Origin of the sequence: Streptomyces sp. NPDC006309 (assembly GCF_040613095.1) — a bacterium.
GTDB lineage: Bacteria > Actinomycetota > Actinomycetes > Streptomycetales > Streptomycetaceae > Streptomyces.
In genome coordinates, this window is record NZ_JBEXRO010000006.1 from 218,077 (window position 1) to 301,699 (window position 83,623).

79 protein-coding genes and 2 pseudogenes are annotated in these 83,623 nt (G+C 73.4%); 41 read left to right on the forward strand and 40 right to left on the reverse strand.

Annotated features, from left to right (window positions below; all coding sequences use genetic code 11):
• The first annotated feature begins 96 nt into the window (after positions 1-96).
• The 3 genes from ABZ117_RS11810 to ABZ117_RS11820 all read left to right on the forward strand — a co-directional run bounded on the left by ABZ117_RS11810 (position 97) and on the right by ABZ117_RS11820 (position 2,901).
• Positions 97-342 (forward strand): hypothetical protein, encoded by a 246-nt coding sequence (locus tag ABZ117_RS11810; protein WP_356819714.1) that lies wholly within the window; start codon positions 97-99, stop codon positions 340-342.
• A gap of 171 nt (positions 343-513) precedes the next feature.
• On the forward strand, positions 514-2,640 hold the full coding sequence (locus ABZ117_RS11815) for an MMPL family transporter (RefSeq protein ID WP_356819715.1): 2,127 nt from the start codon (positions 514-516) through the stop codon (positions 2,638-2,640).
• 84 nt (positions 2,641-2,724) lie between these two features.
• Positions 2,725-2,901, forward strand: coding sequence for a hypothetical protein (locus ABZ117_RS11820; protein ID WP_356819717.1), 177 nt, complete (start codon positions 2,725-2,727; stop codon positions 2,899-2,901).
• Between the two features lie 10 nt (positions 2,902-2,911).
• Here the strand turns inward: ABZ117_RS11820 and ABZ117_RS11825 are convergent, their stop codons facing one another.
• Positions 2,912-3,817 (reverse strand): LysR family transcriptional regulator, encoded by a 906-nt coding sequence (locus ABZ117_RS11825; protein WP_356819718.1) that lies wholly within the window; start codon positions 3,815-3,817, stop codon positions 2,912-2,914.
• A gap of 143 nt (positions 3,818-3,960) precedes the next feature.
• On the opposite strand from ABZ117_RS11825, the gene ABZ117_RS11830 reads away from it, so the two are divergent.
• The 6 genes from ABZ117_RS11830 to ABZ117_RS11855 all read left to right on the forward strand — a co-directional run bounded on the left by ABZ117_RS11830 (position 3,961) and on the right by ABZ117_RS11855 (position 9,518).
• Positions 3,961-4,038: a putative leader peptide gene (locus tag ABZ117_RS11830; RefSeq protein WP_353962852.1), complete on the forward strand. Its 78-nt coding sequence runs from the start codon at positions 3,961-3,963 to the stop codon at positions 4,036-4,038.
• Between the two features lie 121 nt (positions 4,039-4,159).
• A complete protein-coding gene (sfnG, locus tag ABZ117_RS11835; RefSeq protein WP_356819720.1) occupies positions 4,160-5,287 on the forward strand; it encodes a dimethylsulfone monooxygenase SfnG in 1,128 nt (375 codons plus the stop codon).
• A gap of 46 nt (positions 5,288-5,333) precedes the next feature.
• Entirely contained in the window at positions 5,334-6,551 is a 1,218-nt protein-coding gene (locus ABZ117_RS11840) for an acyl-CoA dehydrogenase family protein (RefSeq protein ID WP_356819722.1), read from the forward strand.
• A 65-nt stretch (positions 6,552-6,616) separates the two neighbouring features.
• Positions 6,617-7,171 carry an NADPH-dependent FMN reductase gene (gene ssuE / locus ABZ117_RS11845; protein ID WP_356819724.1) on the forward strand — a complete coding sequence of 185 codons (555 nt, stop codon included), beginning with the start codon at positions 6,617-6,619 and terminating at the stop codon, positions 7,169-7,171.
• A 5-nt stretch (positions 7,172-7,176) separates the two neighbouring features.
• Positions 7,177-8,361: an SfnB family sulfur acquisition oxidoreductase gene (locus ABZ117_RS11850; protein ID WP_356819725.1), complete on the forward strand. Its 1,185-nt coding sequence runs from the start codon at positions 7,177-7,179 to the stop codon at positions 8,359-8,361.
• Positions 8,362-8,375: 14 nt separating this feature from the next.
• Positions 8,376-9,518, forward strand: coding sequence for an LLM class flavin-dependent oxidoreductase (locus ABZ117_RS11855; protein WP_356819727.1), 1,143 nt, complete (start codon positions 8,376-8,378; stop codon positions 9,516-9,518).
• A gap of 781 nt (positions 9,519-10,299) precedes the next feature.
• On the opposite strand, the gene ABZ117_RS11860 is transcribed toward ABZ117_RS11855, so the two are convergent.
• On the reverse strand, positions 10,300-11,373 hold the full coding sequence (locus tag ABZ117_RS11860) for an acyl-CoA dehydrogenase family protein (protein ID WP_356819729.1): 1,074 nt from the start codon (positions 11,371-11,373) through the stop codon (positions 10,300-10,302).
• Positions 11,374-11,492: 119 nt separating this feature from the next.
• Between ABZ117_RS11860 and ABZ117_RS11865 the strand changes: the two genes are divergently transcribed.
• The 4 genes from ABZ117_RS11865 (at position 11,493) to ABZ117_RS11880 (ending at position 14,641) form a co-directional block, all read left to right on the forward strand.
• A complete protein-coding gene (locus ABZ117_RS11865) occupies positions 11,493-11,843 on the forward strand; it encodes a YciI family protein (RefSeq protein WP_356819730.1) in 351 nt (116 codons plus the stop codon).
• Between the two features lie 170 nt (positions 11,844-12,013).
• Positions 12,014-12,922 carry an aldo/keto reductase gene (locus ABZ117_RS11870; RefSeq protein WP_356819732.1) on the forward strand — a complete coding sequence of 303 codons (909 nt, stop codon included), beginning with the start codon at positions 12,014-12,016 and terminating at the stop codon, positions 12,920-12,922.
• 171 nt (positions 12,923-13,093) lie between these two features.
• Complete coding sequence (locus ABZ117_RS11875; protein ID WP_356819733.1) at positions 13,094-13,486, forward strand: VOC family protein; 393 nt, start codon at positions 13,094-13,096, stop codon at positions 13,484-13,486.
• An 84-nt stretch (positions 13,487-13,570) separates the two neighbouring features.
• A complete protein-coding gene (locus ABZ117_RS11880; protein ID WP_356819734.1) occupies positions 13,571-14,641 on the forward strand; it encodes an adenosine deaminase in 1,071 nt (356 codons plus the stop codon).
• Here ABZ117_RS11880 and ABZ117_RS11885 read toward each other — a convergent pair.
• Positions 14,623-15,138, reverse strand: a complete 516-nt coding sequence (locus ABZ117_RS11885; protein ID WP_356819735.1) for a DUF664 domain-containing protein — start codon at positions 15,136-15,138, stop codon at positions 14,623-14,625. The two genes, ABZ117_RS11880 and ABZ117_RS11885, sit on opposite strands and share 19 nt — an antisense overlap.
• Positions 15,139-15,229: 91 nt before the next feature.
• Positions 15,230-16,153: a LysR substrate-binding domain-containing protein gene (locus tag ABZ117_RS11890; protein ID WP_356819736.1), complete on the reverse strand. Its 924-nt coding sequence runs from the start codon at positions 16,151-16,153 to the stop codon at positions 15,230-15,232.
• 112 nt (positions 16,154-16,265) lie between these two features.
• Here ABZ117_RS11890 and mgrA point away from each other — a divergent pair, with 112 nt between their 5' ends.
• The gene (gene mgrA, locus ABZ117_RS11895; RefSeq protein WP_356819738.1) at positions 16,266-17,258 is read left to right on the forward strand and encodes an L-glyceraldehyde 3-phosphate reductase; all 993 of its coding nucleotides are present in this window, start codon (positions 16,266-16,268) and stop codon (positions 17,256-17,258) included.
• A 226-nt stretch (positions 17,259-17,484) separates the two neighbouring features.
• On the opposite strand, the gene ABZ117_RS11900 is transcribed toward mgrA, so the two are convergent.
• Positions 17,485-17,868 carry a nuclear transport factor 2 family protein gene (locus ABZ117_RS11900; RefSeq protein WP_356819740.1) on the reverse strand — a complete coding sequence of 128 codons (384 nt, stop codon included), beginning with the start codon at positions 17,866-17,868 and terminating at the stop codon, positions 17,485-17,487.
• Positions 17,869-18,185: 317 nt separating this feature from the next.
• Between ABZ117_RS11900 and ABZ117_RS11905 the strand changes: the two genes are divergently transcribed.
• From ABZ117_RS11905 to ABZ117_RS11920, 4 genes are all read left to right on the forward strand, one after another.
• Positions 18,186-18,596, forward strand: coding sequence for a hypothetical protein (locus ABZ117_RS11905; RefSeq protein WP_356819741.1), 411 nt, complete (start codon positions 18,186-18,188; stop codon positions 18,594-18,596).
• A gap of 72 nt (positions 18,597-18,668) precedes the next feature.
• Positions 18,669-21,008, forward strand: a complete 2,340-nt coding sequence (locus tag ABZ117_RS11910; protein ID WP_356819743.1) for an FHA domain-containing protein — start codon at positions 18,669-18,671, stop codon at positions 21,006-21,008.
• Between the two features lie 12 nt (positions 21,009-21,020).
• The gene (locus ABZ117_RS11915; RefSeq protein WP_356819745.1) at positions 21,021-21,569 is read left to right on the forward strand and encodes a hypothetical protein; all 549 of its coding nucleotides are present in this window, start codon (positions 21,021-21,023) and stop codon (positions 21,567-21,569) included.
• The gene (locus ABZ117_RS11920; RefSeq protein ID WP_356819747.1) at positions 21,569-22,663 is read left to right on the forward strand and encodes a serine/threonine-protein kinase; all 1,095 of its coding nucleotides are present in this window, start codon (positions 21,569-21,571) and stop codon (positions 22,661-22,663) included. Before ABZ117_RS11915 ends, ABZ117_RS11920 begins: the two co-directional genes overlap by 1 nt.
• Here ABZ117_RS11920 and ABZ117_RS11925 read toward each other — a convergent pair.
• On the reverse strand, positions 22,660-23,940 hold the full coding sequence (locus tag ABZ117_RS11925) for a streptophobe family protein (protein ID WP_356819749.1): 1,281 nt from the start codon (positions 23,938-23,940) through the stop codon (positions 22,660-22,662). The two genes, ABZ117_RS11920 and ABZ117_RS11925, sit on opposite strands and share 4 nt — an antisense overlap.
• A gap of 200 nt (positions 23,941-24,140) precedes the next feature.
• Here ABZ117_RS11925 and ABZ117_RS11930 point away from each other — a divergent pair.
• Positions 24,141-25,352, forward strand: a pseudogene (locus tag ABZ117_RS11930) (DUF6777 domain-containing protein); the annotation flags it as partial.
• A 477-nt stretch (positions 25,353-25,829) separates the two neighbouring features.
• A complete protein-coding gene (locus ABZ117_RS11935; protein ID WP_356819751.1) occupies positions 25,830-26,282 on the forward strand; it encodes an ATP-binding protein in 453 nt (150 codons plus the stop codon).
• 51 nt (positions 26,283-26,333) lie between these two features.
• Here ABZ117_RS11935 and ABZ117_RS11940 read toward each other — a convergent pair whose 3' ends face one another.
• Positions 26,334-27,224 carry an RNA polymerase sigma factor SigF gene (locus tag ABZ117_RS11940; protein ID WP_356819753.1) on the reverse strand — a complete coding sequence of 297 codons (891 nt, stop codon included), beginning with the start codon at positions 27,222-27,224 and terminating at the stop codon, positions 26,334-26,336.
• A 328-nt stretch (positions 27,225-27,552) separates the two neighbouring features.
• Between ABZ117_RS11940 and ABZ117_RS11945 the strand changes: the two genes are divergently transcribed.
• From ABZ117_RS11945 to ABZ117_RS11960, 4 genes are all read left to right on the forward strand, one after another.
• Entirely contained in the window at positions 27,553-27,945 is a 393-nt protein-coding gene (locus ABZ117_RS11945) for a helix-turn-helix transcriptional regulator (protein ID WP_356819866.1), read from the forward strand.
• A 75-nt stretch (positions 27,946-28,020) separates the two neighbouring features.
• A complete protein-coding gene (locus ABZ117_RS11950; RefSeq protein ID WP_356819755.1) occupies positions 28,021-28,503 on the forward strand; it encodes a VOC family protein in 483 nt (160 codons plus the stop codon).
• Between the two features lie 107 nt (positions 28,504-28,610).
• Positions 28,611-29,405 (forward strand): VOC family protein, encoded by a 795-nt coding sequence (locus ABZ117_RS11955; RefSeq protein ID WP_356819757.1) that lies wholly within the window; start codon positions 28,611-28,613, stop codon positions 29,403-29,405.
• A 34-nt stretch (positions 29,406-29,439) separates the two neighbouring features.
• A complete protein-coding gene (locus ABZ117_RS11960) occupies positions 29,440-30,138 on the forward strand; it encodes a ribonuclease H (protein ID WP_356819759.1) in 699 nt (232 codons plus the stop codon).
• Here ABZ117_RS11960 and ABZ117_RS11965 read toward each other — a convergent pair whose 3' ends face one another.
• Positions 30,139-30,960: a tyrosinase family protein gene (locus ABZ117_RS11965; RefSeq protein WP_356819761.1), complete on the reverse strand. Its 822-nt coding sequence runs from the start codon at positions 30,958-30,960 to the stop codon at positions 30,139-30,141. It lies immediately after the preceding gene.
• Between the two features lie 34 nt (positions 30,961-30,994).
• Positions 30,995-31,372, reverse strand: a complete 378-nt coding sequence (locus tag ABZ117_RS11970) for a tyrosinase cofactor (RefSeq protein WP_356819763.1) — start codon at positions 31,370-31,372, stop codon at positions 30,995-30,997.
• Positions 31,373-31,710: 338 nt separating this feature from the next.
• Between ABZ117_RS11970 and ABZ117_RS11975 the strand changes: the two genes are divergently transcribed.
• The 5 genes from ABZ117_RS11975 to ABZ117_RS11995 all read left to right on the forward strand — a co-directional run bounded on the left by ABZ117_RS11975 (position 31,711) and on the right by ABZ117_RS11995 (position 36,681).
• Positions 31,711-32,922: an FAD-dependent monooxygenase gene (locus ABZ117_RS11975; RefSeq protein ID WP_356819765.1), complete on the forward strand. Its 1,212-nt coding sequence runs from the start codon at positions 31,711-31,713 to the stop codon at positions 32,920-32,922.
• 67 nt (positions 32,923-32,989) lie between these two features.
• Positions 32,990-34,480 (forward strand): MFS transporter, encoded by a 1,491-nt coding sequence (locus ABZ117_RS11980; RefSeq protein ID WP_356819767.1) that lies wholly within the window; start codon positions 32,990-32,992, stop codon positions 34,478-34,480.
• Positions 34,477-35,070 carry a TetR family transcriptional regulator gene (locus ABZ117_RS11985; RefSeq protein WP_356819769.1) on the forward strand — a complete coding sequence of 198 codons (594 nt, stop codon included), beginning with the start codon at positions 34,477-34,479 and terminating at the stop codon, positions 35,068-35,070. Before ABZ117_RS11980 ends, ABZ117_RS11985 begins: the two co-directional genes overlap by 4 nt.
• Positions 35,071-35,150: 80 nt before the next feature.
• Entirely contained in the window at positions 35,151-36,134 is a 984-nt protein-coding gene (locus tag ABZ117_RS11990; RefSeq protein WP_356819770.1) for an aldo/keto reductase, read from the forward strand.
• Between the two features lie 52 nt (positions 36,135-36,186).
• Positions 36,187-36,681, forward strand: coding sequence for a DUF6328 family protein (locus ABZ117_RS11995; protein ID WP_356819772.1), 495 nt, complete (start codon positions 36,187-36,189; stop codon positions 36,679-36,681).
• Between the two features lie 34 nt (positions 36,682-36,715).
• On the opposite strand, the gene ABZ117_RS12000 is transcribed toward ABZ117_RS11995, so the two are convergent.
• The 10 genes from ABZ117_RS12000 to ABZ117_RS12045 form a co-directional block, all read right to left on the reverse strand.
• Positions 36,716-37,282: a DinB family protein gene (locus ABZ117_RS12000; RefSeq protein WP_356819774.1), complete on the reverse strand. Its 567-nt coding sequence runs from the start codon at positions 37,280-37,282 to the stop codon at positions 36,716-36,718.
• 36 nt (positions 37,283-37,318) lie between these two features.
• On the reverse strand, positions 37,319-37,915 hold the full coding sequence (locus ABZ117_RS12005; RefSeq protein WP_356819868.1) for a DUF2238 domain-containing protein: 597 nt from the start codon (positions 37,913-37,915) through the stop codon (positions 37,319-37,321).
• A 117-nt stretch (positions 37,916-38,032) separates the two neighbouring features.
• On the reverse strand, positions 38,033-38,461 hold the full coding sequence (locus tag ABZ117_RS12010; RefSeq protein WP_356819776.1) for an SsgA family sporulation/cell division regulator: 429 nt from the start codon (positions 38,459-38,461) through the stop codon (positions 38,033-38,035).
• A 126-nt stretch (positions 38,462-38,587) separates the two neighbouring features.
• Positions 38,588-39,559 carry an LLM class F420-dependent oxidoreductase gene (locus ABZ117_RS12015; protein ID WP_356819778.1) on the reverse strand — a complete coding sequence of 324 codons (972 nt, stop codon included), beginning with the start codon at positions 39,557-39,559 and terminating at the stop codon, positions 38,588-38,590.
• A 51-nt stretch (positions 39,560-39,610) separates the two neighbouring features.
• Positions 39,611-41,188 carry a serine/threonine-protein kinase gene (locus tag ABZ117_RS12020; RefSeq protein ID WP_356819780.1) on the reverse strand — a complete coding sequence of 526 codons (1,578 nt, stop codon included), beginning with the start codon at positions 41,186-41,188 and terminating at the stop codon, positions 39,611-39,613.
• Positions 41,189-41,347: 159 nt separating this feature from the next.
• Positions 41,348-42,307, reverse strand: a complete 960-nt coding sequence (locus ABZ117_RS12025) for a threonine/serine dehydratase (protein WP_356819781.1) — start codon at positions 42,305-42,307, stop codon at positions 41,348-41,350.
• 93 nt (positions 42,308-42,400) lie between these two features.
• On the reverse strand, positions 42,401-43,426 hold the full coding sequence (locus ABZ117_RS12030) for a polyprenyl synthetase family protein (RefSeq protein WP_356819782.1): 1,026 nt from the start codon (positions 43,424-43,426) through the stop codon (positions 42,401-42,403).
• On the reverse strand, positions 43,423-44,463 hold the full coding sequence (locus ABZ117_RS12035; RefSeq protein ID WP_356819784.1) for a tetratricopeptide repeat protein: 1,041 nt from the start codon (positions 44,461-44,463) through the stop codon (positions 43,423-43,425). Before ABZ117_RS12035 ends, ABZ117_RS12030 begins: the two co-directional genes overlap by 4 nt.
• A gap of 150 nt (positions 44,464-44,613) precedes the next feature.
• Positions 44,614-45,291, reverse strand: a complete 678-nt coding sequence (locus tag ABZ117_RS12040; RefSeq protein ID WP_356819786.1) for an AIM24 family protein — start codon at positions 45,289-45,291, stop codon at positions 44,614-44,616.
• A gap of 73 nt (positions 45,292-45,364) precedes the next feature.
• A complete protein-coding gene (locus ABZ117_RS12045; RefSeq protein WP_356819788.1) occupies positions 45,365-46,531 on the reverse strand; it encodes a serine hydrolase domain-containing protein in 1,167 nt (388 codons plus the stop codon).
• Between the two features lie 339 nt (positions 46,532-46,870).
• On the opposite strand from ABZ117_RS12045, the gene ABZ117_RS12050 reads away from it, so the two are divergent.
• Complete coding sequence (locus ABZ117_RS12050; protein WP_356819789.1) at positions 46,871-48,631, forward strand: M4 family metallopeptidase; 1,761 nt, start codon at positions 46,871-46,873, stop codon at positions 48,629-48,631.
• A gap of 425 nt (positions 48,632-49,056) precedes the next feature.
• Here the strand turns inward: ABZ117_RS12050 and ABZ117_RS12055 are convergent, their stop codons facing one another.
• The 5 genes from ABZ117_RS12055 to ABZ117_RS12075 all read right to left on the reverse strand — a co-directional run bounded on the left by ABZ117_RS12055 (position 49,057) and on the right by ABZ117_RS12075 (position 54,823).
• On the reverse strand, positions 49,057-50,613 hold the full coding sequence (locus tag ABZ117_RS12055; RefSeq protein ID WP_356819791.1) for a caspase family protein: 1,557 nt from the start codon (positions 50,611-50,613) through the stop codon (positions 49,057-49,059).
• Positions 50,606-50,986: a hypothetical protein gene (locus ABZ117_RS12060; RefSeq protein ID WP_356819793.1), complete on the reverse strand. Its 381-nt coding sequence runs from the start codon at positions 50,984-50,986 to the stop codon at positions 50,606-50,608. Before ABZ117_RS12060 ends, ABZ117_RS12055 begins: the two co-directional genes overlap by 8 nt.
• A 365-nt stretch (positions 50,987-51,351) precedes the next feature.
• Complete coding sequence (locus ABZ117_RS12065) at positions 51,352-51,702, reverse strand: UBP-type zinc finger domain-containing protein (RefSeq protein WP_356819795.1); 351 nt, start codon at positions 51,700-51,702, stop codon at positions 51,352-51,354.
• The gene (locus tag ABZ117_RS12070; protein ID WP_356819797.1) at positions 51,699-53,150 is read right to left on the reverse strand and encodes an ATP-binding protein; all 1,452 of its coding nucleotides are present in this window, start codon (positions 53,148-53,150) and stop codon (positions 51,699-51,701) included. The genes ABZ117_RS12065 and ABZ117_RS12070 overlap by 4 nt, the downstream gene beginning before the upstream one ends.
• The gene (locus ABZ117_RS12075; protein WP_356819799.1) at positions 53,147-54,823 is read right to left on the reverse strand and encodes an FAD-dependent oxidoreductase; all 1,677 of its coding nucleotides are present in this window, start codon (positions 54,821-54,823) and stop codon (positions 53,147-53,149) included. Before ABZ117_RS12075 ends, ABZ117_RS12070 begins: the two co-directional genes overlap by 4 nt.
• Positions 54,824-55,044: 221 nt before the next feature.
• Here ABZ117_RS12075 and ABZ117_RS12080 point away from each other — a divergent pair, with 221 nt between their 5' ends.
• On the forward strand, positions 55,045-55,911 hold the full coding sequence (locus ABZ117_RS12080) for a universal stress protein (RefSeq protein WP_356819801.1): 867 nt from the start codon (positions 55,045-55,047) through the stop codon (positions 55,909-55,911).
• Position 55,912: 1 nt separating this feature from the next.
• Here the strand turns inward: ABZ117_RS12080 and ABZ117_RS12085 are convergent, their stop codons facing one another.
• The 3 genes from ABZ117_RS12085 to ABZ117_RS12095 form a co-directional block, all read right to left on the reverse strand.
• Complete coding sequence (locus ABZ117_RS12085) at positions 55,913-57,148, reverse strand: DUF4032 domain-containing protein (protein ID WP_356819803.1); 1,236 nt, start codon at positions 57,146-57,148, stop codon at positions 55,913-55,915.
• A 10-nt stretch (positions 57,149-57,158) separates the two neighbouring features.
• Positions 57,159-57,926 carry an MBL fold metallo-hydrolase gene (locus ABZ117_RS12090; RefSeq protein ID WP_356819805.1) on the reverse strand — a complete coding sequence of 256 codons (768 nt, stop codon included), beginning with the start codon at positions 57,924-57,926 and terminating at the stop codon, positions 57,159-57,161.
• A 97-nt stretch (positions 57,927-58,023) separates the two neighbouring features.
• Positions 58,024-58,653 carry an alpha-ketoglutarate-dependent dioxygenase AlkB gene (locus tag ABZ117_RS12095; RefSeq protein ID WP_356819807.1) on the reverse strand — a complete coding sequence of 210 codons (630 nt, stop codon included), beginning with the start codon at positions 58,651-58,653 and terminating at the stop codon, positions 58,024-58,026.
• A 126-nt stretch (positions 58,654-58,779) separates the two neighbouring features.
• Between ABZ117_RS12095 and ABZ117_RS12100 the strand changes: the two genes are divergently transcribed.
• On the forward strand, positions 58,780-59,403 hold the full coding sequence (locus ABZ117_RS12100; RefSeq protein WP_356819809.1) for a helix-turn-helix domain-containing protein: 624 nt from the start codon (positions 58,780-58,782) through the stop codon (positions 59,401-59,403).
• A 49-nt stretch (positions 59,404-59,452) separates the two neighbouring features.
• Complete coding sequence (locus ABZ117_RS12105; RefSeq protein WP_356819810.1) at positions 59,453-61,126, forward strand: FAD-binding dehydrogenase; 1,674 nt, start codon at positions 59,453-59,455, stop codon at positions 61,124-61,126.
• Between the two features lie 3 nt (positions 61,127-61,129).
• Here ABZ117_RS12105 and ABZ117_RS12110 read toward each other — a convergent pair whose 3' ends face one another.
• Entirely contained in the window at positions 61,130-61,480 is a 351-nt protein-coding gene (locus tag ABZ117_RS12110) for a DUF488 family protein (RefSeq protein ID WP_356819811.1), read from the reverse strand.
• 258 nt (positions 61,481-61,738) lie between these two features.
• On the opposite strand from ABZ117_RS12110, the gene ABZ117_RS12115 reads away from it, so the two are divergent.
• The 3 genes and pseudogenes from ABZ117_RS12115 to ABZ117_RS12125 all read left to right on the forward strand — a co-directional run bounded on the left by ABZ117_RS12115 (position 61,739) and on the right by ABZ117_RS12125 (position 64,893).
• Positions 61,739-63,148, forward strand: coding sequence for a M1 family metallopeptidase (locus tag ABZ117_RS12115; RefSeq protein ID WP_356819812.1), 1,410 nt, complete (start codon positions 61,739-61,741; stop codon positions 63,146-63,148).
• Between the two features lie 558 nt (positions 63,149-63,706).
• A pseudogene (locus tag ABZ117_RS12120) lies at positions 63,707-64,361 on the forward strand (HAMP domain-containing sensor histidine kinase); the annotation flags it as partial.
• A gap of 82 nt (positions 64,362-64,443) precedes the next feature.
• Positions 64,444-64,893, forward strand: coding sequence for a DUF6098 family protein (locus ABZ117_RS12125; RefSeq protein ID WP_356819813.1), 450 nt, complete (start codon positions 64,444-64,446; stop codon positions 64,891-64,893).
• Positions 64,894-64,934: 41 nt separating this feature from the next.
• On the opposite strand, the gene ABZ117_RS12130 is transcribed toward ABZ117_RS12125, so the two are convergent.
• Both ABZ117_RS12130 and ABZ117_RS12135 read right to left on the reverse strand, forming a co-directional pair.
• Positions 64,935-65,186, reverse strand: coding sequence for a WhiB family transcriptional regulator (locus ABZ117_RS12130; RefSeq protein WP_356819815.1), 252 nt, complete (start codon positions 65,184-65,186; stop codon positions 64,935-64,937).
• 380 nt (positions 65,187-65,566) lie between these two features.
• Positions 65,567-66,454 carry a LysR family transcriptional regulator ArgP gene (locus tag ABZ117_RS12135; RefSeq protein WP_356819816.1) on the reverse strand — a complete coding sequence of 296 codons (888 nt, stop codon included), beginning with the start codon at positions 66,452-66,454 and terminating at the stop codon, positions 65,567-65,569.
• A 66-nt stretch (positions 66,455-66,520) separates the two neighbouring features.
• Here ABZ117_RS12135 and ABZ117_RS12140 point away from each other — a divergent pair, with 66 nt between their 5' ends.
• Together ABZ117_RS12140 and ABZ117_RS12145 are read left to right on the forward strand one after the other, a co-directional pair.
• Positions 66,521-67,135, forward strand: a complete 615-nt coding sequence (locus tag ABZ117_RS12140) for a LysE family transporter (RefSeq protein ID WP_356819818.1) — start codon at positions 66,521-66,523, stop codon at positions 67,133-67,135.
• 85 nt (positions 67,136-67,220) lie between these two features.
• Complete coding sequence (locus ABZ117_RS12145; RefSeq protein WP_356819820.1) at positions 67,221-68,519, forward strand: MFS transporter; 1,299 nt, start codon at positions 67,221-67,223, stop codon at positions 68,517-68,519.
• A gap of 7 nt (positions 68,520-68,526) precedes the next feature.
• Here the strand turns inward: ABZ117_RS12145 and ABZ117_RS12150 are convergent, their stop codons facing one another.
• On the reverse strand, positions 68,527-68,982 hold the full coding sequence (locus ABZ117_RS12150) for a cyclic nucleotide-binding domain-containing protein (RefSeq protein ID WP_356819822.1): 456 nt from the start codon (positions 68,980-68,982) through the stop codon (positions 68,527-68,529).
• Between the two features lie 291 nt (positions 68,983-69,273).
• Positions 69,274-69,498 carry a hypothetical protein gene (locus tag ABZ117_RS12155; RefSeq protein WP_356819824.1) on the reverse strand — a complete coding sequence of 75 codons (225 nt, stop codon included), beginning with the start codon at positions 69,496-69,498 and terminating at the stop codon, positions 69,274-69,276.
• A gap of 123 nt (positions 69,499-69,621) precedes the next feature.
• Between ABZ117_RS12155 and ABZ117_RS12160 the strand changes: the two genes are divergently transcribed.
• Positions 69,622-70,062: an ATP-binding protein gene (locus tag ABZ117_RS12160; protein WP_356819826.1), complete on the forward strand. Its 441-nt coding sequence runs from the start codon at positions 69,622-69,624 to the stop codon at positions 70,060-70,062.
• Positions 70,063-70,295: 233 nt separating this feature from the next.
• Positions 70,296-71,144 (forward strand): SigB/SigF/SigG family RNA polymerase sigma factor, encoded by an 849-nt coding sequence (locus ABZ117_RS12165; protein WP_356819828.1) that lies wholly within the window; start codon positions 70,296-70,298, stop codon positions 71,142-71,144.
• 4 nt (positions 71,145-71,148) lie between these two features.
• Here ABZ117_RS12165 and ABZ117_RS12170 read toward each other — a convergent pair whose 3' ends face one another.
• The 4 genes from ABZ117_RS12170 to ABZ117_RS12185 form a co-directional block, all read right to left on the reverse strand.
• Positions 71,149-73,371 carry an FUSC family protein gene (locus tag ABZ117_RS12170; RefSeq protein WP_356819830.1) on the reverse strand — a complete coding sequence of 741 codons (2,223 nt, stop codon included), beginning with the start codon at positions 73,369-73,371 and terminating at the stop codon, positions 71,149-71,151.
• A 317-nt stretch (positions 73,372-73,688) separates the two neighbouring features.
• A complete protein-coding gene (locus ABZ117_RS12175) occupies positions 73,689-75,065 on the reverse strand; it encodes an NAD(P)/FAD-dependent oxidoreductase (RefSeq protein ID WP_356819832.1) in 1,377 nt (458 codons plus the stop codon).
• 195 nt (positions 75,066-75,260) lie between these two features.
• Positions 75,261-75,695 (reverse strand): ATP-binding protein, encoded by a 435-nt coding sequence (locus ABZ117_RS12180; protein ID WP_356819834.1) that lies wholly within the window; start codon positions 75,693-75,695, stop codon positions 75,261-75,263.
• Positions 75,696-75,846: 151 nt separating this feature from the next.
• Entirely contained in the window at positions 75,847-77,745 is a 1,899-nt protein-coding gene (locus ABZ117_RS12185; RefSeq protein WP_356819835.1) for an AMP-dependent synthetase/ligase, read from the reverse strand.
• Positions 77,746-77,895: 150 nt separating this feature from the next.
• Here ABZ117_RS12185 and ABZ117_RS12190 point away from each other — a divergent pair, with 150 nt between their 5' ends.
• Positions 77,896-78,129 carry a DUF6480 family protein gene (locus ABZ117_RS12190; protein WP_356819837.1) on the forward strand — a complete coding sequence of 78 codons (234 nt, stop codon included), beginning with the start codon at positions 77,896-77,898 and terminating at the stop codon, positions 78,127-78,129.
• Between the two features lie 24 nt (positions 78,130-78,153).
• On the opposite strand, the gene ABZ117_RS12195 is transcribed toward ABZ117_RS12190, so the two are convergent.
• The 4 genes from ABZ117_RS12195 to ABZ117_RS12210 form a co-directional block, all read right to left on the reverse strand.
• Complete coding sequence (locus ABZ117_RS12195) at positions 78,154-79,242, reverse strand: glutamate--cysteine ligase (RefSeq protein WP_356819838.1); 1,089 nt, start codon at positions 79,240-79,242, stop codon at positions 78,154-78,156.
• Between the two features lie 95 nt (positions 79,243-79,337).
• Entirely contained in the window at positions 79,338-81,533 is a 2,196-nt protein-coding gene (gene glgB, locus ABZ117_RS12200; RefSeq protein WP_356819840.1) for a 1,4-alpha-glucan branching enzyme, read from the reverse strand.
• A gap of 3 nt (positions 81,534-81,536) precedes the next feature.
• On the reverse strand, positions 81,537-82,901 hold the full coding sequence (locus tag ABZ117_RS12205; protein ID WP_356819842.1) for a maltokinase: 1,365 nt from the start codon (positions 82,899-82,901) through the stop codon (positions 81,537-81,539).
• A 29-nt stretch (positions 82,902-82,930) separates the two neighbouring features.
• A partial coding sequence (locus tag ABZ117_RS12210; protein WP_356819844.1) for an alpha-glucosidase C-terminal domain-containing protein occupies positions 82,931-83,623 on the reverse strand: 693 nt, incomplete at its 5' end.

The window sequence follows — 83,623 nt, forward strand, 5'->3', positions numbered from 1 at the left end:
GTCGCCGTTTGTCCGGGTCGTGCTCGTGTGCGTCCGGTCGCGGCCTCGGGGGTCGCCGTCTGTCCGGGTCGTGCTCGCGTACGTCCGGTCGCGGCCTTGGCGGTCGCCGTCTGTCCGGGCCGGCCGGAACGCGTCCGCCGCGTTCGCCGGGCCCGGGACAGCGCCGGCCGGCGTGTGGTCCACCTGCACTACGCCGACGCCGCCCGCGCGGCCGCCCGCAGCCGCTTCCGGCCGCTCGCGGACGCGACGGAGGCGGCCCGGTCGTGCTTCGGCCCGGACGAGCGGTCCGCGGCGTTGCGTTTCCCGACCGCGCCCGACGAGGAACTCTCCCGCATACCCTGACCCCCCGGGACGGGCGGCATCCGCCGGTCCGCCGGGGGCGGTCCCGCATCCGTCGACTCCTCGGGACCGGAAGCAGCAGGTGTCCGCCGTGCGATCACGGCACCCCCATGACCCGATGACCGGGACAGCCGGTCAGCGGGATGTCCGCCTCCGTCCCGAGCCAGGAGAGAGATGGCCGCCCCTTCCCTCCGTACCGCCCGCCTGCTCCTCCCCTTCGCCCTCCTCGCCGCCTGGCTGGCCGTCGGCGGCTTCCTGGGGCCGTTCGCCGGGCGCCTCGGCGAGGTCTCCACCAACGACCAGGCCGCCTTCCTGCCGCGCAGCGCCGAGTCCACCCGGGTCCTCACCGAACAGCGGGCCTTCCGGCAGCGGGAGACGCTGCCCGTGATCGTCGTGTGGACCGCCGACGGGGGCGGCTCCGTACGCCGGCAGCAGGCCGCCGCCACCACCGCCCTCGCCTCGCTCACCCGGACGCCGGGCGTGGCCGGCCGGACCTCGCCGGCCCTGCCCGCCGAGGACGGCAGGGCACTGCAAGGGGTCGTTCCGCTGCGGCCGGACCTGGGGGGCCGGCTCCCGGCGGCGCTCGACCGGATCCGCGCCGCCGCGGACCGCGTGCCGGGCACGACCGCGCAACTGGCCGGACCCGCCGCGACCCAGGGGGATCTGGGCGACGCCTTCGCCGGCATCGACGGCCTGCTCCTCGGCGTCGCGCTCGCCGCGGTCCTGGTCATCCTGCTGCTCGTCTACCGCAGCGTGCTGCTGCCGTTCCTCGTCATCCTGAGCGCCGTCTTCGCCCTCGGGCTGGCCTGCGCGCTCGTCTACGCCCTGGCCGACCACGGGACGGTACGCGTCGACGGGCAGGTGCAGGGCATCCTGTCCATCCTGGTGATCGGCGCGGCCACCGACTACGCCCTGCTGTTCAGCGCCCGCTACCGCGAGGAACTCACCCGGCACGCCGACCGGTTCACGGCCGCCCGGGCGGCGCTGCGCCGGTCCTGGGGGCCCATCACCGCCAGCGCGGCCACCGTCGCCCTCGGCCTGCTCGCCCTCCTGCTCAGCGACCTGACCAACAACCGGTCGCTCGGACCGGTCGGCGCCCTCGGCATCGGCTGCGCCCTGCTCAGCAGCCTCACCTTCCTGCCGGCCGCGCTCGTCCTCCTGGGCCGCAGCGCCTACTGGCCCACCCGGCCCCGGGCCACCGACGGCACGGACAGTGCCCACGGACTGTGGCAGCGCGTCGCCGGTGTCGTCGACCGCTCACCGCGCACGGTGTGGGCGAGCTGCCTCGTCGCGCTGCTGGCCTGCGCCGCCTTCGCCCCCACGCTCGCCTCCAGGGGCGTCCCGCTGTCCGAGACCTTCGTCGACGACGCGCCGTCCGTCACCGCCCAGGACACCCTCGACCGGCACTTCCCCGGCGGCTCCGGCAATCCGGCCGTGGTCATCGCCGACGCGGCGCGGCTCCCACGGGTCCTCGCCGCCGCCCGGCACACCGAGGGCGTCGCCTCCGCCGCCGCTGTGAGCGCCTCCGGCCGGCCCGGCGCCGAGCCCCTGGTGGCCGGTGGCCGCGCCCGGGCCGACGTCACCCTCCGCTCGGCCGCGGACAGCGACGACGCCAGGGACACGATCGCCCGGCTGCGCAGCTCCGTGCGGGCCGTCCCGGGCGCCCATGCCGTGGTCGGCGGCTACACCGCGCAGCGGTACGACACCCTGCGCACCGCCGAACGCGACCGGACCCTGATCGTGCCCGTCGTCCTGGCCGTCATCCTCGTGATCCTGGCCGGGCTGCTGCGTTCCCTGCTCATGCCCGTGCTGCTCGTGGCCACGGTGGCGGTCAACTTCCTGGCCACCCTCGGGGTCTCCGCCCTGGTCTTCCGCCACGTGTTCGGCTTCAGCGGCACCGACCCCTCCGTGCCGCTGTACGGGTTCGTGTTCCTCGTGGCCCTCGGCGTCGACTACAACATCTTCCTGATGTCCCGGGTGCGCGAGGAGTCGCTGCGCCACGGGGTACGGCAGGGCGTCGCGCGGGGGCTGGTGTCGACGGGCGGGGTGATCACCGCGGCCGGCGTGGTGCTGGCGGCGACGTTCGCCGCCCTCGGTGTCATCCCGCTGGCCTTCCTCGCCCAGATCGCGTTCATCGTCGCCTTCGGCGTCCTGCTCGACACGCTGGTGGTGCGCTCCCTGCTGGTGCCCGCCCTGGTGCGGGACATCGGCCGCCTCGCCTGGTGGCCGGGCCGGCTGAGCCGGCGCCCCGACGTGCGGGAGGTGCCGCGGACGCCGCGGACGGCGGACGAAGTACGGTGACATGCCCGCGCTGATCCGGGGCAACAGAAGCGGTACAACATGTACATTCCGTTCGGGTCAGCGACGCAGGAGGTGGCCGCCGTGATGAGTGCCAAGGTGTTGGAGCGTTTCCCCGCAGGGTCTCCGCGGGGATCGTGGCCGGCAGAGGAATACGCGGCGGCCCGGCGTGCCGAGGGCGAACCCGCCACCGTGGTGATGGACCTGAAGTCGGACGCCTTCCTCGTCGTGCTCGACGGACAGGAGGACGAGGGCCGCGCCTGAGGCGCGGCCGTCACTCCCGGGCCAGCTCCCGCGCCCGCCGCACGAACGCGGTGTGCAGGTCCTGGGCGGCCTGCGGCACCGGCTCCGCGCGGCGGCGCTGGAGCACCAGCAGCACCCGCGTGGTCTCACCGGCGAGCGGCCGGTACGTGATCGTGCCGGACCGCTCCAACGGGTCCCCGGCCACACTGAAATCCGGCAGCACGGTCGCCCCCAGCCCCTCCGCGACCATCAGCTTGCCCATCTCCGCACCGTCGGTCGAGTACGAGAACACCGCGGTACGGCCCGCCAGCAGCCGGTGCACATAGCGGTGCATCACATACCCGGCCCGCATCGCGATCAGCGGGACACCGAGCAGGTCGTCGGCGCCGATCACCCGCAGCGCGGCCAGCGGGCTGTCCGGGCGCAGGCACACCACCGGCCGCCCGCTCAGCAGTTCGGTTCCCTCCATGTCCGCCGGGACGTCGTCGCCCTCCAGATGGTTGACGAGGCCGAGATCGAAGCCGCCCTCCGCCAGCCCGCGCTGGATGTCCGTCTGCTGGGCGCCCACCACCTCCACCTGGGTCACCGGGTGCGTGGCGCGGAACTCCCGCAGCACGGGGATCAGCAGCGGCACGGTCGCCGCGTTGACCGTGCCGACGCGCACCATACGGCTGATGCGGTGCTGTTCACCGGCCGCCGCCCGCAGCCGGTCCACCGCCTCCAGCACGCTCACGATGTGGGGCAGCAGTTCCCGGCCCGCCCCGCTCATCGTCGCGCCCGACCGCTTGCGCTCCAGCAGGTCGACACCGAGCTCCCGCTCCAGGTTCCGCACGGTCTCGCTCAACGCGGGCTGTGACAGGCGCAGTTCGTCGGCCGCCCGGCGCAGCGAGCCCAGCCGGGTCACGGCCGCTATGTATTCCAGCTGTTCCGTCCGCACCGCCGCAGAATGCGCGGCCGGCGGTGGCCGGTTCAAGGGTTTTCCTGTCACACCTTCGTTAAATTCAATGGTCCGCGATACGAGACCGGTCGGGTTTACCTTGACGGCCATATCCGGCTGCTGCCACGATCGACGGCATGACGATGCGACTGGACCTCACGCGGCGACGCCATGTCGACCTCGCGCGCGTCTCCAGCGCCTCCTGTTGCCCCGCGGCCTGATCCGCCGCGTTCCCCGCCCCACCGGACGTCTCCGGCACGCCTGATCTCCCGCGCCTTTCCGCGCCCGGAATTCCGCGTGCCCGAATGTCCTCGCGCGCATTTCCCGCAACAGGAGTTCCGCATGCCCGCAGCGCCCCTCAAATTCGCCTACTGGGTCCCCAATGTCAGCGGGGGACTCGTCACCAGCTCGATCGAACAGCGCACCGACTGGGGGTACGACTACAACCGCCGGCTCGCCGTGCTCGCCGAGAACAACGGATTCGAGTACGCGCTCAGCCAGGTCCGTTACATGGCCAGTTACGGCGCCGAGTACCAGCACGAGTCCACCAGTTTCAGCCTCGCCCTGCTGCTGGCCACCGAGCGGCTGAAAGTCATCGCCGCCGTCCACCCCGGCCTGTGGCACCCGGGGGTCCTCGCCAAACTCGGCGCCACCGCCGACCACCTGTCCCACGGCCGCTTCGCCGTCAACGTCGTCTCCGGCTGGTTCAAGGACGAGTTCACGGCGCTCGGCGAGCCCTGGCTGGAGCACGACGAACGCTACCGCCGCTCCGAGGAGTTCATCACCGCCCTGCGGCGGATCTGGACCGAGGACCACGCCGAGCTCGCCGGTGACTTCTACCGGCTGCGCGACTTCTCCCTCAAGCCCAAACCGCTCAACACCCCCGAGCGCCCGCACCCCGAGATCTTCCAGGGCGGCAACTCCACCGCCGCCCGGCGGATGGCCGGCCGCGTCTCCGACTGGTACTTCTCCAACGGCAAGGACTTCGACGGCGTCACCGAACAGCTCCGGGACGTCCGCGCGTCCGCCGCCGAAGCCGGGCGCCGGGCACCGAAGTTCGGCCTCAACGGCTTCCTCATCGCCCGCGACACCGAGGCCGAGGCCCGCGAGACCCTGCGGGAGATCGTCGCCGGGGCCGACACCGAGGCCGTCGAAGGCTTCGGCGCCGCCGTACGCCAGGCCGGGCGGTCCACGTCCGACGGCAAGGGCATGTGGCAGGACTCCACGTTCGAGGACCTGGTCCAGTACAACGACGGCTTCCGCACCGGGCTCATCGGCACACCGGAGCAGATCGCCGAACGCATCGTCGCCTACAAGAGGCTCGGCGTCGACCTCTTCCTCCTCGGCTTCCTGCACTACCACGAGGAGGTCGAGTACTTCGGCAGCCGCGTGCTGCCGCTCGTACGCGAACTCGAGGCCCGGCTGCCCGAGACGGCCGACGGGCCCGAGTCCGTGCCCGCGCACGCCTGACCGTCCCCCGCCTTCCGCACCGCACCGCGAAAGAGGTCACCGCGACATGAGCACCGTCCCGCACACCGACTGGACCGCCGGCCCCGCCCCGCGCACCGCCCAGGACTGGATCGCCCGCGCCACCGAGGTGGCCGCCGTCCTCGCCACCGACGCAGCCGCCCGCGACCGGGCCGGCGCCACCCCGTACGCCGAGATCCGGCTGCTGAAGGACTCCGGCCTCGTCACCCTCCTCGGCCCCGCCGAGCACGGCGGTGGCGGTCAGGACTGGCCGACCGCCTACCGGGTCGTCCGGGAGATCGCCAAGGCCGACGGGTCGATCGGCCAGCTCCTCGGCTACCACTACCTGTGGTTCTGGGCCGCCCGCCTGGTCGGCACCCGCGAACAGTGGGAGCACGTGGAGGCCGAGGCCTCCCGCAACCGCTGGTTCTTCGGCGGAGCCGTCAACCCGCGCGACAAGGACGTCACCGTCACCGAGGACGGTGACGACCTGGTCTTCACCGGACGCAAGTCCTTCTCCACCGGCAGCAAGGTCTCCGACGTGACCGTCCTGGAAGGCGTCCTGGACGGCACCGACCAGCACGTCTTCGCCATCGTGCCCTCCGGCAGCGAGGGACTCGCCTTCCACGACGACTGGGACAACATCGGCCAGCGGCTCACGGAGAGCGGCGGCGTCACCCTCGACGGCGTCCGCACCCCGTGGTCCTCGGCCGCCGGCTACGTGGACAAGCGGTTCCAGCCGCGCGTCTACAACACCCTCAACGTCCCCACCATCCAGCTGGTCTTCGTCAACTTCTACCTCGGCATTGCGGCCGGCGCGCTGGAGACGGCCGCCACCTACACCCGCACCAAGTCCAGGTCGTGGCTGCACGGCGGCCACGAGCGGGCGGTCGACGAACCGTACGTCATCGACACCTACGGCGACCTCACCGCCAAGCTCTGGGCGGCCGAGGCGTTCGCCGACACCGTCGCCGCCGAGGGCCAGACCCTGCACGACGACCCCGACGCGGTCACCGAGCGGACCCGCGGCGAGTTCGAGGTCCGGGTCGCCGCGGCCAAGGCCCGCGCCACGGACGTCGCCCTGGAGATCACCACCCGCATCTTCGAGGTCACCGGCGCCCGCTCCACCGCCACCACCGAGGGGCTCGACCGCTTCTGGCGCAACGTCCGCACCCACACCCTGCACGACCCGGTCGCCTACAAGCGCCGCGAGGTCGGCCGCTGGGTCCTCGAAGGCGAACTCTCCGAACCCACCTGGTACTCCTGACCGACCTGCCCTCCGGGCGCCCGCCCCCGCGCGGGCGCCCGGCGCACCCCAGAAACGAGGCACCCATGGCCACCGTCCTGTCCGTCTCCGGCAGCCCCTCCGCCTCCTCGCGCACCGGCCGCCTGCTGCGCCACCTGGACCAGCGGCTCATAGCCCAGGGCCACGAGGTGATCCCGCTCGACGTCCGCACCGTGCCGGCCGAGGCCCTGCTCGGCGCCGACTTCCGCCACCCCGCCATCGTGGAGGCCACCGAGCTGTTCGCCCGCGCAGACGGCGTCGTGGTCGGCACACCCGTCTACAAGGCGTCGTACTCCGGCGTCCTGAAGGCACTCCTGGACCTGCTCCCGCAGTACGCGCTCACCGGCAAGACCGTGCTGCCGCTCGCCACCGGCGGCTCCACCGCCCATGTCCTCGCCATCGACTACGCCCTGCGCCCGGTGCTGAACTCCATGGGCGCCGCGCACATCGTCCAGGGCTGGTTCACCCTCGACAAGGACATCACCGTACGGGAGGACGGCTCGGTGAGCGTCGCACCCGCCACCGAACAGGCCCTGGGGCAGGTGGTGGACCAGTTCGCCGCCGCGCTGGACCGCACCCCCGTCCTGGCGGCGGCGAGCTGACTCCCATGACCGCCCACGTCATCGCCGACGAGACGGAGGCGCTCACCGTCGCCGCGGCCCTGGCCGGCGAGTTCCGCGCCGGGGCCGCCGGACGGGACGCCGCACGCCGGCTCCCGCGCGCCGAACTGGACCGGCTCTCCGCGTCCGGACTGCTGGCCGTCACCGTGCCCGCCGAACACGGCGGCGCGGACGTCAGCGCCCAGGCCCTCGCGGAGATCTTCCGGCTGCTCGGCACCGCCGACGGCAGCCTCGCCCAGATCCCGCAGAGCCACTTCGTGTACGTCAACGTCATCCGCCGCCAGGGCACCGAGGAGCAGCGGAAGTTCTTCTTCGCGGAGGTCCTCGCCGGCCGCCGCCTCGGCAACGCCCAGTCCGAGGCCGGCACCCGGCACGTCCAGGACATCCGCACCCGCCTGGAGCCCCGGGCGGACGGGTCGTACGTCCTGCGGGGCGTCAAGCACTACAGCACCGGCGCCCTGTTCGCCGACTGGATCCCGGTGCTGGCCCGCGCCGAGGACGACAAGCTGTACGTCGCCTACGTCCCCCGGGACGCCCCCGGCCTCACCGTCGTCGACGACTGGGACGGCATGGGCCAGCGGACGACCGCCAGCGGCACCGTCCGCCTCGACGGCGTCCCCGTGCCCGCGGACCGCGTCCTGCCCCACCACCTCACCTTCGAGGGGCCCCAACTCCACGGCGCGGTGGCCCAGTTGCTGCACGCCGCCATCGACACCGGCATCGCGGGCGGAGCACTGGCCGAGGCGGCGGAGTTCGTCCGCACCACCAGCCGCCCCTGGTTCGAGAGCGGAGCCGGGACCGCCGCCGAGGACCCGCTGCTCGTGCAGCGCTTCGGTGAACTCGCCCTCGAGCTGCGGGCCGCCGAGGCGCTCCTGCACGAGGGCGCCCGCGCCGTCGACGCGGCCCGCGCCGGCCTCACCGACGACTCCGCGGCCGAGGCGTCCATCGCGGTCGCCGCCGCCAAGGTACGGGCCGCGCAGGCGGCCGTGGAGGTGGCGAGCGCCCTGTTCGAGGTGGCCGGCACCCGCGCGGCCCTCGACTCCCTCAACCTGCACCGCCACTGGCGGGACGCCCGCACCCACACGCTGCACGACCCCGTCCGCTGGAAGATCCAGCACATCGGCCGGTACGTGCTCAACGGAACCCGGCCGCCCCGGCACGGCCTGCTCTGATCGGAGACCCCCTCGTGTCCCTCACCTTCCACTGGTTCCTGCCCACCAACGGCGACAGCCGCCATGTCGTCGGCGGCGGTCACGGCACCCCGGCGACCGCCTCCGGCCGGGACCGGCCGCCCACGGTCGCCTACCTGAGCCAGATCGCCCGCGCCGCCGAGGACCTCGGCTTCGCCGGCGCGCTCACCCCGACCGGCGCCTGGTGCGAGGACGCGTGGCTGACCACCGCCATGGTCAGCCAGAACTCCGAACGGCTGAAGTTCCTGGTCGCCTTCCGGCCCGGCTCGGTCGCCCCGACCCTCGCCGCCCAGATGGCGTCCACCTTCCAGCGACTGAGCGGCGGCCGGCTGCTGCTGAACGTCGTCACCGGCGGCGAGAGCCACGAGCAGCGGGCCTACGGCGACTTCCTCGACAAGGACGCCCGTTACCGCCGAACCGGTGAGTTCCTGCACATCGTGCGGCAGCTGTGGGACGGCGGAAGCGTCGACCTCCACGGGGAGCACCTCCGGGTGGAGGGGGCGAAGCTCAGCCGGGTGCCCGACCCGGTGCCCGAGGTGTACTTCGGCGGTTCCTCGCCCGCCGCCGGCGAGGTCGCGGCCCGGTACGCCGACGTGTACCTCACCTGGGGCGAACCGCCGGCGCAGGTCGCCGAGAAGATCGCCTGGATACGGAAGCTGGCCGCGGAGCACGGCCGTACCCTCCGGTTCGGCATCCGGCTGCACGTCATCACCCGGGACACCGCGCGGCAGGCCTGGGCGGAGGCGGACCGGCTGCTCGACGGCTTCGACCCGGAGACCGTACGGGCCGTCCAGACGGGCCTCGCCCGCAGCGAGTCGGAGGGCCAGCAGCGGATGCTCGCCCTGCACGGCGGCAGCCGGGAGAGCTTGGAGATCCACCCCAACCTGTGGGCCGGCATCGGGCTGGTGCGCGGCGGGGCGGGCACGGCCCTGGTCGGCAGCCACGACGAGGTCGCCGAACGCGTCAAGGAGTACCACGCCCTCGGCATCGACGAGTTCGTCCTCTCCGGCTACCCGCACCTGGAGGAGGCGTACTGGTTCGGCGAGGGCGTACTGCCCCGGCTCGCCGCACAGGGCCTGTGGACGCACCCGGACGGCAGCCGGACCGTCACCACGGCACAGGTGCCCTTCGCAGGCTGACCCCCGGCCCCCTGCCCGAACGGCACGCCCAACACGACCACCGGGGCGTCACCGCCCACCCACCCCTGACCATCGCGGCACACCGTGGCGAGCCCTGTCGGCCCTCGGGGGGGATCGCGGTGAGCCTCCTCGCCGACCGGGGAACCCGCCGGCAGGCAGGCCCGCTGGAGGGCCCGCGCCTGTATCAGCCGGTGCCGCCGATGGGTGTGTCCGGCCGTCAGTCGGCCCCGCCGGAGGGTGTGCCGCCGGCCGACCCGGCCGGCCGGGCCCGCGCCGTGGTCAACCGGTCCCGGGGGACGACCGGGGCGTGCCCTGTCGGGCCTCCGGGGTGGATCGTGCTGAGCCTCCTCGCCGACCGGGGAACCCGCCGGCAGGCAGGCCCCGCTGGAGGGCCCGCGTCTCTGCCAGCCGGTCCCGCCGAGGGCCCGCGCCCGTATCAGCCGGTACCGCCGATGGGTGTGTCCGGCCGTCAGTCGGCACCGCCGGAGGTGGGGGTGCCGCCCGCCGGCCGACCGGCCGGAGGGCCCGCGCCGTGGTCAACCGGTCCCGGGGGACGACCGGGGCGTGCCCTGTCCGGCCTCCGGGGTGGGCCGTGGCCAGCCCACTCGGCCGCCGGGAATCTCCACCCGCCGACAGACCGCGCCGGGGGCCCACGCCCGTGTCAGCCGGTCCCGGCAGAGGCTCACCCCCGTCAGTCGGTCCCGGCAGAGGCTCACCCCCGTCAGCCGGTCCCGGCAGAGGCTCACCCCCGTCAGTCGGCCCCGGCGGCGGCTCATCCCCGTCAGTCGGCCCCGCCGGGGTCCCGTGCCGCCGTCACCCCGCCGGAGGCGGTCAGTGTCCGTAGGTGTGCCTCACGTGTCTCGGCTGTCTGGCCCTGTACCAGCAGGAACAGGCCCTCGCGGGCGAGGCGTTGGGCGCGGCTCGACAGGGCCATCGCGCGGCCGCCGCCGGCCACCACCGCCGCCGTCGTGGCGACGCGCAGCACGTCGTACGCCTCCGCGCGCACCGCCAGCCGTTCCCCGGTCCGCTCGTGCGGGAACGGATGGTCGGCCAGGTCGTAGGCCCGGCGGCGGACACCGGCGAGGCGGGCGCGCAGCGGGGCGGCGGTCTCCTCCGCCAGCAGCGACAGGGCTGCCTCCGCGACGCCGAGGACCGCCGGGCCGGTGTTCCGCGTCCTGGCCCGGTCCCCGGCCGCCCACGTCTCGTACGGCGTGCGCAGCACCACCGACTCCGCGGGCAGCCACAGGCCGTCCAGCTCCAGCGACACCGTGCGCGCGGCGGTGAGCGCGGCCAGCCGCATCGGCGCCGAGGCCCGCAGTCCCGGCTGCTCGCGTGCCTCGGCGAAGGCGAACAGCACCTCACCGGCGTCGGTCGCCCCGGCCAGCAGGAGCACGTCGTTCAGCCCCCACCCGGTGTACCAGGGCACGGTCCCGTCGAACCGCCAGCCGTCACCCCGGCGGCGGACCCGCACCGGGCACCGCCCGTGCGACCGCAGATGGGCGTAGGCCACCCCGGACAGCAGCTCCCCGCGGGACAGCGGGCCCAGCAGCCGCTCCCGCACCGGCAGGCCGCTCGCCGCCAGCATCTGCACCGGTGTGTGGTGCTGGGTCTGCACGAACCACGTCGAGCAGCACGCCCCGGCCAGGATCTCGGTGATCTGCCGCAGCACGGCCGGCGGGGCACCCCAGCCGCCGTGGTCCACCGGTGCGGCCACCCCGAGCAGTCCCGACCGCTTCACCGCCTCGACATGGCCGGGAGGCACCCCCTCCTGGTCGACGCGTTCGGCCTCGGGGAGGAGCAGCTCCGTGGCGAGCCGGCGGGCGCGGGCGACGAGCGGATGCGGGATGCGGGCCATGAGGGACATCCTTCCGGAGATTTTTGAGTGGCAGCGGCGCGCGGTGCCGGTCCGCGGCCCCGCCGTTCGTGTAGGGGTGACACAGAGCCCGTCACGGGCCCGACGCCTTGGAGGACGTGATGAAGCACTACCTGCTCAGCGTGGTCCAGCCGGCCGGCGGCACACCGCCCGGCCCGGAGGCCCTCACCGGGATCGTGCACAACGTCGAAGCCTTCAACGACGAACTGCGCGCGGCCGGTGCCTGGGTCTTCGCGGGCGGTCTGCACGGCCCGGAGACCGCGACCGTGCTGCGTCCCGAGAACGGCGACGTGCTCGTCACCGACGGCCCCTACGCCGAGGGCGGGGAGTACCTGGGCGGACTGTGCCTCATCAAGGCCGCCGACCTGGACGAGGCCCTGGAGTGGGGCCGCAAGGCCGCCCTGGCGACCACCCTGCCCATCGAGGTACGGGCCTTCGTGGACCAGCACTGACAGCGCGGAGCCGTACCGCCGCCCGGACCTCCGGCACCGGGCCCCCGCGCCGGGTACGGCGCGGGCACGGCCACGCACGCACCTGAGCGCCCGCGCGAGCCATCCTCCGGCCGCCCTCGGCACACGTGTGCCGAGGGCGGCCCTTGGCACACGTGTGCCAAACTCCGCCGATGATCACCGACTCGGCCACCGCAGACGCCTCCGGCACCTTCGTCCTCGGCGACCTGCCCGTCCACCGCATCGGCCTGGGCGCCATGCGGCTCACGGGCAGCGCCCCCTTCCACCTCGGCACCCCCAGCGACCGCGCGCGCTCGACAGCCGTACTGCGCAGGGCCGTCGAACTCGGCGTGAACCACATCGACACCGCCGCCTTCTACTTCTCCGCCCTGCGCTGCGCGAACGAGCTCATCAACACCGCCCTCGCCCCGTACGCCGACGGTCTGGTCATCGCCACCAAGGTGGGCCCCTACCGCGACCAGCGGGGCGCGTGGGGCGCCTCGGCCCGGCCCGACGAACTGCGCGGGCACGTCGAGGAGAACCTGCGCCAGCTCGGCCGCGACCACCTCGACCTCGTGTATTTCCGCCGCACGCGGCAGGACTCCATAGCCGAGCACTTCGGCGCCCTCGCCGAGCTGCGCGAGGCCGGCCTGATCCGCCACCTCGGCATCTCCGCCGTCGCACCCCGGCACCTGAGCGAGGCGCTGGAGATCGCGCCCGTGGCCGCCGTACAGAACCGGTACTGCGTCGACGCCCCCGGTCCGGAGGGCGACGCACTGCTGCGGCTGTGCGGTGAGCGGGGCATCGCCTTCGTCCCCTTCTACGCCGTCGCCGGCCAGGGCGGCGAGCGCGGTGCCGCCGAGGCCCGCCAGGACGAGGAGCTGCTCGCCGTGGCCCGGGCGCACGGAGCGAGCCCCGCCCAGGTCCGCATCGCCTGGACCCTGCACCAGGGCCCGCACGTCCTCGCCGTCCCCGGCACCGGCGATCCCGGCCACCTGGAGGAGAACGTCGCCGCGGGCGCCCTCCGGCTGACCGGCGAGGAGTTGTCCCGGCTCGACGCCCTGCGCGCGCCGGGCCGCTGACGGCCGGCGCCGGCACCGTACCGGCCACTCGGCGCGGCCCGCACGCGGCGGGTGCGGGCCCGCGCCGGCAGGCCGCCCCACGCCTGCCGTGACGCGCGTAGAACAGGGACTGGCGCCCCTCGCGTTTTACGTATAACCTCACCCGCTAACCACCCCCACCGGAAGGTCACGATGCGCCGCCTCGCCCTGGTCACCCTCGTCGTCGACGACTACGACGAGGCCGTCCGCTTCTACACCGAAGCCCTGGGCTTCCGTCTCGCCGAGGACGCCCCGCGCCCCGACGGCTCCCGCTGGGTCGTCGTGGAACCCGGCGGTGACGGCCCCGGCACCGGACTGCTCCTGGCCCGTGCCAAGGACGGCGAGCAGCGGGCCCGGGTCGGCGACCAGACCGGCGGACGCGTCGGTTTCTTCCTGCACACCGACGACTTCGCCCGCGACCACGCCCGGATGACCGCCGCCGGCGTGACCTTCCTGGAGGAGCCGCGCCACGAGCCGTACGGCACGGTCGCGGTCTTCCGCGACCTGTACGGCAACCGCTGGGACCTGCTCCAGCCCGCCGCCTGACCGTCCGGCACCCGCTGGTACCCGCTCCAGCCGCCGCCCGGCCGTCGCCCCCCTGTCGAACCACCTGCCGAGGAAAGCCCTGCCATGACCGCGTCCCCTGTCGACACCGAGACCCTCCGCCGGCTGCCCAAGGCCGTCCTGCACGACCACCTCGACGGCGGCCTGCGCCCCGCCACCGTCGTCGAACTCGCGGCGGCGGTCGGCCACACCCTGCCCACCACCGACCCCGACGAGCTGGCCGCCTGGTACTTCGACGCCGCCAACTCCGGCGACCTGGTCCGCTACATAGCCACCTTCGAGCACACCCTCGCCGTCATGCAGACCCGTGAGGGCCTGCTGCGCACCGCCGAGGAGTACGTCCTCGACCTGGCCGCCGACGGTGTCGTCTACGCCGAGGTGCGCTACGCGCCCGAGCTGAACGTCAACGGCGGCCTGACGCTGCCCGAGGTCGTGGAGACGGTGCAGGAGGGCCTGGCCGCCGGCATGGCCAAGGCCGCCGCGGCCGGCACGCCGGTCCGCGTCGGCACGCTCCTGTGCGGCATGCGGATGTTCGACCGGGTCGGTGAGGCCGCCGACCTGGCCGTCGCCTACCGCGACGCCGGTGTCGTCGGCTTCGACATCGCCGGCGCCGAGGACGGCTTCCCGCCCGCCGACCACCTCGCCGCCTTCGAGCACCTGCGCCGCGAGAGCGTGCCCTTCACCATCCACGCCGGCGAGGCGCACGGCCTGCCCAGCATCCACCAGGCCCTCCAGGTGTGCGGCGCCCAGCGCATCGGCCACGGTGTGCGCCTCACCGAGGACATCGTGGACGGCAAGCTCGGCCGCCTCGCCTCCTGGGTCCGCGACCGCCGGATCGCCCTGGAGATGTGCCCCACCTCCAACCTCCAGACCGGCTGCGCCACCTCGATCGCCGAGCACCCGATCACGGTCCTGAAGGACCTGGGCTTCCGGGTCACCCTGAACACCGACAACCGTCTGGTCTCGGGTACGACGATGACCCGCGAGATGGCCCTGCTGGTCGAGCAGGCGGGCTGGAGCGTCGAGGACCTGCGCACCGTCACGGTGAACGCCCTCAAGAGCGCGTTCATCCCCTACGACGAGCGCAAGGCCCTCATCGAGGACGTGGTCCTGCCGGGCTACGCCGCCGCGCTCTGAAGCAGCCCCCTGAGGTAGGCGGCCTGTCCGACGTGCTGGAGATCGTCGGACAGGACGCTCACCAGGCGGATCCCCAGCGTGACCGGGGGGTCCCACCGCTCGTCCACGACCCGCTCCAGGTCCTTGGCGGCCACCGAACGCAGAGCGTCGAGGGTCTGCCCGTGGACGGCGTCGTAGTAGCCGGTGAGCAGCCCGGCCGACTCCACCCGCACCTTCGCGACCTCGGCGGGGCTGTGCCCGTAGCCGGTGTCGTGCCGGGGCAGACCGAGGCCGAACCGCTTCTCCCAGTCCTGGGAGAGCCACACCTGGTCGAGGCCGAAGGCGTCGGCGACGTGGTCGTCCTGCACCCGGGTCAGGTGCCAGACGAGCCAGGCGATGGTGTTGGCGTCCGGGGCCGGCCGGTGGTGCAGCGCCTCCGGCCCGAGACCGTCGAGGACGGCGTGGACTTCTTCCTGGATGCGGCCGTAGCCGTCGATGAGGATGTCCTTGGCATGCATACCGTCCACCCTCGCAAACGACCGCCGTCCGCGCGTGCCGGTTCCCGCTTCCGCGGCCGCCCGGTCGGCCCGCTCAGGCCGGTCGGCCCGGTCAACCGCTCGGCCCGGCCGGGGCTTCCCCCGGCCCACCCGCCGGGTCGCCCGTCTCCAGGAGGGTGACCAGGGCGCGGGCGGCCGGACTGGTGGCTCCCTCGGGCGGCAGCAGCGCGACGGTCTCGTACCGCGTGTCGCCCACGCCCTTCAGCGGCAGCGCGGCGAGCGCCGGCCGCTTGTGCCGGAAGTGCCGGGGGACGACGGCGACCCCGAGGTTCTCGTCCACCAGGTCCAGCAGACTGTGCACGTCGTTGACCTCCAGCGCGACCGTGCGCCGGACCCCGGCCGTGGCGAACGCGGTGTCGGTGGTGCGGCGCGGCCCCCAGTCGGGGTGGAAGTCGACGAACACCTCCCCGGCGAGGTCGTCGGGGCCCAGCGGGGCTCCGGCCGAGGCGAGCCGGTGGCTGGGATGGCACAGCACGGTCATCGGCTCACTGGTCAGGGACACCGAACGCAGCTGGTCGGTGTCGGCCTGGGTGCGGTAGGCGAAGGCCAGGTCGAGCCGTCCGGCCGCGACCTCCTCGGCCAGCGCGCCCGAGCCGGCCTGCCGCAGCCGGATCTCCACGTCGGGGTGCCGGCCCCGGAAGGCGGCGAGCAGCCCGGCCACGTGCACGCCGGCGATGCACTGCTCGGTGCCGAGCGCCAGCGTGCCGCGCAGCACGCCCTGCACCGCCGCCACCGCCTCGTGCGCGGAGCGCACCTGCGCCAGGATCCGCTCGGCCTCCGCCAGCAGCGCGCGCCCGGCCTCCGTCAGGGTCACCCGGCGGGTGGTGCGTACGAACAGCGGCGCCCGCAGCTCCCGCTCCAGCGCCCTGATCGACGCCGACAGACCCGACTGGGACACCATCAGACGTTCGGCGGCACGGGTGAAGTGCTGGTCCTCGGCGACCGCGACGAAGTGCCGGAGATGGCGCAGTTCCATGATTGAGCAGCCTAACCGCTGGATCCCATCGGATTCTTCTGTTGGACCGCTGCCCGGGGCCCGGGGAAGAGTGGGAGGCGGTAGATCGTGTGCCAACCCCTCTGGAGTCGCGTTGTACACCGCACACCCCGACCGTTACGCCGACATGCCCTACCGGCGCACCGGACGCAGCGGCCTGAAGCTTCCCGCGCTGTCGCTCGGCCTGTGGCACAACTTCGGGCCCGACCGTCCCGTCGAGACCCAGCGCGCCATCCTGCGCCGCGCCTTCGACCTCGGCGTCACCCACTTCGACCTGGCCAACAACTACGGTCCGCCGCCCGGCGCCGCCGAGTCCGCGCTCGGCGAGGCCCTCAGGGCGGACTTCGCGCCGTACCGCGACGAGCTGGTGATCTCCACCAAGGCCGGCTATCTGATGTGGCCCGGCCCGTACGGCGAGTGGGGCTCGCGCAAGTACGTGCTGTCCTCGCTGGACCAGAGCCTGACCCGCCTGGGCCTGGACCACGTCGACATCTTCTACTCGCACCGCCCCGACCCGGACACTCCGCTGGAGGAGACGATGGGCGCTCTGCACACGGCGGTGCAGCAGGGCAAGGCGCTCTACGTCGGCATCTCCAACTACTCCGCCGAGCAGACCCGCGAGGCCGCCCGCATCCTGGCCGGTCTCGGCACCCCGCTCCTCATCCACCAGCCGCGCTACTCGATGCTCGACCGGCGCCCGGAGGACGAGGGCCTGCTCGACGCCCTGGACGAGATCCGGGCCGGCTCCATCGCGTACTCTCCGCTGGAGCAGGGCCTGCTCACCGGCCGCTACCTCGACGGCATCCCCGAGGACTCCCGGGCCGCGAGCGACAGCCCCTTCCTGAACTCCGAGGCGGTCACCGAGGACCTCGTCGCCCGGCTGCGCGCGCTGGACGCGATCGCCACCTCCCGCGGGCAGACCCTGGCCCAGCTGGCCCTGGCCTGGGTGCTGCGCGGCGGCCGGGTCACCTCCGCGCTGGTCGGCGCGAGCAGCCCGCGGCAGCTGGAGGACAGCGTGGGTGCCATCCGGAACCTGGACTTCGACGCGGAGGAACTGGCGCGGATCGACGCGATCGTCCGGCCGTAGCGCGGCCGTAGCGCGGCCCTGGCGAGGTTGTACCGCGGCCGCGGCGAGCCCGGGGGAGGGCCGCGGCGACGGCCGAACCGCTCGGGCGCAGGCGCCGCCGTTCACCTTCCCGGCGGCCCCGCCCGGCCCGCGGTCCGCCGTACGCGGCCCGCGCCCACCGCGTGCCGGCCCGCACGACGGCCCGCACCGGCCCCCCGGTGCGGGCCGTTTCCGTGCGCCGGTGCCGTCAGGCCGCCGCCGGCACCCGGTCCAGGAACCCCAGGACCTGCCGGATGCGGCCCTCGTCGTCCAGGGTGACCACGTCGAACCCGGCCACCGGCGCCGAGCCGTCGGCCTCGTTCACCAGCTCCCAGGCGAAGCGCGCGGTGTCGTGGTGGCCGTCGACCGGTCCGAGCGGGCGGAACACGTAGCCGGGGAACTGCGCGTGGGCCGCCGTGATCACGGCCGCGATCTGCTCGTGCCCGCGGACATCGGCGAGAGGGTCGGTGTAGGCGCCGTCCACGGCCCACGCGGCGGCGACGGCCTTCCCGACGGCCTCCGGCCCGGTGGCGTTCCAGGCCTCGAAGTAACGGGCGGCGGCGTTCTCGTGACGGTCGGTGTGCACGGCCATGGCGAAACTTCCTCCATCGGAGTCGTCTGTGCTGGTCAGGTCCCGGATGCGGGGTTCGCCGATCCGGTGTGACCACCATGCCGCGGATCCGGGGGAGGGGTCGATTACCTCCGGGGTCATCCCGCCGCCGCCGTACAGCCCGGTCAATACCGGCCAGAACGGGCGGTGAATATGCCAACAGACTGGCTGGAAAGCCATGGTGACAGTGTTTTGGGAGTGGCGATACTCGAAGGTCAGGGGGCACTTCACCGCACAGGGAGCCGCACGGGGAGCGAGAGGCCTGACCGGCAGTCAGCGAGGCGACCGGGGAGTGAGACGTGCACGACGAGTTCCTGTGCCATGTCACGGCGTACGGCGTCTGTGACGGGCGGCGCATCGGCGTACCGCTCGGCACCTATCGGGCGCCGACGCTCGCGTTGGCGCTGTGGTGGCTGCGGGACCGGGCGTCCTGGATCGCCGAGCGGCTCGACCCGGACCCGCAGGACCCCGCCTTCCCCGCGGGCGCGCTGGTGCCGGTCGCGGCCACGGTGGCCGACGTCCCGGCCCTGCTGCGGTCCTGGTGCGCCGACGACGCCCGGCAGGAGCGGGCCGCCGACGAACTGGCGGACGGCCGGCTGGTCCGGATCGCCGCGAGCGACGACACCACGGAGTACGAACTGCTCGCCGAATCCGTCGACGCCCTGCGGATGCAGCGCGCCGGCCCGGGACTCGTCCTGCCCGTCGCCTGACACGTGTCCGCGGCCCCCGGACCCACCGTGCCGGGGGGGCGCTCACGTGGGTGGATCGGTAGAATTCGGGTCATGGCGGAGCGGCCGGTCGGTCCGACGGCGCCCGACATCGTCCTGGAGACCGACACCGGCTCCACGGTGATGAGCCCGGGCCACGACTACCACGTCGGACGCGACCCGTTGAGCGACATCGTCCTCGACGATGCCCGGGTCTCATGGCACCACGCCGTCCTGCGGGCCGACGACGGCCACTGGACCCTCGCCGACGAGCACAGCACGAACGGCACCTACGCCGACGGCCACCGGGTCCAGGAGTGCGGGATCCGGCCCGGCGACGAGATCCGCTTCGGCAACCCCGCCGACGGCCCCCGGGTCCACCTGGTCCGCCCCCGAGAACCCGCCCCGGACCGCCCCTCGGCGGTGTCCCTGCCCGAGCTGACCGGCACCTTCCGCCGGCCCGCCGGCGTCCGCCCGCTGTCGGAGCGCACCATCCGCATCGGCCGGGCCCCCGACAACGACCAGGTCGTGCACGACCTGATCGTCTCCCGCCGGCACGCCGAACTGCGCGCCCTCGCGGACGGCACGTACGAGATCGCCGACCTCGGCAGCCACAACGGCACCTACCTCAACGGCCGGCGCGTCACCCGCGCCCCCGTCGTTGACGGCGACATCATCGGCATCGGCCACTCCGCGTTCTCCCTGGTCGGCGGCGAACTCCAGGAGTACGTGGACACCGGCGAGGTCTCCCTCGACGTGCAGGACCTCACCGTCACCGTCGACCGCGGCCGCAAGGTCCTGCTGGACAACGTGTCCTTCCCGGTGGGGGAGAAGTGCCTGCTCGCCGTCGTCGGACCGAGCGGGGCCGGCAAGTCCACGCTGCTGGGCGCCCTGACCGGGCAGCGCCCCGCGGACCGCGGCACCGTCCTGTACGACGGCCGCGACCTGTACCGCGACTACGCGGAACTGCGCCAGCGCATCGGCCTAGTCCCGCAGGACGACATCCTGCACCCCCAGCTCACCGTCCGCGCCGCCCTCGGTTACGCCGCCGAGCTGCGCTTCCCCGAGGACACCGCCCGGAGCGAGCGGCGCGCCCGGGTGGACGAGGTCATGCGGGAACTGGGCCTGGAGCAGCGCGCCGGCCAGCCCGTGCACAGCCTCTCGGGCGGGCAGCGCAAACGCGTCAGTGTGGCCCTGGAACTGCTCACCAAGCCGTCCCTGCTCTTCCTGGACGAGCCGACCTCGGGCCTGGACCCCGGCATGGACCGCTCGGTGATGCACATGCTGCGCGACCTCGCCGACGACGGCCGCACGGTCATCGTGGTCACCCACAGCGTCCTCAGCCTCGACGTCTGCGACCGGCTCCTCGTCCTCGCTCCCGGCGGCAGAGTGGCCTACTACGGGCCGCCCGGCGACACCCTCGCCTTCTTCGGCACCGACCAGTGGCCCGACGCCTTCGAGGCGTTCGACCGCGACGCCGACCGGGACTGGGCCAGGGAGTACCGCGAGTCGCCGCTCCACCGCCGATACGTCACCGAGGCCACCGCCCAGCCCCACCACCCCGGCCCGGCCCCCCTCACCCCGGCGCCGCCGCCCCGCCCGCGCAGCCGGAGCGCCCAGCTCGGCACCCTCGTCCGCCGGTACACGGCCGTCCTGAGCGCCGACCGCACCTTCCTGTTCGTCATGATCGCCCTGCCGTTCGTGATGGGCGCCATGGCCCGCGCCCTGAGCGAAGGCGCGCTCACCGGGAGGACCGCCACCAACGTGCTGCTCATCCTGTGCGTCGGCGCCGTGCTCACCGGCGCCGCCAACGCGGTGCGCGAACTGGTCAAGGAACGTGTCGTCTACCGGCGGGAACGCGCCGTCGGCCTGTCCGGATCCGCCTACCTGCTGTCCAAGGTGGTGGTGCTCGGCACGGTCACGGTCGCCCAGGCCGTCGTACTTACCCTGGTCGCCCTGCTCGGCATCGGCCTGGACCCTCCCGGCGGCACGGGTGTACTGCTGCCGCCCCTCGCCGAGATCACCCTCGCCGTCGCCCTGCTGGCGTTCACGGCCATGATGCTGGGTCTGGTCGTCTCCGCGCTGGTGCCCAAGGAGGAGGTGACCATGCCGCTGCTGGTGCTGCTCGCCATCGTCCAGGTCGTCTTCTGCGGTGCCCTCCTCCACCTGAACGGCACGCCAGGTCTCGGCCAGCTGTCCTGGCTCGTCCCCTCCCGCTGGGCGTTCGGCGCCATGGCCGGCACCCTCGGGCCGGCCCGGATCATGCCCGCCGTCCAGGCCGGCGACCCCCTGTTCCGGCACGCCCCGGGCAGCTGGCTGCTCGACCTGGGCATGCTCCTGGTGCTGTCCGCGCTCTGCGGGTTCGCGGTCGCCCGGCTGCTGCGCCGGCAGGAGCCGGCCGTGATGCGGAAGTAGGTGCACCCCCCGATGACCCCGCCCCCGCCCGGATTCCGGCCCACGCACGTCATCCCCCCACGCGGCCTGCCCGCCTGGGAGGCCCCGGACCCGGCCCGGCCCACCATGCCGCTGGACCCGCTGCTGCCGGTGCAGCTCGTGGAACGGCGCGGCGACTGGGGGTACATCCGCTGCGCCAACGGCTGGGGCGCCTGGGTCGACGGCCGCCGGCTGGTCGCCGTACCCGAGGACCCTCCCGCGGCCGGCGGCCCCGGCGGCACCGCCGATCCACGGCCCCTGCTGGCCCGCGCCGAACAGGCGCTGGGCGACTACCGGGCCGCCGTGGAGGCGCTGGCGGCGGGCGGTCTGGACGGCGAAGCCTTCGGTGACCGCACCGAGGGCCTGCGGATCGGGATCGTCGTCGACGGCGAGTCCATGTGGCTGTACGACCCGCAGGAGGGGCGGTGGGTGTACGGCGACGGACGGCTGCTGAACACCTACGCCACCGACCGGGCGGTGACCGGCGCGGACGACACCGGGCACGCGCCGACCCGGCTGGTCGCGCCCGAAGGTGAGCGCTGATGGCGAACCGGAGCAGCCTGTTCTCCGGCCGCCCCTCGGAACTGATCGGCCGCAGGGTGGCGGGCTACCTGATCGAGAGCGAGATCGGCCGCGGTGGCATGGCCGTCGTCTACCGCGCCCGCGACCTGCGCCTGGACCGCACGGTCGCCCTCAAGCTGCTCGCCCCGGAACTGGCCCGCAACGACACCTTCCGCAAGCGGTTCACCCACGAGTCCCAGGTGGCCGCCGCGATCGACCATCCGCACATCGTGCCGGTCTTCGAGGCGGGCGAGACCGACGGGGTGCTCTACATCGCCATGCGCTACGTCCCCGGCAGCGACCTGCGCCATCTCCTCGACGAGCGTGGACCGCTGTCCCTGCCGGACACCGTACGGATCACCGCCCAGGTCGCCTCCGCACTCGACGCCGCCCACGGGCACGGACTGGTCCACCGCGACGTGAAACCCGGCAACATCCTGGTCGCCCAGGGCACCGACAGCGACCACCCCGAGCACGTGTACCTCACCGACTTCGGGCTGACCAAGAAGTCCCTGTCCCTGACCGGCTTCACCAGTGTCGGCCAGTTCGTCGGCACCCTCGACTACGTCTCCCCCGAGCAGATCTCCGGGCGCCCGGTCGACGGCCGCTGCGACGTCTACGGCCTCGCCTGCGTCGTCTACGAGGTCCTCACCGGCCGCCCGCCGTTCCAGCGCGAGGACGACATGGCTCTGCTGTGGGCCCACCAGTACGACGAGCCGCCCCCACCGAGCGAGACCCGTCCCGGTACCGCCCCGGCCGTCGACCCCGTCTTCGCCAGAGCCCTGGCCAAGAGCCCGGACGCCCGCTACGAGACCTGCCGCGACTTCGTCGCAGCCCTGCGCACCGCCATGACCGCGGTGCCCGTGCCTCCCGGACCCGCGCCCCTCAGATCCGTCACCCCGGCTGCCACGGCTTCCGGACCCTCGGTCTCCGGGCCAGTGATCCCCGGACCCGCGCCCCGCGGGCCCGGAACCGCTGGGCCGGTGATCGGCCGCGGGGGCACCGAGCCCGGCCACGCGCCGCCCGCCGAGGTCCTGCGGCCCCCGCGCTGGGCCGCGCCGGTGTTCCGGGTCTAGCCGGACCGGGAGGGGCCTTCCACGCGGCCCCCGCGGTGGACCCGGCGGGCCGGCAGGCCGCCCAGGAAGCCGGCCAGGAGGCCCCACAGCGCGCCCAGGCCCACCGTCTGCCACAGCCGGGGCATGAGGAACAACTCTCCCGACAGGCCGCCGCCCAGGTCGCCGATGCCGAGGAGGGAGAGCCCGAAGTGCGCCGAGACACGGCACATCAGGCAGATCATCAGGACCGTCAGGGCCAGCGCGACGGCCAGGTGCACGGCGTGCTGCCAGAGCCGGACGCGGGCGGGCGAGCGCACGGCCATCCGGAAGGCCACGGCGAGCAGCAGGACGGCGACGGCGACCACCAGCCACCACATCCGGCCGTCGTAGTCGGTGAGCGAGCCCATGTTCAGCGTGGAGGTGTGCGGGGCGCGCAGGATCCGGTCCAGGACATGCGGCATCGGCAGACCGAACGGACCGTCCACGCGGCCGTCCCAGGTCGCGCCGAGCCCCACGGTCAGGCCCACCCAGGACACATTGGGCAGACCGAGCAGGATCAGCGCGAAGGTCGCGGGGGCGTGCCCGCGCGTGGCCGCCGCGACGAGTGCGGTGCCGAGCCCGAGGGCGACGCACGCGAGCAGCAGGACCACCATCGCGTGCGCCGCCGGACGCACCGACTCCTGGAAGCGCAGCAGCCGCCCCGGCAGCGGAGCCCCGCGTGCCACCAGCAGGGCCAGCAGCAGCACACCGGCCAGCCACAGCAGGCCGAACAGCACGGTCAGCGGAACGTCCGTGGTGAAGCCGGCCCTCGGTGCGGCGTCGAGCAGGCCGGACAGGTCACCGAGGGGGCCGCCGGCCGTGTCCACGGCGAAGGTCTGCCGGGCGGCGAAGGCCAGGCCGGTCAGCGCCGCCAGCCACAGCACCGCGATCCGGGCCGCCCAGCCCGCCAGCTCCCCGGCCGAGGCCACCGCCCGGTGCCTGAGGGGGCGCAGGAAACCGTCGCCGAGCACCAGGGCACCGGCGAGCGTCACCGACAGCGGCAGCACGGTGAGACCGGCCCGCGACTCGGCGAACACCCCGGCGTCGCCCGACACCTCCAAGCTGCCGCCGACCGCCGTGACCAGGGTCGCGGCCACCACCCGCGGGAACGCGCCGGCCGGCAGCCCCGAGGCACCGGCCGCCCACAGCCCCAGCGCCGCCACCAGGACCATGACCGCCAGCCCGGTCAGCACCGCCGCCACGGCCCGCGCCCAGCCGTGGCGGGCGGCGGGCCGGGCGAGGGCGGTCGGAGGGCTCACCCTTGCCACGCTAAGCAGTCGCCGTGCTCCCCGCCCCCCGGGTGGGCCGTCGGCGCCGGCTTGCGGGCCGTGCGGTACCGCAGCACACAATGGAACAAAGTGCACCCGAATGCACCACACCGGATCGTGGCGGATCCACCTCGGCAAAGCCGCGCGTGTGCGACGGGAAGAACGCGCGTGTGCGACGGGAAGAAGGCGTCGTGAGCGTCGAACCTCCGTCATCCGGCCGGCCCTCAGGACCCCCGTCCGGCCCCCTGTCGGGTTCCTCCCGGCCCCCCTCGGGACCGCCGCCCGCGCAGCCGCCGGCCGGTGGCTCGGGCGCCGGGGAGCCGCACAGGCCCTGGTGGAAGTCGGTGCCCCGGGTGGCAGCGCTCACCGCCGCCCTGGTGGCCGCAGTGGCGCTCGCCCTGGTCCTGACCCGTCCGGGCGGCGGCGGCTCCTCCGCCAAGGCCGGCAAGATCTTCCTCCAGTCCGCCGGCAGCGCGGGCGAGGATCCCTTCACCCGGTCGACCGCACAGGTGGTGGCCGCTCCGCCCGCACCGTCCGCCTCCACCGCGACCGCCGGGGTGGCCGACCAGGTCCGCGGCGTGCAGGGCGGGGTGGCAGGGCTGTACGGCGGCACCCGGCGGACGGCCAGCTGCGACGTGGAGAAGCAGATCCGGTACCTGGGGGCGGACGAGGGCAAGAACCGGGCGTTCGCCGCGACGGTCGGCGTCCGGCCCGCCGGCGTCCCCGCCTACCTGCGCTCGCTCACCCCGGTGGAGCTGCGCACGGACACCTGGGTGACCAACCACGGCTACCGCGACGGCGCCGCCACCAGCTACCAGTCCGTCCTCCAGGCCGGTACCGCCGTCCTGGTCGACGGGCACGGTGTGCCCCGGGTGCGCTGCGCCTGCGGCAACCCGCTGGCCTCCCCGGTCGTCCAGCGCAGCACCCCGGACGTGGTGGGGCACAGCTGGCCGGCGTACCGGCCCTCGAACGTCGTCGTGGTGACACCGGCGCCGGTGGTCGTCAAGACCTTCGTGATCTACGACCCGCACCACGACGAGTGGCTGCGCCGCCACCGCGGCGACACGCACGGCCGCCACGACCGGCACACCGCTCCGCCGGCACACCCGCACCCGTGGACCCGGTCGGCACCCTGCTCGATGACCCCCGGGACGACCGGCGAGCCGGGCTCCTCGTCGACGTCCTGCCCGTCGACCTCGGTCACGACCATCCCGCCGAGATCCACCTCGCCGTCGTCGTCCTCGTCGTCCTCGAAGCCGTCGTCGTCCCAGTCGTCCCACCCGTCGTCGTCCTCGAAGCCTCCGTCGTCCTCGTCGTCGAAGCCGGCCGAGTCTTCCAAGCCGTCGGAGTCCTCGAAGCCGTCGTCCAAGCCGCCGAAGTCATCGGAGCCCTCGAAGCCCTCGTCGTCGGAGTCCTCGAAGCCGTCGTCCTCCGAGCCGCCCTCGTCGGAGTTCCTGAAGCCGTCGTCCTCCGACTCCTCCGAGCGGCCGTCCACGTCCAAGTCGTCCTCGAAGCCGTCGTCGGAGAAGTCGTCGCCCTCCAAGGAGGCGCCGTCCGGCAAGTCGTCGGAGCCGTCACAGGGCTCCTCACCGGCGGAGAACTCCTCCGCCGCGCCCCCGTCCACGGCCGGCTCCGAGCCGGCGTCCCCCGAGAAGCCCGGGCAGTCGGACCAGAACCAGCAGAATCAACAGGACCAGAACCAGCAGACCCAGCAGAACGCTCCGCAGTCCTGAGCGGTCGCGGTTCTCCTCTTCCGGAGTACAGTCCCACCCCGGCCGCCGTGCGCGGTGGGGATACGCATACGGTGGACTGGCGGGCCGGGCTCGGGGTACGAGGACTGGTGCGACACCGGCCGTACCGGGCTTTCCGAGAGAGACAGCATGACCGAGCACCTGGGCGGGGCAGTGATACCGACTGGCTTCGACGTACCCGTGGAGCCGTTGCGGCGCGCGGCCCACTACACCGGCGAACCCGGATGCATCGCTGACGCACGCGCGTTCGCCGCCCGGTTCCTCCAGCAGCTGCGGACCGAATGGTGTGCCCCGGCCGACAGCCGTGCCGACGGTGAGCTGCTCCTGGTGGTGAGCGAGCTGGTGACCAACGCGGACCGGCACAGCAGCGGCCCCTACATCCTGGAGCTGGAGGGCACGAACAGCGCGGTCGCGGTGTCCGTGTACGACAGCAGCACCGCCCTGCCCCGCCGCTACCCCAGGGACCCGCAGCGTGTCGGACGGCACGGTCTGGAGATCGTGCACGCCCTGGCCTCGGAGGTCACCGTGGAGCGCGTACCGGTCGGCAAGCGCGTGCGCGCCCGTTTCGAACTCGTACGCTGACCTGGGCGGCGCCGTCCAAGTCGGGCGCCGCCGCTCCGGGGCAGGGGCAGGTCAGGCGCAGCCGAGTTCGCCGAGCATCCCCTGGCGCAGCCGGGCGATGATCCGCTTGATCAGCCGGGAGACGTGCATCTGGGAGCAGCCGAGCCGCTCGCCGATCTCCGCCTGGGTTGCCTCCTCGACGAACCGCATGTGAAGGATCTGCCGGTCGCGGTCGCTCAGCTCCGCCATCAGCGGGGCGAGCGCGTGGAAGTCCTCGACGAGCCGCAGCCCCTCCTCCTCCACGCCGAGGAAGTCGGCGAGCACGGCCTCGCCGCCCTCGGGGCCGTCGCCGGTGAGGGCGGCGTCGAGGGAGGCGGAGTTGTAGCCGTTGGAGGCGATCTGGGCCTCGACGACCTCGGCCGGGGAGATGTTCATCAGCGTGGCCAGTTCGGCGACCGTCGGGTCCCGGTCCAGCCGGCTGGACAGTTCCTCGCGGGCCTTGGCCAGCTCCACCCGCAGTTCCTGGAGCCGGCGGGGCACGTGGACCGCCCAGGTGGTGTCACGGAAGAACCGCTTGATCTCGCCCACGATGTACGGCAGGGCGAAGGAGGTGAACTCGACCTCGCGGGACAGCTCGAACCGGTCGATGGCCTTGATCAGGCCGATCATGCCGGTCTGGACGATGTCGTCCATGTCGTCGCCGCGGCCCCGGAACCGTCCGGCGGCGAACCGCACCAGCGACATGTTCATCTCGATGAGGGTGTTGCGCGCGTACTGGTGCTCGTGCGTGCCCTCCTCCAGCTCGGCGAGCCGGCGGAAGAACTGGCGGGACAGCGCCCGTGCGTCGCGCGGGGCGACGGACCCCGGGTCCGCGATCCCAGGCAGTGGTCCCTCGCCCGTCCTGTCCTGCTCGGCCCTCTCGGCGACCTCTGCCTGCGAACGGATCCCGGCGGCGGTCTTCATTGCCCTCTCCCACGAAAGTCAGGTGCGACGTCTGCCTTGGCGGCCTCTGTGTGCCCGAACTCCGTCCATGAGTGTGTGCCCGAGCGGATACCCGGTGTCCGGAGAGTCATGCGTGTCCGTGGGACGCTTCACCCGGCGGATACCCGCGGTGACCCGGTGCATGCACCCGTCCGGCCGTACTGGCGTGAAACAGCCGGTCCCTGCCGTGCCCGCACGGCATTTCCCCCAGGGCGGAACGCCGGGCCCTTGCCCGGGACCGTACCGCTCCTAGGCTGACGGGATGAGCAGCCAGGTGAGCGAAGAAGCCCGGGAGGCCGCCCGGCGGCCGATGCCCGCCCCGACGGATGTGCCGGAGTCCACGCCGCGGGAGCCGCTGTGGCGCGATCTGGTCGGCGCGGTGCTGCGCAGGGAGCGGCGGGCCCAGCGCCGCACGCTCAAAGAGGTGGCCGACGCGGCCCGGATCTCGCTGCCGTACCTCTCCGAGGTCGAGCGTGGCCGCAAGGAGGCCTCCTCCGAGATCCTCGCCGCCGCGGCCCACGCGCTCGGTCTGGGACTCGGTGACCTGCTGTCGCTGGTCCACGGCGAGCTGGTCCACGGCGCACCGATCCACGGCGCACCGGCCCACGCAGCGCCCGCCCGGCGTCCGGCCCCGCACCCACGGCCGGCCCTCGCACCGCACCGGACGCAGCTGTCGCACCGGGGCCTCTGCCTGGCGGCCTGACCGGACCGGCCGATGAGTTTCGCGGCGGGCGGCGGTCTGCACCGGTGACCGCGTTCCACGCCCCAGGAGGTACTCATGACCACGGACGGTTTCGTCACGTGTCTCTGGTTCGACGGCCAGGCGGAGGAGGCCGCGCACCACTACGTGTCCGTCTTCAAGGACTCCGGCGTCGGTCGCGTCGTGCGCCACACCGAGGCGGGGCCCGGCACGCCCGGGTCCGTGCTGACCGTGGAGTTCACGGCCAACGGCCAGAGGTTCCTCGCGCTCAACGGCGGCCCGCAGTTCCGGTTCACCGAGGCGGTCTCGTTCCAGATCCTCTGCTCCGACCAGCGGGAGATCGACCACTACTGGACGAAGCTCACCGAGAACGGCGGTGAGGCCGGCCCCTGCGGCTGGCTCAAGGACCGGTACGGCGTCTCCTGGCAGGTGGTCTACGCCCGGTTGCTCGACATGGTCGGTGACCCGGATCCGGAGAAGGCCGCGCGTGCCACCCGGGCCATGATGGCCATGGGCAAGCTGGACGCCGCCGCGCTGGAGAAGGCGTACGCGGGGGAGTGACGGGCTCCACCCGGGCCGGGCGGACCCGGCCCGGCTCGGCGCGCGGCCCGGGCCCCGTATGGCTAGCGTGAACAACCGGGACACACCACACCAGGAGGGTCGCGACCATGGCCGTGCAGCCCGAGGGAACGCCCTGTTGGGCCGATGCGATGTTCAGTGACATGGAGGGCGCCAAACGGTTCTACGCCGACGTGCTCGGCTGGACGTTCGGCGAGTCGGCGTCGGAGTACGGCAACTACACGCAGGCCTACGCGGACGGCAGGGCGGTGGCCGCCGTGGTCCCGCCGATGCCCGGCCAGGAGGGCCAGCCGCAGTGGTGCCTGTACCTCGCCTCGCCGGACGCCGCCGCCACCGCGGAGCGGATCCGGCACAACGGCGGCGAGGTCCTGATGGAACCGATGCAGGTCGGTGACCTCGGCACGATGTGCCTGGGCCGGGAGCCCAGCGGAGCCGTGTTCGGTGTGTGGCAGGCCGGCAGGCACGAGGGCTTCGAGGCGACGGCCACGCCGGGCGCCTACTGCTGGGCGGAGGTCTTCACCCGGGAACCCGAGCGGGCGGACGCCTTCCTGTCCGCCGTCTTCCCCTACCGGATGAAGGAGATCGAGGACGACGCGATCGATTTCCGGATGTTCGAGGTCGGTGAGGACACCGTCCTCGGCCGGATGCGGATGACCGACGACTTCCCGCCCGAGGTGCCTTCGTACATCAACGTCTACTTCACCGTGGACGACTGCGACGCGGCCGTCGCCCGGGCCACCGGGCTCGGCGCGGTCGTCCGCTTCGGCCCGATGAGCAGCCCCTTCGGCCGGTTCGCCGCGCTCAGCGATCCCCAGGGCGCCCACTTCTCGGTGATCGACGTCACGACCACCGAGGGCGCGATGCCGCAGATCAGGGACGTCTGAGCGGACCCCGTCCGGCCACCTGCGCGGCCATGGCATGATCGTGTGCATGCGTGAACGTGTGGTGGCCGCGTGCGACGGGGCTTCGAAGGGCAACCCCGGACCGGCCGGATGGGCGTGGGTGATCTCGGACGACGACGAGCGGACACCCGTCGGCTGGGCCGCGGGCCCGCTCGGCCGGGCCACCAACAACGTCGCCGAACTGACCGCGCTGGAGCGGCTGCTCTCGGCCGTCGACCCGGACGTGCCGCTGGAGATCCGCATGGACTCGCAGTACGCGATGAAGGCCGTCACCACCTGGCTGCCCGGCTGGAAGCGCAACGGCTGGAAGACCGCCGCCGGCAAGCCCGTCGCCAACCAGGACCTGGTCGTCCGCATCGACGAACTCCTCGGCGGCCGGTCCGTGGAGTTCCGCTACGTGCCCGCCCACCAGGCCGACGGCGACCCGCTGAACGACTTCGCCGACCGCGCGGCCAGCCAGGCGGCCGTCGTGCAGGAGCCCGCCGGCAGCGAGCTGGGTTCGCCGGAACCCCCGCCGTCGCCGGACACCCCGGTGGCGGCCGGGGCGCCGCGCCGGAAGACGCCCCGCCGCACGGGCGGCGCCGCCTCCGCGCGCACCATCAAGGCCAAGTTCCCCGGCCGCTGCCCGTGCGGCCGGTCCTATGCGGCCGGCGAGCAGATCGCCAAGAACGCGCAGGGCTGGGGCCACCCGGAGTGCCGTACCGCCGGGTCCTGATCAGGCGTCGAACGTGTAGAACGCGGTGTGGTCCAGCAGGTCCGCCGGGCGCACCGTGTTCCACGGCTTCATGGTCTCGTTCAGATCCACCACGTCCGGTGTGCCGCCCGTCGGCACGTAGCCGGTGCCCGGGTGGCGTCGCTGCCACTCCGCCCACAGCTTGTCGATGTAGGCGTGGTGCAGCCAGAACACCGGGTCGTTGGGGGAGACGCCGGTGCCCATCTGCCCGCCGACCCAGACGTGGACCCGGTTGTGCAGGTTGACCCCGCGCCAGCCCTCCAGGTGGTTGCGGAAGCCGTCCGAGGCGCTGTTGTAGGGCGCCATGTCGTACGTCGCCATGGACAGCACCGACTCGACCTCGGCGCGCGTCGGCAGCTCGCGCACGGCCGTGCCCAGCGAACGGCGCAGGAAGGTACGGCCGTCCACCCGCACGTCGACCGGCCAGTTCCCGGCGGACGCGGCGAACGGTCCGTCCATCACCCGGCCGTCGGTGCTGCGCCCGGTGCCGCCGAGGAAGTCGGGCGCCCACAGAGAGGCGCGCACCGTGCGGTCGGTGCTCCAGTCCCAGTACGGCAGGGCGACCGCGGGGTCCACGGCCTGGAGGGCCTGCTCGAAGTCGAGCAGGAATCTGCGGTGCCAGGGCAGGAAGGAGGGCGAGCGGTGGCCGGTCCGCTCGCCGGTGTCGGTGTCCGCCATGATGAACCCGTTGTGCGTGCGGACGAAGTCGTCGTAGCGTCCGGTGCGCTTGAGTTCGAGGACGGCGGCGACGAACCGCCGCTTCTCGTCGGCGGTCAGGGCGGCCTGGTTCTTGCGTACCGTCATGGTGCGGGGTGCTCCGGGTTCCTTGTGGGGGAGGTCAGTTGGCGGGCAGCGGCAGCAGCGCGGCGCCCTGGAGCTCGTCCGCCGCGGCCCGGGCGGCGGCGCGCGGGGTGGGCACCGGGGCGTAGTGGCTGACGACGCTGATCCAGCTGCCGTCGGCGTTGCGCATCACGTGCAGCTGCACGCCGTCGACGAACACCGCGTAGCCGCCGCCGTGTTCGTGGTGGTGTCCGCCGTCGCTCGACGGACGGCCCTGTATCCGGCGGCCCTTGTAGACCTCGTCGAAGGAGTCGGGTGCGGCCGGCTCGTGATGGCCGGCGGCGGACGCGGCGGGCGCGACGAGGGTGGCGGCCGTGGCCGTCGTGGCGACGGCTGCTGCCGCGGTGAGCGCACGGCGCCGGGTGATGCCGGGCATGCGGGTCCTCCTCAGGAGTGGTGGAGTGTGACGACGCATGCCTATCGGGCGTTACGGGAACAGAAGAAATCTCCCGGGACGGGTTGGCTGCGATCCGGACAATTAACCAAATGTCGTGCAGAGTTGAACCAAGATGATCTTGCTGTGACCCGGTGCCGATCCACTGCGGAACGGGGAATTCCTTGCCGGGGCGCCCGGCTTCCCGATGATCCTTTCCAGGGACCGCCCGTCCGAGTGGCGCGGCTCACCACGCCAGGCTGACGCGATCGAGCGGGTCGGCCGGGCTGCTACCGTCCGGTTCCGATCGACCACGTCCGGTGACAGTCAGGGGTGCGCGCGTGAAGGTCGTCTGTGTCGGAGGCGGGCCCGCGGGCCTGTACCTCGCCATCCTGCTCAAACGGCAGGACCCGTCCCACGACATCACCGTCCACGAACGCGACCCCGAGGGCTCCACGTACGGCTGGGGCGTGACGTACTGGGGCGGCCTCCTCGACAAGCTCCGGGCGCACGACCCCGAGTCGGCGCGGGCGGTCGAGGAGCACTCGGTCCGCTGGAACGAGGGTGTCGCCCACGTCCGGGACCTGGCGGCCCGCCACCACGGGGACGAGGGCTTCGGCATCGGCCGGCACCGCCTGCTCGACCTGCTCGCCGGCCGGGCCCGCGCCCTCGGCGTCCGCCTGGAATTCGAGAGCGCCATCGGCGAACCGCCCGCCGGAGCCGACCTCGTCGTCGCGGCCGACGGCGTGCACAGCGCCCTGCGCACCCGGCACGCCGGGCACTTCGGCACCCGGACCACCGCCGGCCGCAACCACTACATCTGGCTCGGCACCACCAAGGTCTTCGACGCCTTCACGTTCGCCTTCACCGAGACCGCCCACGGCTGGATCTGGGCCTACGGCTACGGCTACGGCGACGGCCACAGCACCTGCGTCGTCGAGTGCTCCCCGGAGACCTTCACCGGCCTCGGCCTGGACCGGGCGGACCGGGCCGAGGGCCTCGTGCTGCTGGAGAAGCTCTTCGCCGGCGTCCTCGACGGCCACCCCCTAGTCGCCCGCCCCGGCGCCGCCTGGCTGACCTTCCGCACCCTCACCAACCGCACCTGGCACCACGGCAACCTCGTCCTGCTCGGCGACGCCGCCCACACCACGCACTACTCCATCGGCGCCGGCACCACCCTCGCCCTGGAGGACGCCATGTGCCTGGCCGGCGCCCTGAAGGAGCACGCCGCCCTGCCCGACGCCCTCGCCGCCTACGAGCGCCGGCGCCGGGCCGAGCTGCTGTCCGTGCAGAGCGCGGCCCGCTACAGCGCCCAGTGGTACGAGAACCTGCCGCGCTACATCCACCTGCCCCCGCACCGCATGTTCGCCCTCCTCGGCCAGCGCCACTCGCCCCTGCTGCCGTACGTCCCCCCGCAGCTCTACTACGGCCTGGACCGGGCGGCCGGGCGGCTGGAGGCGCTCCGCAGGCTCAAGCGCTGGTTCGGCCCCCGCGCCGCCCGCGCCCTGCACGCCAGGTCCACGGCCCACGGGGACCGACCGAGACGTCGGTGAACAGCCATTCACCCGTTAAGGTGAATTCCTATTCACCTCGCCGTCCGTGCTGCCCGCAGGAGCCCCGATGGACCAGCCAGCCGCCATACCCCCGCCGCCCGGCACCGGCACGCCGCTCCGGCTGCGCGACCGGCTCACCATCCCGGTGCTCGCGTCGGGCGGCATCCTCATGGCGGTCATGCAGACCGTGGTCGTACCCCTCCTGCCGGACCTGCCCCGGCTCACCGGATCGTCACCGGCCGCCGTCTCCTGGATGGTCACCGCGACCCTGCTCGCCGGCGCCGTCCTCACGCCCGTGCTCGGCCGGGCCGGCGACATGTACGGCAAGCGCCGGGTGCTCACCGCCGCGCTCGCCCTGATGACCGTCGGCTCGGTCCTGTGCGCGCTGTCCTCGGACATCCGCGTGCTCATCGCCGCCCGCGCGCTCCAGGGCGCCGCCGCCTCCGTCGTCCCGCTGTCCATCAGCATCCTGCGCGACGAACTGCCGCCCGAACGCCGGGGATCGGCGGTGGCGCTGATGAGTTCCACCGTCGGCATCGGCGCCGCCCTCGGGCTGCCGCTCGCCGCGCTGGTCGTGCAGTACGCCGACTGGCACACCATGTTCTGGCTGACCAGCGCGCTCGGTGCGCTCGGCGTCACGGCGACCTGGTGGGCGGTCCGGGAGTCCCCGGTGCGCGAGCCCGGCCGCTTCGACGTCCTCGGCGCGCTGGGGCTCGCCGCCGGGCTGGTCTGCCTGCTGCTGGGCGTCTCCCAGGGCGGCACCTGGGGCTGGGGGAGCGAACGGGTCCTCGGGCTGTTCCTGGCCGCCGTCGCCGTCCTCGCGCTGTGGTGGTGGCAGCAGCTGCGCAGCGCACGGCCGCTGGTCGACCTGCGTCTGGTCACCCGGCCACGGGTGGGCCTGTCCCACGTGGCGGCCCTGCTGACCGGGTTCGCGTTCTACGCCAACTCGCTGGTCACCGCCCAGCTGGTGCAGGCACCCGAGGCCACCGGCTACGGCCTCGGCCTGTCCATCGTCGCCACCGGACTGTGCCTCCTGCCCGGCGGCGTCACCATGCTGCTGTTCTCGCCGCTGTCGGCCCGCATCTCGGCCACGCGCGGTCCCCGGATCACGCTCGCCCTGGGCGCCGCCGTCATCGCCTGCGGGTACGCGCTGCGCATCGCCGACAGCCGCGACCTGTGGATGATCATCCTGGGGGCCACCGTGGTCGCGACCGGCACCACACTCGCCTACTCGGCGCTGCCGACCCTGATCCTGCGCGCCGTCCCGGCCGCGCAGACCGCCTCCGCCAACGGCGTCAACGTCCTCATGCGCACCATCGGCCAGGCCGTCTCCAGCGCCGCCGTCGCCGCCGTCCTCGTCCACCACACCAGCCCCCTCGGCGGGACACCCGTCCCCACCCTGCACGGCTACCTGCTCGCCTTCGCGATGGCGGGCGCCGTCGCCCTCGCGGCCTGCGCGGCGGCCCTGACCATCCCGGGCGACGAGCCCGCCGACGACGGCCGGCGCGCCCGCGGGGCCACCCGGGGCGCGCGCGACGGGGCGATGGAGGGAGCATGAGAGGCATGACCACGCCGGCCGGCCGGCAGGCCGCCCCCGCACGCCGGGACGCCGAGGCCACCAGGGCCGCCATCCTGAAGGCGGCCCGCCACCTCCTGGCCCGGCACGCCCACGCCGACATCACCCTCAGGGCCGTCGCCGAACGGGCCGGTGTCAGCCCGCCCCTGATCCTGAAGTACTTCGGCAACAAGGACGCCCTCTTCGCCCGCGTGATGTCCTTCGACACCGACGCCGACGCCCTGCTGGACGCCCCGCTGCACGACCTGGGCCGGCACATGGTCCGGCACGTGCTGTCCAGCCAGCGCGACCGCGGCGCCGACCCGCTGCTGCGCATCGCCTTCGCCCCCCTGCACGGCGACCACGGCGACATCCTGCGCGCCAACTTCCGCGCCCAGGTGACCGAACGCCTCGCCGCCCGGCTCACCGGCCCCGACGCGGGCCTGCGCGCCGAACTCGCCGTCGCCGCGCTCGTCGGCCTCGGCGTGATGTACGGCATCGCCCGCGGTCCGCACCTGCGCGGGACCGCCGCCGACACCGTCGCCGACCGCTACGGGCCCGCCGTACAGGCCCAGCTGACGCCCGGCCGCTGAGCCGGCGCGGCCCGGCGCCCGGCGTTCCCGCCGGAGCGCCCCGTTCCGCGCGACGCCGTGCCGGATGACAGACTGGCGCCATGGACGAACGCGTGATTGGCAGGTCGGGTCAGTGGGCATCGGTGGTCGGACTCGGCACATGGCAGCTGGGCGCCGACTGGGGCGACGTGGACGACAAGGAGGCCCTCTCCGTCCTGGAGGCGGCGGCCGAGTCCGGGGTCACGTTCTTCGACACGGCCGACGTGTACGGCGACGGGCGCAGCGAGGAGACCATCGCCTCGTTCCTGCGCGGCCGCCCCGACCTGCACGTGCTGGTGGCCACCAAGATGGGCCGCCGGGTCGAGCAGATCCCCGGGAACTACGTCCTGGACAACTTCCGCGCCTGGAACGACCGCTCGCGCCGCAATCTGGGCGTCGACCGCATCGACCTGGTCCAGCTGCACTGCCCGCCCACCCCGGTCTACTCCTGCGACGCAGTCTTCGACGCCCTGGACACCCTGGTCGAGGAGGAGCGCGTCGCCGCGTACGGGGTGAGCGTGGAGACCTGCGCGGAGGCGCTCACCGCGATCGCCCGGCCCCACGTGGCGAGCGTGCAGATCATCCTCAACCCGTTCCGCATGAAGCCCCTGTACGAGGTGCTGCCCGCCGCCCGCGAGGCCGGCGTCGGCATCATCGCGCGCGTACCCCTCGCCTCCGGGCTGCTGTCCGGCAAGTACACGCGGGACACGGTGTTCGCGGCCAACGACCACCGCTCCTTCAACCGCCACGGCGAGGCCTTCGACCAGGGCGAGACCTTCTCCGGCGTCGACTACGCCACCGGAGTGGAGGCCGCAGCCGAGTTCGCCGCGCTGGCCCCCGAGGGGTACACCCCCGCCCAGCTGGCGCTGCGCTGGATCATCGAGCAGGACGGCGTGACCACGGTGATCCCGGGCGCGCGCAACCCGGGCCAGGCCCGCGCCAACGCCGCCGCGGCCAAGCTGCCGCCGCTGCCGGAGGAGACCTTCACCGCGATCCGGGAGCTGTACGAGCGCCGGATCAGCGACCAGGTCGAACACCGCTGGTAGACCCGGGTGCGCGGACCGTTTGAACGAACGGCCGTGCGGTTACACGCACCGCATGACGGAGGCAGGACGGCGTACAGGCCGCGACGAGACCGAGGAGGAGCGGGCGGACCGGAAGTGGGGTGAACTCATCCAGGAGGTCCGCGTCGCCCAGACGGGCGTGCAGATCCTGTTCGGGTTCCTGCTGACCGTCGTCTTCCAGCCGAAGTACGTGCGGCTCACCGACACCGATCAGGTCATCTACATCGTGACCGTCGTCCTCGGCGCCTGCGCGACCGGCGCCCTCATCGGACCGGTCTCCCTGCACCGCCTGGTCTCCGGCCGCCGGGTCAAGCCGCAGGCCGTGCGGCTCGCCTCCGGGCTGACCTTCGTCGGGCTGGTCCTGCTGCTCGCCACGATGACGTCGTCGCTGCTGCTGATCCTGCGGGTGGCCACGCACGACGGCTACGTGCCGTACCTGGTCTCGGGTGTCGTCGCCTGGTACCTCGTGTGCTGGTACGGCCTGCCCCTGTGGGCCCGCCGCAAGCACACGGACCGGTCGGACGGCTAGGACCCGCCCGGCCGACCGGGGACGGTCCGGCCGGTCACTGGCCCACCCGTCCGTCGACGCACTCGCGCAGCAGGTCGGCGTGGCCGCAGTGCCGGGCGTACTCCTCGATCCTGTGCACCTGGAGTTCCCGCACCGCGATCCGCTCCCTCCCCACCCGCTCCCCGAGATCCGGGTGCCCGGCCACTACGGCGTCGGTCGCGGCCTGCTCGCGTTCCAGATCGGCGTACGCGGCGTCGACCACGGCCTGTTCGGCGACCGCTGCGTCGAAGTCCGCGTCCCCGTCGCCGTACAGCTTCGGCAGCGGGTCCCCCTCGGTGATCCAGTTGCGCCAGTCGCGTTCCACCTCGGCGAGGTGCCGGATCAGGCCGAGCAGTGACATCGTGGACGGCGGGACCGAGCGCCCGGCCAGCTGCTCCGGGTCCAGGTCCTCGCACTTCATCCGCAGGGTGGTGCGGTAGTTCGCCAGGAAGTGCGCCAGCGTCGCCGGCTCGCCCTCCGGGCCGGCCCCGTTGTCGCGGGGGTCGTCGGCGGGGTCGGCCCACATGTCGGGGTAGACGGTGGCCCGGGTCCATCGTGCCGGTCGGTCGGTCATGCCCCGCATGATGGCCCGCGGCAGCCCCGGTGCGCCACCGGATTGTCATGAGAGCGCGCGCAGCTGACGGTCGTGGACCCGGCTGAGCAGCAGCACGGACAGCACGGCTCCGATCAGCGCGCAGCACATGTCCCACTGGGTGTCCCACACGTCGCCCTGGGTGGCGAGGAAGGCGTCCGCGCCGTGCCCGCCGATCTCCGCCGCCAGCCACTCCAGCAGTTCGAAACATGCGCTGAACGCCATGCAGGCGCACACGGTGAGCGGCGCCAGCCAGCGGCTGCCGCGCAACGGCGAGGTCCGGCTGAGCAGTTCTCGCACCAGCACGGCCGGGACGAAGCCCTGCATCAGGTGCCCGAAGCGGTCGTACGGGTTGCGGTCCAGGCCGAAGGTGTCGCGCACCCAGTCACCCGCCGGGACCTGCGCGTAGGTGTAGTGGCCGCCGACCGCGAGGACCAGCGCGTGCGCGGTCAGCAGCCCGCACAGCAGCCCTGTCAGTGAGAAGCGCCGCCACGCCAGCACCGCCAGGGGCAGCCCGGCGAGCACCCACACCGTCTCCAGTAGCCAGGTGGTGCGGTCACGCGCGCCCCACGCGGACGCGGCCAGGCCCGCCGCGGCCACGGCGGCGAAGAGGGCGGGCGGCACGCGGCGCGGCGCGCGGAACGGGAGGGGTGGCGCTGCGGTCACGGCGGGGCTCCTTGCCTGCGGGGCATCGGGGCAGCCCATCGTGGCGCCGGGCCGGGACCGCGGGCATGAGTACGGCTACTCAGCCGCGGAGAGGATCTCCTCCAGCAGCTCGTCCACCGCGACGCGTTCCCGCCCCGGCGGGACGACCCGGTAGGTCTCGCGCAGGAACGAGGCGATCGCGGGTGCCCAGGCGAACACGACCGCGTGGTGCCGTCCGCCGTCCGCCCGCGCGTCCCCGAGGAACTCCAGCCGCAGTTCGTGCCACAGGCCGGTGGCCTCCGGCCGCATCCGCACGTCGCCGACCCCGACCGGCCCGGCCAGGCCGTCGGAGAGCATCTGCCGGTCCAGCCGCCAGCAGGCCAGCACATGGCCGTCGTGCGCGAACGCGGCGGTCACGGCGAACGGGTCGCCGGCGTCGTAGCTGAGGTGGGCCAGCACCGGACACCGGCCGGTACCGTGCGCGAGGAGCTGCACCACCAGGGTCTTGTGCACGAACGAGTTCACGCGGGGGCCTCCGGGACGATCGGCGTAGAGCCCTCTAGTACCCCGGCAGCGCCCGAGATGCTCATCCGTGTGACCGATTCCGCTGGACCGTGCGGGACGCGGCCGGCCGGCGCGTCCCGGCGGACCTCAGGCGAAGGCCTCCCGCAGGGCCGGGAGCAGGGTCTTCGACGACCAGTCGATGAACTCCGGCTGGGAGTCGCCGCCGATCTGCACCAGGGCGATCTCCCCGAACCCGGCCTCCGCGTAGGGCCGTACGGCCTCCACGAACGCATCCGGGTCGTCGCCGCACGGGATGGAGGAGGCGACGTCGTCCTCGGTGACGAACTGGGTCGCGGCCTCGAAGGAGTCGGGGTGCGGCAGTTCGGCGTTCACCTTCCAGCCCAGGCCGAACCAGCGGAACTGGGAGTGGGCCCGCTTGATCGCCCTCTCCCGGTCGGTGTCGTAGCAGACGGGCAGCTGGCCGACCCGGGGCTTGCCGCTGCCGCCGTGCCGGTCGAAGGCCTCCAGCAGACCCGGCTTCGGCTCCGTCGCGATGACCAGGTCGGCGAGGTGCCCGGCGAGCTTGCACGACCGTTCACCGGAGACGGCGAGGCCGATCGGCGGCGCCTCGTCCGGCAGGTCCCACAGCCGGGCCGACTCCACGTCGTAGTGCTGCCCGTGATGCGTCACATGGCCGCCCTCGAACAGCGCGCGGATGATCTGCACGGCCTCCTCGAGCATCTCGTGGCGTACGTCCACCGGCGGCCAGCCGCCGCCCACGACGTGTTCGTTCAGGTTCTCGCCGGCGCCGAGACCGAGCCGGAACCTGCCCTCGGACAGCAGCTGCACGGTCGCCGCCTTCTGCGCCACGATCGCCGGGTGGTAGCGCAGGATGGGGCAGGTGACATAGGTCATCAGCGGGATCCGCGAGGTGGCCTGGGCGGCGGCGCCCAGCACACTCCACGCGTACGAGGCGTGTCCCTGCGAGCGCAGCCACGGGAAGTAGTGGTCCGAGGTCACCGAGAAGTCGAACCCGGCCTCCTCGGCCCGCACGAGGTGGTTCACCAGGTCCCGGGGGCCGGCCTGCTCCGTCATCATCGTGTATCCGATTTGCACCATGGGGAGCGAGTCCCCGGCTCGGCCGCCGGAAAACGGCCCACGGGCACCCGGTCAGTCCTCCGGCGCACGGAACGTCCCGAGGAACGTGCGCAGCGCCAGCCGGCCGGCCGCGTTCCCCCAGGCCCCGGCGGGAGTGGTGAAGCGCAGGGAGAAGCCCCGGGCCCCGCCCAGCAGGACGCCCCGCCCGAAGGTGTGCGTCCGCGAGTCCCCCGATCCCGTCAGCCACTCCAGGTCGGCGGCCCTGCGGCCCTGGTAGGTCGTGGCCCGGACGGCGCCGACGCGGTGGTAGCCGGGCAGCCTCGCCAGCCCGGGCTCGACGTCGTCCCGCCAGACCGCCACCGGGTCGGGGCCGACGCGCTCGCTGTAGGTGACGGCGAGGGCGGTCGGGTCGCCGCCGCGGCCGAAGGTGACCCGGTAGGCGAGGCCCGCCCCCCGGGAGGTGGCCAGCCGCCGCCAGCCGTCGGGCAGCGCCACCGAGAAGCCCTCGGGGGCGGTGTACCGGTGGTAGCCGGCCGGCAGGGCGGGGGAGGCCGACGGGGCCGGGGCGGGGGTGGCCGCGGGCGGGGTGGCGGATGGGGTGGCGCCGCCGGTGTGCCGGCCGGCCGGGGCGGTGGCCCGGCGTGGCGGTCCGGCGGTGTCCGTGCCGGGCAGCACGCCGGCCGCGGCCAGCACCGCGGCGGCGACGGCGGTCCCGGCGAGCGCGGCGGCGACGGCCGGGAGCCCTCGGCCGCGCCCGGGACCGGCGGCGACGGCGCCCCGGTACGCGCCGCGCACCCGGGGCACGGGCGCGGTCGGGTGGTCCGCGTCCGTGTCCTCGGTCAGTGCCCGGGTCAGGGCCTCGCGGACCACCGGCCGGGTCAGCCGCTCCCGCGGGTCCTTGCGCAGCAGCCCCTGCACGGCCCGGGTGAGCGGGCCGGCGCGCAGCGGGGTGCGCAGCGGCAGCCGGTCGACGGCCTTCAGCGTGGCGTCGGGCCGGCCGCGGTCCCGGAACGGCGGCCGGCCCTCGACCATCGTGTACAGCAGCGCTCCCAGCGCCCACAGGTCGGCGGCGGGGCCCAGACGTTCGTCGCGGGCCTGCTCCGGCGAGGCGTACGAGGGCGCCGTGAGCCGCGGCACCAGGGTGGCGCCGGCCAGGCCGAACCCGGTGACGACGACCGGTCCGTCGTCCCGCACGAAGACCTGGCCGGGACTCAGTTCCCCGTGGGTGATGCCCTCGTCGTGCGCCGCCCGCAGCACGTCGAGCAGCTCCAGGCCGGTGCGTGCGGCGCGCACCGGGTGGAAGGAGCCTTCCCGGGCGAGGAGTTCGCCGAGCGGTGTGCCGTCGATCCACTCGGTGACCGTCCACAGGGTGCCGGCCTCCACCACGGCGTCGACGACCGCGGCGACCTGACCCGGCAGGAGCAGCCGCATGGTCTCGGAGGTGCGGACGACCCGGGCCGTGACGCGGCGCGCGGTGTCCTCGGCGACGGGCTCCGGCAGGGCCGTCTGTGTCACCAGGCGGGGCTGCTCGGCCGCCGTGTCCTCGGCGTACCACCACAGGCGGTTCGTCTCCCGGGCGAAGACCTCCAGCAGCCGGTACCGCCCGGCGACCCACTCGTGTGCGCAGACGTGCGTCTCGACCATGGTCATCCCTCGCTGAAGCCCCTGCCGCGTCTTTCCCAGAGGTACGCGGGGCGCGCGGGGGTGCGTTCAGCGAATCCTCAATTCACGCCCCCCATCCGCCTTTCATTCATACGTTCGAAGGCCGGTGCGGTGCCGGATCCGCCGCCCCGCCGCACGGCAGCCGCCTCACAGCAGACCGAACCGCTCCGCCCAGCCGTGCAGTTCCCGGGGTGTCGTGTTGCCCCCGCAGACCACGAGCCCGATCCGGGCGCCGTCACCGGCCCGCGCCGCCACCTGCCGGGCCGCCGGCAGCAGACAGCCCGCGGCCGGCTCCGCCCACACCTTGGCGTGGTCGGCCAGGTCCAGACACCCCTGCACGGCGTCCCGGTCCGGGACCACCAGGACGTCCTCGACGAGCGCGGACACATGGTCGTACGTCAGCTGCGCCACCGAGGGCGCGCTCAGGGTCGTGACCAGGGAGGAGAGCGGCACCGGTACCGGACCGCCCGCCCTCAGCGCGCCGGACATCGCCTCCGCGCCCTCGGTCTCCACGCCCCACACGCGCACCCCCGGGCGCAGCGCGCGCAGGGCCGCCGCGACCCCGGCGATCAGACCACCGCCGCCGACGCTGACGACGACGTCCGTCAGCTCCCCGGCGTCCTCGGCCAGTTCCAGCCCCACGGTGCCCTGTCCGGCGATCACCACCGGGTCGTCGAACGGGTGGACCAGGGTGAGCCCCTCGTCCCGCAGCCGCGCCACCAGCTGGAAGGCGCTGTCCATGCCGTCGGTGAGCCGCACCGACGCCCCGGCTTCCTCGGCGAGCGCGAGGGAACGCGCGGGCGCGGTCCGCGGCATCACCACGGTCGCCTTCACGTCGAGGGCCGCCGCCATCACCGCGAGCGCGACACCGTGGTTGCCGCCGCTGACCGCGACGACGCCCGCCGCGCGCTCCGCCCCGCTCAGCGACAGCAGCTTCGCCGTGGCCCCGCGGGCCTTGAACGAGCCGGTCCGCTGGAGCAGTTCCAGCTTGGCGGTGACCGGGACGCCGAGCAGCGCGCCGAGGCCGGGACTCGGTACCGTCGGTGTCCTGACGACGTGTCCGGTGATCCGCTGTGCGGCGGCTTCGATGTCCGAGATGCCGATCACGGTGTTCCACCCTTCCGGCGCGGATCGGGAACCGCGCCGGAAGGGACCTTGACCCGCCGGGACGCCCCAGGTCAACGCCGTATCGGATGATGGTTACCGCGCGCGGTCCGCCAACAGGTCCAGCAGCCGCGCCAGTTCCCCGGCGGCCCCGCCGGCCAGGGGCGTGCGGGCGAGCAGCGCCCGCGCGGCGCCCGTGTGGGCGCGGGCCTCGGCCAGGGCCGCCGCCCGGCCGCCCGCCGCCTCGACCAGTGCGGCGGCCTCCCCGGCCCGGCCCGGCGAGTCCAGCAGTGCGGGCAGGTCCCGGGCCGCCGGGGAACCGAGCGCGGCCAGCACCGGATAGGTCTTCTTCCGCTCCCGCAGGTCGCCGCCGACCGGCTTGCCGGTGACGGCCGGATCGCCCCAGATGCCCAGCACGTCGTCGACCAGCTGGAAGGCGATCCCGAGGTGCCGCCCGACCCGGTCCAGGGCGCCGGCCGTGGCCCGGGGCGCCCCGGCGAGCGCGGCGCCCAGCGCGGCGGCACAGCCCAGCAGCGCGCCGGTCTTGCCCTCCGCCATCGCCCGGTACTCCGCCGCCGTCACCCGCTCAGGCCCGGTCCACGGCCGGGTGGCGAACAGCAGGTCGTCGGCCTGCCCGCGCACCAGATCGGCGAGGGCCGACGAGAGCAGCCGTACCGCGCCGGGGCCCTCGGGGGCCGCGGCGAGCACGTCCACCGCCAGCGCGAACAGGGCGTCCCCGGCCAGTACGGCCGGGCCCGTGCCGTAGGCCCGCCACACGGTGGGGCGGCCGCGCCGGACCGCGTCCCCGTCCATGATGTCGTCGTGCAGCAGCGAGAAGGCGTGCACCAGCTCCACCGCGACCGCCGCCGGCACCCCCGCCCGTCCGTCGGCGCCCGCGGCCTCGGCGCCCAGCACGGCCAGCGCCTGCCGTACGCCCTTGCCGCCCGGGGCGGCGGCGGGTGCCCCGCCGACCTCGCACCAGCCGAAGGTGTAGGCGGCCATCTCGGCCACCCACGGGTGCAGCCGCCCCACCGCGTCCTCGAGCGCGGGCCGTACCAGCTCCCGGCAGCGGGTCAGGGTGAGCAGGGCCGGGTCCTGCACCGGCGTGCCGAGCGCCGTCACCGGGCGGCCTCCGCGTCGAGGCCGAACTCCCGCTGGGCCCGGGCCACCATCTCCCGGGCGTGCCGCAGCCCGCTGCGCTCCAGCGTCCGGGCCAGGCCCGCGAGTTCGGCGGCCGTCTCGGCGCGGTCGCGGCCGAGACGGGCGAGGGACTTGGCCAGGCCGAGCCGGGACAGCGCCTCACCGCGCGGCTCGCTCATCGTGCGGAACTCCGCGAGCGCCAGCTCGTAGCGGTCCCGGGCCTCGGCGTGGCGCCCGGCGCGGTAGAGGACGTTGCCCTGCATCTTGTGGTTGTAGGCGAGCGCGCTGGACAGGTTCATCTCGCGGCAGCCGGCCTCCGCCTCGGCCAGCAGCTCCAGGGCCCGTTCGGTGGCGCCGTCGCGCACGGAGAGGACGTCCGCGAGTCCGCGCAGCGCCCAGGCGTACCCGCGCCGGTCGTCGGCCCGGCCGGCTATCCGTGCCGCCTCCTCGAACAGCGCGTAGGCGCGGTCGAAGTCGCCGGTGTTGCGGTGCATCTGGGCGATGCCCTCCAGCGCCCACACCGTGTGCCGGGCCTCGCCCCGCTTGCGTGCCTCGGCCAGCAGCTGTTCGTGCAGCCGGCCGACCGCCGCGTAGTCTCCCTGGATGCGCCCGGTCTCCGCGAGGCCGGCCAGCGAGTAGCCGCGGACGACGATGTCCCCGCCGCGCTCGCCGAGGTCGGCGGCGAGTTTCAGCAGCCGCCAGGCCAGCGGGAACGCCCCGCGCTGGCGTGCCAGAGTGCCGCCGCTCCACAGCGCCCAGGCCATCGCGGCGGTGTCGCCGGCCTCCCGGGCGGCGCGGTAACTCGCCTTCCAGGCCCGGTCGGCGTCCCGCACATGGCCGAGCCGCCGGTGCGCCTCGGCGACGGCGAGCCCGCAGCGCGCCGCCTCGCCGGGCAGTCCGGCGCGCTCGGCCTCGCGCAGCCGTTCGGTGCCCTCGGCCAGCACGTCGACCAGCGAGGAGTTCACGGACAGGGTGGTCAGGGCGCCCTGGTACTCCGGGGCGGAAGCCTTGCCGTACATGCGTACCCTTCTATGCACAGAGTGTATACACAGCGTGCATAGTGTCTCGGAAAAATACCCCGGCCCGAGGGCCGGGGCTCGGTCTGTCGCTGGTCAAGACGCCGGTACGGCAGCGGGGGTTGCCCGGCGGGGCGGATCGGTTGTGAAGGTTCAGTGCTGCTGCGGCTTCTGGGGCGTCAGCTCGCTCGGCCGCACCACCACATACCCCTCACCCTGGAGCATCAGCTGCACGGCCTCACCGGAACCGCCGCGCAGCATCGAGCCGAGGGACTGCGAGCGGTGCAGCGAGGTCTCCAGGTGCGCGGTCCAGCCCACCACCGCGTCCGTGTCGACGTACACCGGCGCCTGCGCGGTCACGGGTATCACCAGCGGGTTGCCGTCGCAGACCAGGCCGAGCCGGCCCTGTCCGCTGAACACGCTGTTGAACAGGCCGCCGCCGGCGATGCCCGACCCCTTCACCGTCTTGATCTCGTACGACAACGAGGCGTCGAAACACAGGACGTTGCGGCCGTTGACCGTGAACCGGTCGCCGGCCTCCACCTCGACGATGAAACAGTTCTGCGCCTCGTGCGCGAACCAGGCCTCGCCCTGTCCGCGCACCGCCATCAGGGGCAGTCCCTCACCCGTGACCGCGCGCTTGAGCATGCCGCCGACGCCCTGCCCCTTGCGCTCGAACTTCAGGTCGCCGCGGTAGGCGACCATCGCGCCCTGCCGGGCGTGCATCTCGCCGTTGACCGCGTATCTGAGGCACTTGGCGTTCTCGACGGACATCCCCGGCTCGACGGCCGGCTGCACCACGTTCTGACTGGAGAAAAGATCACCCTTCATGCGGGCATGGTGTCCCGGACGACAGCGTTCCGCCAAGATCACGGAACGTACCGGTTCGGCCACGGAAGGGCCGTCACCGCTCGGCCGTCCTCGCCTTGCCGCAGAACGCCGAGTCCAGGGCGCCCGCCAGGGTGTCGAGCACCTTCTCGTTGTTCGACGTGTTCGCCATCGCGGTGAGGCTGCGCCGGCCGTCCTTTGTGGTGAACGCGTAGGTGTAGTAGCCCTGCACGGCCCCCGTGTGCCCGTACACCGACACCCCGCAGGACAGGTCCCGCCGCCGCAGCCCGAGCCCGTACGCCGTCGTGCTGCTGACCCGGGTGAACCGCTCCATCTCGGCGAGCCGGGCGGCGGACATCAGCCGTCCGCCGAGCAGCGCGCCGTAGAACGTGTCGAGGTCCCGCGCGCTGGAGATGACCGCACCCGCGCTCTGCGCCCAGGACACGGTCTGGGCGGTCGCGTCGACGGGCGCGGCGCCCGCCGTGTCCGAGGTGAGGTAGCCACGGGCGTACCGCCCCGGGATCGCCGTCCGCGGATGGACGTAGAACGTGTCGGCCAGCCCCAGCGGCCCGATGACGCGGTTGCGGTACGCCGTGGCCACGGGCTGCCCCGTGAGCTTCTCGATGAGCAGGCCGGCGACCACGAAGTTGGTGTTGGAGTACGCGTAGGCGGCGCCCGGCGCGTTGGTGCGGGGCTTCCTCAGGGAGAGGGCGACCAGCTGGCGGTAGGTGAAGACCTTGTTCCGCACCGCCTCGAAGCCGGAGACGCTGTGGGCGAACATGTCGTTGGTGTAGTCGTACAGTCCGCTGCGGTGGCTGAGCACCTGACGGACCGTGATCCGGTCGTCGGGCAGCAGCTTCGGCAGGTACCGGTTGACCGGCGCGCCGAGCGAGAGCCGGTGCTCGTCGACGAGCTGGAGCAGGACGACGGCCGAGAACGTCTTGGTGATGCTGCCGACCCGGAACCGGTCCCGCGTGCTGATGGCCCGCCCGCTGCCCCGGTCGGCGACACCGCGCGTGACCCGGTACGTCCGCCCGTGGTCGTCGATCCGGGCCAGCGCGCCCGGCGCGCCCCGGTCCACCGCCGACCGCAGCACCGCGGCGAGTCCCGCCGTGTCCGGCGCCGGGAGCGCCGCTGCTGTCGGGGCGTCATGCTCCCCGGCCACGGCCCGCGCCGGGACCGCGAGGAGTGACAGCGCGACCGCCCCGAGGACCGCTCCCCGTCCCACCGCTGCTGAGACCATCCGGTACCCACTCCCATCGGTTCGGTTTCTGATGCGATATCGGTCACATTCCGCCCTGGGAACCTAGGGGATCGGGGCAACGTCTCCCCAGGCGACACACAGTTGGTGGTCCGGTGATCACTCCGTGGCGCCCGTTCGTAAAGGATTGCCATAGAAGTCCGCGAAATGGATCATTCCGGCTTTACGTGTACATGACTCATCCGACAGGGTTACCCCTCGGGGGCGTCAGACAAGCTCCTGTGGCGCACCGACTGCGCCATTTCTCAAGGCGGTCGGTGACCCCGGCCGCCTTCGAACGAAGGAACCCTGATCAGATTGCGTAGAGCGCACATACGCTCCATGGCGATCGCCGTCGCGGTGACGACGGCTGCCACGGGCCTGGCCGGCACGGCCTTCGCGGGTCCCTCCACGGGGGTGGAGCGGACCGCCGCCTCCGCCGCCTCGAACGCCACGCTGGTGGTGGAGGCGGCGCGCACCGCGGCCTTCACGCACGCCTCGGCGACCGGTGTCTCGAAGGGCGACGAACTGCACGCCCAGGACGTCATGATCGACCCGGAGGGTGCCCGGCACGTCCGCTTCGTCCGGACGCACGGCGACCTGCCGGTGCTCGGTGGCGACCTCATCGTCCACCTCGACCGGCGGCTCGGCTACACGGGTGTGACCCGCGCGGCCGACCACACCGTCGAGCCGGCCGCCAAGGCCCGCCTGACCCCGGCCCAGGCCGCCGCCAAGGCCGCCGAGGCCGCCAAGGGTGACGCGGGCGGCGCCCGGCTCGTGGTGGACGCCCGGGGCGGCGCCTCCGCGCTCGCCTACCAGGTCACCGTCACCACCGACGTCGACTCCCACACGGTCGTCGTGGACGCGGTCACCGGCAAGGTGCGCAGCAACACGCCCGTCCGGGACGAGTTCCTGTCGCCGAAGCTGGTCGACACCCTGCGCGAGCGCGGCGAGAGCGCCGACCCGGTGACCGGCAGCGGCTCCGCCTCCGGCGCGTCCGGCCTGCTAGGCTCGGGCGCCTCCGGCGTCACGCACTACCCGTCGGCCGCCAAGGGCACCGGCAAGACGCTCTTCGTCGGCACCGTCGGTCTCACCACCACGCAGACCTCGCGCGGCCACTTCCAGCTCAAGGACCCGAACCGGTACGGCACCGAGACCCGGGACGCCAAGGGCTCGGAGACGGAGAAGTTCAGCGCCGGCACGAAGTTCACCAACACGACCGACGTGTGGGGCAACGGCAAGACCACCAGCCGGGTCAGCGCCGCCGCCGACGCCCAGTACGGCATCACCAAGACGCTGGACTTCTACAAATCCGCGTTCGGGCGCAAGGGCATCGCCAACAACAGCAAGCCCGCCCAGGCGATGGTCCACTGGGGCAAGAAGGTCGGCAACGCCTTCTGGGACCCGGACTGCAACTGCATGCTGTACGGCGACGGCGACGGCGACATGTTCAAGAAGCCGCTCGTCGTCCTCGACGTCACCGGTCACGAGCTGACCCACGGCGTGGTGGAGGCGACCGCCAACCTCCAGCCGACCATCGTCGACCAGTACGGCAACCAGTACGGCGAGCCCGGCTCGCTGAACGAGTCGCTCGCGGACATCTTCGGCTCGAACGTCGAGTTCTACGCCAAGAACGCGAAGGACACGCCGGACTACCTCATCGGCGAGAAGATGGGCCTCGCCCAGAAGTTCCTGCGCCGCCTGGACCACCCCTCGCTCGACAAGCTCGAGGGCACCATCGACTACTGGAAGCCGGAGGTGTACGGCACCGAGGTGCACGCCGGTTCGGGTGTCTCCTCGCACGCCTACTACCTCCTCGCCGAGGGCAGCGGCAAGAAGACGATCGGCGGCGTCACCTACAACTCGCCGACGTACCACAACCTCACGGTCAAGGGGATCGGCCGCACCAAGGCGACCGCCATCTACTACCGTGCGCTCACCCGCTACATGGTCTCCGACACCGACTTCCACCAGGCGCGCCTCGCGACGCTGAAGGCGGCCAAGGACCTGTACGGCGCGAACAGCACCGAGTACAAGACGGTGGACAGGTCGTGGTCGGCGGTCAACGTCACCGCCGCCAACACGCCGGCCGCCCGCCACTGACGGACGGCAGCACACCCGGCAGTACCGGATGCCCCGCCCCGCGCGGGGCATCCGTGTGCCCGGCCTTGGGGACCACCGGTACAGCCGTTGACGCCAAGCACCTGATCTTCAGGTCCTCGTCATCGAGGAAGAAGAACCGCTCCAGCTCGGGCCTCGTCGGCTCCTCGGCGAACTTCCCGTACCCCTCGGCCTGCTCATCAGTCAAGAACTCCACCGGCATGCGCGGGCTGATTGCGAAGCGGCGCGGTGACCACAATCGCCTCGGCTTCGCCCTACGGCGTACGGCTGTCACCAGTACGAGGACCATGCGCAGGGCGGGGAGTTCCGGTCGTTCCTTCACGGGCGGGCGTGGACGGCGCATGCGGAGGGTCCGAAGGCGTTGTTCGACCACGCGGGGCACTGCGCCCGCCCGGCGTCCTCACGCGTCACCCCGTACCCCTCTCCTGTCCCTCTCCACGATCCGCGTGATCCGCCGTCAGCCCGGAGACGAACCATTCCGGATGGTTCCTCCGGAGGTCCGACAGAGCGGGCAGGGTGGCGGACAGCGTGTTCTGGAGCGGATACTGATTGCACTCCTCGATCTTCACTTCACGGCCGCCGAAGCCAACGGTCATCGTGAACACCTGATTCGCTCCCACCGCGTCCCCCGCACCCCAACTTTCCCAGGCGGAGGTGGTGGAGAGACGTGCTTGCTTCACGTGGGAGTACGGGATCATGAGGAGGATGACGTTGATGCGCATGATGATGCGTGTGTCGGTGAACGCGATCATGCCCGGCGTGCGGCCGTACCAGCCCACCTTGACGAAGCCGATGAGCTGTTCCCTCCCGTAGATCGCGCACTTGCTCTTGACTTTGTCGACCTCTCTGGCGGCTTTGCGTGTGTGGGCTCCGTCCTCCGCCACCAGCGGGATACCGGCGTCGGCCAGCAGCATGCGCAGGGCGTCGACGAAGGAAGCCGGCTCGCACCGGTGCTGCTCGATATGGGCGTCCACCTGGGCTTCGTCGTAGCCGTAGTGGTTCTTGCTGGACACCTTGCGGAAGTAGGGCGCTCTCGCTCTCGTCCGGCGACGGGGGTCGGCGACGAGGGCGATCACATCGAGCCGATGTGCGTCGACCTCTTCGATGTCGTATCCGGCGCCCTTGACCGGGGCGAAGTGAGGACGTCCCGACGGTGTCGTCGGCGACGCTGTGCGCAACGGCTCCGCCGACGTGTTCCCGGACCGCCGCGCCGCGCTGGTCCGGTCGGTGTTGCGTACGAAAGGGAAGTGGGCCGCGCTGTCGGTGGTCAACCGGTTGGGCGCGGGCAGGCCCGCGTGCCGCAGGCGCGCCGCGAGGTGCGAGTAGATCGTGTCGAGCGTGAGCCACGGCGACTCGCCGGGCAGCCCGGTCCGTACGAGTTCGAGAAGCTGGCCGGTGAACGAGGTGGGAACCGCGCTCTGCTCCGCGAGCGGCGGCACATGAGCCACCTCCAGGTCGGCGGCGGTGAGCGTGTACACACCTCTGGCCGCCACGGCATTGCTCACCGTGTCCGAGCCGAGGGCTTCGATGGCGCGCCCGGAATAACAGCAGTCGAGAATCACGATCTTGACGGCGGCAGGACTGCCGAGCAGTGCGCTCTTCACTCTGCTGTACTCGATGCCGGTCAGATCGGCGTCTTCGGGATCGGTGTCGTGGACGGTGAGGATCAGTTCGCCGGACGAGCTGATGTGGCCGTGGCCCACGTAGTACAGCAGCAGTGTCCCGGTCGTCCGCTCGGCGAGGCGGCGGATCCGGCGGATCGCCTCGACCGCGGTGGGCGGGTCGAGCACGGACGTGACCTGCGCGGACGGCCACCCGCCGAGCACGGGATCGGTCAGCATATGCTCCATGGCGCGCAGGCTGTTCGCGGCGGCGGGAACCTGGAGGATCTTGGGATGCCTGAAGGCGGAGGCCCCGAGCAGCAGGGCGTGGGACCTGTCGCGGTCCGTACGGTGTTCACTCACCGGCACCGCCACCATGGCGGATGCCGGTCTGACGCAGCAACTCCTCGATGAGGGGCGCTGCCTGCGTCGCCGCCTCGTCCGCCACGCTCAGCCGGTAGCTGAGCCCGTCCGGCAGCGTGATCGTGAACTCCACCGCCGGACGGCGGCTCTTGAGCCACGCGGTGAGCGACTGCGCCAGGGCGACAGCGCCGCCGCCCGATCCGACGGCGATGCTCACGACGTCCAGCACGCCCGTGGAAAGGTCCTCCGGTCCGGCGGGCCTGTACCTCGGATGCACCATGCCCGACAACTGACGTTCGGACCGCAGCCACCGGAACAGCGCCACGAGCTCCAGCACGCCCTTGTCGCCGACGGCACCGATCTTGACTTCCATCGAACCCCCCACTGCCGCATGCCCGTTTCACCGCAGGCCCCTTCCCGCCCTCCGCTTCCGCGCTCGACGGGATGCACGACAGTGTCCCAACAGGCGACCCGCGCGTCCCGGATTCGCGGAAGCCGGCATGACGTCTGTCATGCGGGGCTGGTATCCGTAGATACTGATTCGCCTGGCGAAGGCCCCTGGTCGACCAGGGCTTCAACGACACGACGCCGCCCTCGTAGCTCACCGCTCCGGACCAAGAGCAACTGTTTAGCGTCAGTGGCCGTACCGCTGGTCCCCAAGGCCGTTCCGGCCCCGCGCGGACGGCCCGGCGTCAGGACCCCGGGGAACACCCGGGCGGTGCACGGTGCGTCGGCGGCTCAGCGCAGGTTCCGCGCCCAGTCCGCCGGGACCCGGCCCGCCGGACCGGGCGCCGGCTGGTCTGCGGGGTGGCCGGCCGGGGGAGCGAGTTCGGGCCCGGAGGCGTACAGCTCCTCCGTGGCGAAGTTCCAGAACCAGGCCTCACCCGGCTCGAAGCTGCGGATCACCGGATGCCCCGTCTCGCGGTAGTGGGCGGTGGCGTGCCGGCCGGGGGAGTCGTCGCAGCAGCCGATGTGCCCGCACCGCGCACAGCGGCGCAGGTGGAACCACCAGCCGCCGGCCTCCTCGCACTCCACGCAGCCCGTGCCGCTCGGCGGCACCCGGGGGTCGATTCCTTCGGCGTCGCTCATTCCTGCTCCTCCTCGTGCGTGCCGGCGGTCAGGGGCAGCAGCACCTGGAAGCGGGTGTCCCCGGGCACCGACTCCACCCGCAGGGTGCCGTGGTGCTTGTCGACGACGATCCGCCACGAGATGTCCAGACCCAGCCCGGTGCCCTCGCCGACCGGCTTGGTGGTGAAGAACGGGTCGAAGATCCGGTCCCTGATCTCCGGCGGGACACCGGGCCCGGTGTCCCGGAACTCCACCAGCAGCCGCTCGTGGTCGAGCGCGGTCCGCACGGTCAGCGTGCCCTCCCCGCCGGCGCTCCGGACCGCCGAGACGGCGTTGTCGATCAGGTTCGTCCACACCTGGTTCAGCTCCGCCGGGTAGGCCGGCACCGGCGGGAGCGTACGGTCGTAGTCCTTGACGACCTCGATGCCCGGGCCGATCTTCCCGGACAGCATCAGCAGCGTGCTGTCGAGGAGTTCGTGGACGTCCACCTCGCGGTACGGCGCCCGGTCCAGCTGCGCGTACTGCTTGGCGGCGTCGACCAGGTGCGAGACACGGGTGGTCGAGTCCTCGATCTCGCTCATCAGCAGCTCGGTCTCGACGGTGTAGTTCAGCCATCCGACCGCGCCCGGCAGGACCTCCTCGCCGACGGCCGCCGCGACCTGCTCCAGCCAGTCGACGTCCAGTCCGGCCTGCACGAACGTCGGCGCCACCTGCCAGCCCTGCTCGAAGCCGTGGTCCGCGAGCCAGTCGGTGAGCTGCTCCTCCCGGTCGGACGCCTCCAGCGGGCCGAGCGCCGGCGCCTTCGCCACCCGTTCGGCGGTGCGCTCCTGGATCTCGATCAGGCGCGCCAGCACGTCACGGGAGAACGGACCCCCGGCGATCACACCGAGCTTGTGCCGCATCTTCGCGACCCGTTCCCGCAGGGCCGAGGTGGCCCGGACGGCCGCCGCGGCCGGATTGTTCAGCTCGTGCGTGAGCCCGGCAGACAACGAGCCGAGGGCGAGCAGCCGTTCCCGCTGCCCGATCATGGCCTGCGTGTTCTTCGAGCCGAAGAACAGCCCCTCCAGCAGATGCACGGCCATCGGGAACCACTCGCGCATCACCTCCGCGAAGAGGTCCGCCGGCAGCACGAAGAACCGGGTCGGCTCCGTCACCCGCATCGAGTTGTTGTAGACCTGCGGCACCCGCTCGCCGAGGTAGGCCTGCATCGCACCCGCGTACACCCCGGGCTGGGAGGTGCGGGTGACCTCCACGTCGTCGCCGCCCACCCGGCGGGAGAGCACGACCGTGCCCTGGACCATCACGAAGAAGCAGGTGGCGGGGTCGCCCTCGGTGTACACGGGGCCGGGCCGGAACAGCTCCACCCGCCCCGCGCCGCACAGCCGGCCCAGCTGCTCGGGGCTGAGCTTCTCGAAGAGGAACAGCGAGCCGATCTCCCCCGGGCTGCACGGCATGACCTGCCCGCTCATGACTGCTCCAGGTACCGGTGGACGAGCATCACGGCCATGGCTCCCTCTCCGACGGCGGACGCGACCCGCTTGGCGGACTCGGCGCGGGCGTCACCGGCGACGAACACGCCGGGAACGCTGGTCTCCAGGTGGTACGGCGGCCGGTCCAGCTCCCAGCCGGCCGGAGGGCGCCCGTCGGCGGTCAGGTCGGGGCCGGCCAGGATGAAGCCGCGTCCGTCGCGCAGCACCGCCTCGCCCAGCCAGTCGGTCAGCGGGGCGGCGCCGATGAACACGAACATCCACTGCGCGTCGACCTGTTCGGTCTCCCCGGTCACCGTGTGACGCAGCGTCAGCCGCTCCAGGCGGCCGGAGCCGTGCGCCTCGTCGACGACCGTGTGGCAGCGCACCGAGATGTTCGGGGCCTCGCCGATCTGCTGGATCAGGTAGTACGACATGGACGCCGACAGGTCCGCTCCGCGCACCAGCAGAGTCACCGACTTCGCGCCCCGGGACAGGTACATCGCCGCCTGGCCCGCCGAGTTGGCACCGCCCACGATGTACACGTCCTGGCCCTGGCAGGAGGCCGCCTCGGTCAGCGCCGAGCCGTAGAACACCCCGCAGCCGGTGAGGTCGGTGCAGCCCGCGGCGTCCAGCTGCCGGTACTGCACCCCGGTCGCCAGGATCACGCTGTGCGCGGCGATCGCCGAGCCGTCCGCGAACCGGACGACCCGCGCGGCACCGCAGGCCTCCAGCCCGGTCACCTCGCGCGCGGTCAGGATCTCGGCGCCGAACCTGGCCGCCTGCCGTCGCGCCCGGTCGGTGAGCTGGGCACCGGAGACGCCGTCGGGGAAGCCGAGGTAGTTCTCGATGCGCGAGCTCTGCCCGGCCTGCCCGCCGGTCGCCGACCGCTCCACCAGCACGGTCCGCAGGCCCTCGGACGCCCCGTACACGGCGGCGCCGAGCCCGGCCGGCCCGCCGCCGATCACGACGAGGTCGTAGAACTCGGCCGTCGGCGTCGTCGCCAGGCCCACCCGGGCCGCCAGCTCGGGTGCCTCCGGCTCGACCAGGGCGCTGCCGTCCGGTGTGATCACCAGCGGGAGCCGCTGCCCGTCCTGCCCGGCCGCCGCCAGCAGCCGCCGCCCCTCCGGTTCCTCCACCGAGTACCAGCGGTAGGGCACCTGGTTGCGGGCCAGGAACTCGCGCACCTCGGAGGACCGGGCCGACCAGCGGTGGCCCACGATCTTGGTGCTGGGCACCGGCCGGTAGGCGCGGGTGCGCCAGGCCTCCAGCAGGTCGTCCAGGACCGGGTAGAGCTTCTCCTCCGGCGGGTCCCACGGTTTGAGCAGGTAGTGGTCCAGGTCGACCACGTTGATCGCGTCGATCGCGGCGTCGGTGTCGGCGTACGCGGTCAGCAGCACGCGGCGCGCGCCCGGATACACGTCGAGCGCCTGCTCCAGGAACTCGATGCCGTTCATCTGCGGCATCCGGTAGTCGGCAAGGATCACGGCCACCAGGTCGCCGCGCAGCTTCAGTTCGCGCAGCGCCTCCAGCGCGGTCTCCCCGGACTCCGCGCGGACGATCCGGTACGACGCGCCGTAGCGCCGTCTGAGATCGCGGGCGACGGCGCGGGAGACCCCCGGGTCGTCGTCCACGGTCAGGATGACGGTCCGCGCTGTGTCGGCGGCCTGTGCCATGCGTCTCCCACCCCGGGTGCCGGTTCCCACGGGACGGTGTCGCGGGGACCACCGCACCGGTTCGGAACCATCGTATGTTCGGTCGCCTCGGTTCGCTCACGTGTACGGGGCGTCCCTGGTACGGGGCGGACGACCCGGCCACGGGATCGTCGTGCCCGTGCGCACCCGTGCCCGATAGTGGGCACCAGCACCACGAGGACCGGCGACGAGGAGGCCCAGGGATGACACGCCCGATCACGGCAGGGGTGGACGGTACGGAGGAGAGTCTGGCCGCGCTGGACTGGGCGGCCCGGGAGGCCGTCCGTCGGGGGCTGCCGCTGCGCGTCGTCCACGTGTGGCGTTACGCCGAGACCCTCGCCGCCGCCGACCGCGACACCCAGCACGGCTGGGTGTCCCGGGGCGTGTCCGAGGCCGTGCGCGCCGTCTCCGGGCGGTACCCGGAGCTGACGGTGGGCGTCGACGTGCTGGAGGGCGGGGCCGCGGAGACGCTCGCCGGCGTGGCGGCCGACGCCGAGATGCTGGTGCTGGGCTCGCGCGGACACGGACCCGTGGCCGGCTTCCTGCTCGGCTCGGTCGGCCAGCAGGTCATCGCGGCGGCGGCCCGGCCGGTGGTGCTGGTGCGCGCGAAGGACGAGGCCGCGGCCGAGGCGGCCGGGCGGGACGTCGTGGTCGGCCAGCAGGGCGGCCCCGAGGACAGTGCGGCGGCGCTGCGGTTCGCCTTCGAGACGGCGGCGGCCCGCGGCGCGACCGTCCGGGCCGTCCGGGCGTGGACCCTGCCGCCGGTGTTCGCCTACAGCCCCGGCTCGCTCAGGCTGCTCGACGACGCGGGCGGCCTCGAACCGTACGAGCGGCAGGCGCTGGACGACGCCCTCCGGCCGTGGCGGGAGCGCTTCCCCGGGGTGCCCGTGGCGGAGCACATCGAGATGGGCAGCGCGGGCCAGGTGCTGCTGTCGCTGGCCGGGCGGGCCCAGCTGGTGGTCGTCGGGCGCCGGGCGCACCGCACGGCCGTCGGCGCCCGGATCGGCTCGGTCGCGCACGGCGTGCTGCACCACGCGGACTGCCCGGTGGCCGTGGTCCCGCACGCCTGAACTACTCGGGGCTCGTCGGCTCCAGCGTGGCCCGCGCCTTGGGCAGCACCCGGTCGATGTAGTCCGTGACGGCGACGTCGAGGCCTATGTCGTGCTGGGCGCGCTCGGACAGGTACCAGCGGTGTTCGAGGAGTTCGTGGTAGATCTCCGCCGGGTCCATGGAGCCGCGCAGCTCCGGCGGCACCGCCCGTACGGTGGGCCGGAACACGTCCCGCACCCAGCGGTGGGCCAGCACCTCCGGGCGGGCGGCGAGGGGATCGGCCGGGGCGTGGTCGTCCTGGGTGGCCATCCAGCTCTCCAGGTCGTTCAGCAGCCGCCGCGCCTGGTTCTCCTCGGCGTCCAGCCCCGTCAGCCGCAGCAGCTGCCGCTGGTGGTGGCCGGCGTCGACGACCTTCGGCACGAAGGTGACGGTGTCCCCGTTGGAGGAGTGCTCGATCTGCATCTCGGCCACGTCGAAACCGAGGTTGTTCAGGCGGCGGATGCGGCGCTCGATGTAGTGGTACTTGCCCGCCGGGTACACCGAGGTGCGGGTCAGCTCCTGCCACAGCCCCTGGTAGCGGGTGCAGATCTCGTGGCCGAAGTCCACCGGGTCGACGGAGGGGTGGAGCGCGCCGGACGCCTCCAGGTCCAGCAGCTCGCCGCTGATGTTCACCCGGGCCAGGTCGAGGTCGTACTCCCGCTGCCCCGGACTGAGCCGGGGGTGCAGGTCGCCGGTCTCGGCGTCGACCAGATAGGCCGCGTAGGCGCCGGCGTCCCGCCGGAACAGGGTGTTCGACAGCGAGCAGTCACCCCAGGCGAACCCGGCGAGGTGCAGCCGCACCAGCAGCACGGCGAGGGCGTCCATCAGCCGGTGCATGGTCGCCGGGCGCATGGTCGTCTCGAACATCGACCGGTACGGCAGCGAACCGCGCAGATGCCGGGTGACCAGCACGCACTCCAGCGCGGCGCCGGAGCGGCCGGTGCGCCCGGTGACCACGGCCAGCGGGTCGACGGCGGGGATGCCGAGGCGGTCCAGGTCGCGCAGCAGCTCGTACTCGCGCAGCGCGGGGCGTTCGGCCAGTTCCTTGACGGCGATGACCTCCTCGCCTGCGCGTGCGTACCGCACGACGTGCCGGGAGATGCCGCGGGGGAGCGGCACGAGGTACTCCTCGGGCCACTCCTCCAGGGGCGTGCCCCAGGGCAGGGCGAGCAGGAGGGCGGGGTGCTCGGGGTTGGTGGCGTTGATCTGCAAGGCCATGGCACGAACCCTACGGCCCCGTACGCCTGTTCCCCGAGGCGCGTGCCCCGGCCTGCTCGGCGGCGGCCCGCACCGGGCCGCGGTGGAGGGGCCCGTGGCCGGGCAGCAGCAGGTCGCCGTCGAGCGCGGCGATCACCTCCAGGGAGGCCACCGCCCGCGCGCGCTCGTGGTGGAAGAAGTCCGGCAGCAGCTGTGGCCCCTTGATCCGCGAGGTGGCGTGCCCGCTGACCAGGGCGTCCCCGGAGACCACGATGCCCGCCTCGGGCAGGTGGTAGACGCAGTGGCCGTCGGTGTGCCCGGGGGTGTGCACGGGGACCGGCCGGCCCGGCAGGTCGAGCGCGCACTCGGCCGGGAACGGCTCGGGCGCGGTGACGGGGTGGTGCTCCGTGCCGCCGACGCGGACGACGTGCGCCGCCCAGGGCAGGACGCCGGGCCGCCAGGCGTTGCGGACCACGTCGGCGATGGTGGCCTGCTGGAGGAAGTCCCGCCGGGCGTGCGGGACCTCGGCCGGGTGCAGGTGGACGGGCGTGCCGTACGTGGCGCGCAGGTGCTCGGCCGAACCCAGGTGGTCGTTGTGCGCGTGGGTGATCAGGACGGCCGTGACCGCCTCCGGTGAACCGCCCACCCGCGCGAGGGACTCCAGCAGCCCCTGCCGGTCTCCGGGGTAGCCGGTGTCGATCAGTGTGACGGCGTCGCCGTCCTTGAGGATGACCCAGTTGGTGTGGTGGCCGTGCACCAGGTAGGTGCCTTCGGTGACTTGGCGTACGTCTGCCCGCATGTTCTCCCCGAGCCCTGAGCGGCGGTCGTCGGGGACAGCCAACCAGACGGGGCACCGTCCCGCACGGGAGGCCGGGCACGGGGCCGGTTCCGGAAGGTCAGTGCACGCCGTGCGGCCGGAACTGGATGCTGACGCGCGGTCCCGCGGCCCGGGTGGTCTTGGGCACGCAGTGCTCCCAGGTGCGCTGGCAGGAGCCGCCCATCACGATGAGGTCGCCGTGGCCGAGGGGCCGCCGGAGCGTGCCGCCGCCTCCGCCGGCCGGGCGCAGCAGCAGGTCCCGGGGTGCGCCGACGGAGAGGATCGCCACCATGGTGTCCTGGCGGGCTCCCCGCCCGATCCGGTCCCCGTGCCAGGCCACGCTGTCCCGGCCGTCGCGGTAGAAGCACAGCCCGGCGGTGGTGAAGGGCTCGCCCAGCTCCTCGGCGTAGTGCCGGGACAGGGCGGTACGGGCCTCGTCCAGGACCGGGTGGGGGAGCGGGTCCGCCGCCCCGTAGAAGGCCAGCAGGCGGGGCACGGCCACCACGTGGTCGTACATCGCGCGGCGCTCCGCCCGCCACGGCACGTCCGCCGCCAGCCGTTCGAACAGGGCGTCGGCCCCGCTGAGCCAGCCGGGCAGGACGTCGATCCAGGCGCCGGCGCCCAGCTCGGTCCGGCGCAGCCCGTCGAGCGGGCCGAGCCGCAACTCGTCGGTCTGGTCGAAAAGGGAGCCCTGGAGGTGCGTGACCATACGTCCAGCGTACTCCGTAATCGAAAGTACGTTCCTATTCGATCATCTCGTCCGGCGGCGGTCCCTACCAGCCCTTTCGATACATCGATGTATCCGATACATTCCCGTATCGAACGGAGGTCGTCGATGGAGAACGACACGCCCCCACGCGTCACCCGGCGCCGGGTCCGCACCCGCGCCCGGCTGCTCGACGCCGCCTTCCAGGTGTTCGCGGCCAAGGGCTTCGGGCGGGTCTCCATCGAGGAGGTCTGCGAGGCGGCCGGGTACAGCCGGGGCGCCTTCTACTCGAACTTCGCCACCCTCGACGAGCTGTTCTTCGCCCTCTACCGGGAACGCGCCGACCTCATCGCCTCCCAGGTGGCCGACGCGCTGGCCCAGGACGGCTCCGGCCTGGACGTGCCCGCCTCCGTGGACCGGGTCACCGAGGTGCTGCTGCTCGACGTCGACTGGCTGCTGGTCAAGACCGACTTCCTGGTGCACGCGGCCCGGGACCCGGCGGTCGCCCGCACCCTCCTCGACCACCGCACCCGGCTCCGGCGGGCCATCGCCGACCGGCTCCTGCGGACCCGGGGCCACACCGCACTCCCCGCCGTACTGGGTGACGTGGACGGCGCCGCGCACGCCGTGGTCGCCGCGTACGACGGGGTCACCACCCAACTGCTGCTGGACCGGGACGCCGAGGCCGCCCGGGTCTGGCTCAAGCAACTCCTCACCGCGCTGCTCACGGACGGCAGCCGCAACCCCGCATGATCACCGGCACGGACGGGCTCCGAGCACCGCAGGGAAGGACACAGTCGTCATGGACGCGGACGTCATCGTCGTCGGAGCGGGCCTCGCCGGCCTGGTCGCGGCACACGAACTCACCAGCCGGGGCCGCCGGGTGGCCCTGGTCGACCAGGAGAACGCCGCCAACCTCGGCGGCCAGGCGTTCTGGTCCTTCGGCGGGCTCTTCCTCGTCGACTCGCCCGAGCAGCGCCGGCTCGGCATCAAGGACTCCTTCGACCTGGCCTGGAACGACTGGCGCGGCAGCGCGCGGTTCGACCGGCTCGAGGACGAGGACAGCTGGGCGGTGCGCTGGGCCCGCGCCTACGTCGAGTTCGCGGCCGGCGAGAAGCGGTCCTGGCTGCGGGGGCACGGCATCGAGCTGCTGCCCACCGTCGGCTGGGCCGAGCGCGGCGACCTGCGGGCGGACGGGCACGGCAACTCCGTACCGCGCTTCCACATCGCCTGGGGAACCGGCACCGGTGTGGTCGAGCCGTTCGTCCGCTACGCCCGGCAGGCCGCCCGGGACGGGCTGCTGACCTTCCACCACCGCCACCGGGTGGACGAACTGGTCATCGAGGACGGCACGGCACGCGGGGTGCGCGGCACCGTCCTGGCCCCCGACGACTCCCCGCGCGGTGCCGCCTCCGGCCGCGACCGGGCCGGCGACTTCGAACTGACCGCCCAGGCCGTCGTCGTGACCACCGGCGGCATCGGCGCGAACCACGACATCATCCGCCGGTACTGGCCCGAACGGCTCGGCACGCCCCCCGCCGAGATGGTCACCGGCGTCCCGGCCTACGTCGACGGCCGCATGCTCGACATCAGCGCCGAGGCGGGCGTACGGCTCGTGAACCGCGACCGGATGTGGCACTACACCGAGGGCCTGGCGAACTGGGACCCGGTCTGGCCCGGCCACGGCATCCGCATCCTGCCCGGCCCCTCCTCCGTCTGGCTCGACGCCCTCGGCCGCCGGCTGCCCGACCCCTGCCTGCCCGGCTACGACACCCTCGGCACCCTCCGGCACCTGCGCACCACCGAGGACATCGCCGCGTACGACCACTCCTGGTTCATCCTCACCCGGAAGATCATCGAGAAGGAGTTCGCGCTCTCCGGGTCCGAGCAGAACCCCGACATCACCGCCAAGGACCGCAAGGCCGTCCTGCGCGACCGGCTGCTCGGCAGGGGCGCCCCCGGACCGGTGCGGGCCTTCCTCGACCACGGCGCCGACTTCGTCACCGCCGGGAACCTGGAGCAGCTGGTCACCCGGATGAACGCGCTCACCGGCAAGGACCTGCTGGACGCCGCCGGGGTGCGCCGTCAGATCGAGGCCCGCGACCTACAGATCGCCAACCCCTACAGCAAGGACGCCCAGATCCAGGGCATCCGCAACGCCCGCCGCTACATCGGCGACCGGCTCGGCCGGGTCGCCGCCCCGCACCGCATCCTCGACCCGGCCGCGGGCCCCCTCATCGGGGTCCGGCTGCGCGTGCTGACCCGCAAGACGCTCGGCGGCATCCAGACCGACCTCGACTCCCGCGCCCTCGGCACCGACGGCACCCCGATCGGGGGCCTGTACGCGGCGGGCGAGGTGGCCGGGTTCGGCGGGGGCGGCGTCCACGGCTACAACGCACTGGAGGGCACCTTCCTCGGCGGCTGCCTGTTCTCGGGCCGGGCCGCGGGCCGGCACGCCGCCCGCCTCACGGCCTGAACGTCAGCTCCGCAACAGGTCCAGCAGGACGTGGGCGTGGCTCTTCCCGGGGGCCTTCGACGCCGTCAGCAGGGTCACCGGGCCGCCGCGGGCCGACTCCCGGAGGCCGTCGAGCAGCTCGGCGGCCTCCGGGGCGGCCAGTTCCGCCTCGTACCGGCGGCGGAACTCGTCGTACCCGCCCTCGCCGGCGTGGTACCAGCGGCGCAGTTCGGTGGACGGGGTGAGCGCCTTGGGCCACTCGTCGACGTGCGCCGCGTCCTTGGCGAGGCCGCGCGGCCACAGCCGGTCGACCAGGACGCGCAGGCCGTCGTCCGGCTCGGGCGGTTCGTAGATCCGGCGCAGGCGCACGCTCACGCTGGGGGCCCCTCTCGGGTCGCGGACGGTGCCGCGAGCGTACTGCGGCACGCCCCGCCCACCGCGCGGTGACGCGACTCGACCCGGCCGAAGGCCCCACCCGGGGGAGCGGCCTGCCTCGTGCGGTGACGCGACACGTCCCGGCCCAAGGCCCCACCCGGGCCGGCACACGACTTGACCGGAACAAGGGGGAGGCCGGGGCCCCGCCCCGCCTAGTCTGGCGGCCAGTCGATCACCGGCCACCCCGGAGGAACGCACGTGACGCCACCGCGCAGACAGCCCGCCCGACGCCGTACCGCCGCCCTCGCCACCGTCCCCGTCGCCGTCGCCGCTCTCCTCGGCGCCGCCGGACCCGCCGCGCCGGGCACCACCGGCGCGGCCGGCGCGGGCGACCCCTACTTCCCGCTCAGCGGCAACGGCGGCTACCACGTCCGCCACTACGGCCTGACGCTCCGTTACGACACCAGCTCCCGCCGCCTGGACGCCACCGCCGTCCTCACCGCCCGCGCCACCCAGCGGCTCACCCGCTTCGACCTCGACCTGAAGGGCCTGAAGGTCACCTCCGTCACCGTCGACCGCGCCACCGCGGCGTTCCGGCGCGACGGCCAGGAACTCGTCATCACGCCCCGCCACGCCCTGCGCCCGGGCCGCGGGTTCCGCGTCGCGGTCGCCTACCACGGCAACCCGGAGCCGGTCACCGACCCCGACGGCTCGGCCGACGGCTGGATCCCCACCGACGACGGCGCGTTCGTCGCGGGCGAGCCGCAGGGCGCGATGACCTGGTTCCCGGCCGACGGCCACCCCAAGGACAAGGCGTCGTACGACTTCACCATCACCGTCCCGAAGGGGCGCACCGCCGTCGCCAACGGCGTCCTGCTCGGGCAGCACACCGCCCACGGCACCACCACCTTCCGCTGGCGCGAGACCCGGCCCATGGCCGCCTACCTGGCCACCGCCACCATCGGGAAGTTCCGGGTCGAGCGGTACACCACCCGCGACGGCATCCAGGTGTACAACGCCGTCGACGCCCGGGAGGCGCGCGCCGCCGCACCCGTCCTGCGCGAACTCCCCTCCGTACTGGATTGGGAGAGCACGCTGTTCGGGCCGTACCCGTTCCGGGCCGCGGGCTCGATCGTCGACCACGCCCCGGACGTCGGCTACGCCCTGGAGACCCAGACCCGGCCCGTCTACGACTCCGCACCCGACCTCCCCACCCTCGTCCACGAGAACGCCCACCAGTGGTTCGGCGACTCGGTCTCACTGACCACCTGGAAGGACATCTGGCTCAACGAGGGCTTCGCCACCTACGCCGAGTGGCTCTACACCGAGCAGCACGGCGGCCGCAGCGCCCAGCGGGCCTTCGACGCCCTCTACGCCCGCCCCGCGAGCGACGGCCTGTGGGCCTACCCGCCCGGCGACCCCGGCAGCGGCGCCCGCATCTTCGGCACGCCCGTCTACGCCCGCGGCGCCATGGCGTTGCACGAGCTGCGTCGGGCCGTCGGCGACCGGGACTTCCTCCGCGTCCTGCGCGCCTGGGCGACCGGGCACCGCGGTGGCCACGGGACGACGGCACAGTTCGTCAGGCTTGCCGAACGCACCTCGGGGAAGCAGCTGGAAGGACTGTTCCGCACCTGGCTGTACGCGCCGGGAAAACCGGACAGCCCCTGAACCCTGACCAGTTCCACACATCCGGCGAGCAAGATCGACCCATGATCCGACGCAGAACCGCCGTCACCGCCCTCGCCTCCCCGCTGCTGCTCACCGGCTGCGGCGGCGGAGCCGAGGCGACCGAGCGCCGGGAGCCGTCCCGCCGTCCGGCGCCGGCGCCCGCACACCCGACGTCCACACGGCCGGCCCCCCAGGGCATACCCGGTCTCGGCCCCCGACGGTCCGCGGAGATACCCGCGCGCTGCACGCAGGCCGTCGTCGTCACCGGACGCGGCAGGAACTCCCCGCACTGCACCGTCGTGCTGCACCGGCGCACCCCCGACGGCTGGCAGGCGGGCCCCGCCTGGCCCGCCCACAACGCGCTGCACGGCTGGAGCGACCACCACACGTCCGGCGACCTGCGCTCCCCGCTCGGCGTCTACACCCTCTCCGACGCCGGCGGCCGGCTCCCGGACCCCGGCAGCAGACTCCCGTACCACCACTCCGGCGGGTTCCGCTCGCCCGGCACCGGCTTCCGGGGCGAGCCGCTGGAAGGTTCCTTCGACTACGTCGTCGCCCCACGAGCTGCGCAGCCCGCTCACCAACATCCGCGGCTGGCTGGAGGTCGTACGCGACGGGCTTGTGGACCCCGCCCCGGACCCCCCTGCACGAGGAGGCGCTCGTCCTCCAGCGGATCACCGACGACCTCCAGGACCTCGCCGCCGCCGACGCCGGCACCCTGCGCCTGCACCACGAGCCGCTGCGCGCCGGTGATCTGCTCGACCAGGTCGCCGCCGCGCACCGGGTCGCCGCCGGCACCGCCGGAGTCGTCCTGCGCACCGACGCCGATGCCGACGGCGTGGCCTGACTGGACGCCGACCCGGTGCGGATGCGGCAGGCGCTGGGGAACCTGGTCTCCAACGCGCTGCGGCACACCCCCGCCGGCGGCGCCGTCACGCTGGCCGCCCGCCGCGACGGCGACGACGTCGTCCTCACCGTCTCCGACACCGGCCACGGCATCCCGCCCGAGGACCTGCCGCGCGTCTTCGACCGGTTCTGGCGTGCCGAGAAGTCCCGCAGCCGGCGCACCGGCGGCAGCGGCCTCGGCCTGCCGATCGTCCGCCACCTGCTCGCCGCGCACGGCGGTACGGCCGAGGCCGCGAGCGAGCCCGGCGCGGGCGCGGTCTTCACGCTGCGGCTGCCCGGCGCGCCGCCGCCCGGCGAGGCGGCCTGAGAGCCGGACGTCCCCCGTCCGGTTGTCGGCGCGCGCCATGGGTACTCCGGTCGCGCACCGCGCAGCCGAGGGAGGTCATGCCATGAGCACAGCGGACGACCTGCCGGTCGTGTCCACGCTGGACGAAGTGGCCCGCCTGGTGGAACGGCACCGGGGTCTGTACGTGCGCTGGTCCAGGGGGCCCGCCACGGACCTCGACCGCGTCTCCAGCACCGACGAGCTGACCGGCGTCCCCATGCCCGGGCTGTCCGCCAACCCGCTCGACGTGGAGTCCTGGTGGGAGGACCGGTCCCGGGAGCTGTGGGTGGCGCGCCGCCTGTACGACTACGCGCACCTGCCGCACGAGAAGGGCCCCGGCGTCCGTCCCTGGGTCCTCACGGGCCGGGAGACGGGCCGGGGCCCTGACAACGAACCGCTCGTGGCCGATGTCGAGCCGCTGTGCTGGATCGCGGGCGACGTGATCGACGCGGCGAAGGCCGAGGTGGCCCGGCAGGAGCGGGAGTGGGGCACCCTGCGCCGCGGGAGCCGCTGACCGGGCCGCCGGGGTCGCCGGGCCTCCGCCGTCGCCGCCGGTCACCCGGAGCGCGGCCGGGAGCGGGCGCGGCGGCGCAGCGCCCGGCGTTCCAGCTCAGTCGTCCCACCCCAGACGCCGATGCTCTGGTCCGTGTCCAGTGCCCAGCCGAGGCACTGCCGGCGGACCGGGCAGTGCCCGCACACCGCCTTGGCCTGCTGGGTCTGCACCTGTGCCGGACCGGTGGTGCCGATCGGGAAGAACAGGTCGGGGTCCTCTTGACGGCACGCGGCGTGGTCGCGCCAGTTGTCCATGGGAATCTCCTGGATCGGGTCGAAGTCGTCCGTGCCTGCCGAAAGTGTGCTGGGGTGCGGGTGACCGGTCGCGACGGGGTGAAACGGCACAACCGGAGGAGATCGTGCGGCGAGTGCGTGCCGGTCGCCCCGGGCCGCACGCGGGACGGCGCCGCAGCCGTGCGCGGTCAACGGGCCCCGAGGCGGGGCGCGGCGGCCCGCCCGGCGCCCGACCGGGTTACGGGGGAGGGGAGTTGGGGCCGGGGTACGGGGCGTCCGGGCGGCCGCCTCCCCACCACCCGGACCGCGTCCGCCCCGCCACGGCCCCCCGCCCGCCCGGCAGATGACCGAATCACGGATTCCCGGCGCTGCGGTGCCTCAGTGCCCCGGGTCCCGGTGGCTCAGCGGCGCAGCGCCTCGGCCGCGGACGCCGTCACCGCGTCGGCCAGGGCCGCCAGCGCGGGCGAGTCGAGCTTCCACTGCTGCCAGTACAGGGCGAGGTCCGTCCACTCACCGGGGGCGAGCACGGCCAGCCGCCCCTGCTCCAGCAGCGGGCCGGCCTGCGCCTCCGGGATCATGCCCCAGCCGAGCCCCGCGGCGACCGCGTCCAGGAACCCCTCGGAGGTGGGCACCAGGTGCCGGTGGGGACCGGCGGACCCGTGGCCCAGCCGGCGCACGAAGCCGTCCTGGAAGTCGTCCTTGCGGTCGAAGACCACGACGGGCGCCCGGGGCAGCGCCTCGGCCAGGGGCCGCCCGGCCAGGTGGGTGGCGGTGAACCCGGGGGCGGCCACGGGCAGATAGCGCATCCGGCCGAGCGGCCGGACCGTGCAGCCGGGCACCGGGTCGGGGGACGAGGTCACCGCCGCCATCACCAGGCCCTCCCGGAGCAGCGCCGCCGTGTGGTCCTCGTCCTCCCGGTGCAGTTCGTAGCAGAGGCCCGCGACCCGGGACAGCGCCGGCAGGAACCAGGTCGCCAGCGAGTCGGCGTTCACCGCGACCGACACCCGTGTCGGCTCCCCGGTGCCGTTCAGCCCCAGCTCGCCCCACGCGTCCCGCTCCAGCCGGGCCAGTTGCCGGGCGAACCGCACCAGCACCGCGCCGGACTCCGTGGGCCGTACCGGCTTGGTGCGCTGGAGCAGCACCCGGCCGGTGCGCTGCTCCAGCGCCTTGACCCGCTGGCTGACCGCCGACGGCGTCACGTGCAGGGCGGCGGCGGCCGCGTCGAAGGTGCCCTCGTCCACCACGGCCAGCAGGGTGCGCACCTGCTCCAGGGGGAGCTCGCTCATCATGAGGACTAAGGGTACGTAAGAATCTTTAGCTGTACTTGCGCCTGTGCCCTGCCTAGCGTCGACGGCATGAACCACGCCCTGACCGCCGCGGCCGCCGGATTCGGCACCGGCCTCTCCCTGATCGTCGCCATCGGTGCCCAGAACGCCTTCGTCCTGCGCCAGGGGGTGCGCCGCGACGCCGTCCTCACCGTGGTCGGCATCTGCGCCCTGTCGGACGCGCTGCTCATCGCACTCGGTGTCGGCGGGGTCGGCGCGGTCGTGGTGGCCTGGCCGGGCGCCCTGCGGGCGGTGGGGATCGTGGGCGGTGCCTTCCTGCTCTGCTACGGCGCCCTGGCCGCCCGCCGGGTGCTCAAGGCCGGGACCGGGCTGCGGGCGGAGGGGGAGGCGACCGGCTCCCGGCGCCGGGCGGTGCTCACCTGCCTGGCGATGACCTGGCTGAACCCGCACGTCTACCTGGACACCGTGTTCCTGGTCGGCTCCCTCGCCGCCGACCGCGGCCCGCTGCGCTGGACGTTCGGGCTCGGTGCCGCACTCGCCAGCGTGTGCTGGTTCTCCGCCCTCGGCTTCGGGGCCCGGCTGCTCGGCCGGTTCCTGGCCCGGCCGGGCGCCTGGCGGATGCTGGACGGCCTGGTCGCCGTCACCATGCTCATCCTGGGCGTGACCCTGATCACCGGTTCCTGAGCGGAATCCGTTCGGTGCGCACGGGTGCCCCTGGAATAGTTAGGCTCTCGAAGCGAAAAAGATGTAACGAGCAACCAGGACACCCGTGGACACGAGCGAGAGCAGCACCGGAACCGACCCCGAGGCACCGGCGGCGCGGACCGCGCCCGGGCGTGGCCGGCGCCGCTGGGCGATGGACACCCGCCCCCTGCGGATCCCCGCCTACCGGCGCCTGTGGTCGTCGACCATCGTCACCGCCGTCGGCAGCCAGCTCACCGCCGTCGCCGTACCCAAGCAGATCTACGACATCACCCACTCCTCCGCCTGGGTCGGCTACGCGAGCCTCGCCGGCCTCCTGCCCATGGTGGCCTTCGCGCTGTGGGGCGGGGCGGTCGCCGACGCCGTGGACCGCCGCAAGCTGCTGCTGGTCACCAACACCGGCATCGCCGTGACCTCACTGCTGTTCTGGGCGCAGGCCGTCACCGGCCTCGACTCCGTCGTGGTCCTGATGGTGCTGCTCGCGCTGCAACAGGCGTTCTTCGGGCTGAACTCCCCGGCGCGCAGCGCCTCCATCGCCCGTCTGGTCCCCGTCGAGCAGTTGCCGGCCGCCAACGCGCTCGGCTCCACGGTGATGCAGACCGGGCTGGTGGCGGGCCCGTTGCTGGCCGGCGTGCTGATCCCGGTCACCGGACTGCCCGCGCTGTACCTCGTCGACGCGCTGGCCCTGTGCGTGACCGTCCGGGCCGTCTTCCGGCTGCCCGCGCTGCCGCCGCTGGGCGGATCCGCCGCCCGCCGGGCCGGGGTGCGCGAGATAGCGGCCGGGTTCCGCTACATCGCCCGGCACAAGGTGCTGCTGCTGTCCTTCCTCGCCGACATCGTCGCGATGGTCCTCGGCATGCCCCGCGCCCTGTTCCCGCAGCTGGCCGCGCAGACGTACGGCTCGTACGGCGAGGGCCTCGCGCTCGGTGTGCTGTTCGCGGGCATCCCGGTCGGCGCGGTGCTCGGCGGGCTGTTCTCCGGCGTGTTCTCGCGGGCCCGCCGGCACGGCTGGATGGTCATCGGCGCGGTCGTCGGCTGGGGCGCGGCCGTCGCCGGGTCAGGGCTGAGCGGCAACCTGTGGGTGGCCATGGCCTTCCTCGCCGTGGCCGGGGTCGCCGACATGGTCTCGATGGTGTTCCGCGGCGCCATTCTGCTGTCCGCCGCGACCGACGAGATGCGCGGGCGAATGCAGGGGGTGTTCACGGTGGTCGTGGCGGGCGGGCCGCGCCTGGCCGACGTGCTGCACGGCACGGCCGGCTCGGCGTTCGGCCCGCGGGCCGCCGTCGCGGGCGGCGGCGCGCTGGTCGTCGTCGTGATGCTCGCGCTGGCGGCCGCGGTCCCGGCGCTGCGCCGCTACCGGATCTGACGAGGGGCTACAGCGGTCCCCGCCGGCGGATCGCGTACTGGTCCATCAGCTTCCCGCGGGTCGTCTCCAGACGGTGGGCGAGGATCTCGGCCACCGTCCGCACCAGCGAGAGCCCGAGCAGCGGATCCTCCACGCACAGCGCGAGCACCGACGGCCCGTCGAACTCGTAGGCGCGCACGTTGCTGAAGGCGACGGCGCCGAAGTCCCACCGGTACGGCGGGAACAGCCAGGACCAGCCGAGCATGTCGCCCGCGCCGAGCGTGGCCACGGTCACCCGCTGCCGGGAGGTCACCTCCTGGTCGAGGTGGACCGCACCCGAACGGACCACCCAGAACCGGTCGGCGGTGCCGCCCGCCTCGAAGATGCGGCTGTCCTCCGGGAAGGACGCCTCCTTGGCCAGCTCCATCAGTCGCTCGCGCTGTGCCTGGGGGAGGGCGGTGAGCAGTTTGATCGCTTTGGTCATGCGCGGGGCTCCTCGCCGGCGGCGGTTGCGGTTCGGGTGGTGTCGCTAAGCCCATTTCAGCCGCTGCCGCCGCGCCGGGCACCTCGAAGGGAGGGGGTCGGCGTGTTTCCCGCGCCGCCGCGGGCAGCAAAAAGCCCTGGCTGGACGGGGGAGGCCAGCCAGGGCCGTATGCGGTGACGCGGGGAGGGGGGAAGGACGGTTCCGCGCCGCTCCGGCATCACGTATGTATGAATACTAAACCATCTCGGGTGCTGGTGTATCCCCAGAACCAGGTCGGGTGACCTGCTTCACTCAGCCGGTCCGCGCGGGGTCCCCGCCGGGGTTCACGATCTCGTCCAGCACCCGCTGCACCGCCGCGTACGTCTCCGCCCGGACCGCCGCCTCCCGCGCCCCCTCGGGGTCCGTGGCCGTCAGGCCCTGGGCCCGCCCCCGCCAGGACCGCTCCTCCTCGGCCGCGCAGTCCCGGCCCCGCCGGATCCGCCGCAACAACTCGTCCGCATCCACGACATCCGTCATGCCGACCGGATACCCGCGCGGCGCGCGGTGATGACAGGCGCGCCGCGGGTGTTTGGGGCCGCCCGGATGGGCTAGCCGAAAAGGGAAGGATCTGCGAAACGGGTACAGATCGGGAGGAAAAGGATGCTCGACAAGCATCACACCGGCCCCTCCGTCGGCCCCTCCGTCACCCTGGCGGAACCGCCCCGGCGGCTGCCGCGCCGGTCGGCCGACGCCCGCAGAACGGTCGAGCGTGTGATGACCGAACGGTGCCGTGCCCGCTCCCTGCCCTGTCCGCCGCGGGCGGTGGCGGACGCGCTCCTGGTCACCTCCGAGCTCGCCACCAACGCCCTGGTGCACGGCGGCGGCATCACCGGCTTCGACGTCGACGTGGACCCCGGCGGTGTCCGGGTCTCGGTGAGCGACCAGAGCGACGCGTTCCCGGTGACCCGTCCGGACCGGCGGGACCGCGTGCGGCCCGGCGGCCGCGGCTGGTCCCTGGTGTGCCGCCTGGCCCGGGAGGTCCGGGTGGCCGCGCTGCCCCGTGGCGGCAAGCGCATCACGGCCGTCGTGCCACTGCGCTGAAGCGGTTCTTGAAGTTCCGCTCTGCGGCGTTTGCCCGTGAGGGCGAGGGGCAGACGGAACTTCGTGCTTCGGACTGGAGGCGCGCGCCCGGCGGGTGTCATCACCGCCGCCCGGGCCCGCTTCCGGCGGGCCGGCGGCTCACCCGCGGGGACCCCTGACACCACCGTTCGGGCCAGGACCCGGAACCAGATTCCGGCGCAGTGCCCTGAAACCCCGTTCAGGAGCGATTCCGCATGCTGACCGACATGTCGACAAGCCGTCCCGGCGCGACCACCACCGGCGCCCCCGCCGCGCCCGGCCGGCGGAGCCATGACGACGCCCCCGAGACCGCGGAACTCTTCGCCCGGCTGGCGGAGCTGGACGACGGCCCCGAGCGCGATGCCGTACGGGACGAACTCGTCACCGCGTGGCTGCCCATGGCCCACCGCATCGCCGGCCGGTTCCGTGACCGCGGGGAGTCCGTCGAGGACCTGCGGCAGGTGGCCGCGCTCGGCCTGGTGAAGGCGATCGACCGGTTCGACCCGTCCCGCGGGGCTTTCGAGAGCTACGCGGTGCCGACCATCACCGGCGAGGTGAAGCGGCACTTCCGCGACCGGATGTGGGCCCTCAGGGTGCCGCGCCGGGTGCAGGAGCTGCGCAACCGGGTGCGGGTGGCCCGGCGCGAACTCACCCAGAACCCCGGCAGTCCCGAGCCCAGCGTCGCCGATGTCGCCGCCCACACCGGGCTCACCGAGGAAGAGGTGTCCGCGGGCATCGAGGCGCTGGAGAGCTTCAGCACCCTGTCGCTGGACGCCGAACTCTCCGCCGCCGAGGACGGCTACAGCCTCGCCGACACGCTCGGCGCCGCGGAGCCCTCGTACGATGTCGTCATCGACCGCGAGGCCGCCAAGGAAGGTCTGCGCCGGCTGCCCGAGCGCGAGCGGGCCATCCTGTACATGCGGTTCTTCGAGGACATGACGCAGAGCCGCATCGCCGACCGGCTCGGCATCTCCCAGATGCACGTCTCCCGGCTCATCAGCCGCAGCTGCGCCCGCGTCCGCGACGAGGCGCTCGGCAACCGCCGCCCCGGCGAGCCGCGGTGAGCGCTCACCTGCCCGGCGCCGCCGGACCGCCGGCGACGCCCAACGGCCGGGCCAGGCCGGAGACCGCCTCGTCCAGGCGCTGGAGATGGCGCAGCACCCGGTCGGTCACGCGGCCGTAGCGCGGGGTGCGCAGGGTGCCCGGCTCCAGCATCGACGCGATGCTGGGGCCGCTCTCCATCTCCGCCGTGGACCTCGGGTCCCCCACGTGCGCGGCGATAACCCCGATGTTGTGCACGATCCGCGCGCACGCCCCGCGCAGCCGCGGGTCCGCCGCGATCGACGGATGCGTCGGCAGCAGCTCCGCCGTGGCCGCCAGGGACCGCCCGTGGTACGCGCACGTCTCCAGCAGCGCGACCACGTACCGGGCGGTGTTCCGCCGGGAGCGCAGCGGGGTGATCGGGTGGGTCAGCGGCTGGACCGCCGCGCGCAGGTCGGCCAGCGCCTGGTCCAGCTCGCGCGCCTGCTCCACCAGGTCGCCGCCCGTCCCGCCGCTGAGCTGGTCGACGGCGCCCCGTGTGACGTCGGCGAGCCGGTCCAGGACCGCGACCAGGAGATCGTTGGTACGGCGGTCGGTGTGGACCGGAAGCACCACCGCCGCCGCGATCACCCCGCAGGCCGCGCCGAGCGCCGTCTCCTCGATCCGCAGCACCAGCACCGCCGCGCTGTAGGTGTTCAGCAGCGTGTACAGCAGGCCCAGCATGGCCGTCACGAAGAACGACATCAGCGTGTACGACAGCGGCGCGGTGTAGAACATCGCGAAGATGAACAGCAGCACCAGCGCGAACGCCGTCCACGTATGGGGTCCGACCAGCGCGGCGAGCCCGATGCCGGCCACCACGCCGAGCACCGTGCCCAGCAGCCGCCGGTAGCCCTTCACCAGGATCTCGCCGGTGGAGGCGGTGTTGAGGAACACGATCCAGCAGGTCAGCACCGCCCAGTACCAGCGCTGGCTGGACAGCAGCTCGCCGCCGGTGATCGCCAGCGCGGAGCCGACGGCGACCTGGACCGCGGCCCGGGTGGTGGGCCGTTGCAGACCGGCCGGCTCCGCATCCTCCCGCTCGGCCTCCTCGCTCACCTCGATGGCGGCGTCCTCCGCGTCCAGTTCCTCGCGGGAGCGGATGGTCGCCGGGCTGTCGTCCGACTCGTCCTGCGGGCCGTCCAGGGCGAGCCGCAGGCCCAGCGCGGCCCGGGCGGCCTCGCCGAGGCCGCGGAAGACGTCCTGCACGGCCGGTGGGGCCGCGGGCAGGTTCTCCTCGTCCCGGTAGCCGAGCAGCCGGTTGCGTACGTGGGCGAGCGCGGTCCCCGCGGCCTCACCGGCGGGCCGCAGCATCAGCAGCCGCAACGCCCCCAGGTCCCGGCGCAGCGCGGCCGTCGCCTCGTCCGTCACCGGCAGCGTGCCCGCGGAGGGCACGGGGGCGCCGGGCAGGTGCAGGGTGAGGGTGTCGGTGCGCTCGGCGCTGCGCGCGGTGAGCAGCAGCAGGCCGAGCCGCTCGGCCGCGATCTCGGCGTCGGCGATCCGGCGCTGGAGCAGCCGGGCCGTCGCCGCGTCGGAGGTGCCGTCCTCGAGCCGTCCCTGGATGAGCAGGGCCGTCTCGTGCAGGCGCGCGGTGCCGGTGCGCAGGTCGTCCAGGACCTTCTCGGCCGCGTCGGGCCCGGCGTCCAGCAGCTCGGCCTGGGTGGCGACGAGCTGGGCCAGCCGGGCGCGGAACGCCCGCCGCAGCCGGTCCAGGGTGCCCGCCGGGGTCTGCGGCAGCACCACGAACCGGGCGGTCGCGCTGCACGCGAACGCCACGCAGAGGACGCCGGACAGCGCGGGCAGCGTGGACACGGTCGCGTGCACGAACAGGGAGAGGAAGTAGATCTGGAAGCCGATCAGCCCCAGGGCGGTGCCGCGGTCGCCGAACCGGCGGCCGTAGACGGCGCTGAAAATGAGGGCGACGAAGAACAGGTCTCCGGCGACGACCTGTCGGTTCAGCAGCGCGCCCAGCGCCACCGAGGCCAGGGCGACGGGAAGGCCGAGCGCGAGGGTCACGGCCTGCGGGCCGCGCTGCTTCTCCCGGATGGCGAAGGTGGCGACCATGGCCGCCATCGCGCCGGCCACCAGCTGGGGCACCGGCACCCGCAGCGCGGCGAGCACCGCGAGGGTGAGAGCGATGGCGGCGACCGTGCGCAGCCCGGCGGTCAGCCGCAGCAGCCCCGGATCCGAGGCCGCGATCCGGTCCCACATCCGTACCCGTCCCGACCGTCCCGCTGCCCTCACGCCGCCGCGCTCTCTCTCCCGTGCCGGAAAATGATCTCCGACCCAGCATCGCACGCGTCGCCCGGCTGCTCGCCCCCGGCCGGGGCGGCGGTCACCGGGGCGCCGGCGTGCCCGTGCCCGGGGCCGTGCCGGGACCTGGGCCGGGCCATCGGCGCCGGGCCCCGCACAGCCTTCCGGGTCATGCCGGGGTGTTCCGTTCCGTGTGACGCGGTGTGCGGTCACGGGAGAAGACCGCCGGTCCGGTCGGGACCGATCGGCGGCCTTCTCCGGTGACCTGCCTCATATCAGGACTGGTTGAGCGCCCCGCCCTCCACCCGGGCCCGCACCTGCTCCGGCGTCAGGTACGAGTCGGTGAACTCGAAGTCCTTCAGCCGGGCGGGCTTGCGGGCCTGGAAACCGGTGCGCACGAAGTCGTCGCCCGCGACCGCGTTCAGCAGCCAGTTGGTCATCACCCGGGTCTTGGCGACGTTGGTGCGCAGGGCCGACCAGTGGTAGCCGCGGGCCACCGCCTGCGCAGGAATCCCGCGCAGCTCGATACCCAGCGGCTTGGACACCGCGTCCTTGCCGCCGAGGTCGACGACGAGGCCCAGGTCCTTGTGCTCGTACGGCTGGAGGGGGTGGCCGTGCAGTGCCGCGATGACGTTGTCGGCGACCTTCCGGCCCTGCCGCATGGCGTGCTGTGCGGTGGGCGGGCAGACCGCGCCCTCCTGGCCCTTCGCCAGATCCGGTACGGCGGCCGAGTCGCCGAGCGCGAACACGCCGTCATGGCCCGGCAGGCACATCTCCGCGGTGACCGCCAGCCGGCCGCGGACCGTCTCCGCGCCGAGCGTGGCCATCAGCGGGCTGGCCACCACGCCCGCCGTCCAGATCAACGTGTGCGTCGGCACGACCCGGCCGTCGGTGAAGGTGACCTCCTCCGGGCCGGCCTTGTCGATCGACACGCCCAGCGAGACCTCGATCCCGCGCCGCCTGAGGATCTCCTGCGCGCTGCGGCCGAGCTTGTCGCCCAGTTCCGGCATGAGCTTGGGGGCGATGTCGATCAGGTGCCACTTGATCAGGCCCGGGTCCAGGCGCGGATAGCGCTGTACGGCCGCGTGCGTGAGCCGTTGCAGACAGGCCGCCGTCTCGGTGCCGGCGTAGCCGCCGCCCACCACCACGAACTGGAGCCGCGCGGCCCGCTCGGCCGGGTCGTCGCTGGCGTCGGCGAGGTCGAGCTGCGAGATGACGTGGTCGCGGATGTAGGCGGCCTCGGCGAGCGTCTTCATGCCGAAGGCGTGCTCGGTCAGGCCCGGGATGTCGAAGGTGCGGGTCACGCTGCCCGGGGCCAGCACGATGTAGTCGTAGGCCTCGTTGACGATCTTGTCAGTGATGGTGCGGATGACGCACACCTTGGCCTTCGGGTCCACCCCGATCGCACCGCCCGGGATGATCCGCGTGCGGTACTTGCTGCTGCGCCGCAGGGAGAGGGCGATCGACTGCGGCGTGAGCACGCCGGAGGCGACCTGGGGCAGCAGCGGGAGGTAGAGCTGATAGGCGAACGGCGTCACCAGCGTGACGTCGGCCTCGCCGGGGGCGAGTTTCCGCTCCAGGCGGCGGACGCACTCCACTCCGGCGAAGCCTGCGCCCACCACCAGGATCCTGGGTCGTGTCACGGTGTTCATCCCTTTCTGCGGCTCCGGGCGGTCCGACTCGACGCCGTTCGCCTGCCCTGGATCGCTGTGCACCCACTCCGATCCCACCGTGCCTCCAGCCGTTCCGCCAGCCGGGTCCGGCAGGCAGACGAACGCGTGGGGATCAACGTGCCCCCGCAGAGGGCGGAGTAACCGGTTGACGTACACCTACACGTCGAACGCCCGTCACCAGGGCAGGAACACGTGGATGTCCTTGCCGCCCTCGTGCACGACGACGCTCACCTGGGTGCACAGGGTGTGCACCAGGTGCCAGCCGATGCCGCCGCCGCCCGTACGCGGGTGGAAGGGCCGCGGCTCCGGCTTGGTCGTGTTCGTGTCGCGCACCGTCACGTGCACCCCGTCGAAGGTGCGGCGCATCCGCAGGTCGAACGGGCCGGGCGCGTACTGGATCACGTTCGCGGCCAGCTCCGTCACGACCAGCAGGATGTCGTCCCAGTACTCGGGCGCGGCCGGCGGCGCGCTCACGGCGAGCGCCCCCAGGTACTTCTCCGCCGCGAGCCGGGCCTCCGTGACGTTGCGCAGTTCGCCCGCGAAGGAGAACGTACGCTCGTACCTCTCCTCCGAGGGCGGTGTCTCGTCCCAACGCGGCTCCGTCGCCATCTCGCATTCCCCGGTCCGGGCGGAAAAGGGCCGGCCCGGCCCCTTGCCGACCAGGACGGTCGTCGTTGCTGATCTCTGCCTGCGCTCGGGTTCCCCGAGCCGGGCAGGCTATCCGCCCCCCTTGGCACAGCGGTCCCGGCGATGCGCGTGCTCAGCGGAAGACGTCGTCCGGCTCGTCCCAGTCGGCCGTCTCCACCGGGCCCCGCCGCCCCCGGGAGCGCGCCTGGTACATGGCCTCGATCTCGGCCGCGTAGTGCCGCACGACGGCGGCCCGGCGCAGCTTGAGGGACGGCGTGAGCAGGCCGTTCTCCGGTGCGAACGGTTCCTGGAGGACGCGGTGGACCCGGATGGACTCGGCGCGGGACACCGCGCTGTTGGCGGAGGCGACGGCCCGTGAGATCTCCTCCCGCAGCGCGTTCTCCTCCCGCGCCTCCCGGCCCGTGACGTCCCCCTGGATCCGCAGCGCGGCCCGCCAGTGCGCGAGGAAGTCCGGATCCAGCGTGATGAGGGCGCCGACGCAGGGCCGGTCGTCGCCGATCACCACGGCCTGGTGGACCAGCGGATGCCGGCGCAGCCGCTGCTCCAGCAGGGCCGGGGCCACACTCTTGCCGCCGCTGGTGACGATGATGTCCTTCTTGCGCCCGGTGATCGTCAGATAGCCCTCGGGGTCCAGCCGCCCGATGTCCCCGGTGGCCAGCCAGCCGCCGCGCAGCGCGTCCCGCGTCGCCCTCTCGTCACCGATGTAGCCCTGGAACACCGACGGCCCGCGCACCAGGATCTCGCCGTCGTCCGCCACCAGGACGTCGGTGCCCGGCAGGGGGCGGCCCACCGTGCCGGACTTCTCCCTCCCCAGCGGCTGCATGGTGATCCCGCCGCCGGACTCGGTGAGCCCGTACCCGTCGTGGACGTACACGCCGATGCCCTCGTAGAACAGGGACAGACCGCGGTCGAGCGAGGAGCCTCCGGAGGTGCCGCGCACCACCCGGCCGCCGAGCGCCGCCCGCAGCCGGCGGTAGACCGTCCGCTCGTACAGGGCGTGTTGCAGCCTCAGGTCGAACCCCGGGCCCGGCCCGGTGCCCAGCCGCCGGCGCTCCTCGGCCTCGGCGAAGTCCCGCGCGGTCTGCGCGGCCCGCTCGAACAGGGCGCCCCGGCCCGCCTGTTCCGCGGCCCGCAGGAAGTTCTTGTACAGCTTCTCGAACACCGACGGCACGCCGTACAGGTACGTCGGCCGGAACGTGGCCAGCGCCGACGCCAGCGCCGCCTCGGTCGGCTCCGGCTCGTGCCCCAGCAGGATCCCGCCGCGCACGCAGGTCAGCATGATCATGATTCCGTAGACGTGGGAGAACGGCAGGAAGGCCAGGACGGCCGCCTGTTCGCCCGCCGGAGCGGCGGTGTGGCCCCAGCCGGCCAGCAGGGTGTCGCAGGGGTGAGCCAGTGCGCGGTGGCTCAGCGCGCAGCCCATCGGACGGCCCGAGGTGCCCGAGGTGTAGACGACGGCCGCCGTGGCGTCGGGCAGCACGATCCGGCGCAGCGACTCCACGGTCGTGTACGGCACCACCGCGCCCCGCTCGGCCAGCGCGGACAGCGCGCCCGCGTCCAGCTGCCAGACGTGCCGCAGCAGCGGGAGCCGGGCGCACACGGTGCCGATGGTCATGACACCCTGCTCGTCCTCCACCACCACGGCCACGCAGCCCGCGTCCCGCAGCATCCACTCGACCTGCTCGCGGGAGGCGGCCGGGTGGATCGGCACGACCTCGGCGGCCACGGCCCACAGCGCGTGGGCGAACACCGTCCACTCGTACCGGGTGCGGGCCATCACGGCCACCCGGTGGCCGGGCGAGACGCCGGCGGCGATCAGGCCCTTGGCCACGTCGACCACCTCGTCCCGCACCTCGACCGCCGTCAGCTCCTCCCAACCGGTCGCGGCGGGGTGCGCGCGGCGCGCGAGCATCGGCAGGGTGGGGTTCCGGTCCGCCGTCTCGAAGACACTGTCGGCGAGGCCGCCGGTGAGCGGCGGGCTGACGGCTGGAGCGAGGGCGACGTTCCGCATGCGCTGCTCCTGGGTGTACGGAGGGTCACTCCGCCGACCGGCTCGGTGTCGGCGGTGCTCGAATGTAGCCCAGGTGAGCGCGTTCGGTGCCGGGAACGGGTAAGTCGTGATCGGCTGATGATCCGGTCGTGTTCTGGGGACTCGTACGGCATGAGCCATGTGAACCCCGATCCGGAACCCGAGCGTACGACCGGACTCGAGCCAGGCGGGGGAGTTCCGCCCGGCGAGACCCCGCCCGCCGAGAGCAGCATGCCCGAGGCCGGGCCCCGCCAGCCGAACGCCCGGCGCAGAGGCTGGGCCAAGGCTCCGCTGACCCTGATCCTCCTGCTGGTCGTGCTGATCGCGGCCTTCTTCCTGGTCTACGCCCTGGTGCTGATCCTCTGACCGGCACCTTCGGCCCAGGGTGCCTCAGCCCTGGGTCCGGCGTACGCACTCGGTGACGACGTCCCGCAGGCTGCCGGTGCGCTCCAGCAGCGCCCGCTGCTCGCGGGCGCCGTTGCCGTGCCGCAGCAGGCCGGCGACGGCCTGTTCGGCGCGGTCCGCGTCACCGACGGCGGCGAGCGCGTCCCCGGTGTGCTCCAGCAGTGAGCGCAGCACCTCGGCGGCGGGCCGGGGCCGCAGGGTCACCGGGTCGAGCAGGTCCTGGTCGAGGCCGAAGCGGGCGGCCTGCCAGTCGGCGAGCCGCAGCAGGCTCACGCTGTGGTCGAGCGGCGGCCGGCCGGCCCGCCAGTCCCGGGCGGCGGTCTCCACCAGGCCCCGGGTCAGCGTGGCGATCAGCACGGCGGTCTCTGCGTTCAGGCACACGTCCGACACGCGGATCTCCACCGTCGGGTAGGCCGCGGACAGCCGGGCGCTGAAGTAGACCATGCCCTCGTCGAGTACGGCCCCGGTGGCCACCATGTCCGCCACCCGCCGGTGGTATCGCTCGGGGGAGCCGAACAGCTCGGTCGGCCCGGCAGACGGCCAGCGCTCCCACACCCGGCTGCGGTAGCTGTGGTAGTCGCTGTCCCGGCCCTGCCAGAACGGCGAGTTCGCGCTGATCGCGCGGAGGACCGGCAGCCACGGCCGGATCCGGTCGAGGACCGCCACGCCCTCCTCGTCGGACTCCACCGACACATGGACATGACAGCCGCACACGAGCTGCTCCCGGGTGGGCACCCCGTACCGCTCGGCCAGCCACCGGTAGCGCTCGTTCATGCTGAGGGAGGGACTCACCGGCAGCGGGGAACTGGCGAGCGCCGCGACCGCGCAGCCGATCTGCCCGGCGTGCCGGGCCGCCTCCTTGCGGCAGCGCACGATCTCGTCGCCGAGGGCCGTCATGTCCGACTGCGGATGCGTGGCGAACTCCAGCATCTGCCCGAACAGTTCCTTCTCGAACACGTCCTGACCGGGATCGTCCTGGGCGGCGCGGGCGAGCACGGGCGCCGCGAGCGCCTTGGGGTCGCCGCTGTCCGGGTCGACCAGGAGGAGTTCCTCCTCCACTCCGACGGTGCGCACGTGGTGCCGCCCTTCTGTCCGTGCCGCAAGGGGCAGTCGTGGGTCTGTACGACCCCGACTGCCCCCTCACCCGGCCGGCGACACCTGCGCGGCGTTCAGCCCCCGGGGCCCAGCCAGACGGTGGCGAGCGGCGGCAGCGTCAGCTCCAGGAACCCGTCCCCGGGCTTGACCGGCCCCTCGGTGCCGACCCCGCCGCCGCCGTAGCGGACGCCGTCGGTGTTCAGCACCTCCCGCCAGGCGGGGACCTCGTCGGGCACCCACAGGCGGTAGCCGTGCCGGACGACGGGGGAGAAGTTCGACACGGTCAGCAGCGGGGCGCCGTCGTCCGCGAACCGCAGGAACGCCAGGACGTTGTCGTCCGCGGCGTCGCACAGCACCCACCGGAAGCCGCCCGGGTCGGTGTCCCGCTGCCACAGCGCCGGGGTCCGCCGGTACACCGTGTTCAGGTCCCGCACCAGGTCCTGTACGCCCCGGTGGTCGCCGGCGGAGTGGTAGTCGTCGCCGAGCAGCCACCACTCGGGGCCGTGCGCCTCGTTCCACTCCGCCCCCTGGGCGAACTCCTGCCCCATGAACAGCAGCTGTTTGCCCGGGTGGGCCCACATGAAGCCGAGGTAGGCGCGGTGGTTGGCGCGCCGCTGCCACCAGTCGCCCGGCATCTTCGACACCAGGGCCTGCTTGCCGTGGACGACCTCGTCGTGGGAGATGGGCAGGACGTAGTTCTCGCTGTAGGCGTACACCATCGAGAAGGTCATCTCGTTGTGGTGGTACCTGCGGTGCACCGGCTCCTTCTGGATGTACTCCAGCGAGTCGTGCATCCAGCCCATGTTCCACTTCAGCCCGAACCCGAGGCCGCCGCTGTCCGTCGGCCGGGTCACCCCCTCCCAGGCGGTGGACTCCTCGGCGATGGTCACCACTCCCGGGCAGCGCCGGTACACCGTGGCGTTCATCTCCTGGAGGAAGGCCACCGCGTCCAGGTCCTCCCGCCCGCCGAACACGTTCGGCTCCCACTGGCCGGATTCGCGCGAGTAGTCGAGGTAGAGCATGGAGGCCACGGCGTCCACGCGCAGCCCGTCGATGTGGAACTCCTCGCACCAGTAGACCGCGTTCGCCACCAGGAAGTTGCGCACCTCGGTCCGCCCGAAGTCGAACTCGTACGTCCCCCAGTCCGGATGCTCGGCCCGCCGGGAGTCCCCGGGCTCGTACAGGGGCTCCCCGTCGAACCGGGCCAGCGCCCAGTCGTCCTTGGGGAAGTGCGCCGGCACCCAGTCCATGATCACGCCGAGGCCGGCCCGGTGACAGGCGTCCACGAAGTACCGGAAGTCGTCCGGCGAGCCGAGCCGGGGCGTCGGCGCGTAGTAGGAGGTGACCTGGTAACCCCAGGAACCGTCGAAGGGGTACCCGGCCACCGGCATCAGCTCCACGTGCGTGAAGCCCATGTCGCGGGCGTAGGCCGGGAGTTCCTCAGCGAGCCGGCGGTAGTCCAGACCGGGCCGCCAGGAGGGCAGATGCACCTCGTACACCGAGAACGGCGCCTGGTGCACCGGGATGTCACCGCGGTGCGTCATCCACTCCGCGTCGCCCCACTCGTACCGCGAGGACGTCACCACCGACGCGGTGTCCGGCGGCACCTCCGTGAGCCTGGCCATCGGGTCGGCCTTCAGGAACCGGTGGCCGTGGCGGGAGGTGATCTCGAACTTGTACCGGGTGCCCTCGCCCACACCGGGCAGGAACAGCTCCCACACCCCGGACGCGCCGAGCGACCGCATCGGGTACTGCGTGCCGTCCCAGTACGTGAAGTCACCGGCCACCCGCACCCCCTGGGCGTTCGGCGCCCACACGGTGAAGCGGGTGCCGGCCACGCCCTGGTGGACCATGGGCTCGGCCCCGAGCGCCCGCCACAGCTGCTCGTGCCGGCCCTCCCGCAGCAGATGCAGGTCCAGCTCGCCGAGGGCGGGCAGGAAGCGGTACGGGTCGTGCACCTCCTGCTCCCCGTCGTCGTACGCCACCAGCAGCGTGTACGAGGGGATCCCGGAGCCGGGCAGGACGGCCGCGAAGAGGCCGTCACCCTCGGACGTCAGCGCGGTGCGCGTCCCGCCGGCCAGGACGCTCACCGTCCGGGCGTTCGGGCGCAGCGCCCGGACCAGGGTGCCGCCCGGCACCGGGTGGGCACCCAGCAGGGCGTGCGGATCGTGGTGCGCGCCGGCCAGCAGCCGGCCGCGGTCGGCGGGGTCCAGCGCGGCGGGCGGCCTCGGGCCCGCGGCCTCGGGAGGCGTCGTGTCACGCAGTGCCATGGGTCAGCCTCCCCACACGGCGAGCCGCTTGATCGCCGCCATCGGTACCGGCAGCCAGTCCGGTCGGTGTCTTGCCTCGTACAGCACCTCGTACACCGCCCTGTCCGTCTCGTGCGCGCGCAGCAGCGCGTGCTTCTTGCGTGGGTCCCAGCCCGCGCGGGCCGCGTAGCCCGCGCAGAACGCCTCCCGGCAGCGGCGCGCCCACTCGGGTCGCCAGGGGCGGCGCTGCCGGGCCGCGTAGTCGAAGGAGCGCAGCATCCCGGCGACATCGCGCACCGGGGACTGCGGGGCCCGCCGCTCGGTGAGCGGGCGGGAGGGTTCACCCTCGAAGTCGATGACGAACCAGTCGCGGCCGGCCCGCAGCACCTGCCCCAGGTGCAGGTCGCCGTGGATGCGCTGGGCGGGCGGGCCGGTGTCGCACGTGGCGAGCGCCCCGAACGCGGCCCGCAGGCCGGGGACGAAGGGCGCCAGCGCGGGCACGGCGTGCGCGGCGGCGTCCAGCCGCGCGCACATCGCCTCGGCCGTACGGCCGTTCTCGCCCGGTCCGGCCGACGGGAACGCCCCGGCCAGCGCCAGGTGCACCTCGGCCATCGCCCGGCCCAGCGCACGGGCCTCGGCGGTGAAGTCGTCGCCCGCGGCGAGCGCGCGCAGCGCCAGCGTCCAGCCGTCGGTGGCGTCCGGCAGGAACGGCTGGAGCACCCCGAGGGTGGCCGGGCGCGGGGCGCTGGTGGTGAACCAGGCCACCGGCGGGGGCACCCGGGTGCAGCCCTGCCCGGCCAGCGCGGCCGACACCTCCAGGTCCGGGTTGACTCCCGGCTGGATCCGGCGGAACACCTTCAGGATGTAGGCGTCGCCGTACACGATCGAGGAGTTGGACTGCTCGGCGTCCAGCAGCCGTGGCGGCAGCCCGCCGGGCACATGGGCGGCCGGGTCCGTCTCGAACCGCAGGGGGCCCGCCGTGCCGGGTTGCCGCAGCCGCTCCAGCAGCAGATGGGCCGCGCGCGGGTCGTGCAGCGCGTCGTACACCGCGAGCCCGGCCAGCGGCCCCTCCAGCGCCCGCCCGATGAACGCCCGCTCCAGGCGGGGGGCGAGGTTCGGGCGCAGGCCCAGCAGCAGCTGGTAGCAGTCACCGGGCGGGGGAGTGCCGCCGGGGGCCGGCACCGGCGCGTGCGAGGCGTGCACCAGCAGGTGCAGGCAGCCCGGGAACAGCTCCGTCACGGACAGCACCGACAGGTCGGTGACCGGCCGGTCCTTGCCCGCGAACCAGCGTTGCCTCGGCAACCACTCGCGCAGCAGCGCGCCGAGCGAGACCAGGGGGCCGTCGACGCCGACGGCGGTTCTCGGTCGGGGAGTGATGGTCTTCGGCATGGTGACGCGTCCTTTCCTCGGCGCCGGGATCAGCGGCGGCGGCCGATGCGGGATGCGACTCGGGTGAGCCGGAACCAGTAGAAGCCGTGGCCCTGGAGGGTGAGCAGGTACGGCAGTTCGCCGATGGCGGGGAAACGCACCCCGCCGATGAGCTCGACCGGGTGCCGGCCGTCGTAGGCCCGCAGGTCGAGTTCGGTGGGCTGGGCGAAGCGGGAGAAGTTGTTCACGCACAGCACCAGGTCGTCGCCGTACTCCCGCAGGAACGCCAGCACCGCCGGGTTGGAGGAGGGGAGTTCCGTGAACGAGCCGAGTCCGAAGGCGGGGTTCTGCTTGCGGATCTCGATCATGCGGCGCGTCCAGTGCAGCAGGCTGGACGGGGACGACATGGAGGCCTCGACGTTGGTGACCTGGTAGCCGTGGACCGGGTCCATGATCGTGGGGAGGTAGAGGCGGCCCGGGTCGCAGGAGGAGAAGCCGGCGTTGCGGTCGGGGGTCCACTGCATGGGGGTGCGGACCGCGTCGCGGTCACCGAGCCAGATGTTGTCGCCCATGCCGATCTCGTCGCCGTAGTAGAGGATCGGCGAGCCGGGCAGGGACAGCAGCAGGGCGGTGAACAGCTCGATCTGGTTGCGGTCGTTGTCGAGCAGGGGGGCGAGGCGGCGGCGGATGCCGATGTTGGCGCGCATCCGCGGGTCCTTGGCGTACTCGGCCCACATGTAGTC

Coding starts and splice junctions, on each gene's coding strand:
- ABZ117_RS11815 (WP_356819715.1), top strand. CDS start 514: ATGGCCGCCCCTTCCCTCCGTACCGCCCGCCTGCTCCTCCCCTTCGCC.
- ABZ117_RS11820 (WP_356819717.1), top strand. CDS start 2,725: ATGAGTGCCAAGGTGTTGGAGCGTTTCCCCGCAGGGTCTCCGCGGGGA.
- ABZ117_RS11830 (WP_353962852.1), top strand. CDS start 3,961: ATGCGACTGGACCTCACGCGGCGACGCCATGTCGACCTCGCGCGCGTC.
- sfnG (WP_356819720.1), top strand. CDS start 4,160: ATGCCCGCAGCGCCCCTCAAATTCGCCTACTGGGTCCCCAATGTCAGC.
- ABZ117_RS11840 (WP_356819722.1), top strand. CDS start 5,334: ATGAGCACCGTCCCGCACACCGACTGGACCGCCGGCCCCGCCCCGCGC.
- ssuE (WP_356819724.1), top strand. CDS start 6,617: ATGGCCACCGTCCTGTCCGTCTCCGGCAGCCCCTCCGCCTCCTCGCGC.
- ABZ117_RS11850 (WP_356819725.1), top strand. CDS start 7,177: ATGACCGCCCACGTCATCGCCGACGAGACGGAGGCGCTCACCGTCGCC.
- ABZ117_RS11860 (WP_356819729.1), bottom strand. CDS start 11,373: ATGGCCCGCATCCCGCATCCGCTCGTCGCCCGCGCCCGCCGGCTCGCC.
- ABZ117_RS11865 (WP_356819730.1), top strand. CDS start 11,493: ATGAAGCACTACCTGCTCAGCGTGGTCCAGCCGGCCGGCGGCACACCG.
- ABZ117_RS11870 (WP_356819732.1), top strand. CDS start 12,014: ATGATCACCGACTCGGCCACCGCAGACGCCTCCGGCACCTTCGTCCTC.
- ABZ117_RS11875 (WP_356819733.1), top strand. CDS start 13,094: ATGCGCCGCCTCGCCCTGGTCACCCTCGTCGTCGACGACTACGACGAG.
- ABZ117_RS11880 (WP_356819734.1), top strand. CDS start 13,571: ATGACCGCGTCCCCTGTCGACACCGAGACCCTCCGCCGGCTGCCCAAG.
- ABZ117_RS11885 (WP_356819735.1), bottom strand. CDS start 15,138: ATGCATGCCAAGGACATCCTCATCGACGGCTACGGCCGCATCCAGGAA.
- ABZ117_RS11890 (WP_356819736.1), bottom strand. CDS start 16,153: ATGGAACTGCGCCATCTCCGGCACTTCGTCGCGGTCGCCGAGGACCAG.
- ABZ117_RS11900 (WP_356819740.1), bottom strand. CDS start 17,868: ATGGCCGTGCACACCGACCGTCACGAGAACGCCGCCGCCCGTTACTTC.
- ABZ117_RS11910 (WP_356819743.1), top strand. CDS start 18,669: ATGGCGGAGCGGCCGGTCGGTCCGACGGCGCCCGACATCGTCCTGGAG.
- ABZ117_RS11915 (WP_356819745.1), top strand. CDS start 21,021: ATGACCCCGCCCCCGCCCGGATTCCGGCCCACGCACGTCATCCCCCCA.
- ABZ117_RS11920 (WP_356819747.1), top strand. CDS start 21,569: ATGGCGAACCGGAGCAGCCTGTTCTCCGGCCGCCCCTCGGAACTGATC.
- ABZ117_RS11935 (WP_356819751.1), top strand. CDS start 25,830: ATGACCGAGCACCTGGGCGGGGCAGTGATACCGACTGGCTTCGACGTA.
- ABZ117_RS11940 (WP_356819753.1), bottom strand. CDS start 27,224: ATGAAGACCGCCGCCGGGATCCGTTCGCAGGCAGAGGTCGCCGAGAGG.
- ABZ117_RS11945 (WP_356819866.1), top strand. CDS start 27,553: ATGCCCGCCCCGACGGATGTGCCGGAGTCCACGCCGCGGGAGCCGCTG.
- ABZ117_RS11950 (WP_356819755.1), top strand. CDS start 28,021: ATGACCACGGACGGTTTCGTCACGTGTCTCTGGTTCGACGGCCAGGCG.
- ABZ117_RS11955 (WP_356819757.1), top strand. CDS start 28,611: ATGGCCGTGCAGCCCGAGGGAACGCCCTGTTGGGCCGATGCGATGTTC.
- ABZ117_RS11960 (WP_356819759.1), top strand. CDS start 29,440: ATGATCGTGTGCATGCGTGAACGTGTGGTGGCCGCGTGCGACGGGGCT.
- ABZ117_RS11965 (WP_356819761.1), bottom strand. CDS start 30,960: ATGACGGTACGCAAGAACCAGGCCGCCCTGACCGCCGACGAGAAGCGG.
- ABZ117_RS11970 (WP_356819763.1), bottom strand. CDS start 31,372: ATGCCCGGCATCACCCGGCGCCGTGCGCTCACCGCGGCAGCAGCCGTC.
- ABZ117_RS11980 (WP_356819767.1), top strand. CDS start 32,990: ATGGACCAGCCAGCCGCCATACCCCCGCCGCCCGGCACCGGCACGCCG.
- ABZ117_RS11985 (WP_356819769.1), top strand. CDS start 34,477: ATGAGAGGCATGACCACGCCGGCCGGCCGGCAGGCCGCCCCCGCACGC.
- ABZ117_RS11990 (WP_356819770.1), top strand. CDS start 35,151: ATGGACGAACGCGTGATTGGCAGGTCGGGTCAGTGGGCATCGGTGGTC.
- ABZ117_RS11995 (WP_356819772.1), top strand. CDS start 36,187: ATGACGGAGGCAGGACGGCGTACAGGCCGCGACGAGACCGAGGAGGAG.
- ABZ117_RS12000 (WP_356819774.1), bottom strand. CDS start 37,282: ATGCGGGGCATGACCGACCGACCGGCACGATGGACCCGGGCCACCGTC.
- ABZ117_RS12015 (WP_356819778.1), bottom strand. CDS start 39,559: ATGGTGCAAATCGGATACACGATGATGACGGAGCAGGCCGGCCCCCGG.
- ABZ117_RS12020 (WP_356819780.1), bottom strand. CDS start 41,188: ATGACCATGGTCGAGACGCACGTCTGCGCACACGAGTGGGTCGCCGGG.
- ABZ117_RS12035 (WP_356819784.1), bottom strand. CDS start 44,463: ATGTACGGCAAGGCTTCCGCCCCGGAGTACCAGGGCGCCCTGACCACC.
- ABZ117_RS12040 (WP_356819786.1), bottom strand. CDS start 45,291: ATGAAGGGTGATCTTTTCTCCAGTCAGAACGTGGTGCAGCCGGCCGTC.
- ABZ117_RS12045 (WP_356819788.1), bottom strand. CDS start 46,531: ATGGTCTCAGCAGCGGTGGGACGGGGAGCGGTCCTCGGGGCGGTCGCG.
- ABZ117_RS12050 (WP_356819789.1), top strand. CDS start 46,871: ATGGCGATCGCCGTCGCGGTGACGACGGCTGCCACGGGCCTGGCCGGC.
- ABZ117_RS12060 (WP_356819793.1), bottom strand. CDS start 50,986: ATGGAAGTCAAGATCGGTGCCGTCGGCGACAAGGGCGTGCTGGAGCTC.
- ABZ117_RS12065 (WP_356819795.1), bottom strand. CDS start 51,702: ATGAGCGACGCCGAAGGAATCGACCCCCGGGTGCCGCCGAGCGGCACG.
- ABZ117_RS12070 (WP_356819797.1), bottom strand. CDS start 53,150: ATGAGCGGGCAGGTCATGCCGTGCAGCCCGGGGGAGATCGGCTCGCTG.
- ABZ117_RS12075 (WP_356819799.1), bottom strand. CDS start 54,823: ATGGCACAGGCCGCCGACACAGCGCGGACCGTCATCCTGACCGTGGAC.
- ABZ117_RS12080 (WP_356819801.1), top strand. CDS start 55,045: ATGACACGCCCGATCACGGCAGGGGTGGACGGTACGGAGGAGAGTCTG.
- ABZ117_RS12085 (WP_356819803.1), bottom strand. CDS start 57,148: ATGGCCTTGCAGATCAACGCCACCAACCCCGAGCACCCCGCCCTCCTG.
- ABZ117_RS12090 (WP_356819805.1), bottom strand. CDS start 57,926: ATGCGGGCAGACGTACGCCAAGTCACCGAAGGCACCTACCTGGTGCAC.
- ABZ117_RS12095 (WP_356819807.1), bottom strand. CDS start 58,653: ATGGTCACGCACCTCCAGGGCTCCCTTTTCGACCAGACCGACGAGTTG.
- ABZ117_RS12100 (WP_356819809.1), top strand. CDS start 58,780: ATGGAGAACGACACGCCCCCACGCGTCACCCGGCGCCGGGTCCGCACC.
- ABZ117_RS12105 (WP_356819810.1), top strand. CDS start 59,453: ATGGACGCGGACGTCATCGTCGTCGGAGCGGGCCTCGCCGGCCTGGTC.
- ABZ117_RS12125 (WP_356819813.1), top strand. CDS start 64,444: ATGAGCACAGCGGACGACCTGCCGGTCGTGTCCACGCTGGACGAAGTG.
- ABZ117_RS12130 (WP_356819815.1), bottom strand. CDS start 65,186: ATGGACAACTGGCGCGACCACGCCGCGTGCCGTCAAGAGGACCCCGAC.
- ABZ117_RS12135 (WP_356819816.1), bottom strand. CDS start 66,454: ATGATGAGCGAGCTCCCCCTGGAGCAGGTGCGCACCCTGCTGGCCGTG.
- ABZ117_RS12140 (WP_356819818.1), top strand. CDS start 66,521: ATGAACCACGCCCTGACCGCCGCGGCCGCCGGATTCGGCACCGGCCTC.
- ABZ117_RS12150 (WP_356819822.1), bottom strand. CDS start 68,982: ATGACCAAAGCGATCAAACTGCTCACCGCCCTCCCCCAGGCACAGCGC.
- ABZ117_RS12155 (WP_356819824.1), bottom strand. CDS start 69,498: ATGACGGATGTCGTGGATGCGGACGAGTTGTTGCGGCGGATCCGGCGG.
- ABZ117_RS12160 (WP_356819826.1), top strand. CDS start 69,622: ATGCTCGACAAGCATCACACCGGCCCCTCCGTCGGCCCCTCCGTCACC.
- ABZ117_RS12165 (WP_356819828.1), top strand. CDS start 70,296: ATGCTGACCGACATGTCGACAAGCCGTCCCGGCGCGACCACCACCGGC.
- ABZ117_RS12170 (WP_356819830.1), bottom strand. CDS start 73,371: ATGTGGGACCGGATCGCGGCCTCGGATCCGGGGCTGCTGCGGCTGACC.
- ABZ117_RS12175 (WP_356819832.1), bottom strand. CDS start 75,065: ATGAACACCGTGACACGACCCAGGATCCTGGTGGTGGGCGCAGGCTTC.
- ABZ117_RS12180 (WP_356819834.1), bottom strand. CDS start 75,695: ATGGCGACGGAGCCGCGTTGGGACGAGACACCGCCCTCGGAGGAGAGG.
- ABZ117_RS12185 (WP_356819835.1), bottom strand. CDS start 77,745: ATGCGGAACGTCGCCCTCGCTCCAGCCGTCAGCCCGCCGCTCACCGGC.
- ABZ117_RS12190 (WP_356819837.1), top strand. CDS start 77,896: ATGAGCCATGTGAACCCCGATCCGGAACCCGAGCGTACGACCGGACTC.
- glgB (WP_356819840.1), bottom strand. CDS start 81,533: ATGGCACTGCGTGACACGACGCCTCCCGAGGCCGCGGGCCCGAGGCCG.
- ABZ117_RS12205 (WP_356819842.1), bottom strand. CDS start 82,901: ATGCCGAAGACCATCACTCCCCGACCGAGAACCGCCGTCGGCGTCGAC.